The organism is Aeromicrobium sp. A1-2, assembly GCF_003443875.1.
Taxonomy (GTDB): Bacteria; Actinomycetota; Actinomycetes; order Propionibacteriales; family Nocardioidaceae; genus Aeromicrobium.
On sequence record NZ_CP027482.1, the window covers coordinates 510793 to 626135 of the forward strand.

The 115343-nt window shown below is 65.7% G+C and carries 110 protein-coding genes, 1 tRNA gene and 2 pseudogenes (2 of these 113 only partly in view); 68 read left to right on the forward strand and 45 right to left on the reverse strand.

Annotated elements, in window-relative coordinates:
- The 3 genes from C6I20_RS02530 to C6I20_RS02540 all read right to left on the reverse strand — a co-directional run.
- Positions 1-835 carry the start of an FdhF/YdeP family oxidoreductase gene (locus C6I20_RS02530; protein WP_118394522.1) on the reverse strand. The gene continues 1535 nt to the left of window position 1, outside the view, so 835 of the gene's 2370 nt are visible here — the first part of the coding sequence; it begins with the start codon at positions 833-835; its stop codon lies off the left edge, out of view.
- A 76-nt stretch (positions 836-911) separates the two neighbouring features.
- Positions 912-1349, reverse strand: a complete 438-nt coding sequence (locus C6I20_RS02535) for a hypothetical protein (protein WP_118394523.1) — start codon at positions 1347-1349, stop codon at positions 912-914.
- A 4-nt stretch (positions 1350-1353) separates the two neighbouring features.
- The gene (locus C6I20_RS02540) at positions 1354-2406 is read right to left on the reverse strand and encodes an alpha/beta hydrolase fold domain-containing protein (RefSeq protein ID WP_118394524.1); all 1053 of its coding nucleotides are present in this window, start codon (positions 2404-2406) and stop codon (positions 1354-1356) included.
- Positions 2407-2561: 155 nt separating this feature from the next.
- Between C6I20_RS02540 and C6I20_RS02545 the strand changes: the two genes are divergently transcribed.
- The 8 genes from C6I20_RS02545 (at position 2562) to C6I20_RS02580 (ending at position 10011) form a co-directional block, all read left to right on the forward strand.
- Positions 2562-3911, forward strand: a complete 1350-nt coding sequence (locus C6I20_RS02545; protein WP_254052219.1) for a wax ester/triacylglycerol synthase family O-acyltransferase — start codon at positions 2562-2564, stop codon at positions 3909-3911.
- A 96-nt stretch (positions 3912-4007) separates the two neighbouring features.
- A complete protein-coding gene (locus C6I20_RS02550; RefSeq protein WP_118394526.1) occupies positions 4008-4883 on the forward strand; it encodes a DMT family transporter in 876 nt (291 codons plus the stop codon).
- A 102-nt stretch (positions 4884-4985) separates the two neighbouring features.
- The gene (locus C6I20_RS02555; RefSeq protein WP_118394527.1) at positions 4986-6179 is read left to right on the forward strand and encodes an acyl-CoA dehydrogenase family protein; all 1194 of its coding nucleotides are present in this window, start codon (positions 4986-4988) and stop codon (positions 6177-6179) included.
- A 9-nt stretch (positions 6180-6188) separates the two neighbouring features.
- Positions 6189-6671 (forward strand): general stress protein, encoded by a 483-nt coding sequence (locus C6I20_RS02560; protein ID WP_118394528.1) that lies wholly within the window; start codon positions 6189-6191, stop codon positions 6669-6671.
- Between the two features lie 3 nt (positions 6672-6674).
- Positions 6675-7709, forward strand: a complete 1035-nt coding sequence (locus tag C6I20_RS02565) for a MaoC family dehydratase (protein WP_118394529.1) — start codon at positions 6675-6677, stop codon at positions 7707-7709.
- Complete coding sequence (locus tag C6I20_RS02570) at positions 7706-8296, forward strand: histidine phosphatase family protein (protein WP_118394530.1); 591 nt, start codon at positions 7706-7708, stop codon at positions 8294-8296. Before C6I20_RS02565 ends, C6I20_RS02570 begins: the two co-directional genes overlap by 4 nt.
- A 42-nt stretch (positions 8297-8338) precedes the next feature.
- A complete protein-coding gene (locus tag C6I20_RS02575; protein WP_162891073.1) occupies positions 8339-9112 on the forward strand; it encodes a hypothetical protein in 774 nt (257 codons plus the stop codon).
- A gap of 71 nt (positions 9113-9183) precedes the next feature.
- Positions 9184-10011, forward strand: coding sequence for a PHP domain-containing protein (locus tag C6I20_RS02580; protein ID WP_118394532.1), 828 nt, complete (start codon positions 9184-9186; stop codon positions 10009-10011).
- 4 nt (positions 10012-10015) lie between these two features.
- Here C6I20_RS02580 and C6I20_RS02585 read toward each other — a convergent pair whose 3' ends face one another.
- From C6I20_RS02585 to C6I20_RS02600, 4 genes are read right to left on the reverse strand one after another with little or no spacing between them, the layout of a single operon-like run.
- Complete coding sequence (locus C6I20_RS02585; protein ID WP_254052220.1) at positions 10016-10735, reverse strand: FAD-binding oxidoreductase; 720 nt, start codon at positions 10733-10735, stop codon at positions 10016-10018.
- Positions 10732-11346, reverse strand: a complete 615-nt coding sequence (locus C6I20_RS02590; RefSeq protein ID WP_118394533.1) for a sulfite oxidase-like oxidoreductase — start codon at positions 11344-11346, stop codon at positions 10732-10734. The genes C6I20_RS02585 and C6I20_RS02590 overlap by 4 nt, the downstream gene beginning before the upstream one ends.
- On the reverse strand, positions 11346-12194 hold the full coding sequence (locus C6I20_RS02595; RefSeq protein WP_118394534.1) for an alpha/beta fold hydrolase: 849 nt from the start codon (positions 12192-12194) through the stop codon (positions 11346-11348). The genes C6I20_RS02590 and C6I20_RS02595 overlap by 1 nt, the downstream gene beginning before the upstream one ends.
- Positions 12195-12224: 30 nt before the next feature.
- Positions 12225-12983 (reverse strand): SDR family oxidoreductase, encoded by a 759-nt coding sequence (locus tag C6I20_RS02600; RefSeq protein ID WP_118394535.1) that lies wholly within the window; start codon positions 12981-12983, stop codon positions 12225-12227.
- A 61-nt stretch (positions 12984-13044) separates the two neighbouring features.
- Between C6I20_RS02600 and C6I20_RS02605 the strand changes: the two genes are divergently transcribed.
- Positions 13045-13821 (forward strand): ParA family protein, encoded by a 777-nt coding sequence (locus C6I20_RS02605; RefSeq protein WP_118394536.1) that lies wholly within the window; start codon positions 13045-13047, stop codon positions 13819-13821.
- A gap of 37 nt (positions 13822-13858) precedes the next feature.
- The gene (locus C6I20_RS02610; protein WP_118394537.1) at positions 13859-14536 is read left to right on the forward strand and encodes a L,D-transpeptidase; all 678 of its coding nucleotides are present in this window, start codon (positions 13859-13861) and stop codon (positions 14534-14536) included.
- 175 nt (positions 14537-14711) lie between these two features.
- On the opposite strand, the gene C6I20_RS02615 is transcribed toward C6I20_RS02610, so the two are convergent.
- Positions 14712-16148 carry a DEAD/DEAH box helicase gene (locus C6I20_RS02615; RefSeq protein ID WP_118394538.1) on the reverse strand — a complete coding sequence of 479 codons (1437 nt, stop codon included), beginning with the start codon at positions 16146-16148 and terminating at the stop codon, positions 14712-14714.
- A 113-nt stretch (positions 16149-16261) separates the two neighbouring features.
- Between C6I20_RS02615 and C6I20_RS02620 the strand changes: the two genes are divergently transcribed.
- A complete protein-coding gene (locus C6I20_RS02620; RefSeq protein WP_216822970.1) occupies positions 16262-16960 on the forward strand; it encodes a ferritin-like fold-containing protein in 699 nt (232 codons plus the stop codon).
- Here the strand turns inward: C6I20_RS02620 and C6I20_RS02625 are convergent.
- A complete protein-coding gene (locus C6I20_RS02625) occupies positions 16902-20087 on the reverse strand; it encodes an AAA family ATPase (RefSeq protein WP_216822971.1) in 3186 nt (1061 codons plus the stop codon). The two genes, C6I20_RS02620 and C6I20_RS02625, sit on opposite strands and share 59 nt — an antisense overlap.
- Before the next feature lie 155 nt (positions 20088-20242).
- On the opposite strand from C6I20_RS02625, the gene C6I20_RS02630 reads away from it, so the two are divergent.
- Positions 20243-20611, forward strand: coding sequence for a hypothetical protein (locus tag C6I20_RS02630; RefSeq protein WP_118394540.1), 369 nt, complete (start codon positions 20243-20245; stop codon positions 20609-20611).
- A gap of 120 nt (positions 20612-20731) precedes the next feature.
- Here the strand turns inward: C6I20_RS02630 and C6I20_RS02635 are convergent, their stop codons facing one another.
- Positions 20732-20992 (reverse strand): DUF3107 domain-containing protein, encoded by a 261-nt coding sequence (locus tag C6I20_RS02635; protein ID WP_254052221.1) that lies wholly within the window; start codon positions 20990-20992, stop codon positions 20732-20734.
- Positions 20989-21633: a TetR/AcrR family transcriptional regulator gene (locus C6I20_RS02640; protein ID WP_118394541.1), complete on the reverse strand. Its 645-nt coding sequence runs from the start codon at positions 21631-21633 to the stop codon at positions 20989-20991. The genes C6I20_RS02635 and C6I20_RS02640 overlap by 4 nt, the downstream gene beginning before the upstream one ends.
- A 124-nt stretch (positions 21634-21757) precedes the next feature.
- Between C6I20_RS02640 and moeZ the strand changes: the two genes are divergently transcribed.
- The 5 genes from moeZ to nudC all read left to right on the forward strand — a co-directional run bounded on the left by moeZ (position 21758) and on the right by nudC (position 30520).
- Complete coding sequence (gene moeZ / locus C6I20_RS02645; RefSeq protein ID WP_118394542.1) at positions 21758-22930, forward strand: adenylyltransferase/sulfurtransferase MoeZ; 1173 nt, start codon at positions 21758-21760, stop codon at positions 22928-22930.
- Between the two features lie 88 nt (positions 22931-23018).
- Positions 23019-23318: an MGMT family protein gene (locus tag C6I20_RS02650; protein WP_118394543.1), complete on the forward strand. Its 300-nt coding sequence runs from the start codon at positions 23019-23021 to the stop codon at positions 23316-23318.
- 29 nt (positions 23319-23347) lie between these two features.
- Positions 23348-26527, forward strand: a complete 3180-nt coding sequence (locus C6I20_RS02655; RefSeq protein WP_118394544.1) for an ATP-dependent DNA helicase — start codon at positions 23348-23350, stop codon at positions 26525-26527.
- Positions 26524-29655, forward strand: coding sequence for a UvrD-helicase domain-containing protein (locus C6I20_RS02660; protein ID WP_118394545.1), 3132 nt, complete (start codon positions 26524-26526; stop codon positions 29653-29655). The genes C6I20_RS02655 and C6I20_RS02660 overlap by 4 nt, the downstream gene beginning before the upstream one ends.
- Before the next feature lie 4 nt (positions 29656-29659).
- Positions 29660-30520: an NAD(+) diphosphatase gene (gene nudC, locus C6I20_RS02665; RefSeq protein WP_254052222.1), complete on the forward strand. Its 861-nt coding sequence runs from the start codon at positions 29660-29662 to the stop codon at positions 30518-30520.
- A 135-nt stretch (positions 30521-30655) separates the two neighbouring features.
- On the opposite strand, the gene C6I20_RS02670 is transcribed toward nudC, so the two are convergent.
- A complete protein-coding gene (locus tag C6I20_RS02670) occupies positions 30656-30898 on the reverse strand; it encodes a mycoredoxin (RefSeq protein ID WP_118394546.1) in 243 nt (80 codons plus the stop codon).
- A gap of 84 nt (positions 30899-30982) precedes the next feature.
- On the opposite strand from C6I20_RS02670, the gene C6I20_RS02675 reads away from it, so the two are divergent.
- Positions 30983-33025 carry an ATP-dependent DNA helicase UvrD2 gene (locus tag C6I20_RS02675; protein WP_118394547.1) on the forward strand — a complete coding sequence of 681 codons (2043 nt, stop codon included), beginning with the start codon at positions 30983-30985 and terminating at the stop codon, positions 33023-33025.
- Here the strand turns inward: C6I20_RS02675 and C6I20_RS02680 are convergent.
- From C6I20_RS02680 to C6I20_RS17005, 3 genes are all read right to left on the reverse strand, one after another.
- A complete protein-coding gene (locus C6I20_RS02680) occupies positions 33015-34379 on the reverse strand; it encodes an AarF/ABC1/UbiB kinase family protein (RefSeq protein ID WP_254052223.1) in 1365 nt (454 codons plus the stop codon). The two genes, C6I20_RS02675 and C6I20_RS02680, sit on opposite strands and share 11 nt — an antisense overlap.
- Before the next feature lie 27 nt (positions 34380-34406).
- Complete coding sequence (locus tag C6I20_RS02685) at positions 34407-35294, reverse strand: hypothetical protein (protein ID WP_162891074.1); 888 nt, start codon at positions 35292-35294, stop codon at positions 34407-34409.
- Positions 35295-35434: 140 nt separating this feature from the next.
- Entirely contained in the window at positions 35435-35593 is a 159-nt protein-coding gene (locus C6I20_RS17005) for a DUF5679 domain-containing protein (RefSeq protein ID WP_162891075.1), read from the reverse strand.
- A 442-nt stretch (positions 35594-36035) separates the two neighbouring features.
- On the opposite strand from C6I20_RS17005, the gene C6I20_RS02690 reads away from it, so the two are divergent.
- The gene (locus C6I20_RS02690; RefSeq protein WP_254052224.1) at positions 36036-36527 is read left to right on the forward strand and encodes a M48 family metallopeptidase; all 492 of its coding nucleotides are present in this window, start codon (positions 36036-36038) and stop codon (positions 36525-36527) included.
- Here C6I20_RS02690 and C6I20_RS02695 read toward each other — a convergent pair.
- Entirely contained in the window at positions 36487-37041 is a 555-nt protein-coding gene (locus C6I20_RS02695) for an NUDIX hydrolase (RefSeq protein WP_118394549.1), read from the reverse strand. The genes C6I20_RS02690 and C6I20_RS02695 overlap by 41 nt on opposite strands.
- Positions 37038-38357 carry a zinc-dependent metalloprotease gene (locus C6I20_RS02700; protein ID WP_118394550.1) on the reverse strand — a complete coding sequence of 440 codons (1320 nt, stop codon included), beginning with the start codon at positions 38355-38357 and terminating at the stop codon, positions 37038-37040. The genes C6I20_RS02695 and C6I20_RS02700 overlap by 4 nt, the downstream gene beginning before the upstream one ends.
- A 67-nt stretch (positions 38358-38424) precedes the next feature.
- On the opposite strand from C6I20_RS02700, the gene C6I20_RS02705 reads away from it, so the two are divergent.
- The 5 genes from C6I20_RS02705 (at position 38425) to C6I20_RS02725 (ending at position 43614) form a co-directional block, all read left to right on the forward strand.
- Positions 38425-38865: a molybdenum cofactor biosynthesis protein MoaE gene (locus tag C6I20_RS02705; RefSeq protein ID WP_118394551.1), complete on the forward strand. Its 441-nt coding sequence runs from the start codon at positions 38425-38427 to the stop codon at positions 38863-38865.
- Positions 38866-38874: 9 nt separating this feature from the next.
- Positions 38875-39945: a PDZ domain-containing protein gene (locus C6I20_RS02710; RefSeq protein WP_118394552.1), complete on the forward strand. Its 1071-nt coding sequence runs from the start codon at positions 38875-38877 to the stop codon at positions 39943-39945.
- The gene (locus C6I20_RS02715) at positions 39936-40445 is read left to right on the forward strand and encodes a PPA1309 family protein (RefSeq protein WP_118394553.1); all 510 of its coding nucleotides are present in this window, start codon (positions 39936-39938) and stop codon (positions 40443-40445) included. Before C6I20_RS02710 ends, C6I20_RS02715 begins: the two co-directional genes overlap by 10 nt.
- A 30-nt stretch (positions 40446-40475) precedes the next feature.
- The gene (locus C6I20_RS02720) at positions 40476-43397 is read left to right on the forward strand and encodes a UPF0182 family protein (RefSeq protein WP_118394554.1); all 2922 of its coding nucleotides are present in this window, start codon (positions 40476-40478) and stop codon (positions 43395-43397) included.
- A 143-nt stretch (positions 43398-43540) separates the two neighbouring features.
- A tRNA-Met gene (locus C6I20_RS02725) sits at positions 43541-43614 on the forward strand.
- Positions 43615-43697: 83 nt separating this feature from the next.
- Here the strand turns inward: C6I20_RS02725 and C6I20_RS02730 are convergent.
- The 3 genes from C6I20_RS02730 to C6I20_RS02740 are packed head-to-tail and all read right to left on the reverse strand — an operon-like array spanning position 43698 to position 47159.
- A complete protein-coding gene (locus tag C6I20_RS02730; protein ID WP_118394555.1) occupies positions 43698-44744 on the reverse strand; it encodes a crotonase/enoyl-CoA hydratase family protein in 1047 nt (348 codons plus the stop codon).
- A 25-nt stretch (positions 44745-44769) separates the two neighbouring features.
- Positions 44770-45534, reverse strand: a complete 765-nt coding sequence (locus tag C6I20_RS02735) for a crotonase/enoyl-CoA hydratase family protein (protein WP_118394556.1) — start codon at positions 45532-45534, stop codon at positions 44770-44772.
- Positions 45531-47159: an acyl-CoA dehydrogenase family protein gene (locus tag C6I20_RS02740; protein WP_118394557.1), complete on the reverse strand. Its 1629-nt coding sequence runs from the start codon at positions 47157-47159 to the stop codon at positions 45531-45533. The genes C6I20_RS02735 and C6I20_RS02740 overlap by 4 nt, the downstream gene beginning before the upstream one ends.
- A gap of 63 nt (positions 47160-47222) precedes the next feature.
- Between C6I20_RS02740 and C6I20_RS02745 the strand changes: the two genes are divergently transcribed.
- Positions 47223-47951 carry a PaaX family transcriptional regulator C-terminal domain-containing protein gene (locus tag C6I20_RS02745; RefSeq protein ID WP_118394558.1) on the forward strand — a complete coding sequence of 243 codons (729 nt, stop codon included), beginning with the start codon at positions 47223-47225 and terminating at the stop codon, positions 47949-47951.
- A 162-nt stretch (positions 47952-48113) separates the two neighbouring features.
- Here the strand turns inward: C6I20_RS02745 and C6I20_RS17570 are convergent.
- A pseudogene (locus C6I20_RS17570) lies at positions 48114-48251 on the reverse strand (aldolase/citrate lyase family protein); the annotation flags it as partial.
- 402 nt (positions 48252-48653) lie between these two features.
- On the opposite strand from C6I20_RS17570, the gene C6I20_RS02755 reads away from it, so the two are divergent.
- Positions 48654-50072, forward strand: coding sequence for a hypothetical protein (locus tag C6I20_RS02755; protein ID WP_118394559.1), 1419 nt, complete (start codon positions 48654-48656; stop codon positions 50070-50072).
- A gap of 480 nt (positions 50073-50552) precedes the next feature.
- On the opposite strand, the gene C6I20_RS02760 is transcribed toward C6I20_RS02755, so the two are convergent.
- Together C6I20_RS02760 and C6I20_RS02765 are read right to left on the reverse strand one after the other, a co-directional pair.
- Positions 50553-51590: a cation diffusion facilitator family transporter gene (locus tag C6I20_RS02760; protein ID WP_118394560.1), complete on the reverse strand. Its 1038-nt coding sequence runs from the start codon at positions 51588-51590 to the stop codon at positions 50553-50555.
- Positions 51587-51967 carry a metalloregulator ArsR/SmtB family transcription factor gene (locus C6I20_RS02765; RefSeq protein ID WP_118398523.1) on the reverse strand — a complete coding sequence of 127 codons (381 nt, stop codon included), beginning with the start codon at positions 51965-51967 and terminating at the stop codon, positions 51587-51589. The genes C6I20_RS02760 and C6I20_RS02765 overlap by 4 nt, the downstream gene beginning before the upstream one ends.
- A gap of 314 nt (positions 51968-52281) precedes the next feature.
- On the opposite strand from C6I20_RS02765, the gene C6I20_RS02770 reads away from it, so the two are divergent.
- From C6I20_RS02770 to C6I20_RS02780, 3 genes are all read left to right on the forward strand, one after another.
- Positions 52282-52506: an SHOCT domain-containing protein gene (locus C6I20_RS02770; protein WP_118394561.1), complete on the forward strand. Its 225-nt coding sequence runs from the start codon at positions 52282-52284 to the stop codon at positions 52504-52506.
- A gap of 104 nt (positions 52507-52610) precedes the next feature.
- Positions 52611-54953: a heavy metal translocating P-type ATPase gene (locus tag C6I20_RS02775; RefSeq protein ID WP_118394562.1), complete on the forward strand. Its 2343-nt coding sequence runs from the start codon at positions 52611-52613 to the stop codon at positions 54951-54953.
- Between the two features lie 6 nt (positions 54954-54959).
- A complete protein-coding gene (locus C6I20_RS02780) occupies positions 54960-56342 on the forward strand; it encodes an APC family permease (RefSeq protein WP_216822972.1) in 1383 nt (460 codons plus the stop codon).
- Positions 56343-56435: 93 nt separating this feature from the next.
- Here C6I20_RS02780 and C6I20_RS02785 read toward each other — a convergent pair whose 3' ends face one another.
- From C6I20_RS02785 to C6I20_RS02800, 4 genes are all read right to left on the reverse strand, one after another.
- The gene (locus C6I20_RS02785; protein WP_162891076.1) at positions 56436-57626 is read right to left on the reverse strand and encodes a YibE/F family protein; all 1191 of its coding nucleotides are present in this window, start codon (positions 57624-57626) and stop codon (positions 56436-56438) included.
- 114 nt (positions 57627-57740) lie between these two features.
- A complete protein-coding gene (locus C6I20_RS02790; protein ID WP_371682677.1) occupies positions 57741-58337 on the reverse strand; it encodes a DUF3152 domain-containing protein in 597 nt (198 codons plus the stop codon).
- A 137-nt stretch (positions 58338-58474) separates the two neighbouring features.
- Positions 58475-59332, reverse strand: a complete 858-nt coding sequence (locus C6I20_RS02795; RefSeq protein WP_162891077.1) for a F510_1955 family glycosylhydrolase — start codon at positions 59330-59332, stop codon at positions 58475-58477.
- A 66-nt stretch (positions 59333-59398) separates the two neighbouring features.
- Entirely contained in the window at positions 59399-59962 is a 564-nt protein-coding gene (locus C6I20_RS02800) for a DUF305 domain-containing protein (protein WP_118394567.1), read from the reverse strand.
- 875 nt (positions 59963-60837) lie between these two features.
- On the opposite strand from C6I20_RS02800, the gene C6I20_RS17820 reads away from it, so the two are divergent.
- The gene (locus C6I20_RS17820; RefSeq protein WP_118394569.1) at positions 60838-61122 is read left to right on the forward strand and encodes a helix-turn-helix domain-containing protein; all 285 of its coding nucleotides are present in this window, start codon (positions 60838-60840) and stop codon (positions 61120-61122) included.
- 502 nt (positions 61123-61624) lie between these two features.
- Positions 61625-62191 (forward strand): hypothetical protein, encoded by a 567-nt coding sequence (locus C6I20_RS02820; RefSeq protein WP_118394571.1) that lies wholly within the window; start codon positions 61625-61627, stop codon positions 62189-62191.
- A gap of 202 nt (positions 62192-62393) precedes the next feature.
- Here the strand turns inward: C6I20_RS02820 and C6I20_RS02825 are convergent.
- A protein-coding gene (locus C6I20_RS02825) for an IS3 family transposase (RefSeq protein WP_118398525.1) occupies positions 62394-63571 on the reverse strand; the annotation gives its coding sequence in 2 pieces (ribosomal slippage) (positions 62394-63284 and positions 63287-63571; 1176 coding nt in all).
- A gap of 660 nt (positions 63572-64231) precedes the next feature.
- On the opposite strand from C6I20_RS02825, the gene C6I20_RS02830 reads away from it, so the two are divergent.
- From C6I20_RS02830 to C6I20_RS02840, 3 genes are all read left to right on the forward strand, one after another.
- Positions 64232-64633 (forward strand): hypothetical protein, encoded by a 402-nt coding sequence (locus tag C6I20_RS02830; RefSeq protein WP_162891078.1) that lies wholly within the window; start codon positions 64232-64234, stop codon positions 64631-64633.
- 68 nt (positions 64634-64701) lie between these two features.
- Positions 64702-65694 carry a hypothetical protein gene (locus tag C6I20_RS02835; protein ID WP_118394573.1) on the forward strand — a complete coding sequence of 331 codons (993 nt, stop codon included), beginning with the start codon at positions 64702-64704 and terminating at the stop codon, positions 65692-65694.
- Entirely contained in the window at positions 65688-67067 is a 1380-nt protein-coding gene (locus C6I20_RS02840) for a hypothetical protein (protein WP_118394574.1), read from the forward strand. The genes C6I20_RS02835 and C6I20_RS02840 overlap by 7 nt, the downstream gene beginning before the upstream one ends.
- 107 nt (positions 67068-67174) lie before the next feature.
- Here the strand turns inward: C6I20_RS02840 and C6I20_RS02845 are convergent, their stop codons facing one another.
- Positions 67175-68377 (reverse strand): PD-(D/E)XK nuclease family protein, encoded by a 1203-nt coding sequence (locus C6I20_RS02845; protein WP_118394575.1) that lies wholly within the window; start codon positions 68375-68377, stop codon positions 67175-67177.
- Between the two features lie 636 nt (positions 68378-69013).
- Here C6I20_RS02845 and C6I20_RS02850 point away from each other — a divergent pair.
- Positions 69014-69634 carry a hypothetical protein gene (locus C6I20_RS02850; protein WP_162891079.1) on the forward strand — a complete coding sequence of 207 codons (621 nt, stop codon included), beginning with the start codon at positions 69014-69016 and terminating at the stop codon, positions 69632-69634.
- A gap of 216 nt (positions 69635-69850) precedes the next feature.
- Here C6I20_RS02850 and C6I20_RS17295 read toward each other — a convergent pair whose 3' ends face one another.
- Together C6I20_RS17295 and C6I20_RS17825 are read right to left on the reverse strand one after the other, a co-directional pair.
- Positions 69851-70276 (reverse strand): hypothetical protein, encoded by a 426-nt coding sequence (locus C6I20_RS17295; RefSeq protein ID WP_216822973.1) that lies wholly within the window; start codon positions 70274-70276, stop codon positions 69851-69853.
- A 77-nt stretch (positions 70277-70353) separates the two neighbouring features.
- On the reverse strand, positions 70354-70677 hold the full coding sequence (locus tag C6I20_RS17825; protein WP_371682656.1) for a hypothetical protein: 324 nt from the start codon (positions 70675-70677) through the stop codon (positions 70354-70356).
- 30 nt (positions 70678-70707) lie between these two features.
- On the opposite strand from C6I20_RS17825, the gene C6I20_RS02860 reads away from it, so the two are divergent.
- From C6I20_RS02860 to C6I20_RS02885, 6 genes are all read left to right on the forward strand, one after another.
- A complete protein-coding gene (locus C6I20_RS02860) occupies positions 70708-71583 on the forward strand; it encodes a metal-dependent hydrolase (protein ID WP_118394577.1) in 876 nt (291 codons plus the stop codon).
- Positions 71584-71671: 88 nt separating this feature from the next.
- A complete protein-coding gene (locus C6I20_RS02865) occupies positions 71672-73201 on the forward strand; it encodes an NAD(P)/FAD-dependent oxidoreductase (RefSeq protein ID WP_162891080.1) in 1530 nt (509 codons plus the stop codon).
- A 111-nt stretch (positions 73202-73312) separates the two neighbouring features.
- On the forward strand, positions 73313-74419 hold the full coding sequence (locus C6I20_RS02870; RefSeq protein WP_162891081.1) for a DUF3047 domain-containing protein: 1107 nt from the start codon (positions 73313-73315) through the stop codon (positions 74417-74419).
- Positions 74416-75399, forward strand: a complete 984-nt coding sequence (locus tag C6I20_RS02875) for an SDR family oxidoreductase (RefSeq protein ID WP_118394580.1) — start codon at positions 74416-74418, stop codon at positions 75397-75399. The genes C6I20_RS02870 and C6I20_RS02875 overlap by 4 nt, the downstream gene beginning before the upstream one ends.
- Before the next feature lies 1 nt (position 75400).
- Entirely contained in the window at positions 75401-76549 is a 1149-nt protein-coding gene (locus C6I20_RS02880) for an acyl-CoA dehydrogenase family protein (RefSeq protein WP_118394581.1), read from the forward strand.
- Between the two features lie 49 nt (positions 76550-76598).
- A complete protein-coding gene (locus C6I20_RS02885) occupies positions 76599-77423 on the forward strand; it encodes an SDR family NAD(P)-dependent oxidoreductase (RefSeq protein WP_118394582.1) in 825 nt (274 codons plus the stop codon).
- A 91-nt stretch (positions 77424-77514) separates the two neighbouring features.
- On the opposite strand, the gene C6I20_RS02890 is transcribed toward C6I20_RS02885, so the two are convergent.
- Positions 77515-77748 (reverse strand): hypothetical protein, encoded by a 234-nt coding sequence (locus C6I20_RS02890; RefSeq protein WP_118394583.1) that lies wholly within the window; start codon positions 77746-77748, stop codon positions 77515-77517.
- Between the two features lie 84 nt (positions 77749-77832).
- On the opposite strand from C6I20_RS02890, the gene C6I20_RS02895 reads away from it, so the two are divergent.
- Positions 77833-78216: a hypothetical protein gene (locus tag C6I20_RS02895; protein ID WP_162891082.1), complete on the forward strand. Its 384-nt coding sequence runs from the start codon at positions 77833-77835 to the stop codon at positions 78214-78216.
- Between the two features lie 63 nt (positions 78217-78279).
- Here C6I20_RS02895 and C6I20_RS02900 read toward each other — a convergent pair whose 3' ends face one another.
- From C6I20_RS02900 to C6I20_RS02920, 5 genes are all read right to left on the reverse strand, one after another.
- Positions 78280-78699, reverse strand: a complete 420-nt coding sequence (locus C6I20_RS02900; protein ID WP_118394585.1) for a DUF2834 domain-containing protein — start codon at positions 78697-78699, stop codon at positions 78280-78282.
- 66 nt (positions 78700-78765) lie between these two features.
- Positions 78766-79527: a crotonase/enoyl-CoA hydratase family protein gene (locus C6I20_RS02905; protein ID WP_118394586.1), complete on the reverse strand. Its 762-nt coding sequence runs from the start codon at positions 79525-79527 to the stop codon at positions 78766-78768.
- 1 nt (position 79528) lies between these two features.
- The gene (locus tag C6I20_RS02910; RefSeq protein ID WP_174232938.1) at positions 79529-81163 is read right to left on the reverse strand and encodes an acyl-CoA dehydrogenase family protein; all 1635 of its coding nucleotides are present in this window, start codon (positions 81161-81163) and stop codon (positions 79529-79531) included.
- Positions 81164-81168: 5 nt separating this feature from the next.
- Entirely contained in the window at positions 81169-82173 is a 1005-nt protein-coding gene (locus C6I20_RS02915) for a crotonase/enoyl-CoA hydratase family protein (protein WP_118394588.1), read from the reverse strand.
- A 47-nt stretch (positions 82174-82220) separates the two neighbouring features.
- The gene (locus tag C6I20_RS02920) at positions 82221-82991 is read right to left on the reverse strand and encodes a PaaX family transcriptional regulator C-terminal domain-containing protein (protein ID WP_118394589.1); all 771 of its coding nucleotides are present in this window, start codon (positions 82989-82991) and stop codon (positions 82221-82223) included.
- 119 nt (positions 82992-83110) lie between these two features.
- On the opposite strand from C6I20_RS02920, the gene C6I20_RS02925 reads away from it, so the two are divergent.
- Positions 83111-83566: a DUF4383 domain-containing protein gene (locus tag C6I20_RS02925; protein WP_162891083.1), complete on the forward strand. Its 456-nt coding sequence runs from the start codon at positions 83111-83113 to the stop codon at positions 83564-83566.
- A 384-nt stretch (positions 83567-83950) separates the two neighbouring features.
- Here C6I20_RS02925 and C6I20_RS02930 read toward each other — a convergent pair.
- Positions 83951-84373: pseudogene (locus C6I20_RS02930) on the reverse strand (transposase); the annotation flags it as partial.
- Between the two features lie 50 nt (positions 84374-84423).
- Here C6I20_RS02930 and C6I20_RS17830 point away from each other — a divergent pair.
- On the forward strand, positions 84424-84666 hold the full coding sequence (locus C6I20_RS17830; protein WP_371682678.1) for a cation transporter dimerization domain-containing protein: 243 nt from the start codon (positions 84424-84426) through the stop codon (positions 84664-84666).
- A gap of 321 nt (positions 84667-84987) precedes the next feature.
- On the opposite strand, the gene C6I20_RS17305 is transcribed toward C6I20_RS17830, so the two are convergent.
- From C6I20_RS17305 to hisD, 4 genes are all read right to left on the reverse strand, one after another.
- Positions 84988-85467: an integrase core domain-containing protein gene (locus C6I20_RS17305; protein ID WP_216822975.1), complete on the reverse strand. Its 480-nt coding sequence runs from the start codon at positions 85465-85467 to the stop codon at positions 84988-84990.
- Entirely contained in the window at positions 85464-86156 is a 693-nt protein-coding gene (locus C6I20_RS17310; RefSeq protein ID WP_216822976.1) for a helix-turn-helix domain-containing protein, read from the reverse strand. Before C6I20_RS17310 ends, C6I20_RS17305 begins: the two co-directional genes overlap by 4 nt.
- 819 nt (positions 86157-86975) lie before the next feature.
- Complete coding sequence (locus tag C6I20_RS02945) at positions 86976-87764, reverse strand: SDR family NAD(P)-dependent oxidoreductase (RefSeq protein ID WP_216822977.1); 789 nt, start codon at positions 87762-87764, stop codon at positions 86976-86978.
- On the reverse strand, positions 87761-89074 hold the full coding sequence (hisD, locus tag C6I20_RS02950) for a histidinol dehydrogenase (protein WP_118394592.1): 1314 nt from the start codon (positions 89072-89074) through the stop codon (positions 87761-87763). Before hisD ends, C6I20_RS02945 begins: the two co-directional genes overlap by 4 nt.
- 75 nt (positions 89075-89149) lie before the next feature.
- Here hisD and C6I20_RS02955 point away from each other — a divergent pair, with 75 nt between their 5' ends.
- The 4 genes from C6I20_RS02955 (at position 89150) to C6I20_RS02970 (ending at position 93262) form a co-directional block, all read left to right on the forward strand.
- Positions 89150-90160, forward strand: a complete 1011-nt coding sequence (locus C6I20_RS02955; protein ID WP_118394593.1) for a LacI family DNA-binding transcriptional regulator — start codon at positions 89150-89152, stop codon at positions 90158-90160.
- Positions 90161-90242: 82 nt separating this feature from the next.
- Positions 90243-91136, forward strand: coding sequence for a MoxR family ATPase (locus tag C6I20_RS02960; protein WP_118394594.1), 894 nt, complete (start codon positions 90243-90245; stop codon positions 91134-91136).
- 41 nt (positions 91137-91177) lie between these two features.
- Positions 91178-92119: a VWA domain-containing protein gene (locus C6I20_RS02965; RefSeq protein WP_118394595.1), complete on the forward strand. Its 942-nt coding sequence runs from the start codon at positions 91178-91180 to the stop codon at positions 92117-92119.
- A gap of 135 nt (positions 92120-92254) precedes the next feature.
- Positions 92255-93262 carry a LacI family DNA-binding transcriptional regulator gene (locus C6I20_RS02970; protein WP_118394596.1) on the forward strand — a complete coding sequence of 336 codons (1008 nt, stop codon included), beginning with the start codon at positions 92255-92257 and terminating at the stop codon, positions 93260-93262.
- A gap of 41 nt (positions 93263-93303) precedes the next feature.
- Here the strand turns inward: C6I20_RS02970 and C6I20_RS02975 are convergent, their stop codons facing one another.
- Positions 93304-94158: an HpcH/HpaI aldolase/citrate lyase family protein gene (locus tag C6I20_RS02975; protein ID WP_162891084.1), complete on the reverse strand. Its 855-nt coding sequence runs from the start codon at positions 94156-94158 to the stop codon at positions 93304-93306.
- 47 nt (positions 94159-94205) lie between these two features.
- Between C6I20_RS02975 and C6I20_RS02980 the strand changes: the two genes are divergently transcribed.
- The 13 genes from C6I20_RS02980 to C6I20_RS03040 all read left to right on the forward strand — a co-directional run bounded on the left by C6I20_RS02980 (position 94206) and on the right by C6I20_RS03040 (position 106498).
- Positions 94206-94649, forward strand: coding sequence for a cupin domain-containing protein (locus C6I20_RS02980; RefSeq protein ID WP_118394598.1), 444 nt, complete (start codon positions 94206-94208; stop codon positions 94647-94649).
- Positions 94650-94981: 332 nt separating this feature from the next.
- Complete coding sequence (locus C6I20_RS02985; protein WP_162891085.1) at positions 94982-95575, forward strand: SMP-30/gluconolactonase/LRE family protein; 594 nt, start codon at positions 94982-94984, stop codon at positions 95573-95575.
- Between the two features lie 196 nt (positions 95576-95771).
- Entirely contained in the window at positions 95772-96602 is an 831-nt protein-coding gene (locus C6I20_RS02990) for a mycofactocin-coupled SDR family oxidoreductase (protein ID WP_118394600.1), read from the forward strand.
- A 145-nt stretch (positions 96603-96747) separates the two neighbouring features.
- Positions 96748-97893 carry a sugar ABC transporter substrate-binding protein gene (locus tag C6I20_RS02995; RefSeq protein ID WP_118394601.1) on the forward strand — a complete coding sequence of 382 codons (1146 nt, stop codon included), beginning with the start codon at positions 96748-96750 and terminating at the stop codon, positions 97891-97893.
- Positions 97894-97922: 29 nt separating this feature from the next.
- Positions 97923-99443, forward strand: a complete 1521-nt coding sequence (locus C6I20_RS03000; RefSeq protein WP_118394602.1) for a sugar ABC transporter ATP-binding protein — start codon at positions 97923-97925, stop codon at positions 99441-99443.
- Positions 99440-100468 (forward strand): ABC transporter permease, encoded by a 1029-nt coding sequence (locus C6I20_RS03005; protein WP_118394603.1) that lies wholly within the window; start codon positions 99440-99442, stop codon positions 100466-100468. Before C6I20_RS03000 ends, C6I20_RS03005 begins: the two co-directional genes overlap by 4 nt.
- Positions 100465-101466 (forward strand): ABC transporter permease, encoded by a 1002-nt coding sequence (locus tag C6I20_RS03010; RefSeq protein WP_118394604.1) that lies wholly within the window; start codon positions 100465-100467, stop codon positions 101464-101466. Before C6I20_RS03005 ends, C6I20_RS03010 begins: the two co-directional genes overlap by 4 nt.
- Positions 101467-101563: 97 nt before the next feature.
- Positions 101564-102088: a cupin domain-containing protein gene (locus C6I20_RS03015; protein WP_162891086.1), complete on the forward strand. Its 525-nt coding sequence runs from the start codon at positions 101564-101566 to the stop codon at positions 102086-102088.
- Between the two features lie 13 nt (positions 102089-102101).
- Positions 102102-103151 (forward strand): Ldh family oxidoreductase, encoded by a 1050-nt coding sequence (locus C6I20_RS03020; RefSeq protein WP_162891087.1) that lies wholly within the window; start codon positions 102102-102104, stop codon positions 103149-103151.
- Positions 103152-103188: 37 nt separating this feature from the next.
- Positions 103189-103479, forward strand: a complete 291-nt coding sequence (locus tag C6I20_RS03025) for a GYD domain-containing protein (protein ID WP_118394607.1) — start codon at positions 103189-103191, stop codon at positions 103477-103479.
- 20 nt (positions 103480-103499) lie between these two features.
- A complete protein-coding gene (locus C6I20_RS03030; RefSeq protein ID WP_118394608.1) occupies positions 103500-104258 on the forward strand; it encodes an alpha/beta fold hydrolase in 759 nt (252 codons plus the stop codon).
- A gap of 9 nt (positions 104259-104267) precedes the next feature.
- Positions 104268-105647, forward strand: coding sequence for a four-carbon acid sugar kinase family protein (locus C6I20_RS03035; RefSeq protein WP_118394609.1), 1380 nt, complete (start codon positions 104268-104270; stop codon positions 105645-105647).
- Entirely contained in the window at positions 105644-106498 is an 855-nt protein-coding gene (locus C6I20_RS03040) for a class II fructose-bisphosphate aldolase (RefSeq protein ID WP_118394610.1), read from the forward strand. Before C6I20_RS03035 ends, C6I20_RS03040 begins: the two co-directional genes overlap by 4 nt.
- 18 nt (positions 106499-106516) lie before the next feature.
- On the opposite strand, the gene mftR is transcribed toward C6I20_RS03040, so the two are convergent.
- Positions 106517-107119 (reverse strand): mycofactocin system transcriptional regulator, encoded by a 603-nt coding sequence (gene mftR / locus C6I20_RS03045; RefSeq protein ID WP_118394611.1) that lies wholly within the window; start codon positions 107117-107119, stop codon positions 106517-106519.
- A 90-nt stretch (positions 107120-107209) separates the two neighbouring features.
- Here mftR and mftA point away from each other — a divergent pair, with 90 nt between their 5' ends.
- The 7 genes from mftA to C6I20_RS03080 are packed head-to-tail and all read left to right on the forward strand — an operon-like array spanning position 107210 to position 113718.
- The gene (mftA, locus tag C6I20_RS03050) at positions 107210-107320 is read left to right on the forward strand and encodes a mycofactocin precursor MftA (RefSeq protein ID WP_118394612.1); all 111 of its coding nucleotides are present in this window, start codon (positions 107210-107212) and stop codon (positions 107318-107320) included.
- A 10-nt stretch (positions 107321-107330) separates the two neighbouring features.
- Positions 107331-107621 carry a mycofactocin biosynthesis chaperone MftB gene (gene mftB / locus C6I20_RS03055; protein WP_118394613.1) on the forward strand — a complete coding sequence of 97 codons (291 nt, stop codon included), beginning with the start codon at positions 107331-107333 and terminating at the stop codon, positions 107619-107621.
- Complete coding sequence (gene mftC / locus C6I20_RS03060; protein ID WP_118394614.1) at positions 107618-108850, forward strand: mycofactocin radical SAM maturase; 1233 nt, start codon at positions 107618-107620, stop codon at positions 108848-108850. The genes mftB and mftC overlap by 4 nt, the downstream gene beginning before the upstream one ends.
- Positions 108851-108861: 11 nt before the next feature.
- Positions 108862-110064, forward strand: coding sequence for a pre-mycofactocin synthase MftD (mftD, locus tag C6I20_RS03065; RefSeq protein ID WP_118394615.1), 1203 nt, complete (start codon positions 108862-108864; stop codon positions 110062-110064).
- Positions 110061-110786 carry a mycofactocin biosynthesis peptidyl-dipeptidase MftE gene (mftE, locus tag C6I20_RS03070; protein ID WP_118394616.1) on the forward strand — a complete coding sequence of 242 codons (726 nt, stop codon included), beginning with the start codon at positions 110061-110063 and terminating at the stop codon, positions 110784-110786. Before mftD ends, mftE begins: the two co-directional genes overlap by 4 nt.
- Entirely contained in the window at positions 110783-112174 is a 1392-nt protein-coding gene (mftF, locus tag C6I20_RS03075) for a mycofactocin biosynthesis glycosyltransferase MftF (protein ID WP_118394617.1), read from the forward strand. The genes mftE and mftF overlap by 4 nt, the downstream gene beginning before the upstream one ends.
- On the forward strand, positions 112171-113718 hold the full coding sequence (locus C6I20_RS03080) for a GMC family oxidoreductase (RefSeq protein ID WP_118394618.1): 1548 nt from the start codon (positions 112171-112173) through the stop codon (positions 113716-113718). The genes mftF and C6I20_RS03080 overlap by 4 nt, the downstream gene beginning before the upstream one ends.
- Positions 113719-113894: 176 nt before the next feature.
- On the opposite strand, the gene C6I20_RS03085 is transcribed toward C6I20_RS03080, so the two are convergent.
- On the reverse strand, positions 113895-115343 hold the 3' portion of the coding sequence (locus tag C6I20_RS03085) for a metal-dependent hydrolase (protein WP_118394619.1). Its footprint extends 513 nt past the window's final position; the window shows 1449 of its 1962 coding nt (coding positions 514-1962); its start codon lies off the right edge, out of view; the stop codon is at positions 113895-113897.

A 115343-nucleotide genomic window follows, 5' to 3' on the forward strand; every position in this document is an offset into this window, starting at 1 on the left:
CCTTGCCGATGATGCCGCGCGGGACCTGGGGGTTGCGGAAATTGTGCAGCCCGGCCTCGCGAAGTGGGTTGACCGCGATGATCTTGGCGCCGCGACGCTTGGCGATCTCGAGCGCCGACAGCATGCGTGGGTGGTTGGTGCCGGGGTTCTGGCCCGCGATCAGGATCAGGTCGGCCTCGTAGACGTCCCGCATCGTCACGCTGGCCTTGCCGATGCCGATCGACTCGGCCAGTGCGATGCTGGTCGACTCGTGACACATGTTGGAGCAGTCCGGCATGTTGTTGGTGCCGAGCGCGCGGGCGAACAACTGGTACGTGAATGCGGCCTCGTTCGAGGCGCGCCCCGAGGTGTAGAAGACCGCTTCGTCGGGGCTGTCGAGTCCGTTGAGGTTGTCGGCGACGATCGCGAGCGCGTCATCCCACTCGATCGGCTCGTAGTGCGTGGCGCCGGGCCGCTTGACCATGGGGTGCGTGATCCGGCCCTGCTGGCCCAACCAGTGCTCGTCGTGGCTGTCGAGCTCGGCAATGCTGTGCCGGGCGAAGAAGTCCGGGGTGGCGCGCTTCTTGGTCGCCTCCTCGGCAACGGCCTTGGCGCCGTTCTCGCAGAACTCGGCCGTGTGCCGATTCTCGGGGTCGGGGTCCGGCCAGGCGCAGCTCATGCAGTCGAACCCGTCGGCCTGATTGAGCTTGAGCAGGGTCTTGGCCGTGTTCTTGAGGCCCATCTGGCCGATCGCGCGCTGCATCGAGACACGGACTCCCGTGACGCCGGCCGCAGCGCTCTTCGGATCGTGCACCCGGAGGTCCTGGTCGTGGTGGTCGATCGTGCCGTCGCTCATGTCGCCCCTTTGACTGATCCCATTCCGCTCCAAGGCCATTGTGTCCCGGTCGACTCGGCGGCGCATGTCCGCCGGGTCAGATCGACAGGTGCGGCGCGGTGCGAGGGATCGAGGTCGAGATGCCGTCGGGGAGGGTCACCTCGCCGGTCGGGACGAGCCGTACGACGACGGACTCGCGGGCCCAGCGCTCGATCGCGTGGTCGCTGTCGACCAGGTTGAGCCGGCCGGACTTGAGTGCCGATGTGACGGGTCCCCAGTGCTCGGACTCGGCTCCGAGGACCTCGACCCGGGCCTCCGCCCTCGCGACCAGCGCTCGGTTGGACTTGCTCCGCAGGCTCAGCACGACGATCTGCTGCTCGGTGATGCCGGGCAACGGCTGCTCGGCGCCCCCGGACACGACGCATACCGCGTCACCGACCCACTCGTGCCAGACCGCGTGCGACGAGCCGGCATACGAGACCCAGACCAGCCCAGACTTCTTGGCCAGGTCGGCGACGAGAACGGTGTGACTCACGCGCTCAGCGTACGGCCGAGGCTTCCGCGGTGTGGGTTCGCCGAGCGGGCTCAGCGACTGTCGTCGTGCCGGTCGACTCCCGGTCCATGAGTCCCTGGACGAAGGCGCCGATCTCGCCGATCGCGATGCGCGCCTCGGGCAGCCACGACGCGGCCGCCTGGAAGACGTGCACTTGACGGTCCCAGACCTGAAGGTCGCAGGCGACACCTGCCGAGACCAATCGGTTGGCCATGAGCTCGGCATCAGCCATCAGGACCTCATGCGACCCGATGTGGATCATCGCCGGTGGCATGTCGGCCAGCGGCATGTTGACCGGATCGACGCGGGGTGCGGTGACGCCGTGGTGGGTGTCCATCCGCAGGGCCACGTCAGTCAGCTTGGCGACGGCCTTCAGCGGGAACGTGTGGCAGCGGTTGGCGTTGCGGTGTCCCTGCTTGCCGGCCGGATCGAAGTCCAGCAGCGGGGAGATCGCGACGACACCCGCGGGCTGTCCCCAGCCCTTGTCCATGACGGCGCGGGCGACGCTGAAGGCGAGGTAGCCGCCGGCCGAGTCCCCGGCGATCGTGATGTTCTGCGGCGCGTAGCCCTGGCCGAGCAGCCAGCCGAAGGCTGTGACGCCGTCGGCGATCGACTCGGTGATCGGCTGGTGCGGCATCTGTCGGTAGCCGACGTTGAGCACAGGCTGCTTGGCTGCGTACGAGATACGGGAGACCAGGCGGCGGTGCGTGTTGAGCCCGCAGGTCAGGAACGCGCCGCCGTGGAAGTACAGGATCGCGTGCTCGTTGCCGCCGTGGATGTCGGCGACGCCCTTGGCCTGCAGCCACTCGCTGCGGCAGTCGGCCAGGTCGACGGTGCGCCACATCGTGCCCTCGTGGACCGGGAGGAGGCGGGCGACGTGGTCGACGAGATTGGGCGGGAAGATGTCGAACGGCAGGTGTGACCACGCTCCGAGCAGTGGCCGCACCGTGTGACGCAGGCTGAAGCCGAGGAGACGTGACTGCAGACTCGCGCCGTGGAAGAACTGAGGTTGTGCTGCGAGAGTCAGGTGCGGTGCCATCGAGTCCCCTCCAGAAGGTTGTGGGTCGGCGCTTACCCTCCAAGAGGGTCACGAGTCGTTCATGAATACTTCACCCAGAGTGACCTGCGCCACATCCGTTCGTTAGCGTACTGCCAGTACGCCCTTCCCGCCCTAAGGACTGTCGAATGTCGTTCATGCCGCCCACCGACGCGATGTTCTTGCTGGCCGAGAACCGCGATCACCCGATGCACGTCGGCGGACTGCAGCTGTTCGTGCCGCCGGACGGCGCCGGGCCGGAGTTCGTCCGCGAGATGCTGGACGCGATGCGGCAGACCGACCACATCTCGCCGCTTTTCCGCAAGCGGCCGGGTGAGCCGATCGGCACGCGTTGGAAGCTCGACGAGACGATCGACTACGACCACCATGTGCGCCATTCGGCCGTGCCCGGGCCCGGCCGGATCCGCGAGCTGTTGCAGCTGACCTCGCGGTGGCACGGGTCGCTCCTTGATCGGCACCGTCCGCTCTGGGAGGCGCACGTCGTAGAGGGGCTGCAGGACGGCCGTTTCGCGGTGTACACCAAGGTGCACCACTCGATGGTCGACGGAGTCTCGGCGCTCCGATTGATGCAGCGCTCGCTGAGCGAGGATCGGGAGGCACTTGACTGCTTGCCTCCGTGGTCCCTCCCCGCGCGCAAGTCATCCGGCGGATCGGGCGGCTTCAACCCGCTGGGACTGGCCCGAGCGGGTCTCGGAGCGGCAGGCGACATCGCCGGCCTGCTTCCGGCCGGCGTCAAGATCGCCAACCAGATCGTCCGCGACGGCGACATCACGCTGCCCCGTGCCCCCAAGACGATTCTCAACGGCAATGTCGGCGGGGCTCGCCGATTCGCCGCCCAGTCGTGGGAGATCGAACGAATCCAGAGGGTCGCGAGGTCGTCCGCGACGACCCTCAACGATGTCGTGCTCGCGATGGTGTCCGGCGCGCTGCGCCAGTACCTCCTCGAGCAGCACGCCCTGCCGGACGAGCCGATGACCGCCATGGTGCCGGTCTCGCTCGCCCTGAGGTCCGAGTCCGCAGGCAAGGACTCCGGCAACGCGGTCGGCGCGATCGTGGTCAATCTCGCGACCAACCGCGAGCATGGGGCGACCCGGCTGGAGGAGATTGCCTATTCCTCTCGGCAGGCCAAGAAGATCCTGCGTGATCTCTCGCCGACCCAGATCCTGGCTCTCTCTGCCCTGCAGATGCTGCCGCTCGCGATGTCTCCGATCCCGGGCTTCGTCAAGTACACCAATCCGCCGTTTAACGTCGTGGTCTCCAATGTGCCGGGCCCCAAGAAGCAGATGTACTTCAACGGCTCGCGGCTCGACGGCATGTATCCGGTCTCGATCGTGACGGACGGCCTGGCGCTCAACATCACGCTGACCAGCCGCGACAAGTATCTCGACTTCGGCCTGATCGGCTGCCGCCGCAGCGTCCCACACCTGCAACGACTGCTGACACATCTGGAGGACGCGCTGGCCGAGCTCGAGAAGTCGTGGGGTTGATCGTTGCAGCTTGCTGCAACGACTGCTGACGCATCTGGAGGACGCGCTGGCCGAGCCGCATCAGCGGCATCGCCGTTGGCACGGCAGACTGTTCGGGTGAACGCGTTCCTGGCCCTCGTCGCGATCCTCGGCGTCTCGGCCTCGGGGCCTCTCATGGCCGGTGCCTCCGCGCCCGCGCTGGCGATCGGGTTCTGGCGCAATGCGCTCGGGACGCTCGCGATCGCGCCGTTCGCAGCCGGACGAGCCTCGCGGGGCGAGCTGACCGCGATGGACCGTCGCGGCTGGCAGACCATCGTCTTCGCTGGCGTCATGCTCGCAATCCACTTCGGCACGTGGGTCACGGCGCTCAAGATGACGTCGGTCGCCGCGGCGACGGCGATGGTCAGCATGCAGGTCGTCTTCGTCGTCGTGATCGACCGGCTGCGCGGCGTACGCGCGACGAGTGCGGTCGTCGGCGGAATGGGCCTGGCGGTCGTCGGCGTGCTCGTCATCACGGGGGTCGATTTCTCCCTGTCGGCACGGGCCCTGACGGGTGACCTGCTGGCGCTGGTCGGCGGGTTGACCGCAGCGCTCTACCTGATGGCAGGCAGCAGCGTGCGCGAGCGGCTGTCGACGACGTCCTACACCGTCACGTGCTACGGGATCTGTGCTGTGGTCCTGGGGCTCGCCTGTGTCGTCGCCCAGGTCGAGATGGTCAGCTTCTCGGGTCGCACCTGGGCCGCGATCGTCGCTGTCACGATCACCGCGCAGCTGCTGGGACACTCGGTCCTCAACCATCTGCTCGCGGTCATGAGTCCAGGCCTGATCTCGCTGCTGCTGCTGCTCGAGGTCCCCGGCGCGGCTCTGCTGGCTGGCATCTTCCTGGGCCAGACGCCACCCGTCGGGGTCTACCTGGGTCTGGCCCTGATCCTCTCGGGCCTCGTGGTCGTGGTGCTGCGTCGACCGCAGCCCGACGTCGTGCTTGCCGAGTGAGGTCAGCGGCAGGTAACCAATGTCACCTCCATCACCAGGGGACGTGGGCCTGACGTCTCGGTAGAGTCACCGGGTCACCGCCGTCAACGCTGAGGAGCCCTCATGGGTCGTCTTGTGTCCACCGAAGGTCTGACCGAGATCCAGGAAGAGATCCTGAAGACGGTCCGCTCGTTCGTCGAGAAGGAGATCCTTCCGGTCGCGACCGAGCTCGAGCACAACGACGAATACCCGACCGCGATCGTCGAGGGCCTCAAGGAGCTCGGCATCTTCGGCATCATGATTCCCGAGGAGTACGGCGGACTGGGCGAGTCCCTGCTGACGTACGTCCTGGTCGTGGAGGAGATCGCCCGCGGCTGGATGAGCGTCTCGGGTGTCATCAACACGCACTTCATCGTCGCCTACATGCTGATGCAGCACGGCACCGAGGAGCAGAAGCAGAAGTACCTGCCCAAGATGGCCACGGGCGAGGTCCGCGGCTCATTCTCGATGTCCGAGCCGGGGCTTGGCTCCGACGTCGCGGCGATCAAGACCAAGGCGGTCAAGGGCGACGACGGCAACTACACCATCGATGGCCAGAAGATGTGGCTGACCAACGGCGGCTCGTCCAACCTGATCGCCGTGCTGGTCAAGACCGACGAGGGCCAGGACTCGGTCTACAAGAACATGACGACTTTCCTGGTCGAGAAGGAGGTCGGCTTCGGCGAGACCGCTCCGGGCCTCACGATCCCGGGCAAGATCGACAAGATGGGCTACAAGGGCGTCGACACCACCGAGGCGATCTTCCAGGGCCACCAGATCTCCGCCGACCAGATCCTCGGCGGCGAGTCCGGCAAGGGCTTCTACCAGATGATGGACGGTGTCGAGGTTGGCCGGGTCAACGTCGCCGGTCGCGCCGTGGGCGTCGCCAACCGGGCCTTCGAGCTCGGCATCGCGTACGCGCAGCAGCGTGAGACGTTCGGCAAGAAGATCGCCGAGCACCAGGCGATCCTGTTCCGCCTCGCCGAGATGGGGACCAAGGTCGAGACCGCGCACGCCATGGTCGTCAAGGCGGCCCGGCTCAAGGACTCCGGTCAGCGCAACGACGTCGAGGCCGGCATGGCCAAGTACATCGCTGCGGAGTACTGCAACGAGGTCGTGGCCGACTCGTTCCGCATCCACGGCGGATACGGTTACAGCAAGGAGTACGAGATCGAGCGCCTCTACCGCGAGGCGGCGTTCCTGCTCATCGGTGAAGGCACGGCCGACATCCAGAAGATGATCATCGGTCGCAGCCTGCTCAAGGAATACAAGCTCTAGGAGCACCACATGCCAGAAGTCTTCTCGCTCGAGTACCCGCAGTCCCTGGGGGTGTTCGACCAGTACACCGACGCGCAGAAGGCCGTCGACTTCCTGTCGGACAACAAGTTCGCCGTCGAGAACGTCCTGATCGTCGGCACCGAGCTCCGTCAGGTCGAACGCGTCACCGGTCGGCTGACCTGGCGGCGTGTCCTGATGGCCGGCGCGGGGGCGGGCGTGTGGCTGGGTCTGTTCATCGGCCTGCTGGTGAGCCTGTTCAGCGACGGAAGCTCGTTCCTCTCCGCGGTCGCGGGCGGCATCGTGCTGGGCCTGGTCTTCGGCGTCACCTCGGCCGCGTTCGGCTACGCGGCGACTCGCGGTCAGCGTGACTTCAGCTCGGTGCAGAAGGTCGTCGCGACCAAGTACGAGGTGCTCGTCGAGCACAAGCTGCTCGCCCAGGCGCAGGAGCTGCTCGCGACGATGCCCGGCCGCACCCCGAACCCGTTCGCCTAGCCCATGACCAAGACGAATCCCGGCAACTTCTTCGAGGACTTCACCGTCGGCCAGGTGCTCGAGCACGCGACGCCGCGAACCGTGACCGAGGGGGATCGTGCGCTGTACGGCGCGATCTACCCCACCCGGTTCGCGGTGCCGTCGTCGGCGGAGTTCGCCGCATCGGTCGGCCTGACGCGGGCGCCGGTCGAGGACCTGATCGCGTTCCACATCGCCTTCGGCAAGACCGTCCCGGACGTGTCGCTCAACGCCGTGGCCAACCTCGGATACGCCGAGTGCCGCTTCCACCGGCCGGTCGTGCCGGGGGACACCCTTCGCACCCGCTCGGAGGTCATCGGGCTCAAGCAGAACTCCAACGGCCGGACGGGCGTCGTCTACGTGCGGTCCACGGCAACGAACCAGCGCGGCGAGGTCGCCCTGGACTGGGCCCGCTGGGTCATGGTGCACAAGCGCGACGCAGAAGCTCCGGCGCCGGAGACCGTCGTGCCGGACCTGGCCTCGGTCGTGCCGCCGGAGGAGCTGATCGTCCCCGACGGGCTCGACTTCAGCGCGTACGACTTCGCTGCCGCCGGTGAGCCGCACCGGTGGGGTGACTACGAGATCGGCGAGAAGATCGATCACGTCGACGGCGTCACGCTGACCGATCCCGAGCACATGCTGGCCACGCGGTTGTGGCAGAACACCGCCAAGGTGCACTTCAATGTCGAGGCGCGCCCCGACGGCACCCGGCTGGTCTACGGCGGCCACGTCATCTCGATGGCGCGGGCCCTGTCGTTCAACGGGCTGGCCAACGCCCAGCTGATCGCCGCGATCAATGCCGGCGCCCACGTCGCGCCCGCCCTGGCCGGCGACACGATCTACGCCTGGTCGGAGGTCCTCGACACCGCCGAGACCACGGCCCCGGGGGTTGGAGCGCTGCGGTTGCGCCTGGTCGCAACGAAGGGTCGCGACGAGACGACGACGCTGCGCGGCGAGGACGGCAAGTATGCCGCTGGCGTCCTGCTGGACCTGGACTACTGGGCGCTCGTGCCGCAATGAGCCCACCGGGGACCGCCGAGGTCGAGGACCAGCTCTGGCTGGTCCGCCACGGAGAGACCGAGTGGAGCAGGAACGGCAGGCACACCTCGACGACCGATCTGCCGCTGACGGACGTGGGGGTGGCGGGTGCCCGCACGCTGACCGGCCCCCTCGCGGCCGTCGACTTCGCGCAGGTACTGACCAGCCCGCGTCAACGCGCCCGGCTGACCGCCGAGCTGGCGGGCTTTCCTGACGCCGAGATCGACGCGGACCTCGCCGAGTGGGCCTATGGCGACTACGAGGGGCTCACGACGGTGCAGATCCGTGAGTCGGTGCCCGGCTGGTCGGTCTGGACGCACGACAGCCCCGGCGGAGAGACCGCTGCGCAGGTCACCGAACGGCTCGACCGCATCGTGGCACGGGCTCGTGCCGCCACGGGCAAGACCCTGGTGTTCGCACATGGCCACTCGTTGCGCGCTCTCGCGGTCCGCTGGCTGGGACTGGACGTGTCCGAGGGGCGACGGTTCACGCTGGACACCTCGACGATCTCGATGCTGGGCGTCGATCGTGGCACGCAGGTCGTGCGCCGGTGGAACGTCCAGCCCTGACTCGACGGATCCGAAACGGCCGGCCGTGACATGCTGTCCGTCATGATCTCGGGGAGTGCCAAAGCGCTCGTTCACCTGTCGGCCGCAGCGTTCTCGTTGGGCCTGCTGACGGGTTGCGGCGGTGGAGCCTCGTCGGACCCCCCTGAGTCGGCCGAGACGGCGGTCGCGACGGCGACGGCGACGAACCCGCCGGAGGGGTTGACCGCAAAAAGGCTCGCGGCAGCCTTGCCGGGCGACGACTCGTTCCCCGAGGGGGCCGTTGTGCTCGTGCGATGCCCGGGTGACCCGCCGTGCGACAACAAGGCCACGCAGACCCAGGATGCCTCGGTGAGCGTCAACCTGCCCCTTCCTGCGGGCGCGGAGCAGGACACGAACAGCTTCGACGAGGATGCGAAGTTCCGCGTCGATGGTGGCGAATGGTCTGAGAACCTCTGGCTCCGGGCCTGGATCTATCGCGACGGCACTACGGCAAAGGCCGATGTGGCCGACTTTCGCAAGGACGCCGAGAAGCTTGTCGGCAACGTGAATGTTCCGGCCAAGAAGATTGACTCGGGGTACGACTACGGCATCCGGGGCTCCGGATCTGTCGACACCACGAAGATCGGCGACTGGCGAGGTTTTGTGCGGGTGCTGGATGCGACGTTCGTCCATCTCGACGGCCGCATCACCGACAGGCGGTTCAACATCTTTGCCGTGATGGAGAACGACAACGCCTTCGTGCGGATCGACTCGTCGTTCACGGTCCAGGGTCGCAACAAGGCTGACGCGGTCCGCGCGGTCCAGGACATCCTCGAGGACTACCTCAAGACGCTCTGAGTGGACCCCGCAAGGGTCAGGCTCCCGCCGGCTGCGCTCGGGCGGGTGGCCGCGTGCCATAGCCTGACCCTGTGAAGATCGACCTCCACACCCACTCGAACCGCTCCGACGGCACCGACACTCCCACCGAGCTCGTGGAGAATGCCAAGGCCGCGGGGCTCGACGTCGTCGCGCTCACCGACCACGACTCCACCGAGGGGTGGAAGGAGGCCGACAAGGCCGCCACGCGGGTCGGCATCACTCTGGTGCACGGGATCGAGGTCTCGACCCGGCTCGAGGGCAAGAGCATCCACCTGCTGGGCTATGAGTTCGACCCCCGCAACAAGCCGCTGGTGGCCGAGCTCCGCCGCATCCTGGACGGTCGGGACGACCGGATGCCCAAGATCGTCGAGCGGCTCAACCACGAGGGCATCGACATCACCGAGGACGAGGTCCGGCACAAGGCGCGCAACGCCAAGGCATCGGGCCGCCCGCACATCGCCGATGTTCTGGTCGACAAATCCGTCGTCAAGGATCGGGGCGAGGCGTTCAGCCGCTACCTCATGCCGGGCCGTCCCGGCTACGTCGAGAAGTACGCGGCTGATCTGCCGACGGCGATCGGGCTCATCAAGGCCGCGGGCGGCAAAACCGTCATCGCCCACCCATGGTCGCGGGGGAGCGACCGCGTGCTGACCCGGGCCCGATTCGCGGAGCTGGCCGAGGCCGGTCTCGACGGCATCGAGGTCGACCACAACGACCACGACAGCGAGTCGCGCGCGCGGCTGCGCCAGATCGCGCGCGAGCTCGGGCTGGTCCAAACCGGCTCGAGCGACTATCACGGCTCCGGCAAGGGGCCGGAGTTCAGCCTGGGCTGCAACACCACCTCGTCGGAGCAGTACTACCGACTGCTTTCGCGCTGACCTGCTAGCCGGTCGGGCCGAACTGCTCGACCCGGACGACATCGCTGCGCACGCCAGCCTCGCCGAGGCTGCGGCCGACGAAGCTGACGAAGCCCGCCGAGCCGCACACGTACGCCCGCTCGACGCCGTTCGAGAGCCCGGCCAGCTCGTCGGGGTAGATGTGCGCCGCGACGCGCTCGGCACCCGTCCCGTCGACATGGTTCTCGCGGGTCAGCGCGATCAACGCGCCGAACTCCTCGAGATCCTCGACGTACGGCAGACGCACCCGGGTCTGTGCCGAGGCCACCACGGTCAGGGCCGACTCGGTGCCCATGCGCCGGGCGTAGCGCATCATCGAGACGAACGGCACGACACCGGAGCCGCCAGCGACACAGATTGACGGGACCGTGCCGCCCCAGACGAACCACCGGCCGATCGGGCCGCGGACCTCCAGCTCGTCGCCGACCTCAGCGACCTCGTGCAGGAACGACGACACCTCACCGCGTGGCAGGCACTCGACCATCAGCTCGATGAGGGGGTCGGCGGGATCGGACGCGACCGAGTACGAGCGCTGCGCCGTGTAGCCGTCGGGTGCCCGCAGCCGGACGACGTAGTGCTGGCCCGGCACGTGATCGTGCCGGTTCGCGACCTCGAGCCGCAGCTTGACGTAGGAGTCACCGAACCGCTCGATCTCGCGGACCGTCCCGGTCGTCCACGAACTCGCGACTGCCTCGACCTCGCTCACGCGTCGCCCTGGTAGCGCTGCTCGAGCCACGGGTCGCCGCGATCGTGATAGCCGTTGCGTTCCCAGAAGCCCTGCTCGTCGTGGTCCATCAGGGTGATCCGGGTGATCCACTTGGCCGACTTCCAGAAGTACAGGTGCGGGACCAGCATCCGTACTGGCCCGCCGTGCTCGGCGGTCAGCGGCTTGCCGTCGAACTCCCAGACGATCCAGGCCTTGCCGCCGGTGATGTCCTCGATCGGCAGGTTGGTCGTGTAGCCGGTCGTCGAGGTCGCCATGACGTGCGTCGCCTCCGGCGTGGGTCGGGCGACCTGGAGTAGCGAGTCGACACTGATCCCGGAGAACGTCGTGTCGAACTTGGTCCACGTCGTGACGCAGTGGATGTCGCCGAAGTAGGACGAGCCGGGCAGGGTGTGGATGCCGGGCCAGTCCCACGTCGTCGGCTTCTCGACGAGGCCGTCGATCGACATGGTCCAGGCGTCGAGGTCGACCTGCGGAGTGAGCTCGGCGGACAGCACAGGCCAGCCGCTGCCGGTGTCGTACTGGCCCGGCGGGAGACGCTGATCGGCTCCGCGCCGCGCGCCGCCGGTGAAACCGCGAGTGAAACCTGCCATCAGTGAACCTCCGGACCGTGCAGCGTGCTGTGCGCCTGCAGGAATGGTAGCCATCCGTCGAGGAGTCCAACGGGGTTCTCGACTGCGGGGGAGTGGGCCGAGTCCTGCACGACGTGCACCTCGGTGCCCAGCCGCTGCCCCATGTCGTCCTGCACCTCGTGCGGCCACGCATCATCGTCGGCCCCCCGGCCGACCCAGACCGGCAGCCGGGTGGCCGCGACATCGGCGATGATGTCGGGCGCATCGATCAGGAGCTGGGTCATGGCCTTGAGAGACGCGGGATCGTTGGAGGTGAAGCGCCGAGCGAGGAAGGCCGTGATCTGGGCCGGCCGCTTGATGCCCTGCTCGCGCAGCTGGTGCAGCTGCAGCAGTGGCACCTTCCCGATCGCCGCCGCCATCCGCTGCAGCGGACGGGTCGCGACGTCGCCGAGCGCTCCGGGACCGCTGCACAACAGGCTGAGGGTTGCGATGCTGTCCGGCTCGAGCGCTGCTGCCTGCTGCGCGACCAGACCTCCGAAGGAGTGGCCCATGAGGTGGCTGCGGCCGCCCGCGGTGCTGGCCAGGCTCAGCGCGGTCCGAGCGTACGACTCCAGGCTGTAGTCGGCGCCTGGAGCGCTCTCGTACTGGCCGGGCTGGTCGTAGGCGTCGGCGTCGAACCCAGCGTTGGCGAGCAGCGGGAGGAGGGGGGTGAAGTCTTCCTTGCTACCGGTCCAGCCGGGAATCAGCAGGATGTGTCCACGCCGCGCATCGCGCGTCCGGGCCGACAGCATCGCGATGTCACCGTCGGGTCGGTCCACGGTGTGTGCCTCCACTCCGGGAGGCAGGTCGAGCGACCGGGGCACGCTCATGCGGCCCACTTCGGATGGGGTGCTGCCACGTCAGCGTCCGCGCTTCGCGATTCGCGTGACCAGGCTCTTGGGCAGGTACTGGGCAAGCGTGGCGAGCAGCTTGTACCGGAGCGACGGGATCGACACGGTCTTTCCCTTGTCGAGGTCCCTGAGTGACGCGGCCACGACCTTGTCCGCCTTGAGCCACATCCAGCGAGGCACGCCCGAGACGTCCATCTCGCCGCGCTCGTGGAACTCCGTGCGGACGAATCCCGGGCACAGGGCCTGCACCGAGATGTTGACGTCGCTGTAGTGGATGTCGGCCCACTGGGAGAGGTTGAGGAGCCACGCCTTGTGCGCCGAGTAGACACCGCGGGGGGTGAACGCCGCGACGCTGGAGACGTTGACGACCTGGCCCCCGCCGCGACCTGCCATGGTCTTGATCGCGGCGTCCATCAGGTGCATCGGGGCCTTGACCAGCAGATCGAGCTGGCGATCCTCGTCGGCGATGTCGGTCGTACCGAACCACCCGGCGAGCGAGGACCCGGCATTGTTGACCAGCAGGTCGACCGGACGGGCCGAGTCGGTCAGCCGGTTGACGGTCCTGGCGACGCCCTCGACGGTCGCGAGGTCGGCCGTCACGACGTCGACCTCGACTCGGTGCCGGCCGCGCAGGTGGGTCGCGACGGCCTCGAGCCGGTCGGTCGTGCGGGCCACAATGACCAGGTCGTAGCCCCGCTTGGCGAGCTCCGCGGCGTACGCGTGACCGATCCCTGAAGTTGCCCCGGTCACCAGCGCACGACGTGTCATGTGCCAAGCATGCCAAACGACTGAATGTCAGAACATCGAGGCCACTCGTGCAGGTGACACAATGGCGACCGTGACGACGACTATCGCGGTGGCGAACCAAAAAGGTGGGGTCGCCAAGACGACCACGGTGGTGTCCCTCGGGGCCGCGCTCGCCGAGCTCAAGCAACGGGTCCTGCTGGTCGACGTCGACCCGCAGGGCAGCCTGACGTTCTCGCTGGGCATCGACCCGGAGGATCTGGATGTCACGGTCGCCGAGGTGCTGCTGGGCACCAAGCAGGCCGAGGACGCGATCGTCATCACCGACGACGGCATGCACCTGCTCCCGGCCAACATCACGTTGACCCAGGCCGAGGAGAGCCTGGTCGGGCGCACGGGACGCGAACAACGCTTGCGGGTCGCGCTCGACAAGGTCGCCGACGACTACGACTGGATCCTGATCGACTGCCCGCCGACTCTCGGCGTGCTGACCGTCGGGGCGCTGTCGGCCGCTCAGCAGGTGCTGATCCCGCTACAGGCCGAGACCCTGTCGCACCGCGGGGTCGGCCAGCTGCTCGACACGATCCATGACGTGCGCCAGTTCATCAACTCATCGCTGGAGGTGATGGGCGTCCTCCCCACGATGTACGACGGGCGCACCAAGCACGCGCAGAACGTCCTGCAGGCGATCCGCGACACGTACGACCTGCCGATCGTGACGCCGCCGATCCCCAAGACGATCCGCTTCGCCGAGGCCCCGGCCATTGGCCGATCGGTGCTCTCCACGGCGCGCAACCACAAGGGTGCCGATGCCTACCGGCAGGTCGCGGCGGGGATGCTCGCAAGTCGCACCAAGAAGTAGGGGGTCCGACGGGGTCCACCCGTCGTAGGATGTCGGAGTGTCCCAGCGCCAGGCCAGTCATCGGGCCGTCCGCCACCGGTCCGTCCGTCGGCACGGGCGCGTCGGCGTACTGGGACTCGCACTCGGCGTGACGATCGCGGTCGGCGGTCTCGCGGTCGGTGTCCTGCCGCAGCTCAAGGCCGAGCCTGCCGCGGCCGATGTCGGCGCCCGGAGTCCGGCGGCGATCACGACCGCGACGTTCGACCCGTTGGAGATACCCCGCCCGGCAGTCAAGCCGCGGGTCGCGGTGGCGAGCGTCACTGAGGTCCCCGCGCTTCCGGAGGGCTCAGGCTCGGGGCGGCGGATCGTGTTCGACCAGGGCGATCAACGCGTCTGGCTGGTGGGTGACGACGGCTCGGTCGAGCGCACCTATGCGGTGTCCGGCAGCCGGTTCGACAATCTGCACCCCGGGACGTTTGCGGTGCTGTCCCGCAGCCGCCACGCCACGTCGTACGACTACTCCGGCACCCTGGAGTACTTCGTACGGTTCACGACCGGCTACTCCGCACCGATCGGATTCCATGCTGTCCCGCGCTACAACAACGGCGAGCTGGAGCAGACCAAGGCGCAGCTCGGCACGCCGTTGTCAGCGGGCTGCGTACGGCAGTGGATGCCCGACGCGATCGCCCTGTGGGACTTCGCCCCGGTCGGCACGAAAGTCGTCGTCACCCCCTAAAGCCCCCGCTGAGGGGTCACCTACAGTGCGGCGACGGGTCACTTATTGCCCGCTGACGGGTCACCTGTCGCGCGGTGACGAGTCACTTGTGTCATGGGCGTCGCGCAAGAAGTGACCCGCGACTGAACCAAAAGTGACCCGTCAGCGGACGAAAAGTGACCCGTCAGCGTGGGGGTTAGTCGGTCTTGGCGACCGGTGCGCCGCCGCGCGAGCGGGTGCGACTGCGGTTGCGACGGGGCCGCTGGCCGCCCTCGCTCTGCTTGTCGCCGCCACCGTTGCTGCTGCCACCGTTGCTGCCGCCGCCGGACTGCTGCGACTTCTGCTCGCCGCCGCGTCCGCCACCGTCGCTGCGTCCGCCACCTGAGCGGCCACTGCCGCCGGAGCGTCCGCCACCGCGGCCGTCGTCCTTCTTGGGCTCACGCGGCGATGCCGGCTTGAGGCGTCCCTTGACGTCACGGCTGATGCCGAGGTCGTGGAACAGGTGATCGGACGTGGAGTAGGTCTCCTGCGGCTCGTCGAACGGCAGGCCCAGCGTCGTGTTGATCATCTTCCAACGCGCCAGATCGGCCCAGTCGACGAACGTCACGGCGATGCCGGAAGCACCCGCGCGACCCGTACGACCGATCCGGTGGACGTACGTCTTGTCGTCCTCGGGGCAGTTGTAGTTGATGACGTGCGTGATGCCGGCGACGTCGATGCCGCGGGCGGCGACGTCGGTCGCGACGAGCAGGTCGATCTTGCCCTCACGGAACCGGTTCAACGCCTTCTCGCGAGCGGGCTGCGCCATGTCACCGTGCAGCGGCGAAGCCGGGAAGCCGCGGTCGACGAGCTCGTCGGCAACACGCTGCGCGGTGCGCTTGGTGCGGGTGAAGATGATGATGCGTCCCGCATCGTCGGCCTGCAGGATGCGGGCGACGATCTCGGCCTTGTCCATCTCGTGGGCCTGGAAGACGAACTGGGCCGTCGCCGGCACCATCTGCGTCTCCTCGCCCGACTCGGCACGGATGTTCATGGGGTGGCGCATGTGCTTGCGGGCCAGCCCGACGATCGCGCCCGGCATGGTGGCCGAGAACAGCATCGTCTGGCGGGTCTCCGGCGTCTTGGCCAGCAGCGACTCGACGTCGGGCAGGAAGCCGAGGTCGAGCATCTCGTCGGCCTCGTCCAGCACCAGCGACTTGACGTGCGAAAGGTCGAGGGCGCCGCGGTTGGCCAGGTCGAGCAGCCGGCCGGGCGTACCGACGACGATGTCGACGCCGGACTCCAGCGCGTCGAGCTGCGACTCGTAGGGGACGCCGCCGTAGATCGTCAGGTTGCGGGTGCCGCGACGCTTCGAAGCGACCGCGATATCGCTGGCGACCTGGATCGCGAGCTCACGCGTGGGGGCGACGATCAGGGCCTGCGGCTTGCCCGCGACGACCTGATCGTAGTCGGGATCGTGGGGCGCGACCGTGCGCTGGATGACGGGGATGCCGAAGGCCAGCGTCTTGCCGGTTCCGGTGCGCGCCTGTCCGATCAGGTCGGTGCCCATCAGGGCGACGGAGAGCGTCATCTCCTGGATCGGGAAAGGGTTCTCGATGCCAACGTCAATCAATGCGTCGGCGATCTCGGGCATGACGCCCAGATCTTTGAACGTAGTCAGGGTCTTCTCGAATTCTTCAGACTCATGGATTTTCCATGGTCAGTCTAACGTCTGGTCAGTTCGGGCTCGCGCTACGCTGCTCAGTCATGGCTTCCAAGGACTCATCCACCCCATCGACGATCGACGATCCGACCTATCGGAAGGGCGTCGTTGAGTTGCTCGGGCTCCTCGCTTATGGCGAGATCAGCGCGTGCGAACGCCTCGCAGAGGACGCCAAGATGGCGCCCGACCTCAAGACCAAGGTCGAGATCGCCGCGATGGCCACCGCCGAGTTCGGCCACTTCGAGAAGCTCCGCGACCGACTCGTCGAGCTCGGGGAGGATCCGTACGCGACGATGCAGCAGTTCTCGGCGATCTTCGAGCGATTCCACAAGCAGACGAGCCCGTCGGACTGGCTGGAGGGACTCGTCAAGGCGTACGTCGGTGACGGCCTTGCGGCGGACTTCTACCGTGAGATCGCGGCATACCTCGACGCAGACACCCGCGCGCTCGTGCTCGACACGCTCAGCGGCACCGGACACTCCGAGTTCGTGATCGACGCGGTCCGCGGCGCGATCGACCGCGACCACCGCGTCGGTGGCCGGCTCGCGCTGTGGGGTCGGCGGCTGATGGGCGAGGCCCTGAGCCAGGCTCAGATGGTGGTTGCCGAGCGTGACGCGCTGACCACGGTACTGGTCGGTGGTGTCGACCACCCGGGGATGGACCTGGCCGCGATCGGGCGGATGTTCACCCGACTGACCGAGGCCCACGCTGCTCGTATGGAAAAGCTCGGGCTGGCTGCCTGACCGTCGCGAGGTTGCGGCAACGGGCCGCGTCGAGCGGCTGTCCCGCCTGCCGGTAGACGTTCGCCGCGCGGCGGAAGCGGGCCCGACTGGTTGCCAGGTCGCCCTCGGCCCCCCGGAGGTGGCCGCGAACCTCGTCCAGTGCCGCGAACCATGCCGGCAGTCGCATCACGACGTCTGCCAGATAGGTTGCCGCCTGCTCGTAGCGCAGGGCCCGGTCCAGATCGCCGGCGCGGGCGGCGGCGATGGCGGCGGGGACGGCGAACGTGATCCGACAGCCGGGGCAGGTCTCTGCCGGACCAAGCACGGCAGCCTCGGCCGCGTCGAGAGCGACGAGGGCGGCGTCGGGCGAATGGGCAGCGAGGATACGCGCGCCGTAGATCCGGTCGAACAGATGAAATCCGACCTCGGAGTCCTGCGCGATGGCGAGCGCGTCGTCCAGCATCGCCCGGGCATCCTCGTCGTTGCCCCGATATAGGGCCACGTCCGCTCGCCGTTGCAAGGAGAACGCCTCGCCGGTCGTGGCGGCGATCGCGTGGTGAAGTCCTTCTGCTGCAGAGAGATCGATCTCGGCCTCATCGAGTCGCCCGGCCAGCATCTTTGCCTCGCCGCCGATCGTGCGGGCGAAGGCGGCTCCGCGCGCCGCGCCGATTCGCTGGGCCTCCGCGCCGAGCGAGTCGGCGAAGGCAATGACGTCGGCGTACGGGCGAGAGCCGTAGAGCAGACGCTGCGTGATGCAGAGCTGTCCGTCGAAGACGTTCACCGCCAGGTGCGGCAGATCCCGAGTCTCCTCGAGGTCGATCCACACGCTGCCGCGCAGTTCGCCACGAGCGTGTGCGGCGGCAGCGTTGGCCCACGAGGCGACCACGAGGGAGGCGGAGTCTGCGGAGCTGAGCGCAAGTCGCCGGCTCTCGGAGGCTGTGATCGTCCCGCGAGTCGGGTCGCCGAAGCCGAGAGCAGCGGCGCCCGAGAGGGTCAGGGCGCGGGCAAGACGGCCCTCGACCGTGACGGGCACGGCTCCTTCGAGCGTGCGCAGGGCCCCGGCGGGGTCGCCCTGCTTGACCTGCGCCAATGCTTGACGGGCGAGAATCTCGTGCGCCGCCGTGGGGCTCGCGGCGCGAGCCGCCTCGGCGTACGCCCGCAGAGCGCCGGTCTCGCCGAGCGCCTCGAGGCAGGTGGCCCGCAGCAGCAGAGCGTCCACGTGCCGGGGTGCGTGGCTCAGCAGCGGTTCGAGGTATGCCAACGCGTCTCGGAACGCTGCCAGGTCGACGGACGCATGCGCCGCGGACAGCAGCCAAGGGGCCGCGCGGTCGGGGCGGTGGCCGTCGAGCCAGTGTTGAGCAATCAGTCCGGGTGAGCCGTTGACCTCTTCGAGTCGGCGGGCCGCGTCCCGGTGCACGCCGACCTGGCGGTGAGGGGAGATCTCGTCGACCATGGACTGCCGAACAAGCTCGTGGGTGAATCGATATCCGCCTCCACTCACGGCCAGGACGCCCGCGGAGATGGCTGCGTCGAGCAAGGCGAACGCTTCCACCTCATCGGTCCCGGTCAACGCCAGCACGCTGGCGAGGTCGAGATGGGCGCCGGCCAGGGCGAGTCGACGGAGGTTCGCGGTGGCGCCGTCGTCGAGGTCGGTGAATCGTGCCGCGATCGCGTCCTGGGGTGAGCAACCGATGCGAAGCTCACCGCCGGCAGCCGCGCTCTTGACCAGCTCGAGCACGAAGAACGGGTTGCCCGCTGCCAGCCCGACCAGCTCGGTGACAGTGTCGTCACAATCGACCAGACCCGACGACGCAGCAAGTGCACGCGCTTCGTGCTGGTCCAGTGGTTCGAGGTCGATCCCGATGGCAGCCCCGGCACGCACCGCTCGCGCGACGCCGTCCCGCAGTACTCCGTGTGCCGCGGGCGCTCGATACGACAGCACCGTCAGTATCGGTGCCGACGACACTGCGCCGAGATGGAACAGCGCCTCAAGTGTTGCAGGGTCCGCGACATGCGCGTCGTCGACGCAGATGACGATGCCGCGAACGCCTGATGCGGCCGTCAGCAGCCGGCGGACTGCGCCAATCACCTGGTGGCGGGTGACGGGCATCTTCAGGTCCGTCGGGGCCTCGACCAACGGTGACAGCTTGGCCAAGACTGCGCGACCGCGCGGGCCCACGGCCTCGAGAGCCTCGGGATCTGTTGCGATGATCTGATCGATCGCCGCAATCAGGACCGCGTACGGACCCTCGGACACGGCTGCCGCAACAGCGACGGCTCGCCACCCCTCGGTCTCGGCAATGGCGACCACCTCCCGACAGAATGCGGACTTGCCGATGCCAGCCGGCCCCCGTACCGCGACGATGGTCGCGGCCGATGGCGAGTCGAGACGTAGGCGCGACGTCACCGTCAAGACCTCGAGCTGTCGCCCGAGGAATGTGGACTCGGCCGTCGCCAGGCTTCGGGTGCACTCGTCGTAGACCGCATCAGTCTCGGCGCTCGGCACGATGCCGAGCTCGGCCCGCAACGAGGTACGCAGTCGGCCGTACGACGCCACGGCCGTGTGTTGCCGGCCCGCAGACAGCGCCACGCGCATGACCTCCCGGCAGGCCTCTTCGTCATTCGGGTCTGATTGCAGCAGGCGATCCCATCGACGACCCTGGCGCAGCACGGCGAGGTTGAGCAGCCGGAGCCGATCCCGGGCCGGCTGGCTCCAGTCCTCGTAGAGGGAGTCAGGAAGCAGATCGCCGACGTAGGACTCGGACGCGAGCCGAGCGGTCTCAGGATCACCCCTTGCCAGCGCGGCCTCGGCGGCCTCCGCGAACATCGCTGCGTCCGTCGTGACGACACTCGACGGGAAGAGGGTCACGTGCCCCTGATGGAGGGTCACGGCATCGGGGTCGCCCAGCGTGCGGCGAGCGTGGTGGGCGGCTTTGCGGAGGTTGGCCGCGCCGGCCTGAGCGCCGAGGTGGGGCCAGAGCGCGTCGATGGCCTGCTCGCGCAGGATGCTGTGTCGATCGGTCAACGCGAGCAGTTGGACGAGCTCGGCGGCGCGTCGCCCCGGCCAGCAGCCGCTGATGATCCGATCGTCGCCGAGATGCACCTCGAAGGCTCCGAGGAGTCGCACATGCACCGCAGCGCCCCTCATGGTCACCTCCAAGACTTCGAGGGTATCGAATCTGTCGGTTCGGGCGATGATGTTCGTCTCGGCGTCGCCCCGGGTCTAGGGATCTGACGGGAACGTTCGAGGAACGGTCAGGGGCGAGACTCGGGCGAAAGTCCGACTCACACCTGGAGAAGATCATGGCTATCGCGATCCACGACATGGACGTCGAGCTCTCAGCGGGCGACCTCGTCACCCGGTACGTCGAGATGGGAGACCTGGCGATCCGTCACGTGACGGTTCCGGCTGGCACCGATCTGGGCCCAGTCCTGCAGGGATTGCCGGGCGACCGGTGCCCCAGCCCGCACTGGGGCATCATCCTCGAGGGCTCGATCACCATCGAGCACGCCGACGGGACGGTCGAGACGGCCCGGGCCGGCGAGGTCTATCACTGGCCCGCTGGACACACGGCACACACCGACGAAGGCGCGGTGCTGATTGAGGTCGGCCCGGCCGGCCCCATGAAGCAGTTTGGCGAGCATGCGCAGAAGGTCATGGCTGGAGCGTGATCGTGATGCGGCTGGTGTGCGCGGTCCTCCGTGGCTGGCACCGTGTTGCTGCCGCCCGCGTCGGCGGGCCGGCGTCCATCGGCACTGCCGGGATGGACGCCGGCCCACCGGCCTCAGGAACTACTGGGCTGTGGCGGCGGCAGCCTCGCTGGCGGCCAGCCCGAAGCCGACCTTGCGCGCGGCATCCGACGTGAAGTCGAGGTAGGCCACCCGGGCGGCCGGGACCGCGACGGTCCGACCCTTGTCGTCGGTGAGGGTGAACACCGTGTCGTTCTTGAGCGCCTCATCGAGCAGTGCGAGCACGGCCTGGGGCTTCTCCTCGGTCGACACTGACAGTTCACGAGGCGCGTACTGCACGCCGATCTTGACCTCCACGGTCACTCAACTCCTTGGGTGTTGTCGTCTTCGTTGCGGGGGAATCCGCCGATCCCGCGCCAGGCGAGCCCGGCGACGAGCTGGACGGCTTCGGTACGGGTGAGGCTCGAGTCCTGCGACAGCCAGTTGCGGGCGCCGACATGACCCATGCCGACCAGGCTCACGGCGAGCAGGTGCGAGGCGGCGTCCGGAAGCCCGGTGTCCTCGCGGATCACCTCGGCGATGGCCGCAGCCGACTCCTCTACGACCCGGTCGACCTGCTCGCGCACCGATGGGTCGCTGGTCAGGTCGGACTCGAAGACCAGCCGGAAAGCGGCGCCCTGGTCGGCGACGTAGTCGTACCAGAGCTCCATCGTGGCCTGCACGCGTCGACGGTTGTCGGTGGTCGAGGCGAGCGCGGTCTTGACCCCGGCGATCACGGTGTCGCACGAGGTCTCGAGCAGCGCCAGGTAGAGGTCGAGCTTGCCGGGGAAGTGCTGGTAGAGCACTGGCTTGGACACGCCAGCCCGCTCGGCGATCTCGTCCATCGATGCGGAGTGATAGCCCTGCTCGACGAACACCTCGAGCGCGACGTCGAGCAGCTGGGCGCGTCGGGCGGAGCGCGGCAGGCGGCTCGTACGGGGACGCAGCGGGATGGCTTCGGTCACGTACCCAACAGTAGACGGTCGATCCCGGGATCTGGACGCGTGCCGTCGGCGTTGCCCGCGCGGGGAACAATGGACGGTGGATGCGGCGTTATGTCGCCATCAACAGATTCACAGAGGAGAACCCGTGGTCGCCCCACTCGTGGAACCCGCCGACGAACTGACCATCGACGAGGTACGTCGCTACAGCCGCCACCTGATCATCCCGGACGTCGGGATGATCGGTCAGAAGCGGCTCAAGAACGCCAAGGTGCTCGTGATTGGCGCCGGAGGCCTCGGCAGCCCCGCCCTGCTCTACCTCGCCGCGGCGGGGGTCGGCACGCTCGGCATCATCGACGACGACGTCGTCGACGAGTCCAACCTGCAGCGGCAGGTGATCCACGGGCAGTCCGACATCGACAAGCCCAAGGTCGCCTCGGCTGCGGAGTCGGTCGCCGAGATCAACCCGTACGTCACGGTCATCCAGCACGACGTGCGGCTCGACACCGACAACGTCATGGAGATCTTCGCGGGCTACGACCTGATCGTCGATGGCACCGACAACTTCGCGACTCGTTACCTGGTGAACGACGCGGCCGTGCTGCTCGGCAAGCCGTACGTCTGGGGCTCGATCTACCGGTTCGAGGGCCAGGTGTCGGTGTTCTGGGCCCAGGAGGGTCCGCAGTACCGCGACCTCTACCCCGAACCGCCGCCGCCGGGCATGGTCCCGTCGTGCGCCGAGGGCGGAGTGCTGGGCGTGCTGTGCGCCTCGATCGGCTCGATCATGGTGACCGAGGCGATCAAGCTGATCACCGGCATCGGTGACCCGCTGATCGGCCGACTGATGGTCTATGACGCGCTGGAGATGCGCTACTCGACCCTCAACATCCGGCGCGATCCGACCGGTGAGCCGATCACCGCGCTGATGAGCGACTACGAGGCGTTCTGCGGTGCGGTCAGCGAGGAGGCAGCCGATGCGGCCGCCGACTCGACGATCTCGGTCGTGACGCTGGACGGGTGGCTCAAGGAGCGCAACGACGGCGGGCGCGACTTCGTGCTGGTCGACGTACGGGAGCCGGGGGAGTACGAGATCAACCAGATCCCTGGCTCGATCCTGATCCCCAAGGGCGAGTTCCTCAACGGCAAGGCGCTGGAGCAGCTGCCCGACGACAAGCAGATCGTGCTGCACTGCAAGTCCGGTGTGCGGTCGGCCGAGGCGCTCGCGGTGCTCAAGGGTGCCGGCTTCGCCGACTCCGTGCATGTCGGCGGTGGCGTCGTGGCCTGGGTCAACCAGATCGACCCCAGCCAGCCGTCGTACTGACCCACCTCCGCGCTGAGCCTGACGTTCATGTCCCGACACGCCGTGTCCCGACGACAGAAACGTCAGGCTCAGCGCGTTCACTGGCGACATGAGTCCTGACTTCACGGAGCGCGTCCTCGACCTGGTGGAGCGCATCCCGCCTGGTCGGGTCCTGTCGTACGGGATCATCGCCGAGATCCTGCAGGAGGGCGGACCTCGTCAGGTCGGCCGGGTCATGGCCCTGGAGGGCGGTGCCGTCGCGTGGTGGCGGGTCGTCCGCGCCGACGGATCCCTGCCGCCCTCGCACGGTGTCGGCGCCCAGGAGCACTACGCGATCGAGGACACACCGATGCGCAACAACGGCTCGGCGGTCGACATGGCGCGGGCGCTGTGGCAGTTCGATGACTGACTGTCACCCGCATCTGGTGGGATGGGCCCATGCCCGTCGAGTACGTCCTGCGCCCCACCGTCCCGGACGTCGCCGACGCGCCTGACCTCGATCTGTCGCAGCGCGCCGTCGTCGAGCACCGCGGTGGCCCGCTGCTGGTGTTGGCCGGCCCCGGCACGGGCAAGACCACGACGCTCGTCGAGCTCGTCGTCGACAGGGTCGCGCAGGGCGTCGCGCCCGAGGACGTCCTGGTCCTGACGTTCAGCCGCAAGGCCGCCCAAGACGTTCGCCAGCGCATCTCCCGACGCCTCACCGGCGGTGTCGTGCCGGCCATGACCTTCCACTCCTACTGCTACGGACTGGTGCGGGCCGACTCCCAGCCTGAGGAGTTCGCCGATCCGCTGCGCCTGCTCAGCGCGCCCGAGCAGGAGTGGCGGGTCGCCGAGATCCTGCTCGGTGCCACCGAGATGGGACGGGTGACCTGGCCCGACGAGCTTGCGCCCGCCCTGCGTACCCGTGGCATCGCACGCGAGATCGCCGACTTCATGTCCAAGGCGCGGGCGCTGGGCCTCGAGCCCGAGTCGCTCCGTCAGCTGGCGACGGCCCGCGACGAGCCGGTGTGGAGCAGCCTCGCGAGTCTCTGGTCGGAGTACGACCAGGTGCTGTCGCTGGCGCGTGAGGCCGACTACTCGGGGCTGGTCGACGATGCCCTCGGTGTGCTCGTCGCCGCCGACGAGGCCGACGAACTGGCGCGCCACCAGCCGCGCCTGCTCGTCGTCGACGAGTACCAGGACACCGACCCGGCCCAGGTCAACCTCCTGCGTACGCTCGTCGGTCCGCACACCGAGCTGGTCGCGTTTGGCGACCCAGACCAGTCGATCTACGCCTTCCGGGGAGCAGACATCCGAGGCGTGTGGGCGTTCGGCGAGCATTTCGGCAGCGAGGCCCGGCCGGCTCGCACACTGTCGTTGCAGCACTGTCGCCGGCTCGGCCCCGAGCTGCTTGCCGCCTCACGCGAGATCGTCCGCCCGATGGGCATCTCCGGGGGCATGGACGTCGAGGAGTTCACGTCGTTCCGCCACCCGCTCCCGGCATCGACGACCGGGCGGGTCGAGACGCCAACGTTCACCGACCCGCGTGCCGAGGCCGAGCACATCGCACTGCTGCTGGCCCGCGCACATCTGGATGATGAGGTGCCCTACGACGAGATGGCGGTCCTGGTGCGCGGCGTCAGTTCGATCGCACCGATCGAGCGGGCGCTGCGCGAGGCGGGCGTCCCGGTCGAGGTCGCCGGTGACGAGATCCCGCTCGCCAGACAGGCCGCGGTGCGAGCGCTGTTCCACGCGGCCGAGTGCGCCCAGGCTGTCGCGCAGCAGCGGACCATGGTGCCGGAGCAGGCCGAGACCCTGTTGGTTGGACCACTCGGGCGCCTCGACCCCTCGGAGATGCGTGTCCTTGCGCGACTGCTGCGTCGACGTCACGCCGACGACTCCGGTGAGCTCCTCGACTCGCGCGAGCTGCTGGCCGAGTGCCTCGTGGAGCCCGCTCTGTTGTTCGCGATCGAGCCGCACGGCCCACACGGTGGGCTCGTCAGTCGGGTCCAGCGGATCGCCCGGTTGCTGCGCACCACGGCCGATCTGATCCTCGGGCACGCGCCCGCCGAGCACGTCCTGTGGGCACTCTGGGACGGCTCAGGCTGGCCACGCCGTCTCGTCGCGGCAGCTGAGACGGGAGATGCCGAGGCGCATCGTGATCTCGATGCCGTCGTGGCGTTGTTCGACGACGCCGCTCGTGCCGAGGAGCGCGGCGGTCGTGCCGAGATCGGCACGTACCTCGACGCGATCCAGGCCCAGCAGATCCCGTCCGACACGCTCGCCGAGCGCGGCATCCGAGGCCGTGCCGTCCGGCTCATGACGGCGCACCGATCCAAGGGGCTGGAGTGGGACCTCGTGGTGGTCGCAGGCGTCCAGGACGGCGTGTGGCCGGCAGTCCGTCCACCACACAGCCTGCTCCGATCCGAGCGGCTCGATCCTCGCGGAGACGGGCGCCCACCGACCTTCGGCGCCCTGCTGGCCGAGGAGCGACGGTTGTTCTACGTCGCGGCGACCCGTGCCCGGCTCCGCCTGATCGTCACGGCTGTTGCCAGTGCCGCGAGCGACGGCGACCAGCCGTCGCGCTTCCACCAACAGCTGGAGGCCTTGGCGACCACTGCGCCGTCGCCCGTCCCCCTGCCACGGCCTCGCCGCGGGGCCACGATGCGCGGGGTCGTGACCGAGCTGCGGCTCATCGCCGAGGAGGGTGGGTCCGACGACGAACGTGACGGCGCAGCTCGTCGGCTGGCCGTGCTGGCGGGCGAGGGCGTCCATGTCGCCTCACCCGACCGCTGGTGGGGGCTGGCCGAGCTCACCGAGTCCGACGAACCGGTCCGTCCGGTCGACGAGCCGCTGGCCCTGTCGGGCACGACGGTCGACGGCCTGACGTCCTGCGCACTGCGGTGGTTCCTGTCCCGCGAGGCCAAGGGGGAGAGCGGGTCGTCCACAGCGCAGGGGTTCGGCCTCGCGGTGCACGTGCTGGCCGCCGAGCTCGTCGCGGACCCGCCGATCGACGCCGATACCCTGGTCCGCCATCTCGACGCGGTTTGGCACCAGCTCGACTTCGACACTTCATGGATTGCCGCCCGCGAGCGCGCCGAGGCCGATGCAGCGGTCCACCGGCTGGTGCGGTGGCACCGCGACCGCGGCGAGCGCGCGGTCCTGGGCGCCGAGGTCGAGTTCGTCGTGGAGATACCGGTCGGCGACGACGTTGTCCGCCTGCGCGGCTCGATGGACCGCGTCGAGATCGACGCAGCCGGACGGGCCCATGTCGTCGACTTCAAGACCGGCAAGGTCAAGCCGTCGGCCGCCGACCTGCAGGAGCATGCGCAGCTGGGCGTCTATCAGGTCGCTGTCGCCCACGGAGCCATCCCCGACCACGACGTCAGCGGCGGGGCCGAGCTCGTGCACCTGCGCCAAGAGCTCGCCAGGGCTCCCGGCCTCCCGGTCGTGCAGCGCCAGTCGACGCCTGACCCCGATGCACCGTTCTTCGCCTACGACCTGCTGGCCCGGTCGACCCACACGCTGCGGGCCGAGCAGTTCTCCGCAACCCCCAACGACAGGTGCGCGGCCTGCGCGTTCCGACGGTCGTGCCCTGCCCAGGATGGCCAGCCCACCGTGACCGAGGACGTTCGATGACCCGCCTGATCCATGACGTGACGCACCTGTGTGAGGTGCTCGGCATCGCGTTCAGCGACGAGCAGACGACCGCGATCACCGCCCCGTGGGACCGACCCGGCGTGATCGTGGCGGGCGCCGGATCCGGCAAGACCACCGTGATGGCGGCGCGCGTCGTGTGGCTGGTGGGTCACGAAGGTGTCGCCCCCGGCTCGATCCTGGGTCTGACGTTCACTCGCAAGGCAGCAGCTGAGCTGGGCCGCAAGGTCCGCGACGACCTGCTGGCGATGGCCGACACGCCGACGGTGCTCGATCTGCTCGACGCCCAGGGCGAGCCGACCGTGGGCACGTACAACGCCTTCGCCGGCACTCTCATCACCGAGCACGGGCTCCGGCTCGGGCTCGAGACGGATCTTCAGCTGACGTCGGACGCGACCCGGTTCCAACGGGCCGCACGGGTCATCCGCCGCTACCGCGAGCCGTTGCCCAACATCGGCGTTCAGCTCGCCGAGACCATCGTGCGCGTGCTCGCGCTCGACGGCGCACTGTCGGAGCACCTCGTGACGCCCGATCGGCTCCGCGAGCACGACGCCGGCGTGGTTGCGACGATCGACGGGATGGCCGCGCCGGTCAAACCGCTGCTCAAGGCCCGCGCGGCTGCGCTGGAGCGCATCGATCTCAGCCGCCTTGTGGAGGCCTACCGCGACGACAAGCGCTTCGCGGGCGTCATGGACTTCTCCGACCAGATGGCCGGCGGCGCACGCCTGGCGATCGAGCGTCCCGAGGTCGGCGAGATGATGCGCGAGCGGTTCGAGGCCGTGATGCTCGACGAGTACCAGGACACCTCGGTGGCCCAGCGGCTGATGTTGCAGGGCCTCTTCGCCGGTGGGCACGCGATCACCGCCGTGGGTGATCCTGCGCAGGCGATCTACGGCTGGCGCGGCGCCTCGGCCGACAACATTGCGCGGTTCCACGAGCACTTCCCAGCACGCGACGCAGCCACCGGCGTGACGTACGGCCTGCGCACGAGCCGGCGCTGCCATCCCGACATCCTGGACGTGGCCAACCGGGCCGCCGCTCCCTACTACGCAGCCCACCCCGAGCTCGCGCCACTGATGGCGCCGGAGCGGGAGCCCGAGCGCCCGGCGGAAATCACTGCGGCGCTGTTCGACACAGTCAGCGATGAGTCGGCGGCACTTGTCGACGACGTCGTCGCGGCTCGTGAGCGCAATTCGGGCGAGTCCGTGGCGATCCTCGTCCGCACCCGCAGCGAGATGCCTGCGCTGACCGCCGCGCTGCGTGGCCGGGGGATCGACGCCGAGGTGGTGGGGCTCGCCGGGCTGCTGACCCTGCCGCACGTCAACGACGTCGTGAGCCTGTTGGAGGTCGTCTCCGACGCGACGGCCAATGCCTCACTGCTGCGGCTGCTGACCGGCGATCGGTGGCGTGTCGGCGCGCGCGACCTTGCACTCCTCGGCCAGCGTGCCTCCGCCCTGGCCCGAGGGCTGGCCGCTCCGGGCACTGATTCCCTGGACGGACGCCTGAGTGATGCGGTCAGCGGTTCGGACCCGACCGAGATCATCTCGTTGTCCGATGCCCTCGACGATCCCGGCAACCTGCCCTACTCGGCTGCCGCTCGCGAGCGATTCGTCGAGATCGCCGATGTCGTGCGGTCCGTGCGACGCAGCCTCGGTGGTGCCGTTGCCGACGTCGTCCAGCTCGCCGTACGACGTCTTGACCTCGATGTCGAGACTGCCCTGCTGGGCACCGGCGCGGCAGCCGATCTCGCGTCGCTGGTCGATGTCGCGGCTGGCTTCTCCACGGTCGGCGATGTCGACACGCTGCCGGGATTCGTCGCCTACCTGCGTGCCGAGGAGGAGTTCGGCAACGGTCTTGAGGTGCCCGACCGGGCCCGCGACGGTGCGGTGCAGATTCTGACGATCCACACGGCCAAAGGCCTGGAGTGGGACCGGGTGTTCGTCCCGTACGTCGTGGGTGGTTCCTTCCCGAGCTCGCAGGGTCGTGACCGCTGGACGTCCAACGCCAAGGGCTTTCCCTACCCGTTGCGGGGCGATGCCGATGTGCTGCCGCGGCTCGCGGAGTGGACCAGCAAGGGTCTGACCGCCCTGACCGGCGAGTACGTCCAGGAGGCGCTGTCAGAGGAGGTCCGGCTCGCGTACGTTGCGTTCACCCGCGCCCGGACCGCGCTGCACGTCAGCGGCCACCGGTGGGGCCGCACCCAGAAGACCCCGCGCAAGCTCTCGGACTTCCTCGAGGCCGTTGCCGAGACGTGCCGCGCGCAGTCCCGTCCGGTCACGCAGTGGTCTGCCGAGCCCGCACCGGACGACGTCAACCCCGAGCTGCAGGTCACCCCGACGAGCTGGCCGCTCGCCCGACCACCCATGCCGCGGCGTGAACGGGCTGCCGATCTCGTGCGTCGCCACATCGATGAGCCGCAGGATGTCGGGCCGGCCGAGGAGTCCGAGCGACTCGCCGCGATCGACCGTGAGCTGCAGGCGCTCCGGGCCCGCGCGGCCAGTGCGGACGGCCCCATGGAGGTGCCGGTGCCCGCCTCGCTCTCAGCGACCGCGGCGATGGCGCTGGTCGACGATCCCCAGGAGTTTGCCCGGTCGCTCGTACGTCCCGTGCCTCGCCAGCCGTCCGCCGCGGCGCGACTCGGCACCCGGTTCCACGCCTGGGTCGAGACGCACTTTGGGCAGCAGCCGTTGCTGGATCCGTCCGAGCTCCCGGGCCGGGCCGACTCGGGGCTCGAGACCGATGCGGAGCTGGCCGAGGTCGTCGAACGTTTCCTGACCGGTCCCTACGCCGATGCGGTGGCCCACGCGATCGAGGCGCCGTTCTCGTTGCTCCTCGGCGACCAGCAGATCGTCGGGCGCATCGACGCAGTGTTCGAGACGGCCCTGCCTGACGGCTCGAGGGGCTACGAGGTCGTCGACTGGAAGACCAACCACAAGGCGACCGCCGACCCGCTCCAGCTGGCGATCTACCGGCTCGCGTGGGCTGAGCAGCGCGGGATCGACCCGGCATCCGTGACCGCCGCGTTCTACTACGTGCGGCTGGGCGAGGTCCAACGACACGACGACCTTCCAGACCGCGACGAGCTCGGGCGGAGGCTCGGACTAGCGTAGCGGCGTGGACTACGCCTTCGATCGGACCCAGCACGACCGCGCCGCGCACCTGCGCAAGGACGACGGCTGGCGGGACCCCGGCGTCCGTGTGATGGTGATCGGTGGTGAGCACGTTGCGACAGTCGACGGGCAAAGCATCCGGTGGATCACGATGGACAACGCGCCGGACGGCGAGTGGATCTTCCTCGGGGTCCGCGACGGCGTCCGCCACGCTGCCGTGATCGTCGATCGAGTGCCACGCGAGCTGGAACCCCTCAGCCTGCGGTTCCTGGGCCTCACGATCGCGGCCGACGACGCCTCGCTCGCGGTCCACGCGGTCGGCATCGCCCGCTGGCACGAGAACCATCGGCACTGCGCCAAGTGCGGACAGCCCTCCGACATCGCCGACGCCGGGCACGTGCGGATCTGCCCGAGCTGCGGCACCCACCACTTTCCACGTACGGACCCGGCCGTGATCATGCTGATCACCGACGGCGACGACCGCGCCCTGCTGGGCCGGCAGCCGGTCTGGCCCGAGGGACGGTTCTCGACCCTCGCCGGCTTCGTCGAGCCCGGGGAGTCCCTGGGCGACGCGGTGCGCCGTGAGGTGATGGAAGAGGTGGGGATCCGGGTCGGCGAGGTCACGTACGCCGGGAGCCAGCCGTGGCCATTCCCGTCGAGTCTTATGCTGGGCTACTTCGGTGAGGCGCTGTCCACCGACATCGTGGTCGACAAGCACGAGATCGCCGAAGCGCGCTGGTTCAGTCGGGACGAGGTCACCGAAATGACGGCCGCCTCCGAGCTCGTGCTGCCACCCAACGTTTCGATCTCCCGTTGGCTGCTCCAGACCTGGCACGGCGGCACGATCCACGGCAAGTGGGCCTAACCACACCCTCACCCGCACCCCCTCGCTGACGGGTCACTTTTCGGGGTGCGAGGGGTCACAAATGCTCGCGAACCGGAGCAGCAAGTGACCCCTCAGCAGACGAAAAGTGACCCGTCAGCGGAAGGGGGGGAGGGGTCAGGAGGCGAGCTGGGCCTTGATCTGGGCCATCGACGGGTTCGACAGTGCGGTGCCGTCGGCGAAGATCAGCGTCGGGACGGTCTGGTTGCCGCCATTGGCCTGCTCGACGATGAACTGGGCATCAGGAACCTGCTCGATGTCCACCTCGTCGAATGAGATGCCCTCTCGCTTGAGCTGGCTCTTCAGACGGTGGCAGTAGCCACACCAGGGGGTGGAGTACATCGTGAACGTGCCCGACATGGAGTGTCTCCTTCGACGACTAGGGTTGATCACCTCAACACCGACACCGCTGCGCCCATTCCACGACCACCCTGAGGAGCCCGTGTGCCCGACGCCGACGACCTGCTGACGGGACTCGACCCCGAGCAGCGCGAGGTGGCCCAGGCGCTGCGCGGACCGGTCAGCGTCGTCGCGGGTGCCGGCACCGGCAAGACCCGGGCGATCACGCACCGCATGGCGTACGGCGTCGCGACCGGCGTCTACAAACCCATGGAGGTCCTGGCGGTCACCTTCACGACTCGCGCGGCCGGTGAGATGCGCACCCGGTTGCGTCAGCTCGGAGCGGACGGCGTCCAGGCCCGCACATTCCACTCCGCGGCGCTCCGGCAGGCACGCTACTTCTGGCCCCAGGTCTATGGCGGTGAGTTCCCCGAGGTCACAGCCTCGAAGTTCGGCCTCGTCGCCGAGGCCGCCAAACGACTCGGCATTCGCACCGACACCCCGTTGCTGCGCGACCTGTCGTCGGAGATCGAGTGGGCCAAAGTCTCCAACATCCGGCCGTCGGCCTACGCCTCGGCCGCCGGACCGGCGCGCCGCGAGGTCGCCGACCTTGACCACCCGACCGTCGCCAACTTGATGACCGCCTACGAGGACGTCAAGCGCGACCGGGGGCGTATCGACATGGAGGACATCCTGCTGATCACGGCGGCGATCCTCGCCGACGACGAGCGCATCGCGGCCCAGGTGCGCCAGCAGTATCGCTGGTTCGTGGTCGACGAGTTCCAGGACGTCAACCCGCTCCAGTCAACCCTGCTGGAGCTGTGGCTCGGCGGTCGCAACGACATCTGCGTCGTCGGCGATCCACGCCAGACGATCTACTCCTTCGCGGGGGCCTCGCCCCAGATCCTCGCGTCGTTCGCCCGCCGCCACGAGGGCGCCCAGCGCATCGAGCTGGCCCGCAACTACCGCTCGACCCCGCAGATCGTCGCCGCGGCCAACGCGGTCTTCACCCGGGTTGCCGGCAATGACGGCGTACGCCTGCAGTCCCAGCAGGAGCCGGGTGACCCGGTGACGTACATCGGATTCCCTGACGAGCAGGCCGAGGCCAGTGCCGTCGCGAGCGAGATCGCGCTGCTGCACCGCCGCGGCGTCTCCTACAAGGAGATGGCGATCCTGTTCCGCATCAACGCCCAGTCCGAGGCGTTCGAAGAGGCGCTGGGAGAGCACGGCGTGCCCTACGTGCTGCGGGGCGTCGAGGGCTTCTTCCGCCGCGCCGAGGTACGCCAGGCGGTCACCCTGCTGCGCGGCTCGGCACGCGGTGGCGAGGGCGGCGGCCAGCTCGTCGACGAGGTACGGGCGATCTTCTCCGCGATGGGCCACACCGACGACCCCCCGACCGGGGCCGGAGCCGTCCGTGACCGGTGGGAGTCCCTCCACGCGATCGTGTCGATGGCGACCGAACTGGCAGAGTCCAATGACGCCGCAGACCTCACCGCGCTGGTCGCCGACCTCGACCGCCGGGCCGATCAGGCGCACGCGCCGGCCGCAGATGGTGTGACGCTGGCGACCCTGCACTCGGCCAAGGGGTTGGAGTGGGACGCGGTCTTCTGCGTCGGGATGCACGAGGGCATGATGCCCAGCGTCCACGCCGACACCCCTGAAGCGGTAGAGGAGGAACGTCGGCTGTTCTACGTCGGACTGACCCGCGCCCGGCACGACCTGATGATCTCGTGGGCCGCAACCCGCAACCGCGGTGGGCGGGGCAACCGCCGGCCGACCAGGTTCCTCGACTCGTTGCTGCCCGCCGACCACGCGGCCCGCCAGACCGCCCGTCAGCCTCGCGAGCGCAAGGTCGCCAAGTGCCGGGTGTGCAACACGGTGCTTGCCGTCGCCGACCGCAAGCGGGGCCGCTGCGAGGACTGTCCAGCGACGTACGACGAGAACCTCTACGAGCTGTTGCGGGCGTGGCGCACCGACCAGGCCACCGAGCAGGGCAAACCCGCCTACGTGATCTTCACCGACGCGACGCTGCAGGCGATCGCCGAGTCCAAGCCGGCCGATTCCGACGCCCTGGCGAAGGTGCCAGGCATCGGGCCGGCCAAGCTCGACAAGTACGCCGAGTCGGTCCTCGAGCTGATCAATCGCTGAAGCCGGGCAGCGACTCTTCGAGGATCGCCCGGAACGGTGCGGTGGCGCCCAGCTGGCTGAGCACCCCGATCCCGCCGACCCACACCCGGTGGATTAGCAGGTACTGCGGCGGCAGGTTGATCTTCATCGCGGTGCCCATGCCCTCGGCGTTCGGAGCACTGACCCGCAGCGTCTGGGCCCGCATCCATTCCCGGCTGAACGCGAAGCGATCGACCCGCGCGGGCTCGACGAACGGTCCGATGTAGCGCGCGATCGTCTCGGCGTCCAGGTCGGTGGTCCGCTTGATGAAACCCTCCTCGCGCAGACCCTCGACCACGAGGTCGAAACGCTCGTCGACGGCACACCGCAGCAGGCGGCCCATCGACTCGGGCAGGCCCTCGGGCAGCCGGGCGACCGCACCGAAGTCGACGACGCCGAGGCGGCCGTCGGGCATGATCCGGAAGTTGCCCGGGTGGGGGTCGGCGTGCAGCATCCCGGCCCGGGTCGGGCCGGCGAACAGGAACCGCACGTACGCCTCGCCGTACCGGTCGCGCTCCTCCTGCGTGCCGGCCGTGATGACCTGGGCGAGCGAATGGTCGCTCTCCAGCCAGGTCGAGACGAGGGCGCGCTCGGTGTGCGCCACGACGTGCGGGACGACGATCTCGGGGTCGCCTTCGAACTCGGCGGCGAAGACACTCTGTGCGCCGGCTTCGAGGGAGTAGTCCAGTTCCTCGGCGACGCGGTCCTGCAGCTCCTGGACCAGAGGCTTGACGTCCAGGCCCGGGGCCAAGGTGCCGAACAGGCGGGCCAGCCGGGCGATCTGCTTGAGGTCAGAGGTCAGGGCCTTGGCCGCGCCGGGATATTGCAGCTTGACCGCGACGTCCTGTCCGTCGGCCCACACCGCGCGGTGCACCTGGCCGATCGATGCGGACGCGGCCGGCGCGTCCTCGAACGAGGTGAACTGCTGCCGCCAGTTCGGGCCGAACTCCTGGGCGAGCACCCGGTGCACCGTACCGGGAGGCATAGGTGGCGCGGAGTCCTGGAGCTTGACCAGAGTCTCGCGGTAGGGGCCGATGAACTCCTCGGGCAGCGCGGCCTCGAAGATGCTCATGGCCTGGCCGAACTTCATCGCGCCGCCCTTGAGCTGGCCGAGCACCGAGAAGATCTGGTCCGCCGTACGCCGTTGGACCTCGCTGAGGACCAGATTGGCCGGGGCGCCGACCATGCGTTTGCCGAGGCCGAGAGTCGTCCGTCCCGCGAACCCGACCGGCAGGGATGCCAGCCGCGCGGTCCGCAGGAAGGCGCTGCCGGTCAGCGGCCGCCCCTTGGGCTCGCCCCGCTCGGTTGATCCACTCAGGTCAGGGGTGTCAGGCACATCGTCAGGATAGTCCGGACAGCCTCGTCAGGCCGCCCGGAGCAGATCGCACCCGCAGCTGTGATGGAAGGCCAACGGCCGGGTCGTGCGCTCGTCGTGCCGGGGCCCGACCACCAGGCACCGGCCGATCGTCCGGGCCGGGCCACCGTCGACCTGGGCGAGCACCTCGGCGGCGAGCTCGACCCCGGCCGCGTGGCTGGTCAGCGCGCTCAGGCCGGGAGGAGTCATGATCGCGGTGTGACGGCCGAGCTGGTGCAGGAGGGCCGGCCAGGCGCGGTCCCAGTCGGTGCGGTGGCGGTCGTGGCACGACACGCACGGCGTGCGCCCCGGGCGTACGAGCGGGCCGATCCGCACCCGGTCCTCGTCGATCACGACGGGCAGGTGTGCGAGTCCGAGGTGGGCCGGCGACTCGAAAACCGCTCGGGCAGGCTCGCCGCAGGACACGATCACCAGGAGATCTGGATCGGGCGAGTCGTGCCGGGTGACGCCGGACGCGGCCAGGATCGACCGGGTGACCTCGATCAGTGCGCGGCTGCCCGGGTCGCCGTGGAACGCCAGGCCGAACCCGGGCCGCCGGACGAGTCGGTCCGGATCGCCGCCGACCATGTCGAGGTGGCGCGCCTCGGCATCGAGCCCGCGCCGTTGCGGCCCGCTCCACCGGGTCGCGTCGAGAACCACCCCGATCGAGCGGAGCTCGGTCACCACCTCGACGACCGGGGCGGTGAGCTCGGGGATCGCGGTCCGCGCGATGGCGCTCAACCTGTCGACGTCCCGTGCGCCGTCGATCAGGTGCAGCAGCTGCACGAGGCCCGGCCGGTCAGCGAAGACGATGCCGGGGGAGGTGCCCACCTGCAGATGTGTCGCGTCGCGCCGAAGCAGCGGTGCACCCGGTCGGAGCACGGGGCGAAAGGTCATGTGGTCAGCGTGGCTCGGGGGTGGCCAATCGGCGAACCGGCTGTCCACAGCCGGCCGGGACAAAGACCTGCGGAGGACCCGACGGTGTCGGATCCTCCGCAAAACTTGGGGAAGTGCGAGGCTCGCGCCCCGCGGGTGGTTCAGGCCTTGCCGAGGATCCGGTTCAGCTTCGTGCCACAGACCGGGCAGATGCCCTTGGCCATACGAGTGCCCTTGTCACTGACGTGGACCTCGCCGGACGTCTCGCGCTTTTCCTTGCACTTGACGCAGTAGAACTCGCCACTCCATGTTTCCGACATTGCGGCCTCCTTGTGATGTGGTGCTAATCACGTTCAGCGTACGCGTGACACGGCGATTTCACGCTCAAGCCAGCACAAAGCCTCCCGGCGAGTCGCCGCGGCGGATCGCGGCTCCGGCTGCCTCCTGTGACGTGTCCTGGGCGGGTCGAGCGCGGCACAGGTTAGGGGTCGGAGGGACCTCGGTGCAACCGGTTTGGCGAAGTGTTGTCCACGCCTGTGGATAAGGCTGGGGACATCTTGTGGGGAACGCCGAGGCAGGATGTGGACGGCCTGTGGACGTGGCGGTGGACAACTAGTGCAGCGGGCCGCGAGCCGACTCCGAATCGGCGTCTGACCAGCCGCGACACGAGCGACGGGTTGTGGACAACGAAATGGTCGGACCCACCAGATATGTTTCTCAGATGAGCACGCGCCTGCACATCGCAGCCCCGAAGGCAAATGCGTGAGCGCGGTCGAGATCAGGCGCAGTGCCCGCCGAAAGCGCACGGTCCGCGCCTACCGCGAGGGCGACAAGACAATCGTCCTGATGCCGGCCGACCTGTCCAAGGCCGAGGAGGATCGGCACGTCCGGAGCCTCGTCGGACGGCTGGACCGCCGTGAGCAGCGGGTGCGCCCCAGCGACGCAGAGCTTCTCGACCGAGCCGCCGAGCTGTCCCGTGTCTGGTTGGAGGGCCGTGCCGTGCCCCTCTCGGTGCGGTGGGTCTCCAACCAGAACACTCGATGGGGGTCGTGCAGCAGTGGCGATCGCAGCATTCGTTTGTCCGACCGGCTCAAGGGCATGCCCGAGTGGGTCGTCGACTACGTCCTGCTGCACGAGCTGGCGCACCTGATCGAGCCCAACCACAGCAAGCGCTTCTGGAAGCTGGTCGAGGCCTATCCGCACACCGCGAAGGCTAAGGGCTTTCTCGAAGGCGTGTCCTGGCAGCAGCGATGAGTGCCCGCACAGAGTGATCCGTGCCCTCCGGCAGCTCGTCGACGCCGAACCAGGCCAGGTCGTCGGACTCGTCGCTGATGACGTGCTGGGCGTCCGGCGGAGCGACCGCGACGAACTGCACGTCGAGGTGGTGCGACGGGCGGACCGGCCCGCACGAGGGCACCTCGTGCCGGGACAGCAGGACCGGCACGGGGTCGATCACCAGATCCGAGATGCCCCCCTCTTCCCGTGCCTCGCGCAGAGCCGCACCGGCGAGCGTCGCGTCGTCGGGCTCGCAGTGACCGCCGGTCTGCAGCCAGCGTTTGATGATGCGGTGCAGCGTGAGCAGAACCTGCTCGTGATCGGCCGAGAAGATGATCGCGCTGGCAGTCAGATGATCGGGATGGCACTCCCGGCTCATGGCGCCGGGATGCGCGTCCGTGTGCTCGAGGTAGAGCCGTCGCAGACCCGCCTGCTCGTCGTCCGGCGGCGCCCACCGGTCCAGCACGCCGCGTGCGTCGTCAAGCAGCCTCACTCGTCGGGCTGGTCCGTCCCGGCGTTGCCGGACGGTCGGTCGTCCCGCTCGGCATCGCTGTCGAGCAGGTCGCCGAGCGCCGTGTCGAAGTCGTCGTCGCTCTGGGTGCGGCTCTCGCCCTGCGCAAAGCCGAGTGGATCCTCCAGGTCGGCGATCGACGGCATCAGGTCGGGGTGGCTCCACACCGCGTCGCGGGCCTCGGTGCCCTGCCGGTCGCGCATCGCGGCCCACAGGGTCGTTGCTTCACGCAGCTTGCGCGGGCGGAGCTCCAGCCCGACGAGCGATGCGAAGGTCTGCTCGGCGGGCCCGCCAGCGGCTCGGCGCCGGCGCATGGCCTCGGCCAGCGGGGCGGCCGCGGGCATGCGGTCCTTGGTGGCCTCGGAGACGATCTCGTCGACCCAGCCCTCGATGAACGCCAACAGCGTCTCGAGCCGGTCCAGCGCCTTCTGCTGCTGAGGCGTGCGTTCGGGCTCGAACAGTCCGCCGGCGAGGGCTTCTTGGATCTGCTCCGGTCGGGTCGGGTCGAGGCCCTGCAGCTGGGACTCGATCGCGGAGACGTCGATGCTGGTGCCGCGGCCGAACTCCTCGATCGCGCCGATCAACGCCGGACGCAACCATGCCGCGTGGTGGAACAGCCGGTGGTGCGCGCACTCACGCAGCACGACGTAGAGGAGTACGTCCGAGGCCGGGTGCTCGAGGCCCTCACCGAATGCCTCGACGCCGGCCGGGATGACCGCGGCGATCCGCTCGGTGCCGAGCGGGATGCCGATGTCGGTCGACGAGACGACCTCGCCAGCCAGACCACCGAGCGCCTGCCCGACCTGCTGGCCGAACATCGCACCGCCAGCCTGGTTGAGCATGCCCATCAGGGGACCGGCCATGGCCTTGGCCTCCTCGGGGAGCGCCTCGCCCATGGCCTGGACCACGTGCTGGGCGATCGGTTCGACAAGCTGCTGCCACGTGTCGGCGGTCGCCTCGATCCACTGCGCCCGACTCCAGGCGGTCGCGGTCGTGGCGCCGGCCGGGATCGCGGTGACGCCGTCGAGCCAGGTCTCGGCGAGGCGTGCGGCATCGTCGACGGCACCCTGCTGAGCGGCATTGGGGGACGGGTCCGGGCCCGCGGCCGCGAGGGTGTGGCGGGCGACGTCCTTGGCGAGGTCGAAGTTGACGCTGCCTTCGTGCGGCGCGAACATCTTCTGCATCTGGCCCATGATCTGACTCATGTCCATCTGACCACCCGAGAACGCCCCGAACAGTTGCTCCATGGGTGTGCCCTTGAAGGGATTCTCCGGCTCTTCGTTCTCGTTCTCGGACATGAGTCCACAGTACCGAGTGAGTCCCTCGAACCCACGCTCCTGCTGTTCGCCCTACGATGAATCAACCATGAGTGCCGTACGCCTGCTGGGCATCCGAGACGCCCCCCTGAGCCTCGACGAGGTGTATGCCGCCGTGACCGATCCCTCGGCGGGAGGCATTTGTGTCTTCGTCGGCACGGTGCGCGATCACGACGAGGGACTCGGTGTCACCGAGCTGGGCTACTCATCGCATCCCACCGCGCTCGACCGGCTGCGTGACGTGGCTGAGCGCATCGCCTCGGAGTGCGATGTCGTCGCCCTGGCCGGCGTGCACCGCGTCGGTGATCTGGCCGTCGGCGACCTCGCAGTGGTCGTGGCAGCGTCTGCCGCGCACCGGGCCCAGGCCTTCGAAGCATGCCGTCGCCTGATCGACGAGCTCAAGACCGACGTCCCGGTCTGGAAGCACCAGACCTACAGCTCGGGCGACGCTGCATGGGTGGACCCCCAACGGGTTGCCGGCACTGACTAGGCTCACTGTGTGTCCGACCCGTCGAAGCTGAGCACTCGCTACACGACCATGGTCGTGGCGACGGTCTCGCTGATTGTGCTGAGCACCCTGGCATTCATCGTGCCCGTGCCGTACGTGACGCTGAAGCCGGGCCCCGCCTTCGACACGCTCGGCGACTTCGACGGCAAGCCGACGTTCACGTTCGGCAAGGACGTCACGACGTACCCGACGACAGGTTCGCTGGACTTCACGACCGTCTCGGTCACCCGGCCCGGCGGCAACCTCTCGCTGGCCGAGGCGATCACGGCGTACCTCGATCGGGACAACGCGGTCGTCCCGAAGTCACTGATCTACCCCGACAACCAGTCCAACAAGCAGTCGACCGCCGAATCGGCGGCCGAGCTGAGCAGCTCCAAGGACTCCTCCCGGGTCGCGGCGCTGCGTGAGGCCGGCTACACCGTGACGAGCCAGGTGGCGGTGACCAGCCTGGTCAAGGGCGGCGCCTCCGAGAAGGTGCTGAAGGTCGGCGACATCGTGACCAAGGTCGACGGCACCGAGGTCAGCAATCCGGACCAGACGGTCAAGGCCGTGGGCGTCCACGAGCCCGGCGACACCATCGACATGACCGTCGAGCGCAAGGGCGTGACGACAGAAGTGTCGATCGTGAGCCTGCCGGACGCCGATGACGCGACGATCCCGCGCATCGGCATCACGTTGGGCGAGAAGTACCGCTACCCGATCTCGATCACCAACAACGTCGGCAGCCAGATCGGCGGGCCCAGCGCCGGCGCGATGTTCGCCCTCGCGATCTACGACAACCTGACCCCCCGCTCCTTGACCGGCGGCAAGCGGATCGCCGGCACGGGGGAGATGCTCCCCGACGGTACGGTCGGACCGATCGGCGGCGTACGACAGAAGATGGCCGGCGCTTCGGCCGCCGGAGCCACGATCTTCCTGGTCCCGGCCGCCAACTGTGCCGAGGCCAGCGACGGTGACGACGACGGCCTCAGGCTCGTCAAGATCACCAAGCTCAAGGACGCGATCTCCTCGCTCGAGGCCCTCGCCAAGGACTCAACGGCTACGGTGCCCACATGCAGCTGATGCCCGACTCGCCCCTGCGCCGGGTCGCCCTCGAGGTCGAGGCCCACGTCGCCACCGAGGGCTGGGACCAGGCACCTCGCCTGTTCGCGCTCGTGCCGACCGCTGATCTGGTCGCCCGCGAGCCGGGCCTCGCCGACCAACTCTCCGCCGACCCGGACAGCATCACGCCGATCGAGCAGGAGCTGTCGGGAGACCGCGAGCTCGAGGATCTGCTCACCGAGATCGTGTGGCCTGACGCCGTTGCCGGTTGCGCCGCTGTTGTCGAGCGCATCATGCTGCCCCCCGAGGCCGAGGCTTCGCTGCCGGACGACCCCGACGAGCTGCTCGCCGCCGTGGCGGCACATCCGGACCGTCGCGAGGTCAGGCTTGTCGCCGCCATCACGCGTGACGGCCGCACCCACAGCACCGTACGCGCCAGAGAACCCATCGATGCTGAGCTGCTCGAAGGTCCCGATCTCGTCCCCGGACTGATCGAGCACCTTCTTCGCACTCTGGCATAGAGTCATGTCACCCCGTTATCCAGGAGCCACGTGAGCGACATCTTCGGAACACCCCGCCCCGGTCGACCGCCCAGCAAGGCGCCTGATCGCCGGCAACGGGTCATTGTGCCCACGCTGGTCACTCTGGCGCTGCTGTTGTTCCTCGGCTCGATCTTCACCAGCGTGTGGACCGACCGACTGTGGTTCAAGTCGGTCGGCTACTCCGACGTGTTCCGGAGCGTGCTTTTCGCCCGGGTCTCGTTGTTCCTGGTCCTCGGACTGATCTTTGGCCTGTTCGTGATCGGCAACCTGATCCTCGCGTTCCGGCTGCGCCCCGACGCCGCGCCGATGCGTCGCGATGACCCGGCGTACCGCTATCGCCTGGCCCTCACCCCGATGCTGCGCCCCATTGCGATCGGGCTGGGCCTGGTGCTCACCGGCTTCGCCGGGTCGATCGCCGCGGCGCACTGGGACACGTACAAGATGTGGCGCAACAGCACGCCGTTCGGCACCAAGGATCCGCAGTTCGGCAAGGACGTCAGCTACTACGTGTTCGAGTACCCGTGGTGGCGCTTCCTCACGTCGTACTCGTTCGCGCTGATCGTCATCACCGTCCTGGCGGTGGTGTTCCTCAACTATGTCTACGGCGGCATCCGCGTCGCCGGACGCGGCCCCAAGCTGACCCGCGCCGCGCAGGTGCACCTGTCGGTGCTCGTCGGCCTCGGTGTCCTGCTGAAGGCCGTGTCGTACTACCTCGACCGGTTCGGCCTGATGGTCGGCTCCGGCGGTTTGGTCGACGGCGTCACGTACACCGATGCCAACGCCCGGATCCCCAGCAAGAACATCTTGATCGGCGTCGCGATCGTGTGCGCGCTGCTGTTCTTCGCGGCGATCTTCATACGTTCGTGGGCGCTGCCCGCAATGGGCCTAGGCCTGCTCGCGCTGAGCTCGATCCTGATCGGTGCCATCTGGCCCGCGGTCATGCAGGGATTCCAGGTCAAGCCGTCCGAGCCGGACAAGGAGGGCCCGTACATCGCCAAGAACATCGAGGCGACGCGCGAGGCCTACGGGGTCAATGACGTCAAGGTCGAGTCCTACTCGGCGAAGACCGCGCTGACGCCGGCCGAGCTCGCCTCGTCGGCCGAGTCGCGGGTCAGCACCCGACTGCTGGACCCGACGTTGATCTCTGATGCGTTCGAGCAGCTCCAGCAGGTGCGCGGCTACTACGCCGTGCCGCCGACGCTGGACGTCGACCGCTACAAGCTGGGCGATGAGGAGCAGCCGCAGGACACCATCATCGCGGCCCGTGAGATCAACCTCTCCGGACTCCAGTCGAGCCAGCGCAACTGGGCCAACGACCACACGGTCTACACCCACGGCTATGGCATCATCGCTGCCCGCGGCAACCAGCGCGGTCCGAACGGTGAGCCCGTGTTCGTCGCTCGGGACATCCCGCCGGTCGGCGAGATCAAGACCACGACGCCGCCGCGCATCTACTTCGGTGAGCAGTCGCCCTCGTACTCGATCGTCGGACGGCCCAAGGGTGAGGCGCCGATCGAGGTCGACATCCCGCGTGGCGGTGCGTCGAACGACGACGCCGCCGAGGACAACGCGACCCAGAACACGTACGACGGCAAGGGTGGCGTGCCGATCGGCAATCTGTTCAACAAGGCGCTGTACGCGTTCAAGTTCGCCGAGCCCAACATCGTGCTGTCGAACCGGGTCAACTCCGAGTCGAAGATCCTCTACGACCGTGAGCCGCGCAACCGCGTCCAGAAGGTCGCGCCGTGGCTGACCATCGACGGCGACACGTACCCCGCCGTCGTCGACGGACGTGTCGTCTGGATCGTGGACGGCTACACGACCAGCAACTCGTACCCGTACTCGTACCATCGCTCGCTGCGGGATGCGACGGCCGACACCTTGACCGACGGTGAGTCGCAGGCGGCCCTGCCGACCGATCAGGTCAACTACCTGCGCAACTCGGTCAAGGCCGTCGTCGACGCGTACGACGGCAGCGTCAAGCTCTACCAGTGGGACACCAAGGACCCGGTACTCAAGACGTGGATGAAGGTCTTCCCCAACGTCGTGGAGCCCAAGACCAAGATCAGCAACGCTCTCATGGAGCACCTGCGCTACCCGGTCGACCTGTTCAAGGTGCAGCGCGACGTGCTGCAGCGCTACCACGTGACCGACGCGCAGACGTTCTACGAGGACGGCGAGCGTTGGAAGGTGCCGGAGGACCCGACCGCTCCGACGGGGTCGAACGCCCTGCAGCCGCCGTACTACCTGTCGACCGCGCGCCCGGGTGAGGACGTCCCGAAGTTCTCGGTCACCAGCGTCTACCTGCCCAACAGCAGGCAGAACCTTGCGGCGTTCGTCTCGGTCAACTCCGAGGCCACCGACACCGAGAACTACGGCAAGATGCAGATCCTGCAGCTCCCCAGTGAGACGCAGATCCAGGGTCCGAGCCAGATTGCCAACGCGTTCCAGACCGACAAGGGCGTCTCGCAGGCGCTGCTGCAGTACCAGCAGTCCAAGACCGCGACGATCCTGTACGGCAACCTGCTGACCCTCCCGGTCGGCAACGGGTTGCTGTACGTCCAGCCGGTTTACATCAAGCGAAGCGCGATCGAGGGCTCCTATCCGGTCCTGCAGTTCGTCATCGCGTCATTCGGCAAGGACGTCGGCTTCGGCCAGACGCTCGACGAGGCCCTGCGGGTCGCGCTCGGGTTGGAGGCCGGTGTGGTGCCGGACGACACGACGACACCGACGGACACGGGCGGGGAGACGCCGGCCCAGAAGACGGCCGCGGCGTTGCTCGACGACGCCACGGGCTACTACGAGGACGCGCAGGACGCGCTCAAGAAGGGCGACCTGTCGACGTATCAGCGACGGATCAACCAGATGGCCGACGCGATCGCCGAAGCCCAAAAGGCTGTCGACACCGAGAACGCGGCCGCCAAGAAGTAGTCAGCTGCGGTTTGCCGCATCGGTAGGCATCGCCCGGGCACAGGAAATCTCCTGTGCCCCGGCGATGTTCGTCCCAGCAGGTCAGGGCCTCACGACCCCGATTTGATCCTCAGGGCGTGAGCCCGTAAAGTAATCCAAAGCGACGCGGGGTGGAGCAGCTCGGTAGCTCGCTGGGCTCATAACCCAGAGGTCACAGGTTCAAATCCTGTCCCCGCTACAAAATGAAGGCCCTCACAGGAAACTGTGAGGGCCTTCGTCATGCCCTGCATTTCGAGGCAGACCGTTCGCTAGGGAGCCGGGCTAGTCCTTGTTGGCGGACGGGCCGAAGTCGCCGTACGGAGCGGAGTCACGCTCCCGTACGGCATCTCTGAATCCAGCCTCGGCTGCGCGTTGCTGGAACGCATAGCCTTCGCGGGTGTGGCGGGAGATGCCGTCGAACACGGTGCTGATCATCTGGCTGTTCTGTACGCCTTGAGCCAGCAGCGCGGCGTTGAGTGCGAGCTTGACCATCATCAGTTGGTTGAGCGGCATAGCGGCGATCCGCTGCACCAGGATCTCGGTGCGCTCGTCGAGATCCTCAGGCGAGGGCGCCTCGATTGCGAGGCCCCACTCGGCGGCTTCCTTGCCGCTGAGGCAGTCGCCCGTGAGTAGTAGTCGTTTGGCCCGTTGGTCGCCGAGCCGGTGCGCCCACATGCCAGCGGATGGGACACCCCATACGCGTGTGGGTGGGTAGCCGATTTTGGCGTCGGCGGCGATCACGATCTGGTCGCAGTGCAGGGCTATGTCGGTACCTCCGGCGACGCAGAAGCCGTGGATCTTGGCGACGGTCGGCTTGTTGGCGTGGAGCAGGCTGGCGAAGCCCTTGGTGAAGCGGCTCATCATGGCGTAGTCGACCATCGGGTCCCAGGTGCCGGCGGGATCGTGGTTGGTCATCTGTACGACCGGGTCGAGCACTGTGCCCGCTGTGCCGTGGCTGAGGCCGAGCCCGCCGTCCATCAGGTTCTCTGCGGTCGCGGCGAGGTCGTAGCCGCCGCAGAAACCTTTGCCGCGTCCGCTGAGGACGATCACGTGTACACGGGGATCCAGGTCGGCCTGCTCGACTGCATGTGCCAGCTCGATCGGGGTGTCAGCGGTGATCGAGTTGCCCTGGTCGGGCCGGTTGAAGGTGAGGCGGGCTACGCGCCCGTCGACCTCGTACGTCAGTGTCTTGTAGGTGGGCGGCTCATGGTCTGGTGGTGCGGTGTGGGCGAATGGGGAGTTGGCCCCTTCGAACGAGCCGGCTCTCCAAGGAGCACCTCCGGGCTCTGGCGTCGTGGTCGGGGAGTTAGTGTCGGGGTTGCTGTTCACGTGAGGCTCCTGGGTCGTCGGCCGGTCAGTTGAAGGCGCCGTGTCGGCCTTGTCCTTGGGCGAAATTGGTGGCGCCGGCTATGGCTTCCTGGAGGGCGCGCGTGCCGTGCTCCCACTCGGCTCCGATGGCGTCGGTCTCGGTGAGTCCGCATTGTTCGTAGGCGGAGAGTCGGTCACCGCGCATGCAGATCTGTGGGAATGCAGCCAGCTGCTCGGCCAGTGTGATGGCCTCCGCGAGAGCCTCGCCCGGTGCGCTGACGCGGTTGGCCAGGCCAATCTGGAGTGCCTCCGCAGCGTCGACTGGTCGACCGCTGAGGATGAGATCAAGCGCGCGCGAGAGTCCGATGAGTCTGGGCAGCCGAACGGTCCCTCCGTCGATGAGGGGAACGCCCCAGCGGCGGCAGTAGACACCGAACACGGCTTCAGGGTCTGCCACTCGCAAGTCGCACCACAATGCGAGCTCCAGTCCGCCGGCAACGGCGTGACCGTCAACCGCGGCGATGACCGGTTTGGAAAGCTTCATCCGGGTGGGGCCCATCGGACCAGGACCCTCCACCGTGGGCGGCTCGGCGGTCATGGTGCCGGTGCTGACGGCCTTCAAGTCGGCACCGGCGCAGAAGTATCCACCGGCGCCAGTGAGCACCGCGACGCTGGCCGTGTCATCTGTGTCGAACTCGAGAAAGGCTTCGTAGAGCGCCGAGGCATGCGGGGTGTCGACGGCGTTGCGCACCTCGGGACGCTCGAGAGTCACCACCGTGACGGGGCTGCGTTTCTCGACGTGGATGGTCACATTTCGACCAGAGCGCGGTCGATGATCGGATCGAGATCGAGGCCGGACGGGAGGGTGCCAAACGCTCCGCCCCAGTCGCGGTCGAGTCGAGTCGCGCAGAACGCATCGGCGACGGCGGCAGGGGAGTGGCGCAGCAGGAGGGACCCTTGGAACACGAGTGCCATCTGCTCCACGATCCGTCGAGCACGCAGCTCGAGGTCATCAAAGGAGGTGAACTCCTTCTTGAGCTTGTCGAGTGCTTCGTCGAAACGAACGTCTGATCCGACCGCGAGCTCGACTTCGCCGAAGAACACGTCGAGGGTGTGCGGCTCGCGGGCCAGTGCCCTGAGCGCGTCGAGGGCGGCCACGTTTCCGGAGCCTTCCCAGATCGAGAGCAGCGGCATCTCCCGATACAGACGAGCGAGATCGAAGTCCTCGATGTAGCCGTTTCCGCCCAAGCACTCGAGCGCTTCGCCGACGGCCATGGGGGCGCGTTTGCAGATGTAGTACTTGCTCACCGCGAGCGCGATACGACGCAAGGCAGCTTCACCCTCGTGGCCGCGGATGGCGCGGTCGTTCGCGCCAGCCAGGCGGAGCATCGCGGCTGTGGATGCCTCTGTCTCCACGGCGAGGTCGGCCAACACATTGCGCATCAGGGGTTGGTCGATGAGGTTCTTGCCGAAGGCACTGCGGTGCTGGGCATGGTGAGTGGCCGTCACGAGCGCTGTACGCATTCCTGCCGCTCCACCGATGACGCAGTCCAGGCGGGTCATGTTGACCATCTCCGCGATGGTGCGCACCCCTCGGCCTTCCTCGCCGACCAGCCATCCCACGGCGCCGTGGTACTCGATTTCAGACGAGGCGTTGGACTTGTTGCCTAGCTTGTCCTTGAGTCGCATGAACTGAATGTTGTTGTGTTCACCCCCGGGGAGGACCCGTGGGACGAAGAAGCACGAGACTCCCGAGGTTGTCTGAGCAAGGGTCAGGAACAGGTCTGACATCGGGGCTGAGGTGAACCACTTGTGCCCGACCAACGTGTAGGTGCCGTCAGCCTGCACGGATGCGATCGTCGTGTTGGCACGTACGTCGGAGCCGCCCTGCTTCTCGGTCATCGACATGCCAGCAATCAACCCGCGCTTGGTGGCGGGGTCGCGGAGACCGAAGTCATACTCTCGGTTGGTCAGCAGCGGCTCGAACTGCGCGGCCAGCTCGGCATTCGCGCGCAGCGCGGGCACAACGGCGTACGTCATCGAGATGGGGCAGCCGTGACCGGCGTCGACAGTCCAGACCATGGTCTTGGCGGCCCGGGCCACGTGGGCACCGGGGCGGGCATCAGCCCAGGCTGTGCCGTGAAGACCGTAGGTGACGGCAGTCTCCATGAGCTGGTGGTAGGCCGGTACGTACTCGACCTCGTCAACTCGATGACCGGTGCGGTCATGCGTCAGCAGCCGCGGAGGCACCCGCTCGGCCAACCGGCCCAGCTGCTGGGCTTCGGCACTCCCGGCCAATCGGCCCAGACTGTGCAGTTCGTCAACCGCCCACCCGGCGCCCTCGCGCTCAAGCCCTTCAAGGAGCACTGGGTTGGCGGCCGTGTCGTGGCCGACCAGTGGCGGAACCTGGTTGAAGACTTCGTGGGTGGTGGTCATACCGAGAAGTTACAGGTATGAATACACGTGTGTAAAGACATGTAACATGGAAGACTTGGGAACATGACCGATTCTGACGAGGCGCTGCTCTCGCCTCTCCCCGCGCGGTCGGTGATCCTCAGCTTGATGATGGGCTCTGACTCGCACAGGATCACGTCCCGCCAGGTCGCCGAGGTTGGGCACTACTTCGGCATCTCTGCAGCGACTCTGCGCGTTGCCCTCACTCGCGGAGTGGCGTCCGGCGACCTGCTGCGCGCCGATGCGGCCTATGTGCTTGGTCCGCGTCTCGCGGCTCGGCAGCGCCATCAGGACGAGGCGGTGCAGGAAGCGGCCGATCCGTGGAGTGGAGAGTGGGAGATGGCTGTCATCACCGCCGCTGCCCGGCCCGGCTCGGAGCGCGCCGCACTTCGCGAAACCCTCACCATGGCGCGCCTCGCCGAGCTTCGGGAAGGAACCTGGTGCCGCCCTGCGAACCTTCGGCGCTCAAGGACCTATCTCGACATCCCGGTCCTAACGTGCTTCCAAGCGCGACCGGAGAGCGACCCGGCCGACCTCGCCCGACGTTTGTGGGACCTCGGCACTTGGGCAAAGAGCGCTGAGGACCTTGCCGTGCGGCTCAGGGACACACAAGCCCCGGCCATCAGGCTCGCGGTGGGAGCGCAAGTCGTTCGCCATCTCAACGCCGACCCGCTTTTGCCCGCTGAGCTCCGACCACCCGGCTGGCCCGGAGCCGACCTCCGGGCCGCGTACGCCGCATACCAACGAGACCTGCGAGCGCTGACCCGTCCCTAGGCAGCTGCGCACTTGGCCAATCGGAAGCTGCGTCTTATCGCCGCATTGGTCGTGCGCATCCGGTCGACCGCTAGGTGATCTCCTCGACCATTGCAACCGGAATGTGGGCACGACCAATGCGTCGGGACCGGCCATGGTGGCGGCGGCGATGTCGGCGTCGTGCCACTCGGTGCCGATGCCGTAGATCCGGATCGCGAGCTCGCGGTGGCCGTACTCTCCGGAGGTCACGGCGGCGCATACGCGTTCGCGGGCGTCGACCTTGGCGTCGGGGGAGACGGCGTCCTCCAGATCGAGGATCAGCGCGTCGGCGTCAAGTCCCTTGGCTTCTTGAAGGCCCGCACGTTGGCGCCGAGCATGTACAGCTTGGCGTACTGGCGCCCAGGGCGGGGGTCACAGCTAGGCCAACCCTTGGCCGATGGGAGCCCGGGTGCACATGCCTCCTGTTTGCGTGGGCTCAACGCACGACTCGGCTGGCGCATGACTCGTTGGGACTACGTTTTCTGGCCGGGATGAGTCATCTTCGCAATTCGGTTGGTATTCCAGCGTAATCGTGGCCTTGTGTCCGTAACTCTCGCCGATTGGAGGAGTTGAACTTAGCAAGTCGTGGCCCGATTCCTTCCCCTCAGCCATGGACCGTCGCCGAACTCCCTCGACGGCGGAAACTATGCCCCGACACGGGCAGCACGCGGATGGGGATCCGTTATGAAGAAGATTCTGCTTGTTCTCTCGATGGTGAGTGCGTGCGTTTTCCTCGCGCAGCCCGCCGTCGCTGATGAGGCTGCGACGAGCGACACAACGGTTGGCGCGGCCGCTGAGCCAGCCACAAATGGGCCGGCGGAGGCTTCGCCGGCTCCAGACGCGCAGCCTGCGGTGGTCAAAGCAGCCCCCGTGGCGCCGAAGAAGGCTTCGGTGCAGCCAGCCGCTAGCAAGCCGGGTTCCGGCACAACGACTGGGGAGACTGCTGCCGCGGCCGCTGACGACAAGAAAGTCGTGGTTTGCAAGTACGTCGGGACACCACCGGGAACGCCGGATCACATCATTGTGGTCAGCGTCAACACGCTGAAGGACTTCGGCGGGACGTTCCCGTACGCGTTCTCGGATGCCCAAGACTCGGTCGCCATCCGTTACGCGATAGGTAACGAGCAGCCCGGTGACGAAGAGCTCGTGAACTGCCCGGGTTACGTCCCGCCGGTAGTTGACGTTTGCCCGGACATTCCTGGTAACCAGTCGGTCGGGACTGACTGCACGCCGCCGGCTACTGATGTATGTCCGGACATTCCCGGCGATCAGCCGGTCGGGTCTGACTGCACGCCGCCGGCTACTGATGTATGCCCGGACATTCCTGGCAACCAGCCGGTCGGCACTGACTGCATGCCGCCTGTGATCGATGCGTGCGACAACATCCCGGGCAATCAGCCGGAGGGCACGGACTGCAATATCGTGGTGGCGGACGAGAAAAAGGTCGTCGTCTGCAAGTACGTCGGGACACCGCCGGGGACGCCGGATCACATCATCGTGGTGAGTGAGGCGACACTCGGCAACACCTTCACCGGGACATTCCCGTTCCAGTTCCCGGATGCACAGGACTCGATTGCCATTCGTTATGCGGTGGGCAACGAACAGCCGGGTGACGAAGAGCTCGTGAACTGCCCGGGTTATGTCCCTCCGGTGGTTGATGTGTGCCCCGACATCCCTGGTAACCAGCCAGTGGGGACTGATTGCACTCAGCCCGGCACAGGCGTTGACGGTTGCCCGACTATCCCGGGCGACCAGCCGGTAGGGACTGACTGCAACGGCACCAACGACGGTGACGATGATCCGACTCCAGGGGTGACGCCGGTGGACAAGGTCGTTGCGCGTGAGGACGACATGCTTCCCGACACAGGTGGCGTGCCGCTGTGGATGCTTCTCTTTTCAGGGCCGCTGGCTGCGGCCGGCGCGCTGATGCTCAAGAAGCGGAGCCCGGTGGCGTACGCCTTCAGCGCAGCCGGAGGTCCGGTTCATTCACTGAGCCTGCCGCCGGTGCAGAGGTCAGTCACCGAGGAGTCTCACGGCGCTCGTGGTCTCCTGCGCGCAATGGTCGGCGCGGTCATGAGCTTCTTCCGCGGAGGACGGCGCTGACAGAGGCTGAGCACGCGAAGGGGAGTCGCCACACGGCGGCTCCCCTTCGCGCGTCAACGGGCCGTGGGATAGATCACGAGTAGGCACCTCGACCTCAACCGACGTCACCGATGCCAACGGTGAAGTTCGCGGGGCATCCATGGTCGAGTTCGACTCCATCGAAGGCGCCGTCGCCGTCGCCAAGGGAAGTCCCAACTTGCAGTTCGGCGGAAGCGTCGAAGTCCTCGAAGAGTTCATCCGACCATGATGTGACACTCGATGACGACTAAAGGCTTCGCGATGCGAAGTCTTCTAGCGACGTCCTGATCTGCCGCCTCCTGCGCTTTGGTGCACGGCGTCAATCCGCCGCGTTCAAGTTCGCTCCATTCGCCAGTCAGTGGGTCGGAGGGGACTGCTGCACGACCAGGCTGGGGGCAGGTCAAGATCTCAACCAAACTCGGGGCAGTCCCAGTTGCTCCTTTCGGTTCGAGAGCCAACGGCTCACAGGTCGGCTGCTGGCAAGGCGGAGGCGGCTGGGCTGACGTGCACGGTGGCTGTGGTGAGCTTGGGGATGGCCTCGCGTAGGCGTTCCTCCGCGAGGTGGGCGATGTGGTGCGCGGCGCGAAGGTCGAGCGTTCCCTCGACGTTGATGCCGGCTTCTACATGGAGTTGGTGTCCAATCCATCGGAGCTGGATCGAGTTCACTCTGATCACTCCCAGTGTGGTCGCGAGCAATGATTCGGCCTGGTCGACCAGCGCAGGCTCGACACCATCAAGAAGCCGGCGGAAGACCTCGGTAGCGGCACCTTTGAGTACGACGAGGATGGCGACGGTGATCAGGAGTCCGACAATTGGATCGGCCAAGGGAAAACCTGCCATCACACCGATGGCGCCTACGGCTACGGCCAGCGAGGTGAATCCGTCCGTGCGGGCGTGCAGACCATCGGCCACCAGGGCAGCGGAGCCGATCTTGCGCCCAACCCGAATCCGGTAGACCGCGACGAGTTCATTTCCTCCAAATCCGATGACTCCGGCAGCCAGGACAACCCATGCGTTGGTGATGTCCCTGGGGTTGATGAGCCTCAAGATCGATTCGTAGCCGGCGATGACCGCTGACAGGGCGATCATCAATACGATGAACAGGCCGGCGATGTCTTCGACGCGTCCCAGGCCGTAGGTGAATCGCTTGGTGGGCGGTCTGCGGACAAGAACGAAGGCGACCCAAAGTGGCACGGCGGTCAGGGCGTCGGAGAAGTTGTGGATTGTGTCTGCCAACAGTGCGACCGACCCGGTGAAGAGGACAACGATCAGCTGCGCGGCTGCTGTGGCCAGCAGCACCACGAGGCTGATCTTCAGTGCACGGATCCCTTCGCGGCTGGACTCCAACGCATCGTCGATCGAGTCGGCCGCGTCATGACTGTGCGGTTTGAAGATCGAGAGGAAGAACCCCCGTAGCCCGCCGGGGTGCGCGTGCTCGTCGTCGTGATGATGGCCGTGCTCTTCGATGTGAGTGTCTGGCTGATCGTTCGGATTCCTCATGAATTGTTCGATCTGGGCAGAACGCTGACGTCGGCATCGACTCGGTGGTGGGCGGGCAGGACCGTGCCTTGGTGCTCGGCGTGGTGGATGCCGTCGAGCACCAGTTGGCGCGCGTGATCATTTTCCAGTCGGTAGAAGATCGTGTTGCCAGCGCGGCGTGTTTGGACTAGTCGAGCCAGGCGTAGCTTCGCTAGGTGCTGCGAGACGGCCGCGGCCGACCTACCCACTGCGACGGCGAGCTCCCCGACCGACATTTCGTTTTCGACCAGGCACCAGAGCAGCGTCAGACGAGTCCCATCTGACAGCATTCGAAACACTTCAACTGCCAGGTCAACTTCGTCCGCCGACGGCAGGACCAGTGATCTATCTGCATGCATACGCAGATAGTACATTGGCCGCGCGCGGCAGTTCGTCGGCGCACATGGATGCGCAAACGCTGACGAGCGCCAAGGCAGAGCCGAAGCGGCACCTTGGGCCGTAGGTGCCGCGGAGTCAGCAAGCAGCCACATTCGAGTCGAACGGGACTTCCGTCCCGACTGTTGAGGGCTTTCGATCCTGAGCCAGACGCATTGTCCGCGTGAAAATGGTTAGGCCGGACAGACGAAATGAGCTGCCACGCAAATTGGGTGTGATTCTACGCAGGTCTCAGCAACAAGCGATTGGAACGATTATGTGGTGGAACGATCACAACATGGGTTCGAACGACTGGGTCACGATGAGTTTCGCGATGGTGGCCTTCTGGTCGTTGTTGGTAGCCGCTGTGTTCGTCATACGGAAGAACTGGACCACTCGTCCGCCTGGGGAGGAATTCGTCGGACGGACGCCTTTGCAGACTTTGGATGAGCGTTTCGCTCGCGGCGAGATTGACGCTGAAGAATACCAATCCCGCCGCGAAATCCTACGTGCTGGTCGCTGACTCACTCACGGACGGCTCGGCCGATACCGGCGGTATCCGGGGAGAATAACGCTTCAAGCCGCCCGTATACCATCCGTAGTACGGACCAACGCCTAGGAGCAACCATGAGCGATCACTCGCGGGGTGATATGAAGACGGACGCTACCGACTCCGATCTGGTAATCGATCCCGTTTGTGGAATGTCCATCGACCCTCACGCAATCGAACTCCGTTCAAGTCACGCCGAGGAGACGTACTACTTCTGTTCCGAGGGTTGCATGTCGAAGTTCGAAGCTGATCCGGGCAAATACGTCGAGGCACCTGAACTGAACCACGCCGCGACTGGGCCGGAGGACGTTGAGTACACGTGCCCAATGCACCCGGAGATCCGGATGCCCGGCCCTGGGTCTTGCCCGATCTGCGGTATGGCGCTCGAACCGATGGAGGTCACCACCGATTCCGGACCTAACCCCGAACTCGCCTATATGACGCGTCGCTTCTGGCTCGGGCTCGTACTGGCTATCCCGGTGTTCGTGTTGGAGATGGGTGGCCACCTGTTCTCAGGCGTCAACGATGCGGTTCCAGTCAAGGTCTCGGTCTGGATTCAGTTGGTGTTGGCCACACCTGTGGTGTTGTGGGCGGGCTGGCCGTTCTTCGTCCGCGGGTGGCGATCGCTGCGTACCCGCAACCTCAACATGTTCACCCTGATCGCCCTTGGCACCGGCGTCGCCTGGACCTACAGCGTCGTGGCGACGATCGTGCCGGGTATTTTCCCGGATGCTTTCAGGTCCATGGGCGGAACTGTTGACGTCTACTTCGAGGCTGCGGCTGTCATCACAGTGCTGGTTTTGCTCGGTCAGGTTCTTGAGCTTCGAGCGCGTGAGCAAACGTCTGGTGCGATCAAGGCTTTGCTCGACCTCGCGCCCAAGTCAGCGCGGCGAATCGGTGCCGACGGTGCCGAGGAGGAGGTGCCGATCGATGCGCTCCAGCTTGGTGACCGGGTCCGCGTGCGTCCAGGCGAGAAGGTGCCGGTTGACGGCGTAGTGGTGGACGGACGCTCCTCGCTCGATGAGTCCTTGGTGACCGGTGAGTCGATGCCGATGACCAAGGCCACTGGCGACAAGGTGATCGGAGGGACGGTCAACCAGACCGGGGCGCTGGTGATCGAGGCGGAGAAGATCGGCCGGGACAGCATGCTGGCCGGGATTGTCGCCATGGTTGCGGCGGCACAGCGTTCGCGCGCGCCGATCCAAAAGTTGGCTGACAAGGTCGCGGGCATGTTTGTGCCTGTCGTGATCGTGGTTGCCGTTGTGGCCTTCATCGTCTGGGCCTTGGTCGGGCCTGATCCGAGGCTCGCCCACGCGCTGATCGTCGCGGTATCGGTGCTGATCATCGCCTGCCCATGTGCGCTCGGGCTTGCGACTCCGATGTCGATCATGGTGGGCGTCGGGCGCGGTGCAAAGCTCGGCGTCCTCATAAAGAATGCAGAAGCGCTCGAGGTGCTCGAAAAGGTGGACACACTCGTCGTGGACAAGACAGGCACCCTGACCGAAGGGCGACCTTCGGTGACCCAGATTCTGCCGAGCGCCGGCTTCGACGCAGACGAGCTGTTGCGACTCGCGGCCAGCGTTGAACGCGCCTCTGAGCACCCTTTGGGGCTCGCCATTGTGGAGGCAGCAGAGAAGGCAGGGCTTCAGGTTCCGGAGGTGATCGACTTCGACTCGCCAGTGGGGAAGGGAGTGTTCGGCACCGTCGAGGGCAAGAAGGTGTCGCTCGGAAATACTGCATTCCTCGCCTCAGAGGGCGTTGACACCGCAGCGCTGGCAGACAAGGCAGACGAGCTTCGCGCAGACGGCGCCACTGCGATCTTCGCCGCCGTGGATGGTCGATTGGCTGCGGTCTTTGCCATCGCCGATCCGATCAAGGAGACGACCCGGCAGGCGCTCGCTGGGCTGCATGAGCAGGGTGTCCGAGTCGTGATGCTCACCGGTGATAATCGGACGACAGCCGACGCTGTGGCGCGGGAACTCGGCATCGATGAGGTCGAGGCTGAGGTACTGCCGGATCAAAAGAGCGCAGTTGTCGAACGATTGCGCGCGGAAGGTCGAGTCGTCGCCATGGCGGGCGACGGCGTGAACGACGCGCCAGCCCTTGCCGCTGCCGATGTCGGCATCGCGATGGGTTCAGGCACCGACGTGGCGATCGAGAGCGCCGGTGTGACCCTGCTCGGAGGTGATCTGACCGGGATTGTGCGCGCCAAGAACTTGTCACACGCCACGATGTCGAACATTCGGCAGAATCTAGTGTTCGCCTTCATCTACAACGGCGCTGGCATCCCACTTGCTGCGGGTGTGCTCTATCCCTTCTTCGGGTTGCTGCTGTCACCGATCGTTGCTGCCGCAGCCATGGCGCTATCGTCGGTGAGCGTGATCGGGAATGCGCTCCGACTCCGCGCACAGAAGCTGTAGTCCGAGGTGGCCAGCGGCGGCCACGATGAAGAGGCCGGCATGGAGATGAACTCCCCACCCGGCAACGACCGATCGCCCGAGGATGCGCCCGGCAGCCTCACGCTCGTCGGAGCGGTTTCGCTTGGAACCGGCGTCATGATCGGCGCTGGGATCTTCGCTCTTACCGGGCAAACCGCCCGGCTGGCGGGCAACTTGTTCCCGGTCGCCTTCGTCGTCGCCGCTGTGGTCGTCGCCTTCAGCGCCTACTCCTACGTGAAGCTGTCCAATGCCTACCCATCCTGGGGAGGTGTAGCCAAGTTCCTCCGTGAGGCTTACGGCCCTGGGGTGGCGACAGGCGTTTTCGCAATCTTGATGTACGTCTCCATGGTGATAAGTCAGAGTTTGGTCGCCCGCACCTTCGGTGCCTACGTCCTGCAGATCGTCGGCCTCGAACCAGTCTCACTGTGGGTCCCGATCTTCGCCGTCGGGCTGCTCGTCACCGCATTTGTGGTCAACGTCGCCGGGAACCGGGCCATCGAGGTCAGCCAACGTTCGATGGCGGCCGTGAAGATTGTCGGCCTCGGACTGTTCGCCGTCCTCGGCCTCTGGCTTGCTTCTGCCGCGAACTTCACGAACGGGACGACCGCGGCCGGGATCGATACTTCAGTTCAGGGGTTCCTTGCGGCGGTCGCGCTGGCGATCCTGGCTTACAAGGGGTTTACGACCATCACCAACAGTGGCGGCGACATCGTCGACCCCCACCGCAACACCGGCAGAGCGATCATTCTCGCCCTGAGCATCTGCACGGTCATCTATCTGGCCATCGCCACGGCAGTGGCCGGCAACCTCACCTTGCCGGAGATCCTCGCCGCCGAGGACTTCAGCTTGGCCGAGGCGGCGCGGCCCGCCGTCGGTAGCGCCGGTGTGTGGTTCACAGTCATTTTGGCCATCGTTGCGACGGCCTCAGGCGTGATGGCCAGCGTCTTCGCATCGTCGAGGTTGCTGACCATGCTCACGCGTATGAATCAAGTTCCCCATCGCCACTTCGGGATGCCCGGCACGGTACGCATCCATGCAACGGTTTACACCGTTGCCTTTGCGATGGCCTTGGCTGCCACATTGGACCTGAGCAGGATCGCAGCCCTGGGTGCGATCTACTACCTGATCATGGACATCGCCATCCACTGGGGACTACTCACCAGGCTCCGAACCCGAATCGACTTCAACCCGGCCATCGTTGTGATTGCCATCGTTCTTGATGTGGTCGTGCTCGCCGCGTTCGTCTGGGTCCGCGCTTCCACCGACATGCTGAGTCTCTACGTCGCGGGCGCGGGAATAGTTCTCATCGTTGTCGGCGAACGTGTCCTGATGCGCTCTCACACACGCCCCGACGGGACCATGGGCATGTAGGCGCAGGGTTGAACCCTAAGGGTGAAAGGTTCAGCAGAGATGCGCCATCCGTCCCACCAGCCACGCCGGGATCAGACGAGTCCTGCGACGCCCCTAGTTGGCTGTTGCCCTGCGGCGCCCTGGCTGCGGGCCAGCTAGAGGCGGCTGGAACTGGATATCGGGCGGTGGGGGCGCCATCATCACGGCGAACGCTGTGGTGATCGGTACGGCGAGCACAAGCCCGATGGCACCAACGAGCGTGCGTACGACTTCTTGGGCGATCTGTTCGGTCGTCGCCATCTCAGCGAGCCCTCGCTGGTAAGCTACGATGAGCAGCAGAACTGTCATCGCCGATCCGGCATAAGCAAAGACAAGGGTGTACACGCTGGAAGCGATGTGGTCCCGCCCGATTCGCATTGCCGAGGCAAAGATCTCAAGAGCTCCCGCATCCGGTTTCGCCGCTCGCAGTTCCCACACCGCGCTGGCCTGGGTTACAGTCACGTCGTTTAGCACCCCGAGCCCCGCCACGACCATGGCAGCGGCAACAACACCGGAGATGTTGGCAAGCGGCGCGACCGCCGCCAGCAGAGTGTCGTCCTCTGATCCAATTCCGGTTAGATGCGACCAGCCACTCGCACCGAGGCCCAGCACGGCTGTGATGGCCAGGCCAGCGAGTGTTCCAAACAGTGCTGATGTGGTCCGGATGGATATGCCGTGTGCCAGGTAGAGAACCACGAGCATGATCCCGGTTGAGCCAACGACCGCGACAAGGAGCGGATTCCCCCCGGCGAGAAATGCGGGCAGCATGAATTTTGTCAGTGCCAGGAGTGTCACGGCGATGCCGACCATGGCGAACAGGCCACGCCATCGAGCCACGGCAACGACCAAGATCGCGAAGGCAATGGCCAACAGGGTGAGCGGAAGGCCGCGCTGGAAGTCGTAGAACTCGTAGGCCGTTGGCTGACCCTGTTGGGCAAACTTGACTACCGTGATCTTGTCGCCGACCTCGATACCTGCTTTGGCTCGGGCGGCGTCCAGAGTGAACCTGGCAGTTCCCGAACTTGTGGTTGCCGTGACATCCGCACATTTGCCGGCCACTTCTGTGATGCCGTCCGGTCCTTCGCCGCCGCTGCCACATTCCAGCGGTTGGGATTTGGTCACGGTTGCCTTGATGATGCTCACACCCGGGCCGCTGTATGGGTTCTGGTCCTTCGGAACCGCGTTCGAATCCGGCCAGAGGGCTATCACGCCGATTGTCGTGAGAACAATGACGAGCGCGACGATGATCGAGGAGACGACTTTCACAGCAAGCCGAGTCGGTAGGTCATCGTGACTTTCAGATGAGTGTGAATGCATGTGCAGCCTTTCAGGCGGGCGGCGGGCGCTACATGTGGATTGCTCGGCAACGGGTAGAGATGTTCATGGCCAAGGATTCGATTTGCAGCCTTGGAGACCTTTGGTCTGTTGCAGCATGACGGGGGCTTTGCGGCCGGGTCCTGGACATCCTTGGTGACCGAGACCAAAGGTGTGTCCGACTTCATGGTTGACCACGTATTGCCGGTAGCGATCGATGTCGTCGCCGTATGAATCTGCTCCCTCAATCCAGCGCAAGGCGTTGATGGCGACGACGTTGCCGTTGCGACAGGAGACCTCGCCTCGTGTCTGGATGGGTGCGCACAACTTGTCGGTCGTGGCCGGTGAACTAAGGACGATGCGCAGGGGTGCGGTGGGAGTGCGGCGGAATGCGTATCGACCGCTCTTGGTCCACCCACGGTCATCGCCCAAGGTCGCAGCGACGATCCTTGCGAAGGTGGCAGGGTCCACAGGCAGGTTGTCTTCGACTTCCACTCTGTACTCGATCAGCTCACCGCTCCCGACTCGCGCGGATGTCCCTGGGGCGACGTTCAGCTTTCCGTTGCCAGTTCTGGGCACGACTATGGGCATCGGTGTAGTGCTCGCGACAGGTGGCGTCGCGGAGGGGGGTTGCGGCTCGGGCAGAGTCGCCCCAAAGGTCATGTTCGATTCGGTTTCGACGGGCTGTGGCGCACTCTGGCGAAAGCCGAATTGAACGACCAGCGCCGCCACAAGCGCGGTCGCCAATGCGAGCGTTAGAGTTCGCGGTCGACGCTTACGACGATGTCGATGTGCGGGAGTCACATCTGGATCTTCAAGAGCTGCCGCCAGGACTGACCTTCGTCTGACGACCCGTAGACGCCGCTCTGCGTCGCCGCGTACCAAGTGTCGCTCCGCACGCTGATTGCCTCGGGGGTACCTGCAACAACGGCCACCTTCTCCCAGTTTTCGCCCTGGTTGTCGCCAACAAACACCTGACCTGAAGGGTTGACCCCGACGATCGCTCCTTGTGACGTGACGTCGATGAGGGCCATCGGAGGCGCGTCTGGGGATACCGGGAAAGGCGCGCCACTGCCGTTCTCGCTGAACGTGACGAGTCGCCCGTTGGTGGTCGTCGCGAATACTTTCCCGGGCGTGGTGGGATCGGCGGCGATGTCGATCAGTTCGGCTTGAGCGACCTTCTTCCACGTCGTCTGGCCTTGCATGACAAGCAGTTCACCGGTGGATCCGTACGCGTATGTGCGACCGGCCGCGACGTCGATGGCGTGAAAATCCTGCTCACCGGCGAACGCAATCGGTGTCCATGATTCGGCGAGATCAGTTGATCGGATCAAGCCGAGGGGGGTGGGGTCATTGCTGTTGAGCGCCGGGTGACCACTTGCAAGGAACTCATCGGGCCCAGCGATCGCAAAGCCCATCGTGTCCTGGTAGCGGTTAGCGATGAGCTCAGGCTTGCCCGAGTTGAGCCGGTAGACACCTGTGTGGGTGGCGATATAGATCATCTTGTCGGACGGGTTCTCGCCGATACCGTGAATGTGGCCAAGGCCAACCGATGGCGGCTCTGGGGGCGATTGGTTGTTGGTGCTGCAGGCGGCGATGGAAGACAGAGTCAGGCCGAACGCGGCTAGGCGCACGGCGATAGACCGGGTACGTGACATGGATTCTCTCGCGGATCTCTTGTGGGGGCCTGCCCGGCCGCGCGTTCACGCGGCCGGGCAGTTTTCTCATCGCTGAAGGAGTGATTCCATCGTCACGATTTCCGCCGCCTGATCCTTCTGGATCTTCTTGGCCAATGTGACAGCATGCGAGTACCTGCCGTCGGACTCCTCAGTCGTCGCCATCTCAATAGCGCCCTCGTGATGCTCGATCATCATCGTCAAGAACGCCGTGTCGAATGCCGAACCCGTTGCGGCCTCAAGTGACGCTAAGTCATCGCTACTCATCATGCCCGGCATGTCGGACGACGATCCGTGATCCATGTTGTCCATCTCGTCGCTCTCGCTCGGGACCTCCTCATCCCACGACTTGAGCCAACCACTCATGGCGTCGATCTCCGGTTGCTGGGCGGCGATGATCTCCGATGCCAGGTCCAGCACGGCCGGGTCGGCGCTTCGGCGGTCGGCGAGGGCAGCCATCTCGGTGGCCTGACGGTGGTGCGGAATCATGCCTTGGGCAAATGACACATCTGCGTCGTTGAAATTCTTCGCGGACGAATCGTCTGAACACGCAGACAAGCCGATCAGCGAGACGGCGACCACAAGGGTCGCAAAAACAGGTTTGATACGCATAGTTCTCCTTCAAATGTGCTGACTGGGGGGGGGGGCTTGCGACGGCGCCCGTCAGCACCTCAGGATCGAACAGCGTTGAAATTGCGTGAGCCCTAGAAAGGGCGAAACGCGTACCAGATCTTGAAGTCGCGAAGGCGGGGGAAGCTGCCAGAGCACACGGTCTGCAACCTTGCGACGGATGAACAGCAGGGCACCCACACCCATGATCATCGAAATGCAGAGCATGAGCATGCCGCAGCAATCTGACGATTGCCCAGACAGGGTCTGCTCACTGCCGTGCCCAACGGCCTGTATCTGGTGAGCCGTGCCCGGCGCGATGGGAGTAGACCTTGTGTCGGACTGAGCGGTGGCTAGCGGCGCATGATGAGCCGCCAGATCGTCGCCTTGATTTGCCAGGACATCGTGCATGGCGAAGATGCCCAAGATCACGAGCGAGTGAATGCAGACGCGCGTCCAATGCGGCACCTGCGTCCCAGGTCTCGATCGCGCGCTACTCATTGGGAGAAGAGTAGCCAACAACCGCTTGGGATCGCGATGTCATGGACGAAGGCCGTACGGCGCCGGCAGTTGCAGATGGCCCGCGGCAGGATAAATACTGAGAAGTTCCCTGGGCCGGCCACCACGCGGTCCCTGTTGCATTCATGCAGGCCGTTGACGGCCAGGAGCCCAACGAGACGGGGATTCGTGAGTGCTTGCGCGAACAGGACGCGACAATCAAGTTCCCGAGACGAATCGCCGGTGCTTGATGCGCTCCCGCGGACTCCCGACTGCAAACTCCGCAAACATGAGTTGACCGTGAGCTAAGGCCACCGGTTTTCGCGACTTTGATTGCAAACGTGAAGCCCGTATAGCACTCGTCAAGATATGGTCGGCGTGTGGAGAACGAGTCCTCTCCCTCGGTTCGAGGCCCTGGTGCAGAGGCGCGACTGCGTTGGCAGATCGCACTGGAGCTTGTCGGTGCGAGGGTCAAGCTGGAGCGTGAGCGCAAGCAGTGGTCTGCGCGTGAACTTGCGAGGCGAACAGGCTTGAGTCAACCAGTGATTTCTCGCTTGGAGTCAGCCACGGGCGAGGCGAAGTTGACTTCGGTCTTGCTTGTAGCCGAGGCGTTGGGGATCAGTCCGTCGGTGCTGATCGACGACCTCCCTGGCCATCCTCAATGAAGCCGGCCTAAGTTCCATCGCAGTGATACAATTCTGTATCATTACGATGGAAGAGGGCCCCGATGAACACCTGTGTGCGAACGAACTCGCTTGGCACCGATAGTCGTGCTCCATCGATCGCTGTGGGTGTGGTCGAGCCTCGAAGGTGCGTGGCGCGAAGAGCGACGCGCGTTCTCGTCGAAATCCTGTCGGACGGCTACTCGGCGCGCACAAGTGTGGAGGGGTACCCAGAACTGACTTGCGAGTCGCATTCGAACTACGCGTTGGCCGGGCTGAGGTTGCGGGCGATGCTGATGCCTGTCCCGGTTGTGTTGTCGGATCAGTTGCACGTTGTGACGCGGTATGTGGACGGGACTGCCTCGGAGGCAGCAATACCGGAGGTATGGGTTGCGGGTAGTGATCCGTCTGTCTTCGAGAATCACTACCGCTACTTGATCGAGCACAGAGCTCATCTCAAGTCCCGCCCTTCTTTCGGTGGCCCGGATCGGAACGTGGCGTAGCGGTGGGACGACTTCGGCCTGACCTGTACCAGAATCCGATCCTGTTCCTAGACGATGACGCGGTTGTTGTTGAACGCCGACGCCCCGGGTCGAAGCCCTTGGTCGACGATCTCAAGTTCGGGACCGTGACCCTAGGCGTAGAGGTGTTGAGTGAGCCTTTGGAGATCGTCTACTCGAAACGAGCGGTTGAGTTCCTGAATGTCGTCGCGGACGCACTTTTCCGTGTCCGGTGGCTTACAGGCCTGGGGGAGTGGGTGCCTGAGGTTTTCGCGCCAGCGGTCGGCCTGAACCAGTTCGCGAGTGTCCCCGCCCATGAGTGCGAGCGGACTGCTGACTTGCATCCCTCCCGGACGGGGCAGTGGTTCAAGGAACAGCTTGTCGACGTCACGATTGCGGGTTCGGCGACACAGTTTGTGTGGGTTGATGACCAACTAACTAGCGGCACGATTTCGCGGTTGGCCTCACGGTTCACTGCCTCCCAACACCTCGCGGTTCCTTTGGATCCGTCGGGGCCGTTGACCGAGGTGCAGTTCGTGAAGATCGCCGAGTTCTGCGGGGTCTCGATATGACCGAACCTCCGATGTGCAGAACGCCGGTTGCCTCGGACGCCAAGGCCGTCCGCTGCGGCCAGCCCTGTCCGGGACTTCGCCAGCCCAGCCACCCACAAGCCGCCAAGGTAAAGGTCGATACCCATGAACCCCAAAGCGAGAGCCGAAGTGCCGGACACGGTCTGTCTGTAGGGGCTGCTAAACGATCTGGTGTCAGATCGGTTTAGGCAGCGACTGCTGCCGGTGGAGCCATGATTGTCTCGAACTCGATGGGGGTCAATCGGCCGAGGGCTGCTTGTCTTCGGCGGCGATGGTAGGTCCGTTCGATCCAAGTCACGATCGCGATCCGGAGCTCGTCTCGGGTGGTCCAGCGGCGTCGGTCCAGGACGTTGCGTTGCAGGAGGCTGAAGAAGCTCTCCATGGCTGCGTTATCGCCGGCTGCGCCGACTCGCCCCATCGATCCGACCATGTGGTGACGGTTGAGGGCGTGGACGAATTTGCGGCTTCGAAATTGCGATCCTCGATCCGAATGACAGATGGTGCCGGCGATGTCGCCGCGACGAGCGGCGGCGTTCTCGAGGGCTCTGACGGCCAGGGATGACTTCATCCGTGAGTCGATCGAGTAGCCCACGATCCGGTTGGAGAACACGTCCTTGATCGCGCAGAGATACAGCTTTCCCTCACTCGTGGGATGTTCGGTGATGTCCGTGAGCCACAGCTCGTTCGGTGCACCGGCGTTGAAGTCGCGCTGGACCCGGTCGTCATGGACCGGCGGCCCGGGCTTCTTGCTGCCACGGCCGCGCTTCTTGCCGAACACCGACCACCAGCCGTTAGCTGAGCAGATCCTCCACACCGTGCGTTCTGAGACGTCGAACCCGGCCGCCCGGACCTCATCAGTAACGAAGCGATAGCCGAACTCCGGGTCGTCTCGGTGGGCGTCGAAGATCGCGTCGGTCAACCGGGCCTCGTCCCACTCAGCCGCGGTGACCGGGTCGGCGAGCCACCGATAGAACGGTTGGCGGGCGATCTTCAGAACCCGGCACGTCACCGCGACCGGCACCCTGATCGGGGCACCGGTCGCGGCCAACTCGCGGACGAGCGGGTAGATCATTTCCCCGGCAGATTGGCCTGCGACAAATACGCCGCAGCACGTCGCAGGACCTCGTTCTCCTGCTCCAGCAACCGGATCCGCCTCTTCGCGTCCCTCAGCTCGACATTCCGCTCAGCGGTCACGCCGGGCTTCACGCCGTCTTCGACATCAGCAGACTTCATCCAGTTCGCCAGACAAGACTCGGAGATTCCAAAGTCAGCAGCGATCTGCTTCAACTGATGGCCTGGCTCACGATTTCTGGCGACCCGGACCACATCATCACGGAACTCACGGGGATAGGGCTTCGGCACGGTCAACATCCTTCCAGCAGCACCTCTCAGCGCTACAAGTCAGTTGACACCGAATCGTTCAGCAGCCCCCCTTCTTGCGGCGCTTGCGTATGACAGGCACGACAGCGTGCGCGAAGCCTTTTCCATGGCCAAACCAGATTTGAAACCGGCTTGAGCATCCTCCTTGTCAGGAGAGATTGAGGCGGGCCCTGCCCTGGGTTGCGGGGAGAGGAGACTGTGCTCGAGAGAGGCCCGGCGCGAGGGGTACCGGGCTACCCCACTGCCCCTGCCGTGTCCCGTCACCGCAACCTGGGTAGGCCCTCTCGGCCACATAATGGAACTTCGCACTGGAAGGGCGGTTTGCTCGTGGGCAACGATATCCGCACGTGGCGTGCCGAGGTCTCAATGCGAATTGGGCATACGAGCATCGGTCCGTTCCTGTTACCGACCAACGAGCCCGTGACCTTGGGCCGAAGCGATCGTGCCGGACTTCGCACCGATCATCGCGCTGTGCCCCGTGAATTGGGGCGGCTCGCGCCAGGCGACCGGGGGTGGGTACTAGAAAATGGGAAGCGGACTCGAGTGCGAGTGCGGAGCACTTTCGTGCTCGAGGCGTCTTTCGCTCCGGGGGCCCACGTCTTGCTCCGACCCGCAGACTGGGAGCTCGCCTGGGACCTTGACGTGCGAACCGAGGTCGACGTCAAATATCGCCGAGGCGGCCATGGCGAGCCCTACCCGACAGCCCGCGACGGCGCACTTTCCACAGCAATGGTCCCGCATGCGCGCATCGGAACGGATCTTGCTGGAGACAAACTGAATCTGACCCCCATCCAGCGTAGGCGACTCGCGGCACTGTATGCCTACCTGCTGGAAGGACGCCCGAAACCCGACCAGCTGATCCAAGAGGCAGCAAATATCAGCGGTGACTCGATCTCACAAATCAATGGAACCTGGGTCAGGGTCATGGAGTACGTCAACCGCCACCGTGATGTCCCTATCGAACGTATCGAAGATCTCGGGTATCACCTCGTCGAAGTTGCCGGAATCCTCGGACCAGACGACTTACCTGATGCGCGAGAGTAGCCAGCTACCCCCTGCGACCCCGCCGCCATCGACATGGTGGGCCCGAGGCAATCAGCATTGGAGAAATCATGATCACAAGTACCGACGACGAGCGCTCGAGAATTGCGGATGGGCTCAAACGGATCGACTCGACGATCTCCTACGTAACTATAGAAGGCGGCGTTGACTTCAATTTGGACGAGGTCCACGGTTTTGCACGCGAACGCGAAGGCAAGTTCCGTTCATCATTCTTCATCGTCCATGACCCCGACCCGACCGAGGCAAGCGAATGGGTCGCCGACAACGTGGGCTATGCCTTCGGCGCTGTGGGACGCGATGGTGGAGCCTTCGGCGAACTCCAATATGTCGACGAGGGCGGCGCAGGACTGATCAGATTTCTGATCGAGCTGCCATATAGCGAGTCCCAAGATGTTTGGACGAAACAATCTGAAACGGTTCGTGCGCTGCATACCAAGTGGATGAATCGACACCACAATGGGGACGAGTTGATTGGCACGGTGGGACGAGCAGGAATAGCCCTGCCGCCACTCGGGAAATGGTCACTCAACGAGGTGCAGACCTACGGTGCGTGGTCGTGGGGGACCCGCTTCGTTCCACCACAGGACCTCTATATGTTCTATGTCGAACCGATTGCTCGCCAGCTCATTGAACACGGTCCCTTCTTTGCCATGGCCCACGCTGGACACGGCCTCAACAGCTACGGCCTGAACCTAGTCACCGCTTCACCGTCTGGAGCCGTCGCAGCGTATGTGCAGCACGGTTTCGGTGGGGTCTACTCCAACCCCGTGAAGGATCTGATCGACATCAATGCGACCTACTCCAGGCTGCACGAATTGATGCGCGCCGCAGATGAGACCCCGGTTGACGGAGTTCGTTTGTTACTTGTCTACTCACAGTTTCGAGGCGACTGCGCAATTGTCGACCTGGACGCTATTCGGCGCGGAGCAGACATCAGCGGTGCTTCTACATTCGGGAGTGAACCGGAGCTTTTTGGCGCCATGGCCGAACTTCTCGAACTCGACAATTTCGACTTCGGCGTCGGAGGGAACATCGCATGGTGAACAACGAATATGCAGCGGTTGAGGCGCTTCGAGCTCTGATCGACGCCCTCAACGGCACTGACGTTGAAACACTCGACGAAGACTGGGTCACGTTCTTCGTCTATGAGGATGTCTACTTAGTCGCGAACGTGGTCACGGCCTCGGGGCGTCTTCGTATTCGTGCCTATCTGCCGTCCGATGACGAGCAACTCGTGAACGAGTGGATTGCCAGCCAATCAGCACCCCGGTCGGGTGTCCTAGAGAAGTCCTACATCCACGAAGGTGACTGGCGGCCAAGGCTGCTTTTTGAACGCCCCATCACAAGCATTGACTGGGCAACCGACCCGCTCCTGGCAGACATCACCCAATACGCCGCCGAGTGGCTCGAAGAGTCCACCGGCAGGTATACCTCAGGCACCCGCCCTCCATACGTCATCCAGGAGGACCCACGCGAGATCGCCCCCAGTAGCGCTTGGCTTCTCATAGGCAGTGAGGCGTCATTCCCAAGCTCTACGAATCTCCAGGACGACAAGGCCGCCGCCGACGTCGGCATCTTCAAGTGGGACTGGACCGCAGCCCCACAGACCCAAATCGGCGATCTTGTCCTCTTCTACTTCACCAGCCCGCGTAAGGCAGTCCATTTCGTAGCCAGAGCCGCGTCCAAGGCATTCTTCACCCGCGACATCGAAGTCGTCGCTGACAAATCGGTCAACAGTGCCCAATGGTGGGCTTACTTCACCAACCCGATTGCGATCGACCCAATTCCCGTTGACGTCCTGCGGCAGGCAGTTGGAGGCCACCTCCTCCTGCGGGGGCGGTCCGGGCAGTTTCTGCGCCCCGGTTCCGTCGCCGCTCTCCAGTTCCGGGCGTCAGAACCGAGCGATCAAGCCGAACTTGACCGAATTGTCGAAGTTCCGGCCGGCATTGCTGACCTGCCCGATCCAAACGACATCACCCCTGAGGTCTGGCGAGAATTAGCGGCTGGTGCCCTTCGATTTGAAGACGATGTTTCCTCGCACGTTGTCGAACCACTACTTGGGTTCATGCTCGCCGGTACAGGACTGGAATGGAAGGGTGAGTACAGGATCGAGCGGCGTTCAGCAGACTTCGTCGTCCTCGACGGCAAGCATCCTCTGTACGTCATCGAGGTCAAGCGAGCCATCAAAGACGGTTCTGGAGGACGTTGGGACAAGTCTCCAGACTTCACACAGCTGCGCTGGTACGCCGATCATCTAGGTACCGCGGGAATGCTGATCGACTCGAACCGCCTGCTACTCGTCGACAACGGAGCCGCCCAACCGCTACGTGAGATCCAACGAAGGGATTGCTCCGACACCGACCTCAGGGCAATTCGAGAGCACATCCTGAAGGCGCGAGTCGTCCCACCGGGGTGACAAAGAACGTATCGAACTAGACCGTTGAATCGGATCGGTTTCCCGATTCGGACCAAGGCTCGCGACCGTCGCGGCAAACGCGGTCAACTGACGGCTATTCCATCAGATCAGTCGGTGACTAGCCCCTCGTCGGGGCTGACTTCGTTGGAGTTCCCGGCGGTTATGAACTCGACTAGTTCGTTACTTAGTCGCGTGTCTCCTGAGTCGATCCCTTCGAGCACGTCTCGGATCGACACTGTCGACTGTCGTATTTCCCTGCGGCACGTCAGGAATAGCCGCGAGTAGTCAGCATCGGCTGCTGGGACTGTCTTCCGCCACTCATCGTCGTTTTCGTTGGCGTGCCAAGCAGATGGGCCGAACTTCAACTGCACGCGGCTCGCAACATTTCCAGTTGCGTCTGAGCCGTAGAAGTTGATCGTCCATTGGTAAATACCCGCATACCTCGCCGAGACAAGATTCACGTACCCCTCGCCGAAGGAATCATTGAGCTGCGGCAAAAGGGCCGCTTGACCGTAGTCGCGCAGTCGCTTCTTGACCCGTGCCAACACATCACGGCTCTCGTTGAACCGGTCGATTGCGGCGTCCAGAATCTGGTCGGCGAACACTATCGCCGCGTCCTCGACGGGCCTGCGACCATACAGTTGTGCTTCTCCAGCCGTGCACATTGCGTCGACAAACTCCAACAGACTGTCGTCGTTCACTTTGCGTCCTTTCACAAAACGCCGCTGCATGTGGTCGAAGAATAAGCACTGCTGCGGGAACTGGGCTTTGAACTTTTTATCGTCCTCGACATGGCGAGCGAGCCCAGCAAAGACGCTCGCGTACGAAACTACGAGTGCTTCGTCCCAGCCGTCTGTCAGGAGGTTTCGATCCTCGTGCTCGCACAGCATCACCACGACGCTTCGCTTGCCTGCTCGGGCACCGAAGTGTAAGTACCGCTCGTAGCCGTGACCGTGGCCAGAAGAGGTGTAATAGTTCTCGATGACGATCGTCGTCGCATGGTCTTCGAGGACGATGTCCGCGATGTCCATACCTTCGTTCGAGGCCGATGTGTTCACCTCCTGACGGACGCCGTATGTGCCTGCGGGGACTGCCTCGAGGTCGGGGCGGGAACGATTCATCTCAGCGATGAAGATCCTCTGAAATGCATCACCCAACTGGTGGGTGCCGTTCGAGTTCAACAGCCAAGCAAAGACGTTGGAAAGTTGCTTCTCGTGCGTTCCGTGGTGCATGACGTCGAATACGTTGAACTGCTCTTCTGCGCTGATACCCAAGAGCCGCACAAGGTCAGTCAGCAGTTGATCGCGCATGGTCGAACCCTAATCCTTCAGACCCACGTAGGCGCTAGAAGCCACTAGGCTGACGAGCAATGACGCCCTGGCGTTCCGCGACAGCATCGGCAACGGCCCCGGTGGACAGTCTCCCTGCCTGAACAGTCCCGTCTGGGCTAACGACCAGGTACACCGGCCCGGTGTCATTCGTCACATGCGACGCTGCACCCTCCGGTTGGGAGCAATGGGTATTGACGGCAACTTGGGCAGGTTCCGTAGTCCAGCCTCGGGTTGCCGGACTTCTTGCCTCCTCCTCCACCCGTCCCATGGACAGGATGATCGACACCCCACTGGCCAGTTCCGCGACCACTTGCCCAGCAGTGCGCGGTTGGGCCAGCGGCCGCACGCACCTCGGCCTCGGATGCGAACCCGTTCGTGTAGCCAGAACAGATCCGCAGGTTTGGCCCATCCACAGTCCTAACTGCCTTGATGTAGCCGCTGCGACCGTAGTAGGCCTCTATGCCGATTGCAGATGTGAACTGCCGGATGAACCGATGGTTCTCCAGTGGGATTCCCTTGCCAGTCAGGGCGCGATCTAGCGAAGAGAACCGGCGGTCATCGAGCTCGGCGTCCGATTCTTCGTCGGACTGCTGCTCGAAGTCGGGAGGTTGGTTCATGGAACGCAGAGTAGTGCTCAGCGGCGATTCCGTCGTCGTCTTTTTGTCGGACCCATGCGGAAGGATTCATTTCGCACCAACTTCGTGGGTGGTGCCTAACGAAGGAGAAATGATGATTTCACGCTCGGATTTGAGTTGGTGGCTGGAGCTGGCCGGCACGTTGGACTGGACGTTTGCCAAGACTTACAGCGAGACCGCCCCGCATGAGTATGTGGTGGAGGGTCGCACCGAGGGCGTGACTCACGTCGACATGGTGCGGGCCTCGCGCGTCATCCACACGTTCGGAGCACCGGGCAAGTACTACTCATTGACCAAGATCTACCTAGTCAGTCCGGGCGGTCGATTCCGCTGGTGGACCGAGGACAACCACCTCACTGACACCACTCTTGTGAACCGTGCCACCACGGACCGGTTCTACGGGATTCAGAACCCACCGTCGACGGCGACAGCCATCGAGTCGCCATACGACAAGATCGCAACGACTTGGGACGCGGACCACCCGATCACCGATGACGAGGCCGGCCGCGTCAAGCGACTCCTTGCAGCTGCGCATGGCACGTACCCACCTCATCGGGTCGGCCGACTGTGGAAGTTCAGGGTCACCGAGGTCGATGCATGACAAGATTGCGCCCAGCACACGCGCCCTTCCACGGAAGTTGGACACTGGGTCGAGTTTCGAGTCGACCACCGAACATATCTATTGACGACGCTCTCCAATGGGACGCTCCAGTCGCTAGTGCCCCTGGCACTCAACTACAGAGTGAGTCGTCATACCCGCAAGGCTACAAAACCATCGACAACTGTGTCTAGATGCGCAACAGAATGAGGGGCTTGCCTAGTTGGCTGCGAGCGCCCGGAGTTCGCCCTGGTAGGCGCCGTATGCCGCGCGAAGAGACTCGGCTGGACACTGCGCCGGCAGCAGGGCAGGGGGCAAGATGGGATCAGTCGAGAGCAAGCGCACCAGGTTGGCTGCGACAGTGAGCCGCAACGCCGGGTCCGTGGTCTCACGCAGCTGGGCCTCCAGTGCGTGGGCTCGGCGACTCCAATCGCCGAGCTGCCATAGGTGCTCGGCGAGTTCAGCGGCGTCTCGATCCGGTCTGGCGACGAAGGTGTTCAGTGCCGGCTCCGCCTGGTAGGCGGCAGGCCGATCCAGGTTGGCCGGTCGAAGCCAGATCCCCTCGCGGAGTTCGGCCAGGCGGTGCTGGGACAGAACGTCGCGCAACGCGGCGCGATCGCGTCCGGAGCGGCCGGTGGCAACCACGACCGCCATCTCCCAGTTACCGGTCCACGGCACCTGTGCGGGGTTGATCGTCTCCGCCTGCCGGCGCTGGCGGGCGATCAGTTGGGCACCCAGCCGTAATCCCGGCCCTCGCGTTGGAGCTCTCCACTGGCAACTGCCCGGGTGAGGGCGGCTCTCACTGTGGAGGGCGAGACGTCGAGGAACTCGCCGGCTCGCACAAGGTTGGCGGGACTGACCGGTTCGGGATGTGCTCCCAGAATGAGACTCAGCAGCACCGACCTCGCCGATAGCGGCTTCAATTCGACATCCCAATACGAGGCGGAGGAGGGAGGGGGCACCTGCGAAGAATGCCAGCATCGGCTGGGCCGCGTCGAACAATCCGATGGGGGCCGCACGAGATGTGATGCTGCATACCTAGACACAGTTGATTCGGACTATGTAACATCTGGGGAATGCAGACCTCAATCGCCGCGTTTAAGCGTCCTCGCGTGATCAGGCGCACCTCGGCCACATTTCCGGTGCGCCGGATTGGCAACGACTACGCCGACGAGGGATTCAACAATGCCCTCCCTGGGCAGCCAGCGCTCTCGCATCTCTTCGCGGGGATCTCGACGTTCTTCCCGGTGGGCGAGCGGTTCATGATCGCGTCGGCGCAATCGGTGAGGGACCGGATCGAAGACCCTCTTCTCCTCGCCGATCTGGACGCTTTCGTACGTCAAGAGGCTCAGCATGCGAGCGAACACACACTCGTCAACAAGCACATCGCGCGCGGGATTGGGATGGATCACGACGAGATCTGTCGTGAGGTTGATGCTCTCTGGCGGTGGATCGAGCGGAACTGCAGTCCGCGAACCCGGGCAGGTGTGACGGCCGCGACCGAGCACTTTACTGGCTTCATCGCTGAGGTACTGCTACGTGACGTCGAGTTCATCGACTCGATCCCCGACGGCAAGGCAAAACAGCTTCTCGTGTGGCACGCGATTGAGGAGTGTGAGCACAAGGCTGTCGTGTTCGACGCGTACAAGGAAGTTGGTGGGTCGGAGCTGGAGCGGGTTGCCTTGATGGCGCTCTACACCCTTCCCGTTGTTCTGACGGCCTCGCTCCCAGTCTTCCGACTGATCGGGGGCCATGGCGACGCGACCAACCTGCGTTCGTGGGCCGGGGCGGGGAATGCCCTCGTGGGGCGCTGGGGGTGGCCCCTACTGCGGGGCTATCTGAACTACTACAAACCAGGCTTTCACCCCAACCACATGCCCACCCGGGAGCTCGAGCAGTTCTGGCGAGACCGGCTGCAGATCACTGACGACGGGATCAAGACCCATGGCTAGGTTTGCGACGAACGTTCCTCCGACGGATCCGATCTTTGACGCGGCACGGTCTTCTCTCGTCCCTGCGCCCATCGATCACGAGGCCATCGTGGTGGGCGCCGGGTTCGGCGGCCTCGGCGCCGCGATTGAACTCAAACGCCTGGGCATCGATGACCTGGTGATCCTCGAACGCGCTAGCGGCGTGGGCGGCACCTGGCACGCTAATCGCTATCCGGGCGTCGCGGTGGATATCGCCTCGGCGACGTATTCCTTCTCCTTTGAGCCCAACCCGGACTGGACCCGCATCTACGCACCCGGTTCCGAGCTCAAGGCGTACGCCGAGCACGTCGCCGACAAGTACGACCTGGCCCGACATGTGCAGCTCGACGTTGAGGTGCTTGGGGCTGCGTGGGACGACATCCACCAACGCTGGGCCGTGGAGCTCGCGGACGGCCCCACCCTGACGGCGCGCTATCTCGTGGTCGCGACAGGAATCCTTTCTCAGCCACGCAAGCCGGCCATCCCTGGCATCGATGACTTCGCCGGCAAGGTGCTCTACACCTCGTCGTGGCCGGAGTCCGACCGGCTGACCGCAGAGCGTGTGGCCGTGATCGGCACTGGTGCGACGGCGGTGCAGGTCGTTCCTGAGCTCGCCGCGCATGCTGCGTCGGTCGCCGTCTTCCAACGCACACCGATCTGGGTTACTCCGAAGCCGGATCTCCCCATTCCCAGGCCGGTACGCGAGGTGTTCCGCCGAGTTCCAGCGACCCAACGGGCCGCTAGATACGCCAACGCTGCGTTCATCGAATACATCGGACTTGGGTTGGTCGCCTTCGAGCGTGCGCCGTGGATCCTCGAGTCGCTGGAGACGGTGTCCAAGGCACACCTGCGGCTGCAGGTGCGCGACCGAGCAACACGTGAAGCGCTCACCCCGGACTACAACTTCTTCTGCAAGCGCCCAACCTTCTCCAACTCCTATTACAAGGCCTTCAACCACGACCACGTGGACCTGGTGGCCGCGCCGATCGACCACATCGACTCCTGCGCAGTGATCACCGAAGACGGGAAAAGGCGCGAGATCGACACCCTCGTGCTCGCGACTGGCTTCCACCTACAGGAGGAGGGCAACTTCCCGGCGTTCCCGGTGCGTGGACGCGATGGCGTCGAGCTCGGCGCTCGGTGGCGCGAGCACGGCTACGAGTCCTACGAAGGCATCACCGTCAACGGCTACCCCAATCTGTTCTGCCTGACGAGTCCCTTCTCGTTCACCGGTCTTTCCTTCTTCTATCAAGCGGAATCGCAGATGGCGCACATGGCCAGGGTGATCACCGAACTGCGGCGGCGACACTCGGTGACCTTTGAGGTGAAGCCCCATGCCCAGAACAGGTTCGTGAAACAGATGGACGCCAAAGTCGAGCACTCGCTCTGGGCACACGGTGACTGTGCCAGCGCCAACAGCTACTACTTCAACGCTGACGGGGCCACCAGGCTCGGCAGGCTTGAACCAACCGTGATCGTGAAATGGCGCAGCACCCACTTCCCGCTAGCCGACTACCGGTTCGAGACAGTGACGGACCCCGCCGTACGGCAGGCAGCGCGCGCTGACGCGCCGCCCATCCCAGCGGCTGCGAAGCGCTGAACCATGCCCGGATACCGGCTCCCCCGCGGCGGCGTCGGGGACTCACAGAGCCAACGCACAGCCGCCCGCCTGCTCCGCAATCGGCTGTTGATGAGTTCGCGGAGCTCCGGTGTGCCCCGAACTCGCCGAGTCGCACCCACCGCGCAGCTCGTGGCGCAACGCGTCGACCCACAGGCGACGATCCACGTTGCTAGGGTGCGTGCTCGCCGTGGCTGGACCGACGGCGGAATCAAGCTGTCGGCCGGAGAGCACGTCACCGTGCTGGCTACAGGTACCCTGTGGACCGCCCGGCCGCTGGGCCTCGGCCTCCTGCCGAAGGTGGGCCTGTGGCTGCGCATCGGGACAGGCCCGGCACTGTCGATGCTCGGCTCGGCCATCACCTTCGCCTGCGACCAAGACGGCCCACTGAAGCTGCTGGCCGCCGAACCAGGAGCCCTCGACGCGAGTGGCGCCCTGGATGACAACACCAAGTCGATCGCACTGACCGGCTCGTACGAAGTCGTCGTCATCCGCTGGGCGACGGATCCTCACCTCGCGTTGACACGTGCCGCTGCCCTCTCACCCGACCTCTTCGGCCCAGCGCACCTGCGCCACCGGCGCGGAGACACGACACCAGTCGGTTGGAACCACCATCCCCGCATCGGCGCCTCAGAGATCTTCAGCCAACCATCGCCGGGCGGTGAGGTCGAGTGCCTGACCTCCGGTGACGTCGGCATCGTGCGTCGTCCTGTCGACGTACCGCTCACCGAGGACCTGACTCTAGACTGGACTTGGCTGGTGCGAGACCTTCCCTCGGCCCTCGCCGAGAACATCGAACCTACCCACGACTACCTCTCTGTTGCGGTCGAGTTCGACGACGGCCGCGACCTGAGCTGGATCTGGTCCAGCGAACTACCCGAGGGCAAGGTCTTCTCCTGCCCGCTGCCCTACTGGAGCTCTCGCGAGACTCACCTGGTGATTCGCAGTGGCACCACCGGCCTCGGAGCCTGGCAGCCAGAGTCTCGCCACGTCCTGGCCGATGCGGCGTCGGCACTCGCCACCCCGCTGCCAAGTCGGGTGGTCGCTATCTGGTTGATCGCCAACTCCGCGTGCCAGGGCTCAGTTGGCTCCTTCACCCTGAGGGATCTGAGACTTCGGTCCACCCACCTCGAGCACGACGTCCTGGCCGCCCTGGCCCCGAACCCGTCGCGTCACATCAAAGGAAGTGCCCATCAATGAAGGAATTCGCCGGCCGCGTGGCCGCCATCACCGGAGCAGGCTCAGGGATAGGACGAGCGCTCGCATTGCGGCTCGCGCGAGAGGGGTGCCACGTTGCGCTGAGCGATCGCGACAGCGTTCGTCTTGCTCAGACCGTCGCACTCCTCGAGCCGTTCCAGGTCACTGTCACCAGCGCCGTCGTCGACGTAGCCGATCGGGACCAGATGCACGCCTGGGCCACTGACACGGTGTCCGCACACGGCCAGATCAACCTGGTCTTCAACAACGCAGGCGTTGCCCAGTCCGGCTCGGTCCAAGGCAACACCTATGCCGACTACGAATGGGTCCTCAACATCAACCTGTGGGGCGTCATCCACGGCACCAAGGCGTTCCTGCCGCATCTGGTTGAGACCGGGGACGGGCACATCGTCAACATCTCCAGCGTTTTCGGACTCCAAGCGCAACCCGGAGTGAGCGCCTACAACGCCAGCAAGTACGCAGTGCGTGGCTTCACAGAATCGCTGCGCCAAGAACTCGACGTCCTCAACAACGGCGTGAGCGCAACGTGCGTGCACCCCGGGGGCATCCGTACGGAGATCGTGCGCTCCTCGCGCATCTCGGACGGTATGGAGGACCTCTTCGGCCCGGAAGAGGCGCGGGTCCGACAGGTTTTTGACACGCTCCTGCTGACCAGCGCTGACCGGGCCGCAAAGACAATCCTCACCGGCGTCCGGCACAACTCGCGACGCGTCCTCATCGGCGCAGACGCCCGCCTTCTCGACCTTGAGCAGCGACTGCTGCCGACTGGATATCAAGTCGCCAACAACGTGCTCTGCACAAGCGTTGGGCGGGCGCTCACGCTCTTCCCCAGCGTGTTCAAGCCCATGCCGACACGGGTTGAGACCACCAGCAGCGCCCAACCGGACCCATCGGTGCGCCAACCCGACAAACGCCGAGCGAGCCCACGCCAAGCGACTCCAGCCCACAACGGTCTGGGCTGAGATGCCGGGTCTCCCACGATGGTCAAGCGACGACGAATCCGCGGCACTTCGTCGCACCGCCCGTGACTTTTTCGCCACCGTTGCGGTACCGCAGCAGCAGCGTTGGGCAGAGCAACGCCTCGTCGACCGTGAGTTCTGGCTGCAAGCTGGAGAGTTGGGGCTTCTCTGCCTAGCCGTGCCTGAGAAGTACGGCGGAGGTGGTGGCACCTTCGCCCACGACATGGTTGTACTGGAAGAGCAGGGGCGCATCGACGAGCCCGGGTTCGGCAACCATGTCCACAGCGGGATCGTCGCGCCGTACCTTCTGGCCTACGGCACCGAGGAGCAGAAGCGCCGGTGGCTACCAGCGATGGCAACCGGTGAGGTGGTCGCTGCCATTGCGATGACCGAGCCCGGTGCCGGGACCGACCTCGCCAGCATGCGCACCCGAGCACAACGCGAAGGTGACTCCTACGTGATCACCGGCGCCAAGACCTTCATCACCAATGGAGGGTCTGCAGACCTGATCCTGCTCGCGGCCAAGACCGACCCCAAAGGCGGAGCTCGAGGAGTGTCGCTGTTCCTGGTGGACGCCAACACCTGCGACGGATTTCGGCGCGGACAGGTTCTAGACAAACTTGGTCAACACAGCGGAGACACGGCCGAGCTCTTCTTCGATGACGCCCGAATCCCCGCGACAAACCTCCTCGGCGACGCCGAGGGCCAAGGATTTGCTCAACTGATGAACCAACTGTCCCAAGAGCGGCTCTTGTTGGCCGTCGGGGGCGTCGTCAGTTCCGAACGCGCAGTCGACTTGACCATCGACTACACCAAACAGCGCGAAGCTTTCGGTGCACCACTGTTCGCCATGCAGCACATCAAGTTCGAGCTCGCCGAATGCGCCACGCTCGCCCGCGTTGCGCGCGTGTTCGTGGACGACTGCGTCCAGGCACATCTTGACGGCAACCTCGACGTGCAGACGGCCTCGATGGCGAAGTACTGGGTGACCGACACCCAATGTCAGATCATCGACCGTTGCCTACAACTCTTCGGCGGTTACGGCTACATGCGTGACTACCCGATCGCCACGATGTATGCCAACGCTCGAGCCCAGCGCATCTACGGAGGCGCCAACGAACTAATGAAGGAACTCATCGCCCGAACCTTGTAGCAGGTAGGCCCCCACCCCGGAACCACGACAAGCAACCAAAGGATCACCCATGAGCACGCTGTCAGGCAAAGTAGCAATCGTCAGCGGCTCAGGCCGCGGCATTGGCGCCGCCATCGCGACCAAGCTCGCGGCCCACGGCGCGTCAGTCGTCGTCAATGACCTTGACCACGACGCGGCCGAGCAAACCGTCGCAAGCATCACCGCGACCGGCGGCGAGGCCGTCGCGTGCTGCGGAAACATCGCGGCCACAGGGTTCGCCGAGAGATTCGTGGACTTGGCGGTGACCAACTTCGGTGGTCTCGACATCATCGTGAACAACGCTGGCTACACCTGGGACAACGTGGCTCAGAAGATGACCGACGACCAGTGGGACGCCATCCTCGAGGTCCACCTCAAGGCCCCGTTCCAGATCCTCCGAGCCGCGCAGCCTGTCATCAGTGCGGCTGCCAAACGCGAGGCCGCAGCCGGGGCCCCAACGACCCGCAAGGTTGTGAACGTCTCCTCGCTGGCCGGGCTCTACGGCAACGCCGGACAGGCCAACTACTCAGCTGCGAAGGCGGGCATCATAGGCCTCACCAAGGCCATCGCGAAGGAATGGGGTCGCTATCAAGTCACCGTGAACGCGGTAGCGTTCGGCGTGATCCAAACCCGGATGACTGCCCCGGCCGATGGGGTCGCGACCGTGCAGATTCAGGGGCGGGACCTACCGGTGGGAGCAAACCCGATGATATTGCAAGCGGCCCAAAATCTGGCACCCCTCGGGCGCCTCGGCACCCCGGTGGAGGCAGCCGGTGCGGTGTACCTGCTATGCCTACCAGAGTCCGACTATGTGACCGGTCAAGTACTGGCCTGCAGCGGCGGACTGGTTTGCTGACGGTGCGGAGTCTGTGGCGAGCCTCGAAGGGCGCGTTGTGCGCGAGGAGCGCGAGCCCGTTTGCCGTTTCGCTTCTGGCGCACCGGAACGTTTATGTCGACGTCAGGACTGGCTCGGGCCGGAGGCGGCGCACAACCTGCCAGATCGCCGAATAGAGGATGATGGCGACCGCGAGCGTGCGGCCAGCGCCGACGACCATCGTGCGTGCACCGAGTACCCCGACCTGGGGGCCAGTCAAGCCAGTGGTGTCGATACCGAGGAGCGCGTCGATGGCACCGATGTCGGCGGCTTGGTGCTCTGCTGGCGCCAATTGCGCCGCAGCCACGGGAGGACGACTAGCACCCCGCAACACCACTGACGAGCAGGTCAAGGTGACCTCCAAAGTCTGGGCAGTCCCCTGTTCTCGTCGATGAGAACCGGCAGGCAGATCTGGGAAGCCGCGGGTGGTGCTGTGGTCGCGGGCATTGTCACCGGCTACCTCGGCACCTTAGTGTGGTGGGCCTACATCTTGGCCATCGTGGTGTCGTTCGTCGGGGGTCTCCCGGCGGGCACGCAGCACGTCACGAAGCGGGGTGCAGCCCTGCGGGGAGCCGTGGCCGGAGGGGTATGGTCCGTCGCCTTGGCACTCACGATCCAGATCAGCGGCCGTGACTCAGTCGGGGCCGTGAGCGAGCCGCTCGTCCTGATCATCCCCATCTCGATCGTCGTGACGGCTATCGCCAGCGTGACGACATGGTCGGTCGCCCGCCGTCGTCGGACCAGCCATCTCGCATCGGACGCGTCGATGGCCTGAGTGCCCGGTGGTGGGAGGTCGTGCTCGCCCGGCTCATAGGTCGAAGTGCCGCTTCATGGACAGCTACGAGTGGAGACTGCTGATGCGTACTTTTCGCTCTCGAATCCACAGATGCAGCGGTACTGCGAAACAGATGCCAACCGTCAGCGTTGCGAACGGAATCAGCCACCAACGCGGCGTCCCGGTGCGCCGATGGTCGTAGTAGGACCACACCCAGAACGCCACGGACACAATCGCGAGGTCCGCGAACAGCTGGCCGGAGGGCAGCGTGCCGAACCAACTTGCGAAGTAGCCGCCTACGTCGGTGCCGTTTTCGAACACGAACGCCGCGACCATCGCGTTGGGAACGATCAAGCCAACAATCGCCAAGGCACCCATGACCTGTTCCGTGGACTTGTCGTGCCCGTCCGGCCCGGTGTTCGCCGGTTTTGAAGCCGCGCCCTTTGGTCCGTGCTCACCATTCGGCGCTCCGACAGTAGTCATTGCTGTCAGACTTCCCGTCGTCGATCGTGGTGATCCCGCAGCAGTGTCGGGGTCTTTTCAAAGCACCTAGAACATGCCATGTCTGCCGACGCCTTCTGTGAACTGCTTCGCACCAGCCATGGCTTCTTGGAGTGCCTTGGTGCCGTGAGACCACTCGGTCTCGATCGCGACGTCCAGGGGCTGTCCGTCGCTTTCATATGCCGACAGCCGGTCTCCGCGCATACAGGTCTGTGGAAAGGCGGCCAGCTGTTCGGCCAAAACGATGGCCTCATCTAGCGCGGAGCCGGGAGCGCTGACCCTGTTGGCCAGGCCCATCTGTTGCGCTTCGTCTGCGCCGACAGGGCGGCCGGTGAGGATCAGGTCGAGGGCGCGTGAGCGTCCCACCAAGCTTGGCAGCCTGATCGTGCCACCGTCGATGAGCGGAACACCGAAGCGCCGGCAGAACACGCCGAGGACCGCGTCCGGGTCGACCACCCGCAGGTCGCACCAGAGCGCCAGCTCAAGTCCGCCTGCAACCGCGTGCCCCTCAATCGCCGCGATCACCGGCTTGGTCAACAGCAGACGAGTCGGACCCATCGGGGCGGGGCCCAGGGAACCGGGCGGGTCGATCCGCTTGTTTCCAGCGCTGACTGACTTCAGGTCGGCGCCAGCACAAAAAGTTCCACCTCCGCCGGCGAAAACTGCGACGCTCGCGTCGTCGTCGGCGTCGAAGGCGAGGAATGCATCGAACAACGCTTGGGCGTGTTCGGTGTCTATGGCGTTGCGGACCTCGGGACGGTTGATGGTCACGATTGTGACTGGGCCCTGATGGGAGACGTCGATGGACACGTTAGAGCCCCGGCGCGTCGACGTGTGTACGGGCGTTGATCGCTTCGAGGTCGAGTCCGGTTGGCAGGGTTCCGAAGGCGCCGCCCCAATCTCGATCGAGTCGCGACGCACAAAATGCATCGGAGATCTCCGACGGCGCATACCTGACTATCTGCGCGCCTTGGAACACCAGAGCCATCTGTTCGACGATCCGCCGCGCGCGTTGTTCAATGTCGTCAAAGGAAGTGAACTCCTTCTTCAACTTCACGACGGCCTCGTCGAGGCGGGCGTCGGCGCCGGCGGCAAGATCGAGTTCGGTGAAGAAAACGTCAAGCGTCTCGGGTTCGCGGGCGATTGCTCGTAGGGCATCCAGCGCAGCAACGTTGCCGGAGCCTTCCCAGATCGACAGCAAAGGCATTTCGCGGTAGAGCCGTGGCATGCCCGAGTCTTCGATATAGCCATTGCCTCCAAGACATTCGAGTGCCTCTGCGGCATGCATGGGCGCTCGCTTGCAGGCGTAGTACTTGGTCACTGCCAGCGCGATTCGCCGAAGGGCGGCCTCGGACTCGTCGCCCTGGATGGCGCGGTCATTCGCGCCAGCAAGCCGCATCATGGCGGCCGTGGTGGCTTCGGACTCGACGGTGAGATCGGCGAGTACGTTGCGCATGAGCGGCTGGTCGCTCAGTGCCTTGCCGAAGGCGAAGCGGTGCCGGGTGTGATGAGTGGCTTGGATTAGGCCGGTGCGCATTCCCGCGGCAGCACCAATGACGCAGTCGAGGCGGGTCATGTTGACCATCTCCACGATGGTGCGCACGCCACGACCCTCTTCTCCGACGAGCCAGCCTGTTGCTTCGTCATACTCGACCTCTGCGGAGGCGTTCGACCGGTTGCCCAGCTTGTCCTTGAGTCGCATGAGTTGCATGGGATTGAGTGATCCGCCGGGAAGGACCCGCGGGACGAGGAAGCAAGTGAGGCCGGCCTCAGTCTGAGCCAGAGTGAGGAACAGATCGCTCATCGGTGCAGAGGTGAACCACTTGTGGCCAGTCAGCAGGTAGCTTCCGTCGGATTGTGCGACCGCGCGGGTCGTGTTGGCCCGTACATCGGAGCCCCCCTGTTTTTCGGTCATCGACATTCCCGCGATCAGGCCGCGCTTGGTATCGGGGTCGCGCAGCCCGAAGTCGTAGTGCCTGTTGGTCAGCAATGGCTCGAATCGTTTCGACAGTTCAGGGCTGGCGCGAAGTGCGGGCACAACGGCGTACGTCATTGAGATTGGGCAGCCGTGCCCCGCATCTACGTTCCACACCATGAACTTCGCGGCCCGGGCGACGTGGGCTCCCGGTCGGTCGTCAGCCCAGGCGGAGCCGTGCAAGCCGTGCTCGACCGCGACGTTCATGAGTTCGTGATAGGCGGGGATGTATTCGACCTCGTCGACGCGGTTTCCAAAGCGGTCATGCGTGTGGAGTCGCGGCGGGAAGCGTTCTGCGAGCCTCCCTGCGTCTTGTGCTCGGGCAGAACCGGCCCGTTTCCCCAGCTCTCGGACCTCGTCGATGGCCCAGCCGGCGCCTTCTCGCTCGACACCCTCCAACAGCGTGGTGTCGTCAGCCGTGTTGTGGTCGACGAGTGGCGGAACTTGGTTCAACACTTCGTGGGTAGACATCGTGATCATCCTTTGTTCGTGGAGGGCCCGGCATCGTTGAATGGCGCGGCATCGCGTTCACGAACCGCTTCGCGGAAGCCCGCCTCCGCAGCGCGCGTTTGGAAGGCATAGCCCTCACGGGTGTGCCGAGATATCCCGTCGAAAACCGTCGAGATCATCTGACTGTTCTGCACACCCTGAGCGAGCAGGGCTGAGTTGAGGGCCAGCTTGACCATCATGAGTTGGTTGAGCGGCATGGCCGCGATCCGTTGCACCAATGACTCGGTGCGCTCATCGAGTTCGCTGGCCTCCGGGGCCTCGATTGCTAGACCCCATTCGGCGGCCTCCGTCCCGCTAAGGCAGTCGCCGGTCAGTAGGAGTCGTTTGGCTCGTTGATCTCCGAGGCGATGCGCCCACAGACCGGCCGAGGGGACGCCCCAGACCCGGGTGGGTGGGTAGCCGATCTTGGCATCGGCGGCAATAACGATCTGGTCGCAGTGCAAAGCGATGTCGGTGCCGCCGGCAACGCAGAATCCGTGGATCATGGCCACCGTTGGCTTGTTGGCGTGAAGCAGGCTGGAAAAACCGCGAGTGAATCGACTCATCATGGCGTAGTCGACCATGGGGTCCCAGGTTCCCTGTGGGTCGTGGTTGGTCATCTGGACGACGGGGTCGAGGACAGTCCCGGCTGCGCCGTTGCCGACACCGGTGCCGCCGTCCATCAGATGCTCTGCTGATGCGGCGAGGTCGTACCCACCACAGAACCCTTTGCCTCGGCCGCTGAGGACGATCACGTGGACTCGTGGGTCAAGGTCAGCACGTTCGACGGCATGGGCAAGCTCGACGGGAGTGTCAGGAGTAATGGAGTTGCCCTGCTCGGGACGGTTGAAGATCAACCTTGCGACACGGCCATCGACTTCGTAGGTCAGGGTCGAGTACGTCGGCGACGCCTGGTCTTCAGGGCTCGCCGCGGCGTAAGGAGAGTCGTCGCCTTCATGAGCATTGCGCCGCCACGGTGCGGGGGGAGTCATTCGCCCATGCTACATAGATAGACACGAGTGTGTCTATCTATGTAGCGCTAGGATGACTCGGCCGGGCTCCCCATGATGTCGGAAACCAAGCGAAGCTCGTGCTGGTATTGGGCGTAGGCCGTCCGGAGGGAATCGCCCGGCCAACCGGGCGGCAGGAGTGCTGTCGGCAGGATCGGATCCTCGGTGAGGTGCCGCACCAGGTGGGCCGCTATCGCTAGGCGATGGGCAGGCCGGGAGTCCGCCTTTCGCAAAGCATCAACAATATTTCGGCCGCCTTCGCCCCACGTTCCGAGGTTCCAGAGCTTGTCGGCGAGTTCGCCCGCGTCTTCGTCGGGTTTGGCTCGAAACGTGCTGATCACAGGGTTAGAGCGGTAGTTGGCTAGGCGACTAAGGTTCGCGGGACGCATCCAGACCCCCTCGCGTAATTCGGCAAGGCGGTACGCGCGAAGTTCGTCTCGCAAGGCCGCACGAGCACTGGCGGAGCGGCCGGTTTCGACGATCACAGCAACTTCCCAGTCTCCGTTCCATGGCACCTCGGCAACAGCCATCGCCTCGTTCTGGCGGCGTTGCCTGCGAAGCAGCGCATCTCCAAGAACGTAGTCGCGGCCCGCTCGACGTAGATCTCCGCTTTGGACTGCTCTGGCGAGTGCCGCTCGAGTGGTCGAGCTAGAGACCTCGAAGTACTCGCCGGCAGCGACCAGTTTCGCTGGGCTAAGTCCTTCGGGATGCGCACCAAGAACGAGGCTCAGAAGCATCGAGCGGGCCGAGAGCGGTTTGTTTCCGGCGCGGTACCCGGTGGACGAGATGTTGTTGGGCATGGAGCAAGGATGCCAGAACTGGCACCAAATGTGTGCTGCACAACATGGCACAGCCGTCGACTATAGTGCAGTATCGAGTATCCGCCCGACCGCGCGGTCGCCTAGAGGAAGCAGGACCCATGGCTGAACACAAGGCGCAGGAGCTCACGGCGACGCCTCGAACTGCAACCCAGTGGACGCTTCTCGGCTTCGGCTTGTGGTTTACGGTCGGCAACTTTGTTTCCGGCACCGTGATCTGGCCGGGGACGGTGACCGATTCACACCGCGTCTACCAGATGGACCTCTTCGGCTTCATTCCCGTAGTCGTGAATGGTTGGCATCTACTTTTCCACCTAGTCACGGGCATTGCCTGTCTTCTCCTAGCGCGCCGTTCAACCGGGGCAGTGCTGGGATCCCTCGGCGTCGCGGGCAGCTATCTGCTCGTCGGCGGGCTCGGCTTGGCTGTCTCGGGCTCGGTTCTTGGAGTCATCGCTACCGACACGTTCGGCGACTGGGTCCACCTGTTTGAGGGGTCCGGTGTCGCTCTTGGCGCCATCGCCCCGCTGCTGGCGCGTCGCCGGACGGCGGCCAGCTAGCGCGCGCCACTCGAAGTCCCGGAACCACTGGAATCGCACGAAGTGAAGCAAATGTCGGTCATCGAAAATGTTGGAACCAAGGTCGCTGCGGCGGCCGATTCAAACGCCCCGCCGTGATCAGGCGCACGGTCGCTAGTTTTCCAGTTCGCCGGATCGGCAATGACTATTTCGATGAATCGGCGCCGGGGATGGTCCCAGGTCGCTTCGGTGCCTAGCCTCGAAATTTCATAGGTCCCGTATAGATCGTGTTGCGGGGCCTTGGTCGGCTCGTCTGCTGGGTGATTGTGTCAGGTGGGTAGGACAGTTGACCGAGTGTCGTCTCGGTTGCGCCGGGTCCGGTCGGCTGGGGTTCCTGGGTCGGTGAGTGGGCACGTGCGCCCGGGGTCAGCCGAACGCGGTCGAGTGGATGCGGGGTTGCTCGGCGAGCTTGCGTAGGCGGGTGATGGCGAGGTCAACGAGGTGGGCCCAGGGCGCCTTGTCGGCGACGCGGAGTCGGGTGGTGCGTGCGCTGGTGGCCAGGGTCGCGGGCACGGCGAAGAGCCGCATCCTCAGGCGTTTGGGTTCCCAGCGGCGGGCTTCGGTGTCGTGGAGTCCGAGCATCTGCATCCAGGCGACGATGTCGCCGGCCAGGGCGATGACCGCGCACCAGATCTGGATCTGGTCGAAGTCGTGTAGCGGCAACGCCCGCAGCCCGGTGTCCTTGGCGTTACGGATCCGGTCCTCACAACGGGCGCGGCGGCGGTGGCGCAGTTCGAGGTCGGCGAGCTGGACGCGGGTCGTGTTGGTGGCGAACGCGGTCACGCGGTGCCGCCGCAACCGAGGTCTTCCGACGGTTGCTCGACGGAGTCGATCCGGCTTTGGTCGATGAAGCAGAAATTGCCCTGAACGACACCCCGGGCGTCATCGGCGACGACTCCCTGCAGCTCCGGTGGATCGGACACCAACTCCACGCCGAGCCCAGCGTCCAGGTTGACGGGACGCTTGACCTTCAAGCCGCGCACGCGATCGCTCATGAAGCGCAAGACCGCCTTTGTCATCACGTTCCCAAACTGACTGAAGTGACAGTTCACGTAGGACCTCCGGCCGCTCAGGACGGGTGATGACCTCCATGTGTGCACGGTCAGATGCGTCAATCCGCGAGGGACCGTTATGGGCTCGCTCGACCGGATTCAAACCGTGTCCATCAACTGTCCAGATTGGGTCCGTGCGACTCCGCTCCAAACGGGTATCCTGAGGTTGGAAGCGAGGGCGATTCCCTCACCACGCCGAGCGAATCGGTAGCTTTCGGCCCGAGTCCGTAGTAGCCGCGATGCCCCTGATGGCGTCCAGAGGTCACAGGTTCAAATCCTGTCCCCGCTACGAATGTGATCTCGCAAGAGATAAGAGACACCCGAACCTGCGGAAGCAGGTTCGGGTGTTCTTCATTTGCGCGGTTGGTAGTCGCGTTCTGGGTCTATTTCTAGGTCTCTGAGTAGCTCCCCAGTGACGGCGTTCACGACCCTGACGTTGAGGTCTTGGATGAGCAGGATGACGTGGGTTCGGGCGTGGGTGCGGCCGATGCCGATGTGGTGCAGGCGGCCGTTGACGCGGAGCGTCACGGCCCCTGTTTTGTCGATGCGGTCGTGGCGGATCCGGTCGTGGGTGTCGGTGTCGCGGGAGTTGCCTGGCAAGGCTTTGGGCATCGAGTCATAGAGCGTTGCCGGTGTTGCTCGGTGTGGCAACGACCGGTGGGGGCGGCGGTGGTTGTATTCGTCGACGAACTCATCGAGTAGTGCCTGCAGCTCGACAATCGTCGCGGGTTGGACCGACTGAGCGCGGAGCCACTTCTTGAAGGTCTGTTGGAATCTCTCGACTTTGCCCTGAGTCGTGGGGTGGTTCGGTCGGCCGTTCTTCTGGATCACGTGCAGTCGGCGGAGTTCGTGCTCGAAGCTGTTGCGTCCGCCTTGGCGGCCGATGCCGGCGAGGCGGACGGTGAATACCATGCCGTTGTCGGCGAGGGTTGAGGCGGGGATTCCAACGGTTTTGATCGCGGCACGGAACTCGGCGAGGACGATGGGTGTGGTGACCGGTGGTGGGCGGTGACGCGGATCGCCATGCGGGTGCAGTCGTCGAGCCAGGTCAGGATCTCGGTGTCATGTCCGGTGCTGAGGCGGTAGTGGGTGAAGTCTGATTGCCAGGTCTCGTTGGGCATCTGCGCTTCGAAGCGGATGTAGGACGACTTCGGTCGCTTCCGTGGTTCGGGGACGACGAGGCCGGCTTTGGCCAGGTGTCGGCTGATCGTGGCGGCCGAGACAGTGACGTCGTGGTGCTGCTGGAGGTGCCAGGCGATGGTGTCGGGTCCGGCGTCCAGACCAACCTCGGACAGCTCCTTGCGCAGACGGACGATCAGGTCTGTGGTGTGGTCGCTGATCGCTGTGGGTGATGTCGTGGGCCGCCGCGATCGGGGTTCGAGTGCGGCGTCGCCCTCGGTCTCGTAGCGGGCTTTGAGTTTGTAGACCCAGGACCGGTGGACGCCGTAGCGGGTGGCGACCTCCGAAGGGGTTTGGTGCTCGACGAACAGGGCGGTGATGACCAGGCGAGCCTTCGACATGCTCGAGCATCACCAGCAGCTGAGGTGTCTCCTATGTCTTGAGAGATGTGTCGCCTATGTCCTGAACCAGCACACTGTCCCCGCTACCAAATAAAAGCCCCTGACCAGCAGAAATGCCGGTCAGGGGCTTTTGTCATGCCATCGAAGACCATCCGACGGACTGATGGACTGGGCAAGGTCGGATATGCCGTGGCGATCGATTCAAATTGTGGTGACCAACAGTCGGTTGATCCGACGGTCGTGGCTGTGCCATCTGCTCGCCTTTGGGGCCCTCCGACCACCCGTGCCAGGGGTTTCATAGAGCCGTTCTGGGCATGGTCCCGTTTGCGCGCAGTAGAATTCGGCGCCTTGTACTCGCCTGGCATATCGCTCACCGAAACTCTTCGAACAACGCAATGCGCTGACCGATCCGCACTGTCCGACAACCAGCGGCCGTCGCGATGGGAGGATGCCGTCCAGCCCCGCGTGTGGAGGAAGAGAAGGTGACTCCCAAGCAGAAGTAGCGCGCTCTGGTCGCCGAGAAGGGCAGCAGGTGGCGGACCACTTCCCCTACGCCGACGGCCTCAGACCCCGCTGCGTCTTCGGGCGAGAGTAACGATGTTCGAAGAGGTTAGTCTCGAATCTGATGCCGTGTTGTTCCTTGGCGGTGACTGGCCAGGTATCTGCCCGATCAGCCAGCACTCCTGAGGGAGCGTGGTCTGGCTTCATGCCAACGCCGATTGGTGGGCTTCCTGCGCACCGCACCCCCGGGCCCGGCGGTTGATTGCGGGCACGTGTCCACAGCTCTCAGGGATACGGCGCGCAGGAAGCCCACCTCCGTCAGCGTGCGATCATTCCCGCTGACAGGTCGATGTCTGCGCCACAAAGGCCAGGCATGTGCAACATGGCAATGACGGCCTGGGCCACTTCGTCCTCTGTGACCATCCGGCGTAGTGCCGCGCGGGAGACGAACTCATCTCGAGCTTCCTGGACCGACGTGCCTGTTCGCTCGGCCTCGAGGGCGAAGTTCCTGTCCATGCGCGGTCCTTCAACTGGTCCCGGCGAGAGGGTGTTGACGTTCACGCCAAGTGGACCGACCTCGTGTGCCAGCGTCGAGGTGAGCCCCAGCACGGCCATCTTTGACGCGGTGTAGGGGGTGCGTCGAGCGAGGGGGCGCTTGCCGCTGACCGATGCCATGTTGATGATGTCCCCTCGCCCGATCTCGATCATCTGGGGCAGGAAGTGCTTGCACATCAGGTACACGCCGCGGACGTTGACCGCGAACACGGCGTCCCAGTCGTCGACATCAACGTCGGTCAGCGCCGCCACAGGGCCAGCGACTCCCGCGTTGTTCACCAGAATCGAGACCTCCTCGTCCGAGACCGCGGCCCGCAGCGCCTCGACCGCGGTCGCGGAGGATGTGTCACAGACCTGCACGCGGGCGGCTGCTCCAATCTCCTCCGCAACCGCGTCGAGCTTTGCCCGGTCCCGTCCGGTGAGGATGACCCGCGCTCCGGCCTCGGCCAACGTGATGGCGATCTGGCGACCGAGCCCGTTTCCGGCGCCCGTCACTAGGGCGGTCCGACCGGCGACCGCGCCATCCGTGCCGCCGGTCGACACGACGGTCACTTCCCGAGGCTGGTGGGGGCCCAGGGGAGCTTGGCGCCACCGAACTTGTGGGCCCGGATGTCGCCGGACCGGGCGTGACCCTCGAAGGACTCGATGCGTGCGGCCCGCCCGCACAGCTCGCCCAGGGAGGCGCTCGCTGCGGGATCGGTCACCTCCTGGTAGGTCACGGTCTTGAGGTACTTGCCGACCCAGAGTCCGCCGGTGTAGCGAGCCGAACCGCGCGTGGGGAGCGTGTGGTTGGTTCCGATCACCTTGTCGCCGTACGAGACGCACGTACCCTCGCCGAGGAACAGTGCGCCATAGTCGCGCATCTTCTCGAGGGCCTCGCGAGGGTTCTGCGTGAGGACCTGCACGTGCTCGGAAGCAAACTCATCGGCAACCGCGTAGGCCTCGTCGAGGGAGCCGACGACGATGACCTCGCCATGATCGCGCCACGCGGGACCAGCGAAGTCGTTGGTCGGCATGCCGGGCAGAATTTCTTCGATGAGCTCCATCGCCCGACGAGCCAGCGACTCCGACGTCGTGATGAGCACCGCCGGAGAGTCAGGGCCGTGCTCGGCCTGGCTGAGCAGGTCGACTGCGACGGTGAACGGGTCAGCGTGATCGTCGGCGATGACGAGGACCTCGGTGGGTCCAGCGAACAGGTCGATGCCGACCTCGCCGAACAGCTGACGTTTGGCCTCCGCGACGTACGCGTTGCCGGGACCGGCGAGCATGTTGACCTTGCCGATCGTCTCGGTGCCGACCGCCATGGCTGCGACGGCCTGGGTGCCGCCGAGCAGGAAGATCTGGTCAGCGCCAGCGAGGTGCATCGCTGCGACAGTCGCGGCCGGAATCTCGCCACGGATCGGCGGCGTGCACGCGGTGACGCGTTCGACGCCGGCGACCTTCGCCGTCACGACGGTCATGTGAGCCGACGCGACGAGCGGGTAGCGACCGCCGGGCACGTATGCACCTGCGGCGGTGACGGGGATGTTCTTCTGACCCAACAGCACGCCGGGCTCTGTCTCGACCTCGAAATCGTGCAAGGAGTCTTTCTGGAGCTGGGCGAAGTTGCGCACGCGAGCCTGGACGGAGCGGATGTCCTCGATGGCCTGTTCGGGCACCGTGGCGACGATCTTCTCGATGTCCTCTGCACTCAGCAGAAAGTTGTCGGGTGACCACTTGTCGAACTTCTCGGAGTACTCCCGGACGGCCGCGTCGCCTCGCTCGCGAACGTCGGCGATCACAGTTGTCACGGTGTCCTTGACGCCATCAAGGCGGCTGTCGTCGGCGCCGACCGTAGCGGGGGACTTGAGGTGCTTGGGCATGTCATCTCCTAGTGGGGTGGTAAAGATCACCATTCGACGCATACGTATACTTGTCAACGTTGGGAGGGTTATTGGATGAAAAAGATCACGAGCTTCGACGTGGCGAAGCTGGCCGGGGTTTCGCAGCCGACGGTGTCACGGGCGTTGCGAAACCTGCCCGGGACATCGCCGGAAACGCGGCAGCGAGTCATCGAGGCGGCCTCGTCGCTCTCCTATGTGCGCAGCGAGTCCGGACGCACACTCTCGACGCGGCGGACGCAGCGGATTGCGGTCGTCTCGGAAGCCTTGACCAATCCGTACTACCCAGAACTGGTCGAGCCCATGCGGCAACGCCTGCACGAGAACGGCTACCGCACCGCGATAGTAGCCAGCGCAGGTGACGACGGGGTGGACCTGGAGGCCCTGACTGATGGCTCGTACGACGGAGCCATTCTCACCACGACGGGTCGCTGGTCTCGGCTTCCTCGCGACCTGACCGAGCACGGAGTGCCGCATGTGCTGGCCAATCGTGTGCTCGACCACGCCGAGGCGCACAGTTGTGCAGTCGACAACGAGTCGGGCGCCCAGATGGTGTGCGAGCTCTTGGCCGAGTTCGGCCACTCGGTCGTCGCGTCGATCCAGGGGCCGGCGGACACTTCCACAGCTCGGGAGCGGGACGACGCCGTGCGGCGGGCACTTCGCGAGACTGGGATCGCGGTCAAGCGGTCATTGACCCGCCGGGCGACGTTCACCCACGACGCCGGCATGGAGGCTGCGATGTCGTTGTTGGTGTCCGAGCCGCGTCCGACAGCAATCATCTGTGGCAACGACGTGATGGCCATGGGGGCATTGTCCGCGGCTCGGGTGTTGGGCATTCGGGTGCCGGAGGACGTGTCGATCGTCGGGTTCGACGACATCTCTATGAGCGCGTGGCCGCACGTGGGACTCACGACAGTGCGCTGCGATCTCGAGGCGCTTGCGGCGGGCGCAGTTGATCTCCTGCTGAGGGAGATTCGTGATCCGGGTCAAGCTCCGATCGTCACGCGGTATCCCGTGAGTCTCGTGCGGCGCCGGACGCACGGGCCTGCGAACAAGTCTGCGTCCTGACAATTGAACGGCGTGTTGGCAACCGCTTGCCGTCCGCGTAGGCTCGATGTCAGCCAACAGCCGATGTGGACCTAGGAGCACGATGTCGATAGTTCGTGAGGAAGCAACCCACTTCGCCGCCCCCGAGATCGTCGGACGTGAGCGAGAGAGTCGCCTCGTGCTGGCGGCGGTCAGGGCGGGGCGAGACATTTTGCTCGAGGGCCCGCCTGGCACCTCGAAGTCGACGCTGCTGCGATCGGTCAGCCAGAGCTGGGGCGTGGGATTCCACCTTGTTGAGGGCAATGCGGAACTCACCCCGGCGCGACTGGTTGGTCATCACGACCCAGCGCGAGTGCTGGCTGAAGGCTACTCGGCCGATGCGTTCGTGCCAGGCCCGCTCATTGAGGCGATGCGTGCCGGATCGTTCCTCTACATCGAGGAGCTCAATCGGGCGCCCGAGGACACCTTGAACATGCTGCTGGCAGCGATGGCGGACCGCGCCGTGGTGGTCCCACGGTTCGGCGTGGTCGAAGCGGCGCCCACATTCCGCCTGCTGGCTTCGATGAACCCGTTCGACAACATTGGCACCGGACGGATCTCAGACTCGGTCTACGACCGATGGTGCCGCTTGGTCGTGGACTACCAAAGTCCGGACGAGGAGGAGGCGATCGTCGCTGCTCGCGTGCCCGGCGTCGCGCTCGATCTGGCGGCGGACGCCGTGGCGATCACGCGTGCGACGCGGAACCACCCCGAGTTGCGTCGTGGCTCGTCGGTACGAGGCGCCATCGATCTGGCAGCCATCGCGAGGGAACTGGCGGAGGTGGATGAGTCGCAGGACCGGCCGATGGTCGTGCTCGACTCTGCAATGCTCGCGCTCTCTGCCCGCATCGCTGTCGATGAGACCTCCGAACGGACTGTCGAGCAGGTCATCACGCAGATCTGGGAGGACCATTTTTTTTCCGAGCCCGGCCTGAATCGCCGGGCTCGTCCAGCCTGAATCTTCCAGTTGTACCGGAGGTGGGGGACCGACCAGGTCGGGTGCCTGACCTGACGCCGTTGCGCCGCAAGCCCAAGGCCCTCGCAGCCAGCCCCGACTTGTTCGTCCCCGGCGCCAAGCCGACCGGGCGACTTGAGGAAGTCGAGGATACGACGGGTGATCTTGATGGGCTTCTGGGTGCGCCGACCTCGGCGATGAGCCGGCGAGTGTCCTCTGAGCGGGACCTGGCCGAACTGCTCGAGAACGAATACGTGGACCCCGACGCTGCCGCCCTGGCCAAGCAACTTGCGCGACGGATGTCCGCCACGTGGCGCAGGCGGCGGGCCGATTGTGAAAGCACGACGGGTCGACTTCGCTCGGTTCCATACCGACACGGCTCGAGCGAGATCGACGTGGACCGGACGCTCGACGTGCTGGTGGAACGCCGACCGCTCCAAGAGCGCGACATCATTGTCAGGGAGCGGTTGGGGTCCAGGCGTGCGACTGCGCTCATCGTGGACGTGTCAGGGTCCATGCGCGGAGAAAAGATGCTCATGACGGCCGCCGCGGTCGGCGCCATGAGCGCTGAGTTCGACAGGCGATCCGAGGAGTTTGCCGTGATCGCGTTCTGGTCCGAGGCCGCGGTGCTGAAGTCGTTCGCGGGCTCGGTGGGCGATGGTGTGGTGCTCGACCGTTTGCTCAGGATTCCAGCCCGCGGGCTGACCAACATCGAGTTCGCCTTCAGGGTCGCCAACGACCAGTTGTCGCAGTCCTCAGCGCCTCGTCGTGACGCGATCGTACTGACCGATGCGATGCACAATGCGGGCGGTGACCCGCGTCTGGTCGCGCGAAGCTTGCCACGGCTGCACGTGTTGCTCGAGACCGATGGCGAACACGACGAGGGGCTGGCCCGAGAGATGGCAAACCTCGGACGCGGCGGACTCGCGCGCGTGGCCAGCCATCGTGATGTCGGACCGGCATTGTCGCGACTGCTCGGCGACTGAAAGCGTCAAGGTGTCGTAGGTCGACTGTTCCGACGCGGGGTCAGGTGACGGCTTGTCACATGAGCCCGATGTGGTAACTTCCGGATTCAGGAGAGCGGTTGCATCGCGAGTCCATTCCCTCCAGAGGAGATCAGCATGGTGCGTCACCAGACCACCATTTACGATGTCGCACGCAGCGCGGGAGTTGCGACATCAACAGTGTCTCGAGCGTTCACCCAACCTTCACGCATCAACGAGAAGACCGTCGCGAAGGTGCTGGCGGCAGCAGAAGCTCTGGGTTACTCGCCTAATCGCACGGCCCGTGGACTGAGCACAGGGCGGACCAACAACCTCGCCATGGTGGTGCCGAATATCGGGAACCCCTTCTTTGCGCAGTTCATGCGTTCGTTCCACTCAAGGGCTCAGGATCGTGGTCACTCGGTCTACCTGATCGATACCGATGAGAATCCCGACGAGGAGAAGTTATGGATCAAGCGGGTCGCTTCACAGGTTGACGGCATTGCGCTGGTCTCTCCTCGAATGTCGGTCGATGACCTGATCGAGGCGACCGACCAAGGCGACTTCGTGGTGGTCAATCGAGAGATTGCCGGTCGCGCATGCATTTGGACTGATTCGGCTCCGGCGCTCCGGGAGGCGTTCGCCGATCTGGTCGAGTTCGGGCACCGCCGGGTGGTCTACATGCGGGGGCCGGTCGGCGGATACAGCGACGCGATCCGGCGCCGAAGCTCTCGCACCGTCGCGCGAGAGGTCGGTGTCGAGATCAACATCACGGGCCCGCAGCGAGATGAGACCTCAGCCGCGATCGAAGCGCTCGACCTGCTGGAGGAGGTCGGTGCGACCGCGGTTGTGGCGCACAGCGATGCTGCCGCGATCACGCTGATCTCACAGTGCCGTAAACGCGGACTGGACGTGCCGACAGACCTCAGTGTCCTGGGCCATGACGACATCCAGTTCGCATCCGTGCTGCACCCGGCGCTGACCACCATCTCCGCGCAGACCGAGGAAATCGGGCGGCAGGCGGCCGATGCCCTCATCGACATCGTCGAACGGGATGCGCGCGGTGAGGCTGGTTCGCCACCTCTGCAGCTGAGCCTCAGCGCGTCGTACGTCAGGCGCGAATCGGTAGCCCCCGCCGCGCGGTGACTGCAGCCAGGTTCGCTCGGGCCGAGTCACCGCGCTGACTGCTACATCGCCGATGGCTGGCCGTCGTCGATCGATGCGGCGGTGCCGATGTAGGCGGTGAGCGATTTCGCCATCAGGTCGTGACCGGTGATCAACAGGATGTCCGCACCGCGCGCTCGCCACGAGGACATGGCGGCCGGGGGGGGGGCCAGCATGGCGAGCACCTTGGGCGAGCCCGCAACGGCTTCGCTCACCACTGCAACCGCAGCTTCCGCGGCGGCGCTGTCGAGATGTCCCGCGGGGTCGCGCATCGACATTGACAGGTCGTTCGACCCGATCCAGATGCCGCTGACGCCGTCGACCCCGAGGATGTCGTCGACCGCCTCCACACCGGGCATATCTTCGATCTGGCAGATCACGATGGTGTTCTGTCTGGCGTCGGCGAGCGCGGCCTCGAGCTGAGCGGTGCCCTGTCCGCCGGCGCGGGTGGTGAGTGCGAGCCCACGGTGGCCGAACGGTGGGTAGTGGGCCGTAGTCGTTGCGCGCTGGGCGTCAGCGACCGAGCTGACGTGCGGCACGACGACGCCGACAGCCCCGGCGTCCAGGGCTGCCTGGATGTACGGCGTCTCGTTCGCAGGCACTCGGACGAGGACTGGGATGCCCGCGGAGTCTGCCGCACGAACATGGTGCTCCAGTTCGGTGTCAGAACCTGCGCCATGCTCTGTGTCGATGATGACCAGGTCCGCATTGCAGTGCCCGGCCATCTCGACCACGGCTGGGCACGGCATCTTGAGTACCACGCCCACGAGCGGTCGGTCCTGGTTCAGGTTGAGTGAGATTCGCTGACTGGTCACAAGTTCTCCATGTGTTGAGGGTGGACCTTTGACATTATGGCAACCGGTTGCGAACATGTCCATATACATCGACAGGCACCCACTGGTGCATCTTGAGAGGGTGGACTCTGATGGTTCGACGGGTATTCACAGCGCAGGACGCGGACGGCAAATCGTGTGTGCACCAGGACGCGGAAGCCGGCAGCGTCCATCACCTGATCGAGGCGGGGCTGGTCTTTCACGAGCTTTGGCGCACCGCCGGACCATTGGCCTCCAACCACGGCAATGCGGACCCGGTGCCCGAGGCGCTAGAGGTAATGCCTGAGCGCGGTGGCACGGCCCTGCGCCTCGTCGAGATCGCGCCGACCGAGCCCGGCGCGGTCGTGGAGATGCACGAGACCCCGACCACCGACTACAACATCGTGGTGGAGGGGTCCGTCCACGCAGTCAGTGACACCGGCGAGGTGGAGCTGAGCGCAGGTGACGTGCTGGTGCAGCGTGGAGGCCGACACGGGTGGCGCAATGGGAGCGGCCGCACGTGCAAGTTTGTCTCGGTGATGGTCAACGACCGGTGACTGCCTCGCCGCCTGCGCCTGCCATGCGGACAAGCATTCCGCGAGTTCAGTGGCATTTCGAGACGATCGCCACAGATCTGGGGTTCGTAGAGGGACCCGTCATCGTGGGCGCCGGCGTCATCGTCGTGTCGTTGGACCGAGGCCATGTGTACGAGATCGGCGTGGACGGGCCCACCCTCCTGTCGTCGCCGGGCGGTGCCCCGAACGGGGCCGTAGTCGACCGGCACGGAACGGTATACGTCGCCCAGAACGGTGGGCACTGGCCTGGAGTCGTTCGCCGCTCCCAACCCGGTGGACTGCAGGCAATTCACCCAGATGGTCGTGTGACGTGGGTGTCGCTCGATCCGGTGTTTCCGACTGATTTGTGCATCGGCCCCGACGGGTGGGTCTATCTGACCGACTCGACGCGCAACCAGAAATACGACGACGGCCGGCTGTGGCGGTGCAACCCGAGCACGGGGTCGAGTGAACTGCTGCACTCCGTGCCGTGGTTCCCGAACGGCATCACGTTCGGTCCGGACGACCGCCTCTATGTGGCGTCCAGTGGCGACAAGCGCATCTATGTGTGCGATTGGGATTCTGGTCAGGTCGGGCCGCCTCGCGTCTTCTGCGAGCTCCCCGAAGGTCGGCCCGATGGGCTGGCCTTCGATGCTGACGGCACCCTGCTTGTCGCGGCCGTCGGGTCCGATGGTGGGCCTGGCTTCATCGCGCTGGTGACACCGCAAGGGGAGGTCGCGCAGATCGTGGAGATCGGCGCCAGCACCCACTACACCAACCTGGCGCTCGGCACGGACGAGCACCGACTGGTCCTCACCGACGCCACAACCGGCGCGGTGCTGGTGACGCGGGACCACGCCGTGCTTGGGCTGGAACTTCACCCATTTCGTGACCACGACTCGCTGGAGCCAGGCCACTCGATCGCCTGAGTCGACCCCGCGTCGCGAGATCCCGCTACGCCGTGGGCCGACTCGAAACCGGCGGGAGGGCTCTGTCGGCGGACGATTCACCGAATTTATGGCAACCGCTTGACAAGATGGCAAGCGGTTGCCATTCTGGTGTGACTCGGGTCACGACTCGACCACATGCAGATCAGATGGAACGACTGAGAAGGAGCTTTTGACTATGGGCAAGTTTGATGGACAAGTCGTCATGGTGACCGGCGGCGCACGCGGCCAGGGTCGTTCGCACGCGATTGAGTTCGCCCGTGAAGGCGCCGACGTCATCGTCACGGACATCGCTAGCCAGATCGACACAGTCCCCTACGAGCTGTCGTCGCAGGAAGATCTGCTGCAGACGCAGTCGATGGTCGAGGACCTAGATCGCCGCTGCCTGGCGATCACTGCCGACGCGCGCAGCACCGAAGCCACGGGCGCGGCAGTGGACGCGGCCATCGAGCAGTTCGGCAAGATCGACATCCTGTTGATCAACCACGGTGTTGTCTCGATGTCGGCCATGGTCGACATCAGCGACGACATGTGGGACGACATGCTCGGCGTCTGCCTAACCGGCGTGTTCAAGACCATGCGGGCTGTCGTGCCACACATGATCGAGCAGAACTACGGACGCATCGTGGCGACGTCATCGATCGCTGGCAAGGTCGGACTGGGCACCATCAGCCACTACGTGGCGGCCAAGGCCGGAGTGCTGGCACTCGTCAAGAGTGTGGCGGCCGAAGTGGCCGACAAGGGCATCACCGTCAATGCCATCTGTCCGACAGCGGTCGACACGGACATGATCCACAATCAGGCGAACTACACCCTGTTCGCGCCCCACATCGAGGTCCCCACCAAGGACGACGTCATCGCGGGCTTCGCCTCGTCCAATGCGATCCCGATCCCGTGGATCGAGCCAATCGATATCTCCAACGCGATGATGTTCCTCGCTTCCAAGGAGGCCCGGTACATCACCGGCGCCTCCCTCAATGTCAGCGCCGGCGGCTACTTCGTCGCCTGAGCGCTGACCACCCACCGTTTTCGGGGGCAGATTCGTCTGTGACGAAAGGGGCGCCCGCCCTATGCCATGAACCACTCGCAGCCGAACAGCCGAACGGGTCGGACCTTCCGACCGCGCGACCCACCAAAATGAAGGAAGTAGTCCTGTGAAGATTCCCACCTCTCGTCCTCGAGCACGTCGTCAGGCGTGGCTCGCTGTTGCGGCCGCCTCGCTCCTTGCAGTCGTTGCGGCCTGCGGCTCGTCGGCGTCCTCCGACTCAAGCGGCTCCGACTCGTCGGACGCGCCGAAGCCCGGCACCGACAAGACCGTCATCGCCTTCGTACGCACTTCGTCGGACACCTATCAGGCTGCTTGGCAGCGCGGCGTCAAGGAAGTCCTCTCCGAGCAGGGCTACGACGTGAAGTTCGTCGAGAACAATGCTGACCAGGCCGAGCAGAACTCGCAGGTGCAGCAGCAGGTCGGCACCAACAAGTCGCCTGCGGCATGGGTTTGGATGCCCAGCGATGCTGCGGCAGGCGCCGCTTCGCTCAAGGCCCTCCACGACACCGGGCTGCCGGTGTTCCAGGTCAACCAGCTCCCGACGAAGAACACCGAGCAGTTCATCACCGCCTACGCGGGCGTGAACGACGTCATCAACGGTGAGGCCTCCGGCGAGCTGGTCCTGAAAGCCAAGAAGCAGCTGGAAGCTACTGGTCAGATCGCCACTGGCGACGACGCCAAGGTCGCCGTGGTCAAGTTCTACCCCGGCTTCGCTGCCACGATCAACCGCCTCAAGGGCTTCGAGGACGTCACTAAGGGCAAGGGCATCGAGATCGTCGCCAGCGCCGACGATGCAGTCGACGCCACGACCGGCTACCAGGCCGCACTGTCGATCATCCCTGTCATCAAGTCCAAGGGAGTGAACATCGTCTACGCGCAGAACGACGCTTCGGCATCGGGTGTCATTCGTGCGCTGACTGAGTCCGGCTTCACGCCGGGCAAGGATGTCCTCGTCGTCGGCGGCAACTGCCGCGACGACGTCAGTGACCTCACCTCGGGGAGGCAGTTCGGCACGGGACTGCAGGCTGCCCAGCTTGAGGGCACCTTCTCGGCCCAGATGCTGGTCAACTACTTCGCCAACCCCGCGATCAAGGCCGGCGAGTATTCAGCTCCTGCCACCCCGGACGCACTGCCCGAGTGGCCGAAGGAGATCTCGAAGTTCAACTACCTGCCGAACCCGCCCATCACAGCTGACGAGGTCGAGGACGCCAAGCTCTGGGGCCAGTCGATGGTCGACCTCTGCTCGTACTGACAATCCACACCTGACGAAGGGATTCACTCATGTCGCCGGCTCCTAGCAACCCGAGCACCAACCTGATCCAGGTCACAGGACTCGCGAAGTCCTACGGTGCTGTCAAAGCGCTGAAGTCCGCGGACTTCAACCTGGCCCACGGGGAAGTGATGGCGCTCGTCGGAGAGAATGGCGCTGGCAAGAGTACCTTCGTCAAGATCATGTGCGGATTCGTCCGTCGCGACACCGGCTCGATCGAGATCGAGGGTGTGCCTGTCTCGTTGGGCAGTGCACGCAACGCCGAACGGGCCGGTGTCGCGGTGGTCCAGCAGGAGTTGAGCGTAGTGGGCTCGCTGTCGGTGGCCGAGAACGTGTTTCTCGGCCGGCCGGGTTCCAGCAAGGTGTTCACGTCCCGACGGCTGGCCGAGATGGCGGCTCCCTATCTGGAGATGGTGGGCCTTGGTCACGTCAACCCGCACGCCCCGGCGAGTTCCATTCCGGTTGCCGAGCGTCAGCTTGTCGAGATCGCGCGGGTTGTCTCCGGGGATGCCAAGGTCATCATGCTTGATGAGCCGACGGCGTCGTTGTCGGACGCCGACATCGCGCGGGTCAAGGTGGCAGTGCGGCGCCTGCGCTCGGAAGGACGATCGGTCGTCTACATCACGCACCGCCTCGACGAGGTCTTCGATCTCGCCGATCGAGTCACGGTTATCCGTGACGGGCGCAGCCTCCCCGCGATCAATGTGGCCGACACCAATCCGGATGCGCTGATCGAGTCGATGCTGGGCCGCGAACTGTCACGGATGTTCCCTGACCGAGCCACGCAGGTCGGCGATGTGGTGCTCCAGGCGGACGACCTTGTCACCGACGGCGTCACAGCTCCCGTCGCGCTGAAGCTGCGTCGCGGTGAGATCCACGGCATGGCCGGGCAGCTCGGCAGCGGGGCTTCGGAGATCCTGAAGGCACTCTCAGGAACCCAAGCGATGACGCGCGGGACGATACACATTGGCGGCCGGGCAGTGCGGACCCGATCGCCGCGGGAAGCGCTGCGCGCGGGAATCGCCTATTGCTCAGCCGATCGCAAGCACGACGGATTTTTTGCCGGGCAACCCATCTCCAAGAACTTCACGGCACCGGGACTCGCGGCGGTCAGTCCGGGCGGCATCATCCGAGGCGGAGCCGAACGGCAAATGGCCCAGCACTTGGCTGGCTTGGTCAACTTCAACCCCGCGCGTCTCAAGCACCGGATCGAAACCCTCAGCGGTGGAAACCAGCAGAAGGTCGTGCTCGGCAAGTGGCTCGGGGCAGAGCCGGACGTCCTGTTGATCGAAGAGCCAACCAGGGGAGTTGACGTAGGCGCCCGTGCTGAGATCTATCGTCACCTGCGCCATCTGACTGAGCAGGGGTTGAGCATCATCGTGGTCAGCTCCGACATCTACGAGGTGCATGGGTTCTGCGACACAGTCTCGACGTGGTACCGCGGTCGCCAGATCGACTCGTACGACGGCGACAGCGTGACCTACGAACAACTCATCATCGACATCACCAACCCCAAGGGAGCGGCGGCATGAAGCGCGTCGAGGAGAGACGAGCCTCAACGGCCGTCGCTGACGGATCAGCACAGATCAGCAGCATGGAGCCGCTGAACGTGTGGGACGAGTTCCGCTCGCGGTTCTTGGTGCCAACGATCGCCGCAATGTCCCTCGCCGTACTCCTGGTGATTGGCGGTGCCACCACGCCTTCGTTCCTGACCGGTGAGAACCTGCTGAACATCGTCCAGGTTGCGTCCCTCATCGGCATCATCGCGATCGGGACGACTTTCCTGACCCTCTCAGGCAACTTCTTCTCCTTGTCGCTGCAGCAGACCGGCGCGATGTGCAGCATCGTCTTCGCCGCCGGTGTCGGCACGGGCTGGCACTGGACTTTCGCCTTGATCGTGGCGCTAATCCTCGGCGGGCTTCTCGGCTTGATCCAAGGGGTGATCGTGGCCATCGGTGGCAATCCGATCATCGTCACCATTGCTGCAGGTGCCGCCATCTACGGTCTGGCATCCATCGTGACGGGCTCGAGAGCCCAGATCATCGATCGCGACCAAGTCGCCTGGCTCGCCACCGCGCAACCGCTCGGGATACCGCTGACGACGTGGGCCTTCGTGCTTCTCGCTGTGATCGCACAGATCGTCATCGTCAAGACCCGCTTCGGCCGATCGGTAATGCTTGCCGGAGCCAACCGCGACACCGCCCGCTCTGTGGGGCTGCCCATCGGCCGAATTTCGGCAGGAGCGTTCGTCATCTCCGGTGTGTGCGCGGGGTTGGCCGGCGCATTCGTCGCGGCCCAGTCCAATCGTGGGCTTGTCACCAACCTGGACGGCGCAAACCTCGAGGTGGTGGCCGCGGTGCTCGTGGGTGGCACCGCCATCCAGGGAGGGGAGGGCTCGACCCTGCGAACGGCGCTTGGCGCTGTATTCATCGCATTGCTGCAGAACCTGTTGATTCTTCAGGGCTGGAGCACTGGCCCGCGGCAACTGGCTGAAGGGCTGGCCGTGGTGGTCGGCGTCTCCATGTTCTGGATCGTGAAGGGTGGTCGCAAGTCATGAGGTCCCTCGCACGTACGTCACCCGAGCTCGTCCGCACGATCGCCATTGCCCTCGTGGCGTTCGCGATCTTCAGCCTGACCCAGCCTGACTTCCTCAGGGTGAACAACGTCTACACGATCATGCAAGGCATGGTCTTCCTCGGACTGGGGGCGCTTGCCTTCGGCCTGACGATCATTGCCGGCGAGATGGATCTTGCCGTGCCGAGCACGGCGACCGTGGCTGGAATCGTCACGATCCAGGTGTCGGGTAGCGGGCTGTTCGTCTCGATCGTGGTGGGGCTGCTGGTCGGTCTGGCGATCGGGATCGTCCAGGGCCTCCTGGTCTGGCAGGTCAGGCTCCACTCGGTGGTCATCACCATCGGTACGTCGACGGCCCTCCTGGGACTGGCGTTGATCCTCTCCGACACGTCGACCGTCGTGACACCAGATCTGAACCTCTCGAGTCAGATCCAGCAGCAATGGTTCATCTTCTCCCCGGGCAGCCTGCTCGCCATCTTCTTCTTCGTGCTCGTTGGCGTGACGCTCAAGGTCACCACCTGGGGAGTCGAGGTCCGGGCCTTCGGGGGTGGGCGGGCTGAGGCAATTGCGTCCGGTGTACCTGCGTGGCGCCCGCTGCTGATCGTCTTCGCCGCCAGTGGTCTGCTTTCCGGACTTCTCGGTGCACTGGCTTCCCTGTCGGTGGGTTCAGCCGACGCATCGAGCTTCAGCAACCTGCTGCTGTCAGCTGTGGCGGCGGCGCTGATCGGAGGCGTGGCGCTGAGCGGCGGACGAGGTTCCGCCCTCGGAATTGCCATCGGAGTCCTGACGCTGCGATTCGTCAACAGCGGTCTCAGTCTGGCGGGATCACCGTTCTACGTCATCAACATGGCGATCGGGCTGTTGCTTCTGGGCGTTGTCGCGCTGGAGCTTTTGTCGCACCGAGGCATCGGGCTTCGGACGATACTGCCGCGTTCGAGCACGGTGGACGAACCTGCTCCCATGCCGACCGGCCGCACCTGATACGTGGGCGAGAGCCGCGCGGGCTGGGTTCTGAGAGCACGGCAACCGGTTGCCATAGAATTACTACACCTACCGAGACCGAGATTTGAGGGGTTTGATGTCGAAGGCGATCCGCCGAGTTGTAGCTGCTGTGAAGGCAGACGGATTCTCCGAGCACGTGATGGACGGGCCAGCGCCGCAGGTGCTCGAGCAGCCGGGGCGGGGCCTGGTTTTCCACGAGATGTGGGCTACCGACGGTGTGCTCACGGACGACGGTGGTGAGGCCGACCCGGGCGCGCGGCCGGTCTCGCACCACCCGGTCCCGGGTGGCACCAGTGTGAGGGTCGTGGTGTTTGAGCCTGACTCGACCCGGTCCGGCGGAGATGTCGAAGCCGACATGGCCGCGATCCACGCCTCGGAGCGGACCGTCGATCACGAAGACCCGACGTTTCACCGCAACGACACGGTTGACTACAACGTCATCCTGTCCGGACAGATCTACGCGGTGACCGAGCGCGACGAGGTGCTGTTGGGTCCCGGCGACGTTCTCGTCCAACGCGGCACCGCCCATACCTGGAGCAACCGCTCGGACGAACCATGCATCTACGCCTCGGTGATGGTCACCGCGGAACCGAATGAGTGAACGGATGACCTCCATGCGCACAGTAGACATCGACCCGATCGAGACCGCACGGCTGGTGGGACAGCTGTTCGTGTCCCACGGAGCCAGCGAGCACAACGCTAGAGCCGTCGCTGACCATCTTGTCGAGAGCGATCGCCTGCACCTTCCCTCACATGGTCTGATGCGAGTCACGCAGTACCTCAAGGAGATCGCCAAGGGACAGTTGGTCCCCGATGCGGAGCCGACCGTGGTCGGGTCGCTGGACACGGTGCGCCACGTCGACGGGCACGAGGGATTCGGTCAGGTGGCCGGACTCTTCGCCGTCGACCAGTTGGCATCGCTCGCCGCAGAGCGCGGCACGGCCTTCGTCACGGTCCGCAACGTGCAGCACACCGGCCGGCTTGGTGCCTATACCGAGAACCTGGCCAAGCAGGGCTATGTGGTCCTTGCCTTCGCCTCGGGCGCTCCGCGATTCCACCGGATGGTCCCGTTCGGAGGAAAGGACGGTCGGATGTCGACCAACCCGATGGCTTGGGCGGCGCCGACTCCCGATGGATTCATCTCCGCGGACTTCTCGACCAGCGCCGCACCGGAGGGCAAGATCCGAGTGCTTCACGGCGCCGGTCAACCAGCTCCATCCGACGCAATCACCGACTCCGAGGGGCGGATGACCACCGATACGGCACTGTTCTACGGCGGACCGGACGGCGATCCCGCTCCCGGCTCCTTGCTCCCGCTCGGAGGATCCGTCTTCGGTCACAAGGGATACGCGCTGGCGCTGCTGAGCGAGTGCTTGTCGACGGTCCTGGCCGGCGACCGGTCGGATGTCGGCGAGGGGCGCGGCAACAACTTGGCGCTGATGGCGATCCGCGGGGATGCCGAGCTGGCGGAGCGAGTCGGCGACCTCAAGGCCTACATGAAGTCTTCCCGACCGGTCACAGCCGGACGGGACGTCTTGGTGCCCGGGGAGCCGGAACGCCGAGGCTACTCCGAGACCGGGCCGCTCACGCTCCCCGAGTTCGTCCTCGAGGGCCTGAACGAAGAGCTTGTCGCTGTCGGGTTGAAGCCCGCAGCAACTGTGTGAGCCAACCGGCTCACTGACCAACGAAAGGGAACTGAACATGGCTGTCTACTTCATCACCGAGACCAACACCCGCGAGGCAATGCTCACGGTGAAGGAGGCTCCCGCGAGGTCCGGCGGTGTGCCCGACCTGGCACGCAAGCATGGCCTCGAGATCCTGGAGTGGTTCTTCACCACCGGCGAGTTCGACTTCATCATGAAGGTCGAGTCGCCTGACGAGGAGTCGGTGGCCGTATTCGCCATGGCGCTTCGTCGGTCTGGCAACGTCACCGTCAGCGTCCTCAAGGCATACGAGCCGAGCGCCTGGGCCGAACTGGTCGGTCGACTCTGAGTGCGCCAGCCACGATAGGTATGACGACCGACAGCGGCGCGACCGTAGCTCGACCGACGGTCGTCCTGCTGGTTGGTCAGCTGTGTGACGAGAGTGTCTTCGCCGATCAGGCGGCGGCGCTGGGCAACATCGCTGACGTAGATGTCCAACGGGTCACCAGCGAGTCGGTGGAGCATGCGGTCAAGCACGTGCTCGATTCGCAGACTGGGCCGATGGCACTCGTGGGGTTCTCATTGGGCGGCATCGTCGCTCTGTCGTGCGCACTTCGCGCACCGGACCGGATCTCTCATCTGGGCCTGATCTGCGCGAACCCTCATGCGCCGCGGCCCGAACAGCTGACGTTGTGGAGGCGATGGCGCGATCTGGTGACCCGTGAGCGATTCGGCGCTGTCGTCGACGAGGTTGTCCAGGCCATGCTGCGGCCCGGTGTCGACGACCGGTTCCGGCTGCTCGCTCGGGCGATGGCCGAGGTCGCCGGACCGGAGGAGTTCTTGAATCAGCTGACGTTGCAGGAGACCCGCACGAGTCTGGTCGACGATCTTGGCACGATCACCGCGCCCACCCTGATCATGGGTGGTGCGAATGACCCCCTGTGTCCACCCGAATATCAACGGGTCATCGCGGCGGGGATCAAGGCTGCCGACCTGCACATCCAGCCCGGCGCCGGTCATTTGCTGCCGTGGGAGCGCGGCGCCGAGGTGACGGCGAACCTCGTCCGGCTGTTGGAGACGCCGTCGGCAGTCCCGCACTCTGCGATTAGGCGCGACACCGAGACATAGGAGAGACAGATGGACCACGAGTCACCGCTGGGCGTCGTCCGGCGGCTCCGCCGAGAGTCCGGCGTCCGGACTCTCATTCTCGACGACGACCCGACAGGCTCGCAGGCAGTGCACGACGTCGAGGTCGCCTTCGACCTCGATGAGGACGTGCTGCGCCGAGGCCTTGCGACGGCTCGCCGGCAGATATTTGCGCTCACGAACTCTCGATCGCTCGCGCGGGACGAAGCCGTGGCGGTCGTGAGTCGCGTGGTGCGTGCTGTGCTGACAGCGCCGGGCTGTGGGCCGCTGCAGGTGGTGACTCGTGGTGACTCGACGCTGAGGGGTCACGTCGTCGCCGAGGTCGCGGCAGTTGAGCAGGCGCGGCGCGACGTGTCCGGGCGGGGCCATGACGCCCAGTTGTTCGTCCCGGCATTTCCCGAAGCCGGTCGGGTGACCCGTGGGGGCGTGCATCAGGCGTTGGTCGACGGTGCCTGGTTGCCTGTTGGCCAGAGCGAGTTCGCCCGGGACGCGACCTTCGGCTTCGCCAGTTCCCGGCTGTCTGACTTCCTGGTGGAGGTCAGCGCGGGCGCGATCAGGCGAACCGATGTGTTGGAGCTGAGTCTAGATCGGATCCGAGACGGAGGTGCACGAGCCGTCGCGGACGTGTTACTGGCTGCCCACGGCCGGTGGGTCGTGCCTGATGTCGAGGCCGGACAGGACCTGGACATCGTCGCGGCAGGCGCCCTGGTCGCGGAGTCCGAGGGTGCGGTCCTGGGCTATCGGGTGGGTCCGTCCTTCGTTCGCTCCCTGCTCGGGATCGAGGAGCTGAAGGTGCTCGGTGACGAGGCCGCCGATTCGGTGGCCAAGCGTGGCAGCGGCCTAGTCGTGATTGGGTCACACACGAAAACGACCAATGCGCAGCTCAATACCCTCCGGGCCGAGCAGCCGATCTCGACGGTCGAGGTCGACGTTCCGGCACTCCTCGCGGAGCCCGTCGCCGTGGTGCGCGAGACAGTTGTGCGTCTGCGTCTCGCGCTCAAGCACGGCAACGTGGCGCTCGTCACCGGACGTGAGCTGGTGAAAGGGTCCGATGCGGAGGACAGCCTCCGCATCGCGCGATCGGTCAGTGATGCCCTGGCGCAGATCGTCCGACCGATCGCCGAGGACACGCCGTTGAGGTGGGTCGTTCTCAAGGGCGGCATCACCTCCCACGATGTGGCAGTCAGGGGATTGGGCGTGCGCCGGGCGCGGGTCGTCGGACAGGTCTTCCCCGGACAGGTCTCGATGTTCACGCCAACAGACACGACAGGAAGCTTCGATCGGCCCTTCGTGATTTTCCCAGGAAACGTCGGAGCCCCCGACGCTCTCTCGGTCACCGTCGAACTGCTGGATCGCGGCGGTCGGGCGTGATCGATCGCGGTCTGGACTCATTGCACAGGGCGGCTGCAGACGGCTCGGCCCTAGGTTCCTTCACGATTTACACCATGGAGTCCGCGGTGGCCGTGGCGCGAGCTGCGCACCGAAGGGACCGTGCGGTGATCCTCCAAGCCGCTTCTGGCTGCTTCGTCGACGTCGGACGCGCAGAGCTGGCCGGACTGATGGGAGTCGTCGCCGAGGCATCGGCGGGTCCGGTGGGGCTCCACCTCGATCACAGCACGGACCTCGACGAGATCTCGGCATGCCTGAGGCACGGCTTCACCTCGGTCATGTTCGACGGCTCACATCTACCCTTCGAGGAGAACGTGGCTGCGACGAGAGAGGCGGCGGGCCTGGCGAGGGCGACGTCTGCGTGGGTGGAGGGCGAGTTGGGCGCAGTCGGAGGCGACGAGGATGCCTCAGGGGGAGACGCCTCAGGAGTGCGACTCACCGACGTGGAACAGGCCGAGGAGTTCGTGCATCGCACGGGTGTCGATGCGCTCGCAGTCTCGGTCGGCAACGTCCACGGCGTGGCCGACCGTGTGGCCGCACTCGACCTGGATCGACTCGCGGCGATCGCTGCCGTCGTCGACGTACCGCTGGTGCTGCACGGGGCTTCGGGGTTGCCGGCCGACCAGGTGCGCCGCGCTGTGGCCATCGGAGTGGCGAAGGTCAACGTCAACACCGAGCTGCGCCGGGCACACCTGGCGGCTCTTCGTTCTCAGCACGACCGCGACGGTGATGACATCCGGCCCGTGCGTCGACGCGCGATTGACGAGATGGCTCAGGTGGCCGAAAGATTCGTGAGCCTGCTGAGTCCGCCGGGTCCGGCTAGTCGATCGTAGGCGCGGGGGTCGGGCCGTCTAGTTCTCGTTCAGGTACTGCCGGAGCCCGCCCATCGCCCGGTCGACCAGGCCGAGCAGAGGGGCGGTCTCGTCGGCAAGCCATTGCTCGTAGGCGGAGATCGCCAGGGCGAGGCTCACGTGACCGACGACCCGGGGGAGCATGTCATCCGGGGCTAGGTCGAGACGGGCTGCGACATAGTCCGAGATCACCCGGCGCCACTCCGCGTACTGGTGGACCGAGTGCGCCTGGAGCGCCGGCGTGGTGAGGATCAGCGCCATGCGTTGGCGGTGCAGGCGCGTCGTGTCAGCGTCGAAGTCGTTGAATGCGAGCACACCTCGGTGGATCGCCTCCCACAAGGGGATGTCCAGGGGCATCGATGCGAGGATCCCGCGGAACGCGTCGAGACTTGCACCGAACTCTCCCCAGGGGATGTCGTTCTTGGAGTTGTAGTAGCGGAACAGGGTGCGCCGACCTACTCCAACCTCGGCGGCGAGCGCATCCAGCGTGGTCTTCTCGAATCCGCGCTCGTCGAAGAGGCGGAAGGCCGCCTGCTCGATCTCGGCGTGCGTCGTGGCGACGGGCCGGCCAGGCATCGTGCGAGGAGAAGCCGCTGCGGTCATGGCAGGAACATACCAATTCCTTTCGAGGGGCTTCCTTTTTGGCCCTCGGTGCCATTAATATGTGTCTCACACCACAACCTAGGAGTGACCATGAGCATCGACGCCCCCACCAACGAGCCCAGCACGACCGACGAAGCCCCGGTGACCGCCGAGTCGCTGATCGAGGAAGTTTCGATCGACGGCATGTGCGGCGTCTACTGAGTCGTCGACGATGACCGAGATGATCGACCAGGCCTGGGACCTGTCGCCGGCGGTGGCATTGCGCCCGGAGCCGTTCGGCGCCATGGCGTACCACTTCGGCAACCGCAAGCTCACGTTCCTGAAGCGCAACGAGCTTGTCGCCGTCGTCCGAGCACTTTCCGATCACGCTGACGTGCGCGACGCGCTGACGTCGGTCGGCATCCGTGAGGCTGACTGGCCGGGATACGTTGCCGCTCTTGAAGGCCTCGCCGCCACCGACATGATCCGCCCGCGCACGACCACCAAGGAAGCAGTGGCATGACGATCCTTCAGAACCGGCCGGTCATCGACCGCCCCAAAGACGCCTCCCTCATCGAGCAGTTCGAGCTGGGACTTGACGCCCCGATCTGTTTGACCTGGGAGTTGACGTACGCCTGCAACCTGGCGTGCGCACACTGCTTGTCGTCATCGGGCAAGCGTGATCCGCGCGAGCTGGACACCGACCAGTGCAAAGCCGTCATCGACGAGCTGCAGCGCATGCAGGTCTTCTACGTCAACATCGGTGGAGGCGAGCCGACCATTCGGCCGGACTTCTGGGAGCTCCTGGAGTACGCCGTCGCGCACGACGTCGGTGTGAAGTTCTCGACCAACGGGGTGCGACTCAACCCTGAGGGGGCGGCGTTCCTGGCCTCGACGGACTACGTCGATGTGCAGATCTCCCTCGACGGCGCGACCGCCGAGGTCAACGACTATGTCCGTGGTCCCGGGTCGTACGACATGGCGATCAAGGCGTTGGCGAACCTGCAGAACGCTGGCTTCAAGGACGCCAAGATCTCGGTCGTCTGCACGCGGCAGAACATCGGTCAGCTCGACGAGTTCAAGGCGCTGGCCGACCATTACGGCGCCACCTTGCGCCTGACCCGCTTGCGGCCTTCCGGCCGTGGAGCGGACGTGTGGGACGAGCTGCATCCGCTTCCCGAGCAGCAGAAGGTCCTGTACGACTGGCTCATGGCCAATGGCGAGAACGTCCTGACCGGCGACTCCTTCTTCCACCTGTCGGCCTTCGGTGAGACCCTCCCGGGCCTCAACCTGTGCGGCGCCGGCCGGGTCGTGTGCCTGATCGACCCGATCGGTGACGTGTATGCCTGCCCGTTCGCGATCCACGAGAACTTCCTCGCCGGCAACATCCTGGCTGACGGTGGCTTCGAGCGGGTGTGGCAGCTTTCGGAGCTCTTCAAGGATCTGCGGTCACCCCAGACCTCGGGTGCGTGCACGAAGTGCGAGTTCTTCGACGCCTGCCGCGGCGGCTGCATGGCGGCAAAGTTCTTCACCGGCCTGCCGCTCGACGGACCGGACCCCGAATGTGTCAAGGGCTACGGCGAGACCGCCCTGGCCGCCGACCGCTCGATCCCGGCGCAGAGCCAGGACCACTCACGTACCACCCCGGCCCGCAACCAGCCCGTGATGTTGACCCTGAGTCGACGTGAGGGCATCACGGCCCCGCCAGTATCAGCGTGCGCGGAGAACCCTCTCGCCGGCTTCACTCTTTAGAAGGAACACAGATGTCGAAGAACCCCTGGAAGCAGAACTCCTGGTTCGAGTCCGTCGCCGTCGCGCAGCAGCGTGCCAAGAAGCGCCTGCCGTCCTCGGTGTACGGCGCGCTGGTCGCGGGGTCCGAGCGCGGCCAGTCCATGGCCGACAACGAGGCGGCGTTCATGGAGCTGGGCTTCGCCCCACATGTGGCGGGCCATCAGGCCAAGCGCGACCTAGCAACCACCGTCATGGGCCAGGAGATTTCGCTGCCGGTGATCATGTCGCCGACAGGCGTCCAGGCTGTGCACCCCGATGGTGAGGTCGCCGTCGCCCGTGCCGCCGCAGCCCGCGGCACCGTGATCGGGTTGAGCAACTTTGCGTCCCGATCGGTCGAGGAGGTCGTCGAGGCGAACCCCGCGACGTTCTTCCAGATGTACTGGACCGGTGACCGTGACGTCATGATCCAGCGCATGGACCGTGCCCGCGCCGCCGGCGCAGTGGGTCTGATCGCGACTCTGGACTGGTCGTTCTCGATGGGCCGAGACTGGGGCAGCCCGGAGATCCCTGAGAAGGTCGACTTCAAGACCGCGATGAAGTTCGCGCCCCAGGTGCTGCGCAAGCCGCGCTGGTTGAAGTCGTTCGCGGGCAACCTGCCTGATCTGACCGCGCCCAACCTCGCTGGGCCCGGCGAGGCGAAGGGCCCGACGTTCTTCGGTGCCTACTACGAGTGGATGACGACACCGCCACCGTCGTGGGAAGACGTGGAGTGGATGCGCGAGCAGTGGGGCGGGCCGTTCATGCTCAAGGGTGTGTGCCGCGTCGACGATGCCCGTCGCGCGGTCGACGCCGGCGTCACAGCGATCTCGGTGTCCAACCACGGCGGCAACAACCTCGACGGCACGCCGGCTCCGATCCGGGCGCTTCCTGCCGTCGCCGACGCCGTCGGCGACCAGATCGAGGTACTTCTGGACGGTGGCATCCGCCGGGGCAGTGACGTCGTCAAGGCCGTCGCCCTCGGCGCTCGCGCAGTGATGATCGGCCGCGCCTATCTCTGGGGCCTCGCGGCGAACGGGCAGCCCGGGGTCGAGAATGTCCTGGACGTCCTGCGCAGCGGCATCGACTCGGCCCTCCTGGGCATGGGGGTCTCCTCGATCCACGAGGTCACTCCGGACCATCTGGTGATGGCTCCGGGATTCGCACGGAATCTCGGCGCGGTGGCGCACACGCCATGACCCCCCTCGCCGATGCCGTCTGGCCCGAGATCGGGAAGCGACCGCTCGTGCTGGTGCCGGTTGGCTCGATCGAGCAGCACGGACCTCACCTCCCGCTCGACACCGACACCACGATTGCCATCGCCGTGGCCGAAGGCGTCGCGGCGGCAACGGCGGGCGACGTGTATGTGGCTCCCGCTCTGACCTACGGGTCGAGCGGAGAGCACCAGGCCTTCGCCGGCACCAGCTCGATCGGCACGGAGGTCCTCCAACAGGTCGTCATCGAGCTGGTCCGCTCGATGAGCACATGGGCCGGACGGGTCGTGTTCGTCAACGCGCACGGAGGCAACCTGGCCGCTGTGTCCAAGGCGGTCTTCCAGATGATTGCCGAGCATCACGAGGTCGCTTGGGTGCCGTGCGCGACCGAGGGAGTCGACCTGCACGCGGGAGTTACCGAGACGTCCTTGATGCTGCACCTGCGCCCGTCGAGTGTCCGCCTCGACCGAGCGGAACCGGGGGAGACGCGCCCCTTGGCCGAGATCATGCCGCTGCTGATGGCCGGAGGCATGGCCGCGGTCTCGCCAAACGGGATCCTTGGTGACCCGACTGGCGCCAGCCCCGATGAAGGACGTCGGATTCTCGCGACCATGGTTGGTGACACCGTCAGCCGCTTGGAGCATGGGGTCGCCGACGCACGGGGGATGCTGCGCACCCTTTTTGCCGAGACCGTGTCGCGACAGTGACGGACCCGCCACTCCCGCTCGGCTTCACGGTGCGCCTGCATGACGAGGTCGAGCTGGTTGGCCAAGTGATCGTCGGACCCCGCGTCCTACGGCTGTCCGCTGCTGCGCGGCAACTGATCGTGGACCGCGAGGTGACGGTGTCGTCGTCGACCAGCGCGCTCCTGGCCGATCGCCTGCTGGATCTGGATATCGCCGAGCCCGTGATCGATCGGAAGGCCGATCAACCGCTCGACGAACTCACGGTCGTCGTGCCCGTCCGTGACAACGCCGCCGGCGTCGAGCGCCTGCTGCGCGGCCTTGCCCAGCGGGTGAGGTGCGTCGTGGTGGATGACGCGTCCGCCGACCCGCGGAGGCTCGCCGGCATCGTCGCGGAATACAGGTCACCACTGGTTCGGCTCGATCACAACGTTGGCCCGGCCGCCGCCCGCAACGCCGGCCTCCACCAGGTCGCCACGCCCTTCGTCGCGTTCGTGGACTCCGACGTCATGGTGTCCGCCGAGTCCCTCGCCGACCTGACGCGCCACTTCGTCGACCCCCGGCTGGCGGCAGTGGCTCCTCGCGTGAAGACACCACCTGGTGGCCGATGGTTCCAGCGCTACGAGGCGGCATCTGGGTCGCTCGACCTCGGACCCTCGGCGGCTACGGTCCGACCGTGGACACCGGTGACGTACGTCCCCAGCGCGTGCCTCCTGGCTCGGGTTGATGCGCTCGGTGCGGGATTCGACCCGCTCCTGCGCAGCGGTGAAGATGTCGACCTCATCTGGCGGCTCCAGGCCGATGGACACCGGGTGCGGTATGCCGCCGAAGTGACGGTGGATCACGACGCGCGGGACACCGTGGCCGGCTGGCTCGGCCGCAAGACGTTCTACGGGACCAGCGCGGCACCTCTGGCGCAGCGCCATGGGAATCGGGTGGCGCCCGCGGTGTTCACCCGGGCGCTCGCCACGACCGCAATGGGCGTCTTGCTGCAGCGAAGGTGGTCATGGGCCGTCGCAGTTGTCGGGGCTGCTGACTTCGCTCGGACCATGGGCTCGGGACTGTCAGACCTGACGCCGGGTCGGCGTGCCCAAGTGATCGCGGCAACGGGAACAACGATGGCTCGCCAGGTGCCGAGCCTGATGCTCCGCCACTGGTGGCCCGTGTCGATCGCGTTGGCGCTCGTGTCGTCGCGGGCACGCCGAGCCCTGGCCACCGCAGCCGTCCTCGACGGGGTCCTTGCGCATCGGGCTTCGGGGGCGAAGCTGGACCCGGTCCGCTATATTCTCGCCCGCCGGGCCGACGACGTCGCCTACGGCGCCGGGGTCTGGCAGGGAGCGGTCCGGCAACGATCGGTCCGCTGCCTGCTCCCACGCTGGATGCCGCCCCGCCGATCCGAGCCCGACACATGACCTACGACTACATCGTGGTCGGCGCCGGCGCGGCAGGGTGCGTGCTCGCGGCCAGGCTGGCTTCCGAAGCGGGCGTGACGGTCCTCCTGGTCGAGGACGGCGGATCAGGACGCAGCCCTGTGCTGTCCGTCCCTCGCGCCTTCTACTTCACGCTGCGCTCGAAACGACACACCCACAGCTACCCGACCCGACCGATCCCCGGTGGCGGCCCCGAGACCTGGATCCGCGGCCGAGGGATCGGTGGCTCGACGCTGATCAACGGCATGATGTACGTCCGTGGTGCCGCAGCCGACTTCGCGGCACTTGAGGCCGCCGGCAATTCTGGGTGGGGTGCCGCCGAGTTCCAACGAGCGTACGACACCATCGAGCAGCGTCTCGACGTCTCGACCCCGACCGAGTCCGACGAGGTCACCAACGCGCTCTTCGAGGCAGCCCGCACCGTTGGCCTCCGTAGGACCGAAGACTTCAATACCTCCGACGACGCACGGATCGGCTTCACGCCAGCAACGATCCGCAACGGACGCCGGGTCAGCGCCGCGACCTTCCTCGACCCCGCACGCAAGGGCAGCGGCCTGAACATCATGACGCACGCCCGCGCCGAGCAGCTGATCCTCGAAGGCACCCGCGTAGTCGGAGTCCGGCTCCGCCGCCGCGGACGAGTCGTGGAGGCGCGGGCCAGCCGGGAGGTGCTCGTCGCCGCCGGCACGATCGAGAGCCCGCTATTGCTCGAACGATCAGGCATCGGCCGCCCCGACATCCTCGCCGCGGCCGGCGTGACGCCGATCGTGGAAAGTCCCAACGTGGGGGAGCGGGTGATCGAGCAGCGCGCTGTCAGCATGCAGGTCCGGTTCCGCGATCGGCACGGAGCCACAGAACGACTCAACACCCGGCCACGACAACTGGTCGAGGGAGCCCGCTACCTCGCCACCCGGCGCGGACCCATCGCGACCAGCGGCTACGACGTCGTGAGCGCATTCTGCTCCTCACCCGAGGCCGCCCGTCCCGACGCTCAGGGTGTGTGGGTGCCGGTCGCGCTCGACGAGACCTCGACCGAGATGAAGCTCGCACCGTACTCAGGTCTCCTGTTCACGGGCTACGCCCTGCGCCCCACGACACCCTCGTCGGTCCACCTGGGCGGCGCTGATCCTGACGCTCCACCGGTCATCGAGCAGCAGTACTTCCGGGACGCCGCCGAACGTGAGACGACCAGCGCAATCCTCGACCACGCTCGCCAGGTCGTCGCCACCGCACCGCTCGCAGACCTCGTCCACACCGAGGTCTTCCCAGGACCGTTGGTGACGACACCGGATGATGTGATCCGGTACGCCCGCGCGTCGGGAGGCGGGATCTACCACGCAGTCGGCTCCTGCGGCATGGGTCCCTCCGACGATGACGTCGTCGATCATTCGCTGCGCGTCCGTGGCGTCGACGGACTGCGGATCGTAGACGCCTCGGTGCTCCCCAACCAGGTGTCCGGCAACTCAGCGGCCCCCGTCATGGCCGTGGGCTGGATTGCCGCGGAGATGGTTCTGGCGGACCGCTGAAGTGTTCGACTCCATCGGGGACGTGTGCCCCGGAGTGTCCCGCACGCCATGGGTGCGCTGTTCCAGCAGAGGAAAATCTGCAGGGGTGGATGGGGACGTCTAGGTTTCACGTACGGAATCGGTGCCTCGGCCGATGGCGGGTCTTGGTCTGTCAAGATCGCCGGGCACGACCACTCCTAGCGGTCGTAGTCGATGTGGACGTCGTTGCTGGTGGGTCGGGACTGGCAGGTGAGCACGAGACCGGCGGCGACCTCGGCATCGCTGAGCACATCGTTGTGGGCCATTTCGACGGTCCCCAAGCACAGCTGTGCCTGACAGGTTCCGCACAACCCCGAGCGACACGACCACGGCACGTCGCGGCCGGTGGCCAGAGCAGCGTCGAGCACCGTACGCCCGGCGAAAGGCACCGCGTGCTCCTGCCCGCCGATGACGAACGTGAGATTGGCGTCAGCATGGGCCGCTGCCTCTGCCGAGATGGTGATCCCGCGCTCTGCACCCGGCGTGTAGGACTCGGAGTGCACGGCGCCGGGGTCAACGCCCAAGTCGCTGAGCGCGCTGTTGACGACATCCGCCATGGCGTCGGGTCCGCAGACAAACCACACGTCGACCGCGGCGAGTGTGCCGTCGTCAATCCAGGCGCGGAACATGGCGACGTCCAGGTAGCCATCGGTGGTCTCGAACACGTCGATGACCTTCAGTTGGTCCGGGTGTTGCTTCTGCAACTCATCGAGTTCTCGGGTGAACATCCTCGAAGCGGCGTCGCGGTTGGCGTGCAGCAGGGTGAACTTGCTGCCGGGCTCCTCCTCGAGGGTCGTGGCGAGTACCGAGAGCACCGGTCCAACGCCACTACCGCCCGCGATGCCGACGTGGTGCCGCTGCGACGTGGGGTCGAGCGGCACGCTGAATCTGCCGGTGGGGGGCGAGACGCCCAGGACATCGCCCGCCCTGAGTCGGTCGACCGCATAGCTGGAGAACTGCCCGCCGGGGGCACGCTTGATGCCCACGGCAAGTCTGGCCTCGGACCGCGCCGGATAGATGGAGTAGGTGCGCCGCACGTCCTCGCTGTCGACGACGGCGCGAATCGAGACATGCTGCCCCGCCTCGTAGACGAAGAGCTCCTTGAGGTCGTCTGGCACGTCAAAGGTGACTGTCACACTGTCGGGAGTGACCTGCTCGACGGCCGCGACCTTCAGCTGGTGGAAGGCGTGCGCGCCCGATCCGATGGCGGCGTGACTCTCGAGCGAGGTGTAGAAGTGGGCCACGTCGCCGCCGGCTTCGTAGTGCTCGAACCACACGTCGGCAAAAGCTGGCAGCGGCTGGTCGCCGGGGTCGTGGAAGGGCGACTGGGAGTCCAGCAGCCCGCGAATCATCTCGCGCGACTCGTCTTTGGGTAGGTCGGGGAACGGCGTCGGGATCTCGACCTTCGTCCGCCACGGCAGCCAGTTCGCGACCGTCGTCTTCAAGCTCCACTTCGCCGACAGGACCCGAGCATCGAGCACGCGCTCCTCAATTGGCACGTATCGGTTGAATCCGGCCAGGATCAGCTCCATGACGACCAGGCTGTGCCACGCAGCGGACGGCACGATGAACGAGCGGTACCACTTGTTCTTGACCACCGCCTGATA

Bases quoted from the DNA above. Each gene is read 5' to 3' on its own strand.
- C6I20_RS02955 (WP_118394593.1), top strand. From the start codon at position 89,150: ATGAAAAAGATCACGAGCTTCGACGTGGCGAAGCTGGCCGGGGTTTCG.
- C6I20_RS02790 (WP_371682677.1), bottom strand. From the start codon at position 58,337: ATGACCTTTGGGGCGACTCTGCCCGAGCCGCAACCCCCCTCCGCGACG.
- C6I20_RS02590 (WP_118394533.1), bottom strand. From the start codon at position 11,346: ATGGCAGGTTTCACTCGCGGTTTCACCGGCGGCGCGCGGCGCGGAGCC.
- C6I20_RS02740 (WP_118394557.1), bottom strand. From the start codon at position 47,159: ATGACCACCACCCACGAAGTCTTCAACCAGGTTCCGCCACTGGTCGGC.
- C6I20_RS02960 (WP_118394594.1), top strand. From the start codon at position 90,243: ATGTCGATAGTTCGTGAGGAAGCAACCCACTTCGCCGCCCCCGAGATC.
- C6I20_RS03015 (WP_162891086.1), top strand. From the start codon at position 101,564: ATGTCGAAGGCGATCCGCCGAGTTGTAGCTGCTGTGAAGGCAGACGGA.
- C6I20_RS02795 (WP_162891077.1), bottom strand. From the start codon at position 59,332: ATGTCACGTACCCGGTCTATCGCCGTGCGCCTAGCCGCGTTCGGCCTG.
- C6I20_RS02600 (WP_118394535.1), bottom strand. From the start codon at position 12,983: ATGACACGTCGTGCGCTGGTGACCGGGGCAACTTCAGGGATCGGTCAC.
- mftR (WP_118394611.1), bottom strand. From the start codon at position 107,119: ATGACCGCAGCGGCTTCTCCTCGCACGATGCCTGGCCGGCCCGTCGCC.
- C6I20_RS02835 (WP_118394573.1), top strand. From the start codon at position 64,702: ATGATCACAAGTACCGACGACGAGCGCTCGAGAATTGCGGATGGGCTC.
- C6I20_RS03010 (WP_118394604.1), top strand. From the start codon at position 100,465: ATGAGGTCCCTCGCACGTACGTCACCCGAGCTCGTCCGCACGATCGCC.
- C6I20_RS17005 (WP_162891075.1), bottom strand. From the start codon at position 35,593: ATGTCGGAAACATGGAGTGGCGAGTTCTACTGCGTCAAGTGCAAGGAA.
- C6I20_RS02920 (WP_118394589.1), bottom strand. From the start codon at position 82,991: ATGCCCAACAACATCTCGTCCACCGGGTACCGCGCCGGAAACAAACCG.
- C6I20_RS02630 (WP_118394540.1), top strand. From the start codon at position 20,243: ATGGCTATCGCGATCCACGACATGGACGTCGAGCTCTCAGCGGGCGAC.
- C6I20_RS02895 (WP_162891082.1), top strand. From the start codon at position 77,833: ATGAGAACCGGCAGGCAGATCTGGGAAGCCGCGGGTGGTGCTGTGGTC.
- C6I20_RS02970 (WP_118394596.1), top strand. From the start codon at position 92,255: ATGGTGCGTCACCAGACCACCATTTACGATGTCGCACGCAGCGCGGGA.
- mftE (WP_118394616.1), top strand. From the start codon at position 110,061: ATGACCCCCCTCGCCGATGCCGTCTGGCCCGAGATCGGGAAGCGACCG.
- C6I20_RS02880 (WP_118394581.1), top strand. From the start codon at position 75,401: ATGCCGGGTCTCCCACGATGGTCAAGCGACGACGAATCCGCGGCACTT.
- C6I20_RS02595 (WP_118394534.1), bottom strand. From the start codon at position 12,194: ATGAGCGTGCCCCGGTCGCTCGACCTGCCTCCCGGAGTGGAGGCACAC.
- C6I20_RS02860 (WP_118394577.1), top strand. From the start codon at position 70,708: ATGCAGACCTCAATCGCCGCGTTTAAGCGTCCTCGCGTGATCAGGCGC.
- C6I20_RS03000 (WP_118394602.1), top strand. From the start codon at position 97,923: ATGTCGCCGGCTCCTAGCAACCCGAGCACCAACCTGATCCAGGTCACA.
- C6I20_RS02925 (WP_162891083.1), top strand. From the start codon at position 83,111: ATGGCTGAACACAAGGCGCAGGAGCTCACGGCGACGCCTCGAACTGCA.
- C6I20_RS02900 (WP_118394585.1), bottom strand. From the start codon at position 78,699: ATGACTACTGTCGGAGCGCCGAATGGTGAGCACGGACCAAAGGGCGCG.
- C6I20_RS02770 (WP_118394561.1), top strand. From the start codon at position 52,282: ATGGGTTCGAACGACTGGGTCACGATGAGTTTCGCGATGGTGGCCTTC.
- C6I20_RS02700 (WP_118394550.1), bottom strand. From the start codon at position 38,357: ATGTCCGAGAACGAGAACGAAGAGCCGGAGAATCCCTTCAAGGGCACA.
- mftD (WP_118394615.1), top strand. From the start codon at position 108,862: ATGTCGAAGAACCCCTGGAAGCAGAACTCCTGGTTCGAGTCCGTCGCC.
- C6I20_RS02975 (WP_162891084.1), bottom strand. From the start codon at position 94,158: ATGGACATGTTCGCAACCGGTTGCCATAATGTCAAAGGTCCACCCTCA.
- C6I20_RS02670 (WP_118394546.1), bottom strand. From the start codon at position 30,898: ATGTCGGGCACGTTCACGATGTACTCCACCCCCTGGTGTGGCTACTGC.
- C6I20_RS02980 (WP_118394598.1), top strand. From the start codon at position 94,206: ATGGTTCGACGGGTATTCACAGCGCAGGACGCGGACGGCAAATCGTGT.
- mftB (WP_118394613.1), top strand. From the start codon at position 107,331: ATGACCGAGATGATCGACCAGGCCTGGGACCTGTCGCCGGCGGTGGCA.
- C6I20_RS02715 (WP_118394553.1), top strand. From the start codon at position 39,936: ATGCAGCTGATGCCCGACTCGCCCCTGCGCCGGGTCGCCCTCGAGGTC.
- C6I20_RS02840 (WP_118394574.1), top strand. From the start codon at position 65,688: ATGGTGAACAACGAATATGCAGCGGTTGAGGCGCTTCGAGCTCTGATC.
- C6I20_RS03030 (WP_118394608.1), top strand. From the start codon at position 103,500: ATGACGACCGACAGCGGCGCGACCGTAGCTCGACCGACGGTCGTCCTG.
- C6I20_RS02565 (WP_118394529.1), top strand. From the start codon at position 6,675: ATGACCAAGACGAATCCCGGCAACTTCTTCGAGGACTTCACCGTCGGC.
- C6I20_RS02555 (WP_118394527.1), top strand. From the start codon at position 4,986: ATGGGTCGTCTTGTGTCCACCGAAGGTCTGACCGAGATCCAGGAAGAG.
- C6I20_RS02745 (WP_118394558.1), top strand. From the start codon at position 47,223: ATGACCGATTCTGACGAGGCGCTGCTCTCGCCTCTCCCCGCGCGGTCG.
- C6I20_RS02885 (WP_118394582.1), top strand. From the start codon at position 76,599: ATGAGCACGCTGTCAGGCAAAGTAGCAATCGTCAGCGGCTCAGGCCGC.
- C6I20_RS02760 (WP_118394560.1), bottom strand. From the start codon at position 51,590: ATGAGGAATCCGAACGATCAGCCAGACACTCACATCGAAGAGCACGGC.
- C6I20_RS02990 (WP_118394600.1), top strand. From the start codon at position 95,772: ATGGGCAAGTTTGATGGACAAGTCGTCATGGTGACCGGCGGCGCACGC.
- C6I20_RS02625 (WP_216822971.1), bottom strand. From the start codon at position 20,087: ATGAGGGGCGCTGCGGTGCATGTGCGACTCCTCGGAGCCTTCGAGGTG.
- C6I20_RS02655 (WP_118394544.1), top strand. From the start codon at position 23,348: ATGCCCGTCGAGTACGTCCTGCGCCCCACCGTCCCGGACGTCGCCGAC.
- C6I20_RS02800 (WP_118394567.1), bottom strand. From the start codon at position 59,962: ATGCGTATCAAACCTGTTTTTGCGACCCTTGTGGTCGCCGTCTCGCTG.
- mftC (WP_118394614.1), top strand. From the start codon at position 107,618: ATGACGATCCTTCAGAACCGGCCGGTCATCGACCGCCCCAAAGACGCC.
- C6I20_RS02615 (WP_118394538.1), bottom strand. From the start codon at position 16,148: ATGCCCGAGATCGCCGACGCATTGATTGACGTTGGCATCGAGAACCCT.
- C6I20_RS02660 (WP_118394545.1), top strand. From the start codon at position 26,524: ATGACCCGCCTGATCCATGACGTGACGCACCTGTGTGAGGTGCTCGGC.
- C6I20_RS02545 (WP_254052219.1), top strand. From the start codon at position 2,562: ATGCCGCCCACCGACGCGATGTTCTTGCTGGCCGAGAACCGCGATCAC.
- C6I20_RS02875 (WP_118394580.1), top strand. From the start codon at position 74,416: ATGAAGGAATTCGCCGGCCGCGTGGCCGCCATCACCGGAGCAGGCTCA.
- C6I20_RS02910 (WP_174232938.1), bottom strand. From the start codon at position 81,163: ATGTCTACCCACGAAGTGTTGAACCAAGTTCCGCCACTCGTCGACCAC.
- C6I20_RS02560 (WP_118394528.1), top strand. From the start codon at position 6,189: ATGCCAGAAGTCTTCTCGCTCGAGTACCCGCAGTCCCTGGGGGTGTTC.
- C6I20_RS02915 (WP_118394588.1), bottom strand. From the start codon at position 82,173: ATGACTCCCCCCGCACCGTGGCGGCGCAATGCTCATGAAGGCGACGAC.
- C6I20_RS03005 (WP_118394603.1), top strand. From the start codon at position 99,440: ATGAAGCGCGTCGAGGAGAGACGAGCCTCAACGGCCGTCGCTGACGGA.
- C6I20_RS02620 (WP_216822970.1), top strand. From the start codon at position 16,262: ATGGCTTCCAAGGACTCATCCACCCCATCGACGATCGACGATCCGACC.
- hisD (WP_118394592.1), bottom strand. From the start codon at position 89,074: ATGCCCAAGCACCTCAAGTCCCCCGCTACGGTCGGCGCCGACGACAGC.
- C6I20_RS02575 (WP_162891073.1), top strand. From the start codon at position 8,339: ATGATCTCGGGGAGTGCCAAAGCGCTCGTTCACCTGTCGGCCGCAGCG.
- C6I20_RS02685 (WP_162891074.1), bottom strand. From the start codon at position 35,294: ATGACCTTTCGCCCCGTGCTCCGACCGGGTGCACCGCTGCTTCGGCGC.
- C6I20_RS17310 (WP_216822976.1), bottom strand. From the start codon at position 86,156: ATGTCGAAGGCTCGCCTGGTCATCACCGCCCTGTTCGTCGAGCACCAA.
- C6I20_RS02845 (WP_118394575.1), bottom strand. From the start codon at position 68,377: ATGCGCGATCAACTGCTGACTGACCTTGTGCGGCTCTTGGGTATCAGC.
- mftA (WP_118394612.1), top strand. From the start codon at position 107,210: ATGAGCATCGACGCCCCCACCAACGAGCCCAGCACGACCGACGAAGCC.
- C6I20_RS03035 (WP_118394609.1), top strand. From the start codon at position 104,268: ATGGACCACGAGTCACCGCTGGGCGTCGTCCGGCGGCTCCGCCGAGAG.
- C6I20_RS02850 (WP_162891079.1), top strand. From the start codon at position 69,014: ATGGAACGCAGAGTAGTGCTCAGCGGCGATTCCGTCGTCGTCTTTTTG.
- C6I20_RS02570 (WP_118394530.1), top strand. From the start codon at position 7,706: ATGAGCCCACCGGGGACCGCCGAGGTCGAGGACCAGCTCTGGCTGGTC.
- C6I20_RS02705 (WP_118394551.1), top strand. From the start codon at position 38,425: ATGAGTGCCGTACGCCTGCTGGGCATCCGAGACGCCCCCCTGAGCCTC.
- C6I20_RS02605 (WP_118394536.1), top strand. From the start codon at position 13,045: ATGGCGACCGTGACGACGACTATCGCGGTGGCGAACCAAAAAGGTGGG.
- C6I20_RS03080 (WP_118394618.1), top strand. From the start codon at position 112,171: ATGACCTACGACTACATCGTGGTCGGCGCCGGCGCGGCAGGGTGCGTG.
- C6I20_RS02540 (WP_118394524.1), bottom strand. From the start codon at position 2,406: ATGGCACCGCACCTGACTCTCGCAGCACAACCTCAGTTCTTCCACGGC.
- C6I20_RS02765 (WP_118398523.1), bottom strand. From the start codon at position 51,967: ATGCATGCAGATAGATCACTGGTCCTGCCGTCGGCGGACGAAGTTGAC.
- C6I20_RS03020 (WP_162891087.1), top strand. From the start codon at position 102,102: ATGCGCACAGTAGACATCGACCCGATCGAGACCGCACGGCTGGTGGGA.
- C6I20_RS03025 (WP_118394607.1), top strand. From the start codon at position 103,189: ATGGCTGTCTACTTCATCACCGAGACCAACACCCGCGAGGCAATGCTC.
- C6I20_RS02650 (WP_118394543.1), top strand. From the start codon at position 23,019: ATGAGTCCTGACTTCACGGAGCGCGTCCTCGACCTGGTGGAGCGCATC.
- C6I20_RS02755 (WP_118394559.1), top strand. From the start codon at position 48,654: ATGAAGAAGATTCTGCTTGTTCTCTCGATGGTGAGTGCGTGCGTTTTC.
- C6I20_RS02775 (WP_118394562.1), top strand. From the start codon at position 52,611: ATGAGCGATCACTCGCGGGGTGATATGAAGACGGACGCTACCGACTCC.